Genomic DNA, 112770 nt, shown 5'->3' on the forward strand with positions numbered 1-112770 from the left:
GACGTGTCCCTGGAGGCCGTCGTGCTGGAGTCGATGTTCCCCACGATCGAAGACGCGGTCTCCGACCGCCTGGCGATGTACCTGGGGCCTGCGGGCCGGTGGCTCACGCCGCTGCTGCTGTGGCAGCTTCCCGTGCGGCTGGGCGTTTCCGCGGATCAGCTGCGGCCCATCGCCGACCTGCCGTCGCTGCACGTGCCGCTGCTGATCGCGGCCGGATCGGAAGACCGCCACACCCCCCTGGCGGAAACCCGGCGCATCTACGCGGCGGCCGACGACCCGAAGGCGTTGTGGGTGGTCGATGGTGCGGCGCATGTCGATCTGCATGCGTTCGATCCGCCGGCCTACGAGGCGCGGATTTCGGCGTTCCTCGCGAAACACCTGCGCGATAGCGACTGAGGCGGATCTCGCGTGCCGGGCGGACGAGCAAGCAAGGGGGGCGCCGCGTCCGTGTCCCTCAGCGCCTGCTGGTGGTCGGCGTGGCGGGTCCTTCATTGTCGGCCGGGTCACCACCGGGCGTGTGGGTCGCCATTCCCATCCCGCCCCCGCTCCCTCCGGCCCCCATATCACCGTCGGTGCCGCCTCCACTGCTTCGCGCACCGCCATCGGCATTGGCGCGCCGGGTGCCCGCGCCACCGCTTCCACCGGGCCGCAGCGGCCCCTGCACGGGAATCGGCACATGCTCCGCAATCGGCTCCAGGTCCAGCGCCGCCCGAATGAACTGCCGCAGCGACACCACCAGCTGAGCCGTTTCGATGCTGCGGCCGGCCACCATGTCCTGCGCGGCCTGGGCGGCAAGCTGCACCTGCTCTTCGGTGCCCAGCAGGATCACGTCGGACAGCGCGGCCTCGACCGCATCGCGCACGCGGCGTTGGCGCTCGGTGCTGGTCAGCGGTGCCAGCGCCCCTTCTCCGGTGGCCGGATCGCCTTCCGCAGGAGCCAGCGATGACGTTGGGCTGCCAGCCGGCCGGCGCAGGTCGCGCATGTGCGTCGGGCTCACCTGCAACTGCCCGGTGAACGAGCCGCCCAAGGTCTTGTAGGCGGCGATCAGGGTCTTGAGCCGCTCGTTGATCTGCCGGTTTTCGCGTTGCTGACGGCGCTGGACGGTCTGCATGAACACGAGCCGGATGCCCACCATGAGCAGCGAGGCCAGCAGCAGCCCCAACGCGGTGGTGAGCAGGGTGTGCCAGGAACTGAAGTCGAGCATGTTGCGCATGGCGGACGCGGGGCGCTGGTGCCGCCGCGAAAGGGGAGTGGAGGGCAGGCCATGATAGGCACCGGCACCAGGCGCTGCGCCAGTGGCGGGGCTGCACCGCTGGGCCCTCGCAGGGCGTGGCTCAAGCGGGCGCCGCCGCGTCTAGCACGTCGACGACCCGCTTCCAGTCCGCCGCATCGACTGGTGTGATGGACAGGCGGCTGCCTTTTTGCAGCACCTGCAGGCCGGCCAGTTCCGGCCGGGCGCGCAATTCGGCCAAGGACAGCAGGCGGGTCTTGCGCAGCGCCTGCACATCCAGCAGCAGCCACCGCGGTTGGTCCGGGCTGGATTTGGGGTCGTGGTAGGGCGATTCGGGATCGAACTGCGTCGGGTCCGGGCGGGTGGCGGAGGCCACGCGCGCCAGGCCGGCAATGCCCGGCTCTGGACAACTGGAGTGATAGAACAGCACGCCGTCGCCCACCTGCATGCCGTCGCGCATGAAGTTGCGCGCCTGGTAGTTGCGCACGCCGGTCCAGGGCACGGTGGCATCCGGGGCGGCCAGGGCATCGTCGATGGAGCATTCCTGCGGCTCGGATTTCATGAGCCAGTAGCGGGGTTCGGGGGGCGGGGTCGTCGTCATGGCGCCATTCTGGCGGGATGCGGCGCAAGGATCGAGCCCTTCCTGCCGCCAGAGGGTTTTTGCTATTTATTTAATAGCAATGAGGGCATGATTCACTAGGGCATGGGGCCAAAAACACCCTTATTCGCGAATTCACCGCATGCGCGCCGGTCCCGTGCCACCCCACCGGATCGCATCGTGCGCCGGGATGGCCAGCGGGTTGTCCTGGGGTTCCGACAAGGGGGCGAGCAGGGCGTTCAGGTCCGCCTCGCAGAACTTGGCCGCACCCGCGGCGTCGTGCCCAAGCACCCCCTGCGCCAGCGCCTGCTTGCGGGCCTGCAGTTCCAGCATGCGTTCCTCGATGCTGCCTTCCACCACGATCTTGTAGACGAACACCGGCTGGTCCTGCCCGATGCGGTGGGCACGGGCGGTGGCCTGCTCCTCCACGGCGGGGTTCCACCAGGGGTCCAGGTGGATCACCGTGTCGGCGGCGCTCAGGTTCAGGCCCACGCCGCCGGCCTTGAGGCTGGCCAGCAGGACGGGCGGCGCGCCTGTATCGCCGCGGTCCTGGAAGCGCCGCACCACGGCGCCGCGCGCGCGGGGCGGGGTGTCTCCGGTCAGCGCGAGGAAGGGCAGGGCGAGCGCCTCCAGCGTTTCGGCCACCAGGGCGAGCATCTCGGTGAACTGCGAAAACACCAGCACGCGGCGCCCTTGCGCGACCAGGGCGGGCAGCGCGTCGGCCAGCCATTCGAGCTTGGCGCGTTCCATGGTGGCGGGCTGCGCCCGGGCGGCCTCGCTGCCCTTGACCAGGCGCGGATCGCAGCACACCTGCCGCAGCTTGAGCAGCGCATCCAGCAGGGTGATCTGCGCGCCGTCGAAGCTCTGGCGCTGCAGCACGCGGCGCACTTGCTTGTCGGCGGCGGCACGCACCGCCTCGTACAGCTCGCGTTGGCGGCCCTGCAGCGGCAGCCGCAGCACGACGTCGGTGCGCGGCGGCAGTTCGGTGGCCACGTCCTGCTTGCGGCGGCGCAGGATGAACGGGCGCACGCGCCGGGCCAGCACCTCGGCCCGCAGGGTTTCGCCGTTCTCCTCGATGGGCTTGCGCCAGCGCTGGGAGAAGCTGCGCGCATCGCCCAGAAAGCCGGGCATGAGGAAGTCGAACTGCGCCCACAGCTCGCCCAGGTGGTTCTCCAGCGGCGTGCCGGTCAGGCAAAGCAGATGCGGAGCGTTCAGGCGCCGCAGGGCGCGGGCGCTGCGGCTGCCGGCGTTCTTGACCATCTGCGCCTCGTCCAGGATCAGCAGGTGCCACGGCTGCGCGGCCAGCGCGTCGATGTCGCGCCACACCAGCGGGTAGGTTGTCAGCACCAGGTCGTGCTGGCCGATGCGGGCAAAGCGCTCGCGCCGGTCCGCGCCGTGCAGGCTGAGCACGCGCAGGCCCGGTGCCATGCGCTGCGCCTCCGCCTGCCAGTTGAAGACGAGCGAGGTGGGCAGCACCACCAGCGCAGGGTGCGCCAGCCGGCCCGCTTCCTTTTCGGTGAGGACATGGGCCAGCGCCTGCGCCGTTTTCCCCAGGCCCATGTCGTCGGCCAGGATGCCGCCCAGCCCTTGGGCGCGCAGGTATTGCAGCCATGCGAGCCCGTCGAGCTGGTACGGCCGCAACGGCACCTGCAGCCCGGCCGGCGCGGCCACGGGCGCGGGCGTGCCGATGGCCTTCAGCCGCCGCGCCAGGTGGGCCAGGCCGGCATCGCCCTGCAGCTGCCAACCGTTGTCCCAGCCGCTGACCGTGCCCACGCGGTGCGCTTGCACCAGGCCGGCGCGCAGGGCCTCGATGCGCCGCATCTCCCAGGGGCCCAGGCGCAGCGGGTCGCCGTCCTGGCGCTGCCGGCCGGCGTTGCGCAGCGGATCGGTGAGGAGGTCCACCATCGCGCCGACGATGGCCTTGAGCGGCGCCGCCGGCGCATCGATTCGCCGCCCGCCGGGCGCGCGGAGCGAGACGGTGGCGTGGTCGTCGATGGCGGCCATCTGTGCGGCGTTCAGCCAGCGCGGCTCGCGCCGGAGCAGATCGGCCAGCAGGGGCGCCAAGTCCAGCGTCTCTCCGTCCACCTCGATGCCCAGGCTCAGCAGCCAGGCCCCTTCGCGTTCGGGCAGATGCAGCTTTTGCACCGGGCGTTCGCGCGGGCCGAGCGGGCCGGCGAGGTCCTTGCCCAGCAGCTCGCCGGTGTCGGGGTCCAGGCGCAGCGTCCAGCGCTGCACGGGAACGCTCTCGTGCGCGAAGCCGGGCAGCACCGACACTGCCCAGCCGTGGGCCTGCAGGCGCGGCACCTGCTCGGCCCAGAAGTCGCCGAAGGCCGCCTCCTGCGGCAGCGTCCAGACAGGGCCCAGCACGGGAGCACCCGCACGGTCGCGCCACTGCAAGGCCGTTTCGGGCACCGGCAGCAGGCCCAGGGCGCGCACGAGGTCGATGGCGTCCGCCTCGGCCGCCCCATCGCGCTGCAAGCGCAGCACGGGGCCGCCGGTGTCGTACAGCTCCTGCACGGCCGGCGGGCGGCTGTTGAGCACCGAGGTGGGGGCGGGCGTTTCCCAGGCGGCGCCATCCGGTGTGCGGTAGGTCCAGTCGATGCGGGCCAGCGTGACCTGGTCGCCGCGCGGGCCGATCAGCCCATGGGGCCGCAGGCCCAGCAGGCCGTCGCCACGGCCCAGCGTCTGCAGCGTGATGCGCGGCTGGAATCGGCCCGGCGTGGCGAGGGTGCCGTCCGCCGGGCCCGGCGGGGCGGACGGGGCGGCGGCGCGGGGCGCATCGCCGCGCATGCGCGCCATGACCTGCGCGGCCTCGGCATCGGACAGGGTGGGCAGCCGCGCCAGCGTGGCGGCATCGGCCCGGCGCTGCAGCGCGGAGACCCAGGCGCCGATGGCGTGCTCCCGCGCATCCGAGGCAACGGAAGGGCGCTTGGCGCGAGGGGAGTCAGCGGAGGGGCGCGGCGACATGGGCGGCCATTGTGCCGGCGAGCGGCCGCGTTCGCATGCGGGGGCCGCCGGGTGGCGGATTCAGCGCTTCGAATCGGCTCCTGGCGCCGGCAGGGTGAGTTGGGCCGCCTTGGCGACTTCCACGCAATCGCGCAGGTGCTGCTCGCCGAGCAGGCGCAGCGTGGTGTAGCCCAGCACGGCCGCCACGGCCTGGCCGGCCAGCGGCACATATTTGGCCGCCTGCTTGGCCGTGAGGCGCATGCCCACGGCCTGGGTGGCCCGGATCACCAGCTCGCGGGTGACGAACTTGCCGATCAAGGCCGACCCGACGAGGCCGACCGCTTTCTGCACCTGCTCGCGCTTGTGGGGCGTGAGCCGGTCGATCTGCTCTGGCGTCAGGCCGAACTCCGCATTGATCTGAGGCACCAGTCGGGACAGCAAGGCCGCGTCCACCGCCCAATCCAGGCCCGGAATGGGCACGGTGCCCGCGGCGGCGGCCATCAGCGCGCGCCGGTGCAGCAGGCGCCGGCTGCGTTGCACGGCCGCCAGCAGATCGGGGTCATTGCCGGCCAGGGCCGAGGCGCTGGGAACACGTTTCGCCACGGGGCGGCCGCCTTTCAGCTCTTGCTCTTGAAGAAGCCGTACACCACCAGCAGCAGCATCGCGCCCAGGATGGAGGCGATCCAGCCGGCCGGCTCGCCCTCCTGGTACCAGCCCATGGCGAGCCCGATGTAGGTGGCCAGGAACGACCCGGCTACGCCGAGCAGCGCCGTCATGATCCAGCCGAGCTTGTCATCCCCCGGCTTGAGAGCGCGGGCGAGCAGGCCCACCACGAGACCGACGACAAGAACACCGAGGACGGAGAACATGGGCAGGCACTTTCTGGTTGAGATAGGGCGAATCTACCCGGCGGCCCGCAAGGCGCCATGTCGGACGAGGCGCACTGTGCCGCCGGCCCGGAATGGGGGTTTTCAGGAAGAACCGGATGAGGGCGGTGCGCACCAAGACAGTGCATTCTCGGCAAGCCGGTGCGGCAGAGCCTGAGACGCCGGCTGTGGGAGCCGGCCGACAAGCCGACGCGCGTGAATCCCGCGTTCGGCGAATTCCCGGCTGGATAAGGTCATGGCTCTCCCACAAGAAAAGAAAGGAAAGCCATGCCCATCCGATCCCCTCGCACTGTCTTGTCCGCCACCGTGCTGGCGCTGGCCGCGGCCACCGGGGGTGCCATGCTGCCCTCGACAGCCCTTGCCCAGAGCGATCAGGCATCGCTGGAGCGCGGTGCACGGCCGGACACCACGCCCGCGCAACGCTATCAGACCGCGATCCGCGAGGCGGGCGGTGGTTTGAAGGTGGCTTTGGAAGAATGCCGTGCGGGTGAAGCCGGCGCACGCAAGTCGTGCGAGTCGCAGGCCCGGGCCCGTTACCAGGCCGATATGGCTGCCGCCAAGGAAATGCTGCGCAATCCCGATGCCCGTCCGGTGAATGTGGTGGGCGAACCCATTCGCAGCACGGAAACCACGACGGTCATCAAGCCCTGACGGCCTCAGGCGAAGTCACCCCATGCGCACGCGGCGCACCCTGCCGAAAAACTCAGTTGGCCGAGCCGTCCTTGCCAGTGTCGTCGGTGCTCACCCGGCGGGCGCCGTTGAAGCGGCGCTGCCAGTAGGACGCGCCCATGTCTTCCACGCGGACTTCCGCGCCGCTGCGGGGCGAGTGGATGAACTTGCCGTCACCCACGTACATGCCGACATGGCTGAAGGCGCGGCGCATGGTGTTGAAAAAGACGAGGTCGCCCGGTTGAAGGTCTTTTTTCTCGATCTTCTCGGTGGCGGCCGCTTGCTGGTCGGCGCGGCGCGGGAGCACGAGGCCAGCCGCCTTGCCGTAGATCGTGCGGATGAAGCCGCTGCAATCAAAACCGGTTTCGACGTCGTTGCCCCCCCGGCGGTAGGGAACTCCGAGGAATCCCATGGCCGTGGCGACGACTTCTCCGGCCTTATCCTGCACGTTGTGCCGGGCTTCCTGCAGCTGCGAGAGCATGGTCTTCTCGCGGACAAGACGGTCCAGATCATCAGAGGGCGCATTGTTGGGGGCGGCGTGGGCGCTGGCGCAGGCCAGCAACAATAGGCAAATCCATCGAGACATGGGGCGCGAGGGTAACACGCGTCTCCGGGCATCTTTTGGCAAAAAATGTCGCAAAGGTTCAGGCTTCATGGCTTTTGACTATGGATCAGCGGGCGTGGCATGCTTTGTCACCGGCGATCCAAGCAAATTGGGGGCCTGCCCCATAGGCACAGTGCATAACGGCGTTACATTCATCCACCAATTCCGTCGCATGAAATTTGATAAATATGTGCGTTTGAATCGTTTTCTGCGCGTTGCGCTGACATCCTGCACAGCCGCCATGGCGCTCGCGCATGGAACGGCGGGGGCCCAGACTGCCACCCCGGTCGCCCCCCAGGCGGCCAAAAACCAGGCCAATGCCGTGACGGTGGCGCAGGACCTGTCCAATCCCTGGGCCGTGGCGTTCCTGCCGGGCGGGCGGTTCCTGGTGACGGAGCGTGTGGGCCGCCTGCGGGTGGTGGAGGCCAATGGCCGCATCAACCCGCCCATACCCGGCCTGCCGCCTGTCGTGTTCGGCGGGCAGGGCGGCCTGCTCGATGTGGTCACCGACGCGGACTTCGAGCGCAACCGACGCATCTTTTTTTGCTACTCCGAGCCCGCGGCGCAGGGCGAGGCCGGCAACAGCACCGCCATGGCGAGCGCAGTGCTGGCCTCTGGCGAAACCGCCTTGAGCGACGTGCGCGTGATCTTCAGCCAACGGCCCAAGGTGCAGAGCTCGCTGCACTTCGGCTGCCGCATCGCGCAGGCCCGGGACGGATCGATCTTTCTGGCCGTGGGCGAGCGCTCCACCCGCAAGGAAGACGCCCAGAAGCTCGACAGCCACCTGGGCAAGATCATCCATGTGCAGCCCGATGGTTCGCCGGGCCCGGGCAACCCGACCGGGGCCGGCGCGCTGCCAGAAATCTGGAGCTGGGGCCACCGCAACCCGCAGGGCGCGACCATCGCCCCGGACGGGCGGCTGTGGGTCCACGAGCACGGCCCGCAGGGGGGCGATGAAATCAACGTGCCCCAGGCCGGCCGCAATTACGGCTGGCCGGTCGTCACCTACGGCGAGAACTATGGCGGCGGCAAGATCGGGGAAGGGCTGACGCACAAGGCGGGCATGGAGCCACCGCTGCACTACTGGGTGCCGTCCATCGCGCCGTCGGGCATGGCCTTTCTGACCAGCGACCGCTATGGCGCCGACTGGCGGGGCAGCCTGTTCATCGGCTCGCTCAAGTTCAGCCGGCTGCATCGGCTGGAGCTGGCGAACGGCAAGGTGGTGCGCGACGAATACCTGCTCGGCGGCCTGGCCGAACGCATCCGCGACGTTCGCCAGGGTCCGGACGGCTGGCTGTATCTGCTGACCGATGGCCCCCAGGGCCGGCTGCTGCGCCTGACGCGCTGACCGATCAGCGGATCGGGCACCCCTTGAGCCGGTCCGCCCCCGTCGTGCTGTCCCAAGGAACCTGTGCCAAGGAACCTGTGCCAAGCACGGCTGCGACAATCCCCGCATCTTTCACCTTTTGCCCAGCGCACCCCGCCCATGCTGCTCGACGCCTCCGAATCCCAACTCGTCCTGGTCGATTACCAGGAACGCCTGATGCCCGCCATCTTCGAAGGCCCGGCCGTGCTGGCCAACGCGCTGCGTCTGGCCCGGGCGGCCCAGTTGATGGAGGTGCCGGTCTGGGGCACTGAGCAAAACCCATCACGCCTGGGGCCCAACGACCCGGCGCTGCGTGCGCTGTGCCGCAAGACCCTGGCCAAGATGCATTTCAGCGCCGCCGAGGAAGGCCTGGGCGAATGGCTGCGCCCCGAACCCAAGCCGCCTGCCGGCAACGCCCGCAGCCTGCCCAAGCACCTGCAGAAACCCCAGCCCACGGCCGAAGAGCCCGGCGCCATCGTCATTGCCGGCTGCGAGGCCCATGTGTGCCTGCTGCAGACCGCGCTGGACCTGCTGGAGGACGAATTCGACGTGTGCGTGGTGACCGACGCCTGCGGCTCGCGCACCGAGCGCAACCGCGACGCCGCCTTCGATCGCCTGGCCGGCGCGGGCGCCGAACTGGTCACGACCGAGATGGTCATCTTCGAATGGGCCCGCACGGCGGAGCACCCGGCCTTCAAGGATTTGCTGGCGCTGGTGAAGTGAGCCTGGGGCAGGGGTGCGTGCCGGAGAGCCCGCCCCTGTGCCATCCCTGGGCAGCGCCCGGTGACCGGGATGGCAGGATCTGATCGCGCCGTTGGCGGCCGCCCCTGCGGTGCGGCTGCCACGGTTTGGAGTTTTACCCTCACAAGGAGTTTTCACCCCATGCACTGGAAGTCCGCCTTCGCTTTGCTCGCCCTGTCTGGTGCGACCCTGCCCGCATTTGCGCAATCCGACCGGCAGGTGGCCGACGACATGGTGACCCGCTCGGCCAATGTCTGCCCCGGCCACAGCACCGAGCGCACCACGCCCACGGTCAAGGCCGTGCCCGTCGGCGCATTGCGGGTCATGCGGAACCGTGGCCTGGTGATGTGCCCGGACCGTCGCCTCGATGCCGACGCACCGGCCGTGTTCTACGGCAGGGTCGGTGTGTTCGCATGGAACCCGGAAGTGGCGGCTGCTTCGGCCGTGATCGTCCAGCAGATCGGCGCCATGACGCGCAAGGACGAGTACCCGGTGGAGACGCTGGTCTGGGATGCCAAGGGCGCCCCCCTGAAACAACGCACCGTGCCGGCCTTCGAACCCAGGCCCGGCGCGGCGGTGCTGTACAAGATCCGTTGAGGCGAGTGTGACCGCTGTGGCGGCCGGGTCCTGTGCCTCGGCGTGAATTGATCTGCCGCAATGCAGATTGACGAGCCAGCCGCTACAACCGCCTTGGGCCGGCTTGGCGGAAACGGGGCCGAAGGGGCCGGCCTCCACCCTCACATCCCCGAACGGGAGTTCTCATGTTCGACCACATCGGTATCCGCGCCAGCGACAGCGAGGCCAGTGCGTCCTTCTTCTTGCGCGCCCTGGCGCCCCTGGGGATCGCCGTCGCCATGAAGGGGCCGCACGGGGCGGGCCTTGGCAAGAACGGCAAACCCTCGCTCTGGATCTACGATGCGGAGGACCGGCCGAGCCCGCTGCACTTGGCGTTCACGGCGGAAAGCCGGCGCCAGGTCGACGCGTTCCATCGTGCGGCCATCGAAGCCGGGGGCCGGGACAATGGCCCTCCCGGACTGCGCCTGAACTACCACCCGCACTATTACGCCGCTTTCGTCATCGCGCCGGATGGCCACAACGTGGAAGCGGTGTGCCATCTGCCGCAGGATTGAAGGCGCAGGCCAACACCACGGCCGAAGGAGCCAACGATGAAGGTTGAAGGAAGTTGCTACTGCGGCGCCATCGAATACGAAGCGCAGGTACAGCCCGGCACCACGACGGTCTGCCACTGCGCGGACTGCCAAGCCCAATCCGGCTCCGCCTTCCGGGCAAACATCGCCGCGCCGGCAGACGGTTTCCGGCTGATCAAGGGGCAGCCCCGCACCTACACCAAGACGGCCGCCAGCGGCAACCAGCGCCTGCTTGCGTTTTGCGAAGTCTGCGGGAGTTCGCTGTATGCCTGTGCGCTCGAGAATCCGCAGTCCTACTCGTTGCGGATCGGCACTTTGAAGCAACGGCAGGAACTGGGCACCCCGCAGCGCCAGATTTGGACACGGCGTCGTCACGATTGGGTGGGCCTGCCAGACAGTGTGGAGTCGTTCGACGGGCAGCCATGAAAGTTGGCGGTGATGGCTAGCGCCAGGTGGCGCCGCTGCGAAAGGCGCTGGGATTGACCCCTGTGGCCTGCCGCACCAAACGCCGAAGTGCGGTCGCGTCGCCGTATCCCACCTCCCCTGCAACTTGCTCGACCGACATGCGGCTGTTCTCGATCAACAGGCGTGCCCGGTTCAAGCGAACCGCCTGAATCAATGCCAACGGGCCCTGCCCAGTCGCCGCGTGGACATGTCGCGACAGGGTGCGATGGGACATGGCGAAAGCATCCGCCAGTTCCCCGATGGTGGGTGGGTTGGGCAACGCAGATTCGATGAATTGAGTCAGCCGCCCGATCAACTCGTTTCCGTTGGCAAGCATGGACGGCACCACGAATCGCGATTGGGCTTGTCGGCCGTCGATCAACAGCACCTTGCCCACGGCGTCCGCCAAGCCAGGGGAGCAGCGCGCCCGAAGCAGGTGGAGCATGAGATCGGAGTGAGCGAATGCAGCGCCTGCGGTGGTCACGAGGCCGTCGCTGACCACCATGCGATCCGCGTCCACCTCGCAGTCGGGCTGAAGCCTGCGAAGCTCCGACGCCAGCCACCATGAAGTCGTGGCGCGCCGTCCCTGCAAAAGGCCAGCCGTCTGCAAAAGGAAAACGCCGGAACACGAAGCTGCAACGGGGCCGCCGCCTTCGACATGCCTTCTCAAGCTCGAAGCGGCCTTGACGCAAGCCTGATTGGAGAAGCGGCTCACCATATCCAAGGGGCTCTCCACGCCAAGCCCCGGCACGATCCAGGTCGAGGCGTCTGCAGATGCGCGCATGGGCATCCGCACCGTTTCGATCACCAGCCCGCCACTGAGCGGCACGGGCCCACCATCTGGCGACACCACGCGCCATCGTGGTTGCGGCAGCTTCAGCCGCGGCGCCAATGCCGCAGTCGCCTGGAGCATGTTCTGAGTGACTGCGACGCTGGTAGCGTAGGCGCCCGGCACTACAAGAATGGTGAAATCCTGCATGGCTGATTTCGCTGGAAAGATGTCTGAATAGACACTCGCAGTTTAGCGGTCGAAAGGATGGAATGGCGGCCTATTCCACTCATTGCGATCTGCCATGCCCAACATACTCGTCCACCTTCCCAAGGGCTCCTACCCAGGGGAGGCCCGCGCTGCACTCGTGCGCGGAATCAACGCTGCCGCAGCACGGGCCGAACAGATTCCAGATCACCCGCACAGGCGCATGCTCTGCTGGGTCCTGATCGACGAAATCGACCCTGGTTCGTGGACCTGCGGCGGCGCCGACTTGACGTCGCAGTTGCTGCCCTGCGTGGCCATAGTCCATGTGCCTGCGGGCGTACTCGATGACGCTTCCCGCGCACTCTATGTGCGCGAACTACACGATGCGTTCAAACATGCGTTGCCACCGGAAGACACACGCCCGCTCGCGAGTTCGGTGGTTCTGCATGAAGTCGCCGATGGCGCTTGGGGCGCCAATGGCGCGGTCTGGACATTGCCGCAGTTCGCAAAGGCTGCCGGGTTCATCCATCTCCAAGGCTTGGTGAATGGCCTCTGACGGGCGTGTCGGCGGAAGTCGGCCCTGAGACATCTCCGCGAGAGGATTCTTGGAGCGGCATGCCGGCGCGCCTTCCGTTCCAATTCGTGTGGCCGGACTATCGGGTCTTGATGACGAAGAGCGCCAGCGCCATCAGGCCGACACCTGCCAGTTGGGTCGGGCTCAGCATCCGGCCGTAGACCACCCAGTCCAGCAACACTGCCGTCAATGGATAGACATACTGCAACACGGCGACCCTGCCCAGAGTCAGGCAGGCCATTCCCGTGAACAAAATGGCATAGGCCAGACCGGTATGCAGCACGCCCAGCCCGGCCAGCCAGGCCCATGCGGCGGCGTCCGAGGGCCAACCATGCGCCCATGGGACCCACAGCAGCACCAGCATCCCCACCGCGCACTGCCACCACGCCAGTGCGAACGGGGTGACGACCTTCTCTGTCTTGGCGATGATCGTCACGCCGGCGTAGCTGAGCGATCCTCCCAGGCACATCAGCAGGCCCGTCAGATAGTCGGACCCGGACGCGCCGGCCACGGAGCCACCGCCCCACAGGCCGGTGGTCAAGACCAGACCGCCCAATGCCACGGCGGTTGCGGCTTTCTGCGCCGCAGTGACATGCTCGCGCAGCACCAGCGCACCGAACACCATGATCCACACCGGTTGAATGTGGAAGACCACCGTCGCGACGGCAATCGACGTGCGCGGTATGGCGGCAAAGAACAGCGCCCAGTTCACGACCATCAGGCAGCCCGTCGCGCAGACGATCCATCCGCTGCGACCGCGCAGGCGAAGCTCTCTCGTTCGGCCGGTTGCCATGCCCCATGCCAGCAACGCCAACGCTCCGAATGCGCAGCGAAACAGCACGGTCACCAAAGGGTGTTGATTCGCCTCTTCGACGAACACGCCGACGGTGCCCAGCAGCACACCCCCGGCGATCATCAGCCATTGGCCCTGCGCTTCCCGCTTGGCGCAAGCGCCGACCTCAATGGGGCGCGATGGTTGCAACGTGGCGGAAGGCTTGTGGTCCATGCCCCGATGCTCATGCCGCGGCGGATTGCCGTAAAGCAAATAGTTCGATAGCCTGATATTCGACAATCGAATTCAACAAGCATCGAAAGCATTCAATGACTTATCCCGATCTGCAAATCGACTGGCTGCGCGCCTTTGTGGCGGTGGTGGATGCGGGATCGCTCTCGGCGGCAGCACCCCTGGTTCACCGCTCCCAGGCGGCCGTGAGCATGCAAATCAAGAAACTGGAGGCCGCCTTGGAACGGCCGGTGCTGCTGCGCGGGCCTCGCCATCTGCAACTGACGCCGGCGGGCGCCGAGCTGCTGGGCTATGCGCGCCGCATGCTGGCCCTTCAGACGGAGGCGCAGACGGCGCTTTTCGGGCCGGACTTGTCCGGGCGCGTGCGGCTCGGCGTTCCCGATGACTATGCATCGACCTACCTGACGCCGGTGTTGCGTAGCTTCGCGGGCCGCTACCTGGGAGTGGAGATCGAGCTGACCTGCGAGCAATCCACTGCGCTCATCCCCAAGGTGGTACGGGGTGAGTTGGACCTGGCGCTCGTGTCCCGCGACAAGCCGCAACGGGGCCGGCTTCTCTTTCAGGAGCCCTTGGTCTGGGCTGGCGCTCCACAGCATGAGGTGTGGCGCAAGACCCCGCTGCCCATTGCCGTCTACGAGGAAGGCAGCATGGCCAGAACCGCGGCGCTGTCCAGCCTCGCGGCCCATCGCCGGGCCCACCGCGTCGTGTACCACAGTTCGAGCCTGGCGGGACAACTGGCTGCGGTGGAAAGCGGCCTTGCCGTCGCGGTCTTTACCCGCTGCAGCGTGCCTGCCCATCTCCAGGTATTGCAGAACCTGCCCGAGGGATTCGAGCTGCCCCCCTTGATTTCCATGGAGGTGGCCGCGCTGCGCAGCAAGGCATCCAGGCACTCGGCGGCAGTGGACGCCATGCAAGAGCAGCTACTGAAAACGCTGGCCAGGCCCTAGGCCCGGCGCCTCGATGGCGTGTGGTTTCGGCAAGGGTGTCGTCATCAGGTCGGCATCGGCACCATGCGCCCCGAGCCGTGGAGAACCGTCACCGCGAGGAGGCCGACATTCCCTTGCCATGCGCTCCATCGCCGGCCGAGCGATTCGTGCGCCGATTGAAACGGCCCCCGCGATCCCTCATCGAAGCCGCGGCATGCCAGCCCCCGAGGGCGAACCAAGCGCCCCGCGCGCCACGCCCGCGCTGCCCATCGCATTGAGCCGGAACCGCGCCACCGTCGCCGCCAGGCGGCTGGCCTGGTCGTTCAGGCTTTCCGCGGCGGCTGCGGATTCCTCCACCAGGGCCGCGTTCTGCTGGGTCATCTGGTCGAGCTGGTTGACGGCGGTGTTCACCTGGCGGATGCCGTCCGACTGCTCGGAGGTAGCGGCGGTGATCTCTCCGATGATGTCGCTCACGCGCTGCACGCTGTTCACGATCTCTTCCATGGTCGTGCCAGCGTCCTGCACCAGGCGGGAGCCGGCCGCCACCTTCTCGACCGAGTTGCCGATGAGGGCCTTGATCTCCTTGGCCGCGTCGGCCGAGCGGCCGGCCAGGCTGCGCACCTCGCTGGCCACCACCGCGAAGCCGCGGCCCTGCTCGCCGGCCCGTGCGGCCTCGACGGCGGCATTCAGCGCCAGGATGTTGGTCTGGAAGGCGATGCCGTCGATCACGCCGATGATGTCGCTGATCTTGCGCGAGCTCTGGTTGATCTCGTCCATGGTGGACACCACCTGGGTCACCACCTGCCCGCCGCGCGCGGCCACTTCGGCAGCCGAGCTGGCGAGCTTGTTGGCAGTGGCGGCGGAGTCGGCCGACTGGCGGACGGTGGCGGTCAGCTCTTCCATGGAACTGGCGGTTTCCTGCAGGTTGCTCGCGGTCTGTTCGGTGCGCTGGCTCAGATCGGCGTTGCCGGTGGCGATCTCGCGCGTTGCGGTGGCGATGGAGTCGGCGACATTGCGCACCTCCATCAGAGAGCCTTCGAGCGCACCGCGCATGGAGGCCAGGGCGCGCAGCAGCATGCCGGTTTCGTCGGTGGCGTGGCGGCCGTGGTCCTGGCCGGTGAGGTCCATGGCCGCGATCTGCTCGGCCACCTGGCGCGCTTCGGCCAGCGGCCGCGTGATGCTGACCGTCAGGCGCCAGGCCAGCAACGCCGCCAGCAGCAGCGAGCCCACGCACAAGGCCGTCAGCAAGCCGGTAGCGGCCTGGCTGGCCGCGCGGATGCGTTCGCCCGCCGCGTCCAGCTCGCTGCGCTGCAGGTCGGCCATCCTGGCCATGGTCTTTTGCAGGTTGACGGACGCTGGCTCGTAGCGTTCGGAGAACGCCCGGGCCGTGGCCTCGGCATTGCCTTCCTTCTTGAGGCGCGACACCTCGTCGCGGGTGGAAAGGTACGCCTTGCGGTTCTCTCCGATCTGCGCGAACAGTGCCCTCTCGGCGTCGCTGTCCAGCATCTTTTCGATCTGCTGCTGCAGCGCCGATGACTGCTTGCTCGACTCGGCCGCGGTGGCGGCGAAGAAGTCCGCCAGCGAGGGATCGCTGCTCTTGGCGATGGCGGCCACGCGCTGCGCGCCGTTGGTGATGTTGCGATACCAGTCGCTGGCGGCCCGCTCCTTCGCCAGCGACGTGTTGAGCATGGTGTTCATCTCTTGCGTGACGGCCCGGAGCTGGACGATGCCGTACAGGCAACTGACCAGGAACAGCACCAGGATGGTGCCGAGCACGAGTGCCAGGCGGCGGCCGATGGTGAAACGGGTGGGTGTCATGAAGGTGCCTTCCAGGACGCTGAGCCAGAGGAAATGGGAAATGGGGCCTCGGGTGACTGGGGTGGATGCCCTTGCCCGATGTTTCAAAGTGTAGGTGGGCCATGCGCCAAGGTGGGGAGGGCAAACGAGAGCATGGCGCCTCGCATGGCGGAATTCGCTCCATTGCGACAGTGGGCGGGGCGCGTGGTGGTCAGGGGGGCGGCCACAGCGACGTCAGGGCGGCGTCGGGATCCGTGGGCAGAATGGCGCGGTCCTGGCAAAAGAACGATCCCAAGGAGACAAGCCATGCCCCGTTACGCCGACTTCCACCGCCGGTCCCTCGACGACCGCGACGCCTTCTGGGCCGAGCAGGCCCGCCTGATCGACTGGCACACCCCGCCGCAGCAAATCTGCGACGACAGCGATCCGCCGTTCGCGCGGTGGTTCGTGGGGGGCACCACCAACCTGTGCCACAACGCGGTGGACCGCCACCTGGCCCACCGGGCCGGCCAGCCGGCGCTGATCGCCGTCTCCACCGAGACGAACACCGAGCGCACCTATTCCTTTGCCGAACTGCATGCCGAGGTGCAGCGCATGGCGGCCGCGCTGCGGTCGCTGGGCGTGGGGCAGGGCGACCGCGTGCTGATCTACATGCCGATGGTGGCCGAGGCGGTGTTTGCCATGCTGGCCTGCGTGCGCATCGGCGCGCTGCACTCCGTGGTGTTCGGCGGTTTCGCGGCCGCGTCGCTCGCCACGCGCATCGACGATGCCGAGCCCGTGGCCATCGTGAGCGCCGACGCGGGATCGCGTGGCGGCAAGGTGGTGCCCTACAAGCCGCTGCTGGACGAGGCCATCGCCCAGTCGCGCCACCAGCCCGCCGCCGTGCTGCTGATCGACCGCGGCCTGGCGCCCATGGCCCGCCAGGCCGGCCGCGACCACGACTGGGCGGCGCTGCGCGAGCAGCACCTGCATGCCGAGGTGCCCTGCGAATGGGTGGACGCCACGCACCCCAGCTACACGCTGTACACCAGCGGCACCACCGGCCGGCCGAAGGGCGTGCAGCGCGACACGGGCGGCTATGCGGTGGCGCTGGCGGCCAGCATGCGGCACATCTTCGGCGTGGGCGCTGCAGAGGGCGGGGCAGCGGCCGAAGGCGCCGCTGCGAACCCGGGCGTGTTCTTCGCCACCAGCGACATCGGCTGGGTGGTGGGCCACAGCTACATCGTCTATGGCCCGCTGATCGCCGGCATGGCCACGCTGGTGTACGAAGGCCTGCCCACCCGGCCCGATGCGGGGGTGTGGTGGGGCCTGGTGGAAAAGTACCGCGTCACGCACATGTTCTCGGCGCCGACGGCAGTGCGGGTGCTCAAGAAGCAGGACCCGGCCTTTCTGCGCCGGCACGACGTGTCCAGCCTGCAGGGCCTGTGGCTGGCGGGCGAGCCGCTGGACGCGCCCACGGCCGATTGGATCGCCCAGGCGCTGGGCGTGCCCGTGATCGACAACTACTGGCAGACCGAAACCGGCTGGCCCATCCTCACCCTGGCCCGCGGCGTGGAGCCGCAGGCGGCGCGCCTGGGCAGCCCGGGCCGGGCGATGTACGGCTACGACGTGAAGCTGATCGACGAGGCCACGGGCGAGGAGCTCACCGGGCCCGACCAGAAGGGCGTGCTGGCCATCGAAGGGCCGCTGCCCCCGGGCTGCCTGCAGACCGTGTGGCGCGACGACGAGCGCTTCGTGCAGACCTATTGGAAAAGCCTGCCCGGCCCCATGCGCTACAGCACCTTCGACTGGGGCATCCGCGACGCCGATGGCTACTACTTCATCCTGGGGCGCACCGACGACGTGATCAACGTGGCCGGCCACCGCCTGGGCACGCGCGAGATCGAGGAGAGCATCGCCGGCCACCCGCAGATCGCCGAGGTGGCGGTGGTGGGCGTGGCCGATGCGCTCAAGGGCCAGGTAGCCATGGCGTTCGCCGTGGTGCGCGATGCGGCGGTGCTTACCGATGAGGCGGCGCGCCTGCGGCTGGAGGGCGAGGTGATGCAGCAGGTGGCCCAGCGCCTGGGCGCCGTGGCGCGGCCGGCGCGGGTGCACTTCGTGGCGGCACTGCCCAAGACGCGCAGCGGCAAGCTGCTGCGCCGCGCCCTGCAGGCCGTGGCCGAGCGGCGCGACCCGGGCGACCTGACCACGATGGAAGACCCGGCGGCGCTGCAGCAGGTGAAGGAACTGGTGGGCTGACAGCCCGCACGCCGATGGCCGCTCAGGCGGCCAGGCCCCGATGATCGCGGTTTGCTACTGTTTTTGTAGCGCTATGCCCTAGTATTGATTGTGCTGGAGGCCGTTTTGACTCCAATGCGTTGCCGCTGACGTGTGTTGGCGCCGGTGCGCGCCCGCCGCTACAGGCCCCGCGGTTGCCAGCCCTCGGGCGCATGCCATTGCGCCAGCCACTGCGGCAGGTCATCCGCAGGCATGGGCCGGGCGATGCAGTAGCCCTGTGCCAGCGCGCATCCCATCTGCTGCAGCATCTGCCCTTGCTCCACGGTTTCCACGCCCTCGGCGACGATGGAGTAGCCGAACGACCGCGCCAGGCCGATCACGCCCTGCACGATGGCCAAGTCGCCCGAGTCGGTCATCATCCCGTGCACGAAGCTCTGGTCGAGCTTGAGCGTGTCCATGGGCAAGCGGCGCAGGTAGGTGAGCGACGAATACCCCGTGCCGAAGTCGTCCAGCGACACCGTCACCCCCAGGTCGCGCAACTGCTGCAGCTGCAGCGCGACGTGGCCGATGTCGTAGAGCGCCGCGCTTTCGGTGATCTCCATGTCCAGCAGGCTCGCGGGCACGTCGGGCCGCTGCGCCAGGCGCCCGGCCAGCCAGTCGGCAAAGCCTTCGCGCTGCAGGTGCTGGGCCGAGATGTTGACGCTCACCGGCAGCCGCAGGCCGGCGCGCAGCAGGGCGGCGATGCAGTCCAGCGCCGTGTCCACCACCCATTCGCCGAAGACCGTCTCCAGGTCGGTGCCGTCCATCAGGTGCAGGAAGGCGCCGGGCGACAGGGTGCCGCGTTGCGGGTGATGCCAGCGCGCCAGCGCCTCGGCGCCCACCACCGTGCCCTGGCGCATGTCCACCTTGGGCTGCAGGAAGAGGGCGAATTCGCCCGCCGCGATGGCATCGCGCACCTTCTCGCCCTGTTCGCGGTGGCTCTTCAGCGCGCGCTCCTGCGCGGCGTCGAAGGCGTGGAAGCGGTTGCGCCCGGACTGCTTGGCCGCGTACATGGCCTGGTCGGCATGGCGCAGCAGGGCATCGGCGTCCGCGTCGTCGTCGGGATAGATGGTGTAGCCCACGCTGGCCGTCACCGTCACCGCCACCCGCTCGGTGCCCAGCGTGTAGGGCGCGGCCACGCTTTCCATCACCCGGCGCAGCAGGCGCTCGCCGTCGGCGCGGGTCGCGAGGTCGGGCAGCAGGATGACGAATTCGTCGCCGCCCAGCCGCGCCACGCAGTCCACGGGGCGCAGCGCCCGCGTGAGTCGGCCGGCCACGATCACCAGCAGGCGGTCGCCCGCGTCGTGGCCGAGCCGGTCGTTCACGGGCTTGAAGCCGTCCAGGTCGAGGTAGGCCACGCCCAGCAGCCGGCCCCGCTCGCGCGCCCGCGCCATGACCTGCTGCAGCCGCGTGGCCAGCAGCACCCGGTTGGGCAGGCCGGTGAGCGCATCGAAATGGGCGAGCTTTTGCAGCAGCTCTTCCTGCACGCGCTGGCTGCTCACATCGATGCCCACGCCCAGCATGCGCTGCGGGCGGCCGGCCTCGTCGTAGTCCACGATCTTGCCCAGGTTGCGCACCCAGCGGCCGGGCCCCTGGGGCAGGGCGATCTGCCAGGTGGCGTCGAACGGCGTGGCGGGATGGGCGGTGTGGCGCGCCAGTTCGGTGGTCACCGCCTCGATGTCGTCGGGTGCCATGCCCGCCGTCCAGTGCACGGGCGGGGGGTCTCCGGCGGCAGGCGGCAGGCCCTGAAGGTCGCGCCAGCGGCGGTCGCCGGTGAGCGTGCCGGTCTGCAGGTTCCAGTCCCACAGGCCGATGGAGGCGGCCGAAATGGTGAGCGACAGCAGCGCCTCGCGTTCGCGCACCTGGTCTTCCATGCGCTTGCGCTCGGTGATGTCGTGCCCCGAGAACAGCCAGGCCTGCACGCCGTCGATCTCGGTGGCGTGCATGGACTGCAGCACCGTGCGCAAGCCGTCGTGGCGCGTGCGCATCGTGATTTCCAGGCCGTTGACGGCGGTGCGGTCCTGAACGGATTCCACCAGCGCCGCACGCACCTGCGGGGTAATGATGCCCAGCTCGACGGCGGTGCGGCCGATGGCCTCGTCCCGGGGAATGCCCAGCAGGGCCTCCCAGGCGGGGTTGACGTCGATGTAGGCGCCGTCCTCGCGGCGCGACAGGCCCATGGGGTAGGGCATGAGTCGGAACACGCGGGCGAAGCGGTCCTCCGACTGGCTCAGCCGCTCGCTGGCGCGCCGGGATTCGTCGATGTCCTGGATCACGCCCCGCACGCGGGTGACGTGTCCGTTTTCCAGCACCGGCTCGGCGCTGGCGGTCACCCAGATGTGCCGGCCGTCGTCAGCCCGCTGGATCTGCACCTGCATGCTCCATTCGGCCTGATCCACGACGCATTGCCGAAAGCGCTCGCGCAGTGCCTCGCGGAACTGCGGCACCACGAACCGCTCCAGGTAGTCGGTGCGCGGCAGCGGCGCGTCGGGCGGCAGGCCGTGGATGGCGTACGAGACATCGGACCAGTACACCAGCCCATCCCCGACGATGTGCTCCCACGCGCCCATGCGGGCCATGCGGCCGGCCTGCTGCAGCAGGCGGTTGGCGTCCATCAACTGAGCGCGGCTGCGCTCCTCGGCCGTCATGTCGTGGAACACGAAGACGATGCATTCCTGGCCCGAAACCGTCACGGGCCGCACCGACATCAGCCCGGGAATGGGGCGGTTGCCCCGCTGCGCCACCATCGGCATGCGGTCCACGTAACCGTCGCGGCGGTGCAGCGCCACCATCTGCGCGCGCTGCTCGGGATGGGCCCAGATGTCGAGCTCGATCGAGGTGCGGCCCACGGCCTGTTCGCGGGTGTAGCCCAGCAGCTCGGTGAAGGCCTCGTTCACGTCCAGGTAGCAACCGTCGGACAGGCGCGTCACCCCGGCGGGGTCGGGCAGCATCTGGTAGATGGTGGTGTACTTGACCTCCGACAGCCGCAGCGCCTCCTGCATCTCGTGCAGCGAGGTCACATCGAGGTCCATGCCCACCAGTCGCAACGGCCGGCCGTGTACGTCGCGCTCGGCCACCTGGCCCCGGGCGATCACCCAGCGCCAGCGGCCATGGATGTCCTGCATGCGGAATTCGGCATTGAAGCTGTCTTCGTGCCCCTCCATGGTGCGCTGCAGATAGGTGGCCAGGCGGGCGGCGTCGTCCGGGTGGCGGCGCTCGTTCCAGCGCTGCCAGTCGCTCGCGTCCCGGGCCGCTGTGCCAGCGCCACGGCGGGCGTCGCGGTCTTCCAGCCCGAAGGCCTGGTAGAAGCTGCCGCGGTAGGAAAACCGGCGCTGAGGCACATCCCACTCCCAGCGGCCGCCCCCGGTGGCATCCAGGGCCATGAGTAGTTCCTGCTCCTGCTGGCGCAGCGTCTGCAGGGCCCGGGCCCGGCTGCACAGCAGCTGCGTGCCACCGCCCAGGATCAAAAAGCCCATGCCATACCGCCAGGGCAGTTGCTGCAGCCAGGGCATCAGGTCGCCCTCCGGCAGGACGCCCGCCAGTCCTTCGCGCCAGAACAGCATGCACGGCGGCAGGCAGGCGGCGACGGCGACGATCACCACCCACAGGTTCAGGCCCGTGGCCTGCCGCACCCCGCGCCACAGCAGGCCGATGGCGAAAACCGAGCCGATCGCGCCCAGCCCGGCAGGCAGCGGCCCGGCCGACAGGCCCCAGAAGCCGGCGGCCGTCACCCCAGCCGCCAGCGCCCCGGCCAGCGGGCCGAACATCACCGTGCACACGGCCGTCACCGTGGGGTGGGGCAACTCGGCATACAGGGGGTCGAACGCCCGGGTGAACACCATGATCAGCACCGAGGCCAGCCCCCCGGCCAGCCCGGCCTGCACCCTAGTGCGCCGCGACGGCTGCAGCAGTTCGGCGCCGGGCAACAGCGCCAGCACCGCGATCAGCATAAGGTGCAGTCCGCCGAGGAAGAAGATTTCATAGCCCATCGTGCGGCGCCGAAGGGAGAACACCTTGGCGGCCCATGGCACGGACCCGAACAGGACAATCCATGCAGAAGTGGGGCGCGAGGGGCATGGGCCGAGTTTAGAACGGGTTCATGACCATGGCAGAGCAGCGCCCGCACGAAAGTTGGCGGCCGGGCGCCTCTCTCGGGTTTCTCCGGAAGGCGGACGGGTCGGGCCGCCGTGCCCGGATCAGGCCGCGAGGCCGTGCAGGTCCGTCGCCCGGTCCAGCGCCCAGAGGTTACCGAGCAGGCGCCGTGCGCGCTCCGCGCCGACGACCGGCGCTGCCAGTTCCAGGAATTTGCCCTCCAGCTCTTCGTCCGACAGCGGCAGTTCGGGGTCGCCCTTGCGGTCCGGCTGCAGCCACACCAGGCGGCGGCCGTCGTGGGTTTCGATGTCCACGCGGGCGGACCGCCGGCCCGGAAAGGCGGCGTCGATTTCGGGATCGACCACCGCGCCGATGCGGCCCACCATGGCCCGCAGCGCCGGGTCGGCCAGCCGCTCGGGCGTGTAGGCGGCCAGGCGCACGCTGCCATGTACCAGGGCGGTGGCCACGACGAAGCGCAGGCTGAACCGGGCCTCGTTTTCGGTTTGCGGGTTTTCGTAGCAGGCGATGTCCAGCGCCGGGCCATAGGTGGCGACCTGCACGTGGCGGATGTCGGCCGGCTGCAGCCCGTGCGCGGCGCGCAGCGCCAGTGCGCCGTCGATGGCCGCAAACGTGTGCCCGCAGCCGATGTGGTTCTTGAACGTCAGGCGCGTGATGTGGAAGTCGCGCCCCAGGGTGTCGCCGGCGTGCGACCAGTCCGGGCCGTCGCTCATGGCGCGGCCCAGGCCCGCCTCGCCATCCAGCACGTCCAGCGAGCCGGTCACGCCCTGGCGCGCCAACTGCGCGGCCAGCAGGCCGGCCTCGGCCGCGCGGCCGGCGTGCAGCGGCTTGGACATCGAGTCCATCCGGAAGGCCTGCTGCAGGCCTGAGGCGAAGGTGGCCGCCGTGGCCAGCGCATGGGCGAAGGGGGCAGCGTCCAACTGCAGCACCCCGCCGGCCGCCGCCGCGGCGCCGAAGGCGCCCACGGTCCCGGTGTTGTGCCAGAAGCGGTAGTGCGGCCGGCCCATGACCACGCCGATGCGGGTGGAGACTTCATAGCCCAGCACCAGGGCGCGCAGGAACGCCAGCCCGCTGGCGCCGGCCTGCTGGCCGGCCGCGAGGGCCGCAGCGATGGTGGCCGCGCCGGGGTGGTACATGGCCTCGCGAAAACTGTCGTCCACCTCGGCCGCGTGCGCTGCCGCGCCGTTGTACAGCGCCGCCGCCCGGGCCGTGGCGGCGCGGCCGTTGCCCAGGCGGGCGGGACCGCGGTCCAGGTCGTCGGCCAGCACCTGTTCCAGCTGGGCCAGCGGCGCAGTCGCCAGGCCCGGAAACAGCGAGGCATGCCAGTCGATGACGGCGCGCTTGGCGTGGTGGATCACCGGATCGGGCAGGGCGGTGTGGTGGAACGCGCGGGCGTATTGCCCGAAGACTTCGGTGGCATGCATGGTGGGCGGATGTCCTTTGCTTTCAAAACCCGGGGACGAAGCGAAGGCGTCGGCCGTGGAGGTGCTCGCACTCACGCCAGCACCAGCACGCCGTCCGCGGCGCACACGCCCTGGCCCCGGGGCAGGACGAACACCGGGTTGATCTCCGCCTCGACCACGCGGTCGCCCAGCTGCGCGGCCATGGCCGAGAAGGCCACCACCGCGTCCACCAGGGCCTGCACATCGGCGCAGGGCCGGCCCCGGAAGCCGTCCAGCAGCGGCCAGGTCTTGAGCTCCTGCGCCATGGACAGCGCCTCGGCCCGGCTCAGCGCGCCGAGCCTGCCGCCCTCGCAGGGCAGCAGGCGCAGGGCGGTGTCCTGGAACAGTTCGGCCGTCACGCCCCCCATGCCCAGCAGCACGGCGGTGCCCAGCGCATCGCGGTGCAGGCCGAGGATCAGCTCGGTGCCGCCCCCGACCATCTGCTGGACCAGAAACCGGTCCGGACGCTCGCCGGCCCGGGCCTCGACCTCATCGGCCATCCGGTCCAGCCGCGCGCCGATGGTCTGCGGCAGCAGGCCCACGGCCACACCGCCCACGTCGCTCTTGTGCGTGATTCGCGAGGACAGGATCTTGAGCACCACCGGACCGCCCAGTTCGAGCGCGGCGGCTTCGGCCTCGGCCGCCGTGCCCACCATGCGCTCCGCCGCGCAGGGCACGCCGAAGCGGCCGAACACCGCCTTCGCCTGCGCTTCGTCCAGCGGCCCGCTGGGCAACGGCTCCAGCGCCACCGCGGCCGGGCCCGTGGCCAGGGCGGCGGCCCCGGGCTCCCCCGGCACCTCGAAGCGGCTCGCACGCAGCATGCCGGCCAGCGCAGCGGTGCAGCTTTCGGCGGCGGCGAAGGCCGGCACGCCGCGCTGAGTCAGCAGCGCCCCGATCTCCGGTGCGTGCGGGCTGACGTAGGCCAGCACCGGCTTGTCGGAATCCGGCAGGCAAGCCTGGATCGCGCCGGCCAGCAGCTCCGGCATCGCCAGGCTGGAGGAGCCGACGATGATGACCAGCGCGTCGTAGCGCGGGCTGGCCAGCAGCGCCGTGATGGCGCCCCGCAGCAGGTCGGGCCGCAGCCCGGCGAGCGTGACGTCGATGGGGTTGCGGTCCAGCACCGCCTCGCTGCCGGTCTGCAGGGCCCGCAGCGCCTGGGCCGTGGCCGCATCGGGCGGGGGGGTCTCGAAGCCGGCCACGCCCAGGTCGTCGGACACCAGCGTGCCCGCGCCCCCGGTCGAGGTGAGGATGGCCACGCGGTTGCCGCGCAGGCGCCGCCCGGTGCACAGCGCGGCCGGCACGTCCAGCAGGTCGGCGAAGCGCTCCGCGCGGATCACGCCCACCTGCTTGAACAGCGCGTCGTACATGCGGTCGGCACCGGCCAGGGCGCCGGTGTGCGACACGGCGGCCTGCGCCCCGGCCTCGGAGCGCCCCACCTTGAAGGCCACCACCGGCTTGCCGGCGCGCGCGGCCTTGAGGCAGGCCGCCCGGAACCGGGCCGGGTGGCGCACCGCCTCGACATACAGCGCGATCACCTGGGTGGCCGGGTCGTCGGCCAGGTGGTCGATGAAATCGGCCAGCTCCAGATCCACCTCGTTGCTGGTGGAGATGAGCTTGGACAGGCCGATGCCCCGCGCCGCCGCGCGCGACAGCAGCGAGCCCAGGATGCCGCCGCTTTGCGACACCACGCCGATGCCGCCCACCGGAAACGCATCCATCTCCAGCGCGCCGGAGGGCGATAGCACGATGCCGTCGGTCAGGTTGACCAGCCCGATGGTGTTGGGCCCCAGGATGCGCATGCGGCCGGCCGCCTCCATGAGTTGCGCCTGGCGGTGCGCGCCTTCCTCGCCGGTTTCGGTGTAGCCGCTGGCCAGCACGATGGCCGCCGCGCAGCCGCGCGCCGACAGCTCCCGGACCGTCTGGTGAGCGCGCTCGGCGCCCAGCAGCACCACGGCCACGTCCGGCACCTCGGGCAGCGAGGCCACGTCGGGATAGCAGGGCAGGTCGCCGATGCGATCCACCTTAGGATTGACCGGCAGGATGCGGCCCGAGAACCCGTGCTTTTGCAGATAGGCCACCGGACGGCCCGTGGTCTTTTGCGGGTCGGCCGAGGCGCCGATGACGGCGACGCTGCGCGGCGACAGCAGCTTGGCGATGGCTTCGTTCATGGCATCACTCCGTGGCGGCCGAACGGGCCAGGAACGCCTCCACAGCGGCGCGGTGCTCGCTGCTCGTATAGCAGATACCTTGCGCCTGGCTGCCCTGCGCGAACACGTCGTGCGAGGTCCGCTCGAAGCTCTGGTTGAGGATCGTCTTGGTGAGCGCGATCGCGGTGGGCGACGCGCTGCCCAGCTCCCTGGCCCACGCCTGCGCGTCGGCCAGCAGCGAGGCGGCCGTGGTACGGCGGTCCACGATGCCCAGGGCCAGGGCCTCGTCGGCGTCCACTTTGCGCCCGGTGAAGATGAGCTGCTTGGCCTGCGAGAGGCCGACCCGGCGCGGCAGGAAGTACATGCCGCCCCCGTCCGGCACGATGCCGCGCAGCACGTAGCTCCAGGTGAAGCTGGCCCACTCGCTGGCCAGGATGAAGTCGCAGGCGAGCGCCGTGTCGGCGCCCAGGCCCGAGGCCGCGCCGTTGACGGCGGCGATCACCGGCTTGGGCATGGTGTGCAGCAGTGCCTGCGTGTGGTGCACGCGCTGCTGGCGCTGCCAGCCGTTGAAGCCGACCTCGCCCGCCGGTGCGTTCATGCGCCGCTGCATGCCGGCGATGTCTCCGCCCGCGCAGAAGCCCTTGCCCGCGCCCGTGAGGACGAGGGCGCGGATGCTGCGGTCCGAAGCCACCTTTTCGAGCGCGTCGATGAACTCCGTGCGCATGTCGTCGCTCATGGCGTTGCGCTTGTCGGGGCGGTTGAGCGTGATGGTGGCCACCGCGTCGGTGGTGTGCAGTTCGATCAGGGTGTAGCGCATGGCTTGTTCTCTCTACAGGGGAATCGGGGTCGGTGCCGGCAGGGGGCGGGCAGGGCGTTCAGTCGGGCTTGATGCTGTTTTCCTGGATGATCCGGGCCCAGCGCTGCTCCTCGGCCTGCACGTAGGTGTCCAGCTCCGCCGGGGGGCCGGCGTTGATCACCAGGCCTTCGTGTTCGAGCTTGCGAACGAAGTCGGGCGAGCGGGCCGCCTTCTGCGCCGCCGCGTTGAGCCGCTCGACCACCGGTGCGGGCGTGCCGGCCGGCACGTACAGGCCGTACCAGCTCTCCACCCGATAGCCCGGCACCGTGGCCGCGACGGTCGGAACGCCCTTGAAGGCGTCGGAGGGCTGCGCGGTCGTCACGCCCAGGGCGCGCAGCTTGCCGGTGTCCACGAAGGTGGACACCGCCGCGGCGGTGGCGAACATCATGTCCACCTGCCCGCCCAGCAGGTCGGTCAGCGCCGGGCCCGCGCCACGGTAGGGGATGTGCGTGAGCGAGACCTTGGCGAGGTTGCCGAACATTTCGCCGGCCAGGTGCGCGGAGGTGCCCGCACCCTGCGATGCGTAAGTGAGCTTGCCCGGATGGGCCTTGGCGGCGGCCACCACCTCGGCCACGGTCTTGTACGGGCTCTCGGGCCGCACCACCAGCACGTTGGGCCCGCGCCCGATCAGGATGACCGGCTGGAACGCCTTGTTGCTGCCGTAGGGCAGCTTGGGCTGCAGCGCCGGATTGATGGCATGCGCGAAGGACGCCACCACGGCCACGTAGCCGTCCGGCGGGCTCTTGGCCACGTTGTCCGTGCCGATCATGGTGCCTGCGCCGGGCTTGTTTTCGATGATGACCGGCTGGCCCAGGTCCTTGGACATTTCCGCGCCCAGCGTGCGCGCGATCAGGTCGGTGCCGCCGCCCGGGGCGAAGGGCACGACGAGCTTGAGGGGTTTGTCCGGAAACCCGGCCCAGGCCGGGGCGAGCGGGCAGGCCAGTGCGAGAAAGAGGGAAATCGCTCTCGCGCAACGGCGAGCGAAGGGGGTGGGCATTGCGTTGTCTCCTGTTGTGGTCTGGTCGCGTCCGGCATCCCATCGGTGTGCCATGCCGGGCTGCCCAAAGCTTAGGCAGTTCCCCCCGTCTTGTGACCCCCGCTGTTCCAACCAGTGAAACTGGACGAGGGTGCCGGCACGCCGGACAATCGGCGCTCGCCCAGGCCGGGCGCCAGGAAAACCCCTCTCATGACCCGTTCCGCCATCCTCCCGGACCTGCCCGGGCAGTCGCCCTCCAACCGCTCGCTGGAGCGGGGCATCGAGATCCTTCGCGCCTTCCGCCCGGGCTCGGAACTGCTCGGCAACGGGGATCTGGTGGAGCGCACCGGCCTGTCCAAGGCCACGGTGAGCCGGCTGACGCAGACACTGGTGGGCGCGGGCATGCTGCAGTGGGACCCGGCGCGGCGCGCCTACCGGCTGGCGCCCGCGGTGCTGAGCCTGGCGCATTCGATGCGCACCGGCTCGCGGGTGCTCTCGGCCGCCGCGCCACTGATGCGGGCCCTGGCCGAATCGCGGCGCATCAACGTCGGCCTGGCCGCGCCAGACCGCGACGAGATGGTGTACCTCGAATCCATCCGGTACAACCGGCGGATCGTGCTGCGGCATGTCGTGTCCGGCCAGCGCGTGCCCATGGAGCTCACGTCGCTGGGCCGCGCCTACCTGGCCGTGGCGCCGGCCCCCCAGCGCAAGGCGCTGCTGGAGGTGTTCAAGGCGCGCCGGCGGGGCCAGTGGAAAGCGATCGAGCGGGAGATCGACGACGCCCGGGCCAGCGTCCATGCACGGAACTTCTGCGCCGCGGCGTGGCAGCCCGAGGTCGTGGCGCTGGCCACGCCGCTGGCCACCGCCGATGCCATCTATGTGCTCAACTGCAGCGTCTCGACCGGCGACCCACTGGAGGCGGTGGTGGGCGAGCTGCACGCGCCCCTGCTGGCCCTGCGCGCCGACATCGTCCGGGCGCTGCAGGCGCAGGCCGCGCAGGAGGCATGAGCCGGGGCCCTGGCGCCCTGGCGGCCTTTTTTGTGGTTCGTCAGCCCGCGCCGGTGCGGCGCCGCGGCCCGATCAGCCCGGTGGACAGCATCGTGCCGCACACGATCACCAGCCCGCAGCCCACCATCCACGGCGTGACGGCCTCGTGCAGGAACACCGCGCCGTAGAACACCGCGAACACCGGCGCCAGGAAGGTCACCGCCAGCGCCCGGCTGGGCCCGGCATGGGCGATCAGGCGAAAGTACAGGATGTAGGCGATGCCGGTGCACAGCACGGCCAGCGCCACCACCGCGGCCCAGGCGCGCAGGCCGGGCGTCTGCGCGGGCCAGAACCAGATCGCCGGCAGCGCCAGGCCCAGGGCGGCGCCCAGCTGGCTGCCCGTGGCCGTGGCCAGGGGCGGAATGCCCGTGAGGTAGCGGCGCGCGAAGCTCGCGGCCACCGCATAGCACGACGAGGCCAGCAGGCAGGCCCCGAGCGCCCAGCCGGCGTGCCCCGTCTTCAGGCCCACGCCCGCCGGCGCCCGCCAGGCCAGCAGCGCCACGCCGATGAACCCCAGCGCCAGCCCCAGCCAGCGCAGCCGCGTGATGCGGTCGCCCAGCCAGACCCAGGCCACCAGCGCACCGAAGAGCGGCACCGTCGCGTTCAGGATGGACGTGAGCCCGGTCGCCAGGTGCATCACCGCCCAGGCGAACAGCGCGAACGGAATGGCGGAGTTGATCAGCCCGGCCAGCATGATCGGCCGCCAGTGCCGGCGCAGCGCCGGCCACTGGCCCTGGCGCAGCAGGATCGGCCACAGGAAGAGCGTGGCCAGGCCCACGCGCAGGCCGGCGGCGGGCAGCGCGCCGAACTCCGCCGCACCCAGCCGCATGAACAGGAACGAGGCGCCCCACAGCGCCGACAGCACGATGAACTCGCCCAGCCACGCCTTGGGCGCTGCGCCCACGGCACCCGGCGCGCCGGCCGCCCGCGCGCTCATGCCGTGGCCCCTGCGGCGGCAGGTGCTTCGCCGGCAAAGAGCGGCAGCGTGCCGGGGCCATGCCCTCCACTGGCGGCAGACACTGCGCCTTCGCGCTGCAGCAGCCAGGCCTTGCGCGGCAATCCACCGGCATAGCCCGTCAGGCTGCCCGCCGAGCCCACCACGCGGTGGCACGGCACGATCACGCTCACCGGGTTGCGGCCCACCGCCGCGCCCACGGCGCGCACGGCCAGCGGCCGCTCCAGCAGGCGGCTCAGGGCACCGTAGCTGGTGGTGGCGCCGCAGGGAATGCCCAGCAGCGCCTGCCACACGGCCTGCTGGAACGGCGTGCCGCCCGACAGGTCCAGCGGCAGGTCGAAGCGGGTGCGCCGGCCGTCCAGGTATTCGTGGAACTGGGCCTTGGCGCGCCGCAGCAGCGGGTGGGCGTCGTCCACGGGCCAGGCGCCGGGGCCGTCGAGCAACGCTTCTGGCTGGTGGCGCTGCCCGTCGAACCACAGGCCCGACAGGCCCAGCGGCGAGGCGGACAGGCGCACGTCGCCCAGCGGGGTGGGCGTGCGGCTTTGCACGGTGAGGGGATGGAACTGCATGATCGAATCCAAGGTAAAAAGTGTCTCCAGCACAATGAATGCGCCGGCATATTGCTATGTTTTTGATAGTGATTGCGGGGTGGGCGCCCCAGATGCCGCAGGCGTGCTCCCCAGCGTCCACGCCCGGATCACCGCATAGCTGCGCCACGGCCGCCACGCTTGCGACGCGGCCGTGGCCGCCTGGGCGGCGCGCGGCGCGCCCTGCACGCCCAGCGCCTTGTGCAGCGCCACGTCGCCCGCCGGAAACGCATCGGGCCAGCGCAGCGCCCGCATGGCGATGTACTGCGCCGTCCAGTCGCCGATGCCCGGCAGCCCGCACAGCGCCGCCGTGGTCGCCGCCACGTCGGCCGCGCCGTGCAGCGCCAGGCGCCCGCTGTCCACCGCCTGCGCCAGCGCCACGATGGCGGCCTGCCGCTGGCGCACGATGCCCAGTTGGCCCAGCGCATCGCCCGCCGCGCCGGCCAGCACCGCCGGCGAAGGGAACAGCCGCGTCAGCGCCGGCCAGGGCGTGTCGATGGGCTCGCCGAAGCGCTCCATCAGCCGCTGCGCCAGCGTGCGGGCCGCAGCCACGGTGATCTGCTGGCCCAGCACGGCGCGCACCGCCAGCTCGAACCCGTCGAATGCGCCGGGCACGCGCAGCCCGTCGCCCTCGGGAAAGGCACCGTGCAGCACGGCGTTGATGGCCTGCGGGTCGGCGTCCAGGTCGAGCAGAGCGCGCGCCCGCGCGATCACCATCGGCAGCACCGGGTGCAGGTTGTCGCTGGTCTGCAGCAGCACCTGGGGGCGGTCGGGGTCGAACCGGGCGCTCAGCCAGCCGGAATGCACCTGCCCGCCCGCCACCAGCCGCACCGTGCGGCGCAGGGCCTGCTCGCCCTCGGTGGACACAGACTCCACCGCATGGATCTGCCGCTTGGCGAAAAACGCCAGCAGGGCCGGCACGTCCAGCGGCGGCCGGTAGGCCAGGCGCACCGTGCTGCTGGCGCCACCCGCCGCCGTGCCCGCGCCGGTCTTGCGCAACTGCGTGGGATTGAGCCCGTAGTGCCCGGCAAACGCCGCATTGAAGCGCCGCACGCTGCCGAAGCCGCTGGCCAGCGCCACCTGCGTGACGGGCAGGTCGGTGTCGGTCAGCAACTGCTTGGCGGCCAGCAGGCGGCGCGTCTGCAGGTATTGCAGGGGCGACACGCCCAAAGCCGTCTCGAAGATGCGGCGCAGGTGCCGGTCGCTCACGCCCAGCCGGGCCGCCAGGCGCTGCAGGGGAGACGGGCCGGTGGCGGCGGCCTCCCACGCGCCTTCGCCCTCCAGCAAGCGCAGCGCCTCGCGCACCAGGATGTCGGGCGCATCCTGTACCGACCAGGCCAGCGCGCGCGGCGCCAGCTCGGGCCGGCAGCGCAGGCAGGGCCGAAAACCCGCGCTCTCGGCCTGGGCGGCCAGTGCGAAGAAGCGGCAGTTCTCGCGCCGCGGCGTGCGCACCGCGCACACCGGCCGGCAGTAGATGCCGGTGGAGGTCACGCCGGTGAAGAACCGGCCGTCGAAGCGCGCATCCCGCGCCGCCATCGCCCGGTAGCGGGCATCGTCGGCATCGGTGGCCAGGGGAGGGCGGGAGGCAGTCATTGGAGGGCCATCATAGGCCGGCGACGTGGCAGCGCTGGCCGTTTCCGGACATGTGCCTGACGCGCCGGGGACGCGTCCGGCGCGGCCGAAGATGCGGCGCCGGCCTACGCGCCGCAGCCCCGGCGGCGCCCGACCCCGCGCCTACAATGCCGCGACCCCGTCCAACGAGAAGGGGCGCCGCAGCGCACCATGCGCCCGCCGCGCCCCGCGATTTCTCCCGAACCGCGAAGGAACCCCCTGTGCAGCCCACGCCCGCCATCTTCAAGGCCTACGACATCCGCGGCATCGTGCCGAGCACCCTGAACGACGAAGTGGCCCGGGGCCTGGGGCGCGCCTTTGGCACCGCCGCGCGGGCCGAGGGGCAGACGGTGGTGGCCGTGGGGCGCGACGGCCGCCTGTCCGGCCCCTCGCTGGCCGCCGCGCTGATCGCCGGGCTGGTGGACGCCGGCATCGAGGTCATCGACATCGGCCCCGCCACCACCCCCATGCTCTACTTTGCCGCCCACACCCTGTGCCACAGCGGCATCCAGGTCACCGGCAGCCACAACCCCAAGGACTACAACGGCTTCAAGATGGTGCTGGCCGGCCGCGCCATCTACGGCGAAGAGATCCAGGCCCTGCGCCGCACCATGGAAGAAGAAAGCTGGACGCTGGCCCAAGGCGGCAGCGTGCGCCAGGCCGACGTGCTGCCCGCCTACGTGCAGCGCATCACCTCCGACGTCAAGCTCGCCCGCCCCATGAAGATCGTGGTGGACAGCGGCAACGGCATTGCTGGCGCCTCGGCCCCCGGCATCTTCCGCGCGCTGGGCTGCGAGGTGATCGAGCTGTTTTCCGAGGTGGACGGCAACTTTCCCAACCACCATCCCGACCCCAGCAAGCCCGAGAACCTGCGCGACCTGATCGCCACGCTGCAGTCGAGCGACGCCGAACTGGGCCTGGCCTTCGACGGCGACGGCGACCGCCTGGGCATCGTCACCAAGGACGGCCAGAACATCTTTCCCGACCGCCAGATGATGCTGTTCGCCCGCGACGTGCTCTCGCGCGTGCCCGGCGGCCACATCCTGTTCGACGTGAAGTGCACCCAGCGCTTGGCACCCGCCATCACCGAGGCGGGCGGCAAGCCGGTCATGTACAAGACCGGCCACTCGCTCATCAAGGCGCGCATGAAGGAACTCGACTCGCCCCTGGGCGGCGAGATGAGCGGGCACATCTTCTTCAAGGAACGCTGGTTCGGCTTCGACGACGGCACCTACGCCGGCTGCCGCCTGCTCGAAATCCTGAGCCGCGAAAGCGACCCCGGCGCCGTGCTCAACGGCCTGCCCACCAGCCATTCCACGCCCGAGCTGAACGTATCGTGCGCCGAAGGCGAGCCACACCGCCTGACCGCCGAGCTGCAAGCCCTGGCCGCCGAAACCTTCGCCGCCCCGGCCACGATCAACACCATCGACGGCCTGCGCGTGGACTGGCCGGACGGCTTCGGCCTCATCCGCGCCAGCAACACCACGCCCGTGCTGGTGCTGCGCTTCGAAGGCCACACGCCCGAGGCGCTGGCGCGCATCGAAGCGGCCATGCTCGCGCTGCTGCACCGGGTCAAGCCCGACGCGCACGTGGGTGCCGCGGCCCACTGATCGTTCGCCACCAGCCGCCTGCCATCCACCGCCCGCTTCACGGACCATCCGCCCCTTGAATCCCCCCGTGTTCCCACCGCTGTACACCGTGGCAGCGGCGCAGTCGATCTCCCTCCCCGGCGATGTGCCGGCCAACGTGCAGGCGCACCTGGCGATGGTGCAGGCCGCCGCCCAGGAAGGCGTGCAACTGCTCGTCTTTCCCGAGCTGTCGCTCACGGGCTATGAGCCCGACCTGGCGGCCCGCCACGTGCTTGGCGCGGACGACGACGTGCTGGCGCCGCTGCGCGAAGCCGCCCGCACCCATGGCATGGCCGTGGTGGTCGGCGCGCCCGTGGCCCCCGCCGTGCCGGGCGGCCTGCCGGCCATCGGCGCCTGGGTGTTCGAGCCCGATGGCCGCGCCGCCCTGTACCGCAAGCGCCACCTTCACCCCGGCGAAAACACCTTCGCCAGCCCGGGCACCGAGGATTTCCACGTGCGCCCGCTGGCCGGCCAACCCACCGCGCTGGCCGTGTGCGCCGACACCACGCACCCCGAACACGCCCGCGCCGCACGCGGGGGCGGCGCGACGCTGTATGCCTGCGGCTCGGTGATCTCCGAAGGCGCCCATGCGCGCGAGACCGCGCAGCTGCAGGGCTACGCCGCCGAGTGGGGCATGGCCGTGCTGCTGGCCAACCACGGCGGGCCCACCGGCGGCTACGCCTGCGCGGGCCGCAGCGCCTTCTGGGCGCCGGGCGGCGCTTGCGTGGTGGCCGCCCCGGGCACCGGCACCTGCCTGGTCATCGCAGTGCGCGATGGCAACGGCGACGGGTGGCGGGGCCGCGTGCGCCCCACAGAACCCGACCGGCCCGGCGCCGCGGGCGTGGCAGGGCAGTGACCCCCGCCCGCGCCCTGTACTCGGCCATCACCTGGCTGGCCCAGCCGCTGCTGCGCGCCAAGCTGCGCCGCCGCGCCGCCACCGAGCCCGGCTACGGCGTGGCCGTCGAAGAACGCTTCGGCCATTACCCGCAGGCGATGGACAGCCTGGCCCCCATCAGCACCACCGGCCTGGGCAACCCCTTCGTCTGGGTGCATGCCGTCTCGCTGGGCGAGACCCGGGCCGCCGCCATCCTGCTGGCCGAGCTGCGCCAGTTGCTGCCCGGCATGCGGCTGCTGCTCACCCATGGCACCGCCACCGGCCGCGCCGAAGGCGAAAAGCTGCTGCAGCCCGGCGACGTGCAGGTCTGGCAGCCGTGGGACACGCCCGGTGCGGTGCGGCGCTTTCTGCAGCAGTTCCGCCCCGAGATCGGCATCCTCATGGAAACCGAGATCTGGCCCAACCTGCTGGCCGGCTGCCGCCAGCGCGGCATTCCCGTGGTGCTGGCCAACTCCCGCCTCAACGCAAAATCGCTCGTCGGCGCACGCCGCCTGTCATGGCTGTCCCGCCCCGCCTACGCGGGCCTGGCCGCCGCCTGGGCCCAGACCGAGGCCGACGCCGAGCGTCTGCGCGCGGCCGGCGCCCGCGTGCAGGGCGTGTTCGGCAACCTCAAGTTCGACGTGGTGCCCGACGCCGCCCAACTGGCGCAAGGCCGCCAATGGCGCGACGCCACCGGCCGCCGCGTGGTCTTGCTGGCCAGCAGCCGCGAGGGCGAAGAAGCGATGTGGCTGGAGGCCTTGCAGTCAAAACAGCCTCCAGCACAAATAACACTAGGGCATGCTGCTATCAATTCAGGAGCGTCCGGCGCAGGGGCATCGGCAGCAGTCCTGCCCGTGCAGTGGCTGGTGGTGCCACGCCACCCCCAGCGCTTCGCCCAGGTGCGGGAGCTGATCGAGGCCGCCGGCCTGACCGTGTCGCCCCGCAGCACCTGGGGCGCCGCACCCGGCACCGCCGACGTGTGGCTGGGCGACTCACTGGGCGAGATGGCGCTGTACTACGGCCTCTCGCACGCGGCCCTGCTGGGCGGCAGCTACGCGCCGCTGGGCGGGCAGAACCTGATCGAAGCGGCGGCCTGCGGCTGCCCGGTGGTGACGGGGCCGCACACGTTCAATTTTGCCGAGGCGGCGCGGCTGGCGTGCGAAGCGGGGGCCGCGCTGCGGGTGGGGGACATGGCCGAGGGGGTCGCCGTGGCGCAGGCGCTGGTGGGAGATGGGCCGAGGCTGGAGGAGGCGCAGGGCAGCGCGGTGTCGTTTACCAGCGCGCACCGGGGGGCGGCGTTGGCGACGGCGCTGGCTGTGGCGCAGATGTTGCGGGTGCAGGTGGGGGGATCGGGGGACTTCAGGCCATCAAGTCCGTCGGGCGCCGTGGATCCCTAATGAAAAACCAACCCACGCAACGGTTAACGAGCGGCTCCGCAGCGGTAATTGCCATACCGTCTTGATGGCAGGTCACCAGGGTCAACTTTCAATCAGTTCACGAGGAAAGCAGTGATTGCGACCGTCAGGTCAGTACGCGAATGGTGGATGGGAGTTGCGATAGCCCTCATCATGACCTCCTTCATATTGGGGGGGGACGGAAATTTATGAGCTTTACAAGCTACATGTCCTGTCCAGTCAAGGTGCGGTTCGCGCTACTGGAAAATTGGAATTGACTGCAAAGAGTTTGAAGCTTCGTAGCGCGGGCATTATTATTTTGGATTGCCCGAGATATCGGTGCGGATACACAGGCATGGAGGCCGATGCAGGAAAAGAAGTGACAGCTTATTTAACGGATGGACGCATATTGGCCGTCCAGATTGATGGCACGCACCGAGACACCTTGGCACTGGTCAATGGCCAAAAGAAGAACAGAATCATGTGGTATGTCATTCAGCTCTTCTTCGGCATTTCAATTTTTATTCTTACCTACAAGGGTCGCTCAAGAGGAGTTGGGCGTTCTTTCTGAGTAGCGAAACATATTCCGAAGGCCATGAGCACACTGTCTCATAGGACAGGATCCGGTCATAAGCAAGCATGGAAACGCGTCTAGCACCAAGTATTTTCGAAAATCTTGACGAAGAGGTTCGCGGCATATATTCAGCCGAATTTAACCGGAGGTGCTTATTCGGCAACCCCTGACGTGATGGCCGGGGCATCTAAGGCAAATTCAGCGGGCCTTAAAAAAGGCCAGGACACCAATTTATTTCAATTGAATATTATTCACTACAAAGCCCAGAATGCTTTGTGAGTAAGAAATGATTATAGGGTCGCCCGGATTCAATTTTTCCCAATCTCGCTTTGGGATGCAAGTGCTTATCTTTGATGGCATGGATCTCCCAAAAATGCTCGCTTTAAAATGGCATCCTCGTCCTGAGCTCTTCCAGCGCTCCATCACATATGCATCCGCATAACCTGTGGGTTGCGTCATTTGCGCGTACAGTACCGGAATACCAAGACAAACCAAAAAGTATCCCAAGAAGGCGAAAAGCGGCATGATGAACAGCAAAAGAATTGCCAAGCGCTTTAAAATCCCACTCCGAACAAACCGACTCACAGGATTTTTATCTCTAAGCACAATTAGCGCTGTTAATGTGGCCATCAGGAAAGCGGCAGCAATTGCCCATGGCTTTAGCTGGGGTTACGGAATGACATTTCCGTGCCCCATTCCATTGATTGTTACGCACATGATTAAAAGATAAAACAGCGCGATCGCCTTGCCTCGAAGAGTGTCGCCGTGTCTGAAAAGAATGCCCATTTGATGCAATAAATAATTTACTTGCTAAGTCGAGAATTGCAGGCAAATGCGTGCCCTCAACGAAAACATAGTTATGGCAAATCAGCGACTAAGGCGGCGGGCTTTCAAATGGCCTGAAAAATCTTCGCCACTTCTCTGCTCGCGGGCCTTCGAACGATCAAGTGGCGCAGGGAAGTCGCACCAAGCCCTAACAGCAATATGCCTAAAATTATCCAGGCCCATCCCATACAGTAATTCTTTCAATGTCGATTTCTGACAGGGGAAAAAATTTAGCAAAATCGTGAGTTACGGTGAACCAGCGACTAATTAGCGCTTGTCTCATCGCTGGCGCTACCGGACAAATGAACGTTGCACAGATACAGGCCCAGCAAAAGGCAGGGCAGGAAAAGAAAAATGAAAGGCAAGAAGGCCGCTGTACATACCATTCCAGCCAATCCACCACCCATCGGCCAGAGCAGGGATGTTCGCTCTTCCCTCAGCCAGGCGAGGTTCATCACGATCAGTGCCAACCAAGCGAAGGCAGCTGCAATTCCAAGGTAGAACCCCGTTCCCCTGACTGCCGAAGCGGGATCGGCGATCACGGCAACCATCGAAGAGCTCACGATCATCGTTAGCGACATCAACACGCCAACGCTGGAAAAGAGCCAGCACACAAGACTTATTGCCACTCTGCGACCGTTCTTGGCTCGTTCCATTTTCGTTTCAAGTTTCTGCTGTGAGGACTGACCACAATCAGCGTTCGCCAAGTCTTGGCACCCGCAGTTCACGCACTGTCCATTGTCTTTGGATGCGTCACCCACCAGACCGCACCCATCCAGAACAGGAAGTAGGTCACGCCCGCCAACGCGATGGAAGCGCCTGAAGGCCAATCCAGCTTTGCAGCGAAAGCCAAAGGAACGACCAGGATGGCGGCCAACAGCGTGCCTTTGTTCTGGGGATCCAAACCACCCGATGTCACCCAAAGCGCCACGAAGGTCGAGGCGCACGCCAAGGCGAGCGCAATGGCTATCCTTACCCAGAACGGGGCGGTGATTGGTTTGCAACGGACGACACCCATTTGCCACATCCAGATTCAAGATTCAAAGGAAGCCCAACTGTGGCACACGAACGGCGGCTTGTGGCCGGATGGCTGCCTGCCGTGACCCGCTGCTTCCAGCGTTGCCCGGACGACTTGCTGCGCGCTGATTCATTCCTCCACTGGTGCTCGGGGATTTTCAGGTTGTCCGAAATACTGTTTTTAAGTACAGTCTTTCAAGTTCTCACCCATCCTTCCTGGAGTGCTGACGACCTGGGCGGCGCATGAAGCCAACTCGTAGTGAGACACCCCACCGTACCTCGGCCAACCCAGGCCATGCACGGGCCGAAACACGTTTTCCACTCCACCGCGAAGCCAACTATCCCGCCCCTTGGCTCCGCATCCATCGCCCGCCGCCTCACACCTGCCAAGGGGTACGCACGCTGGCCATGCAACCCTTTCAGGAGGCAAAGCAATGCGAGTCAAATTCATGGGATTCCGGTTTGTCCTTAAACCGCAGGGCCCCCTGTCGCTGGAGACCTTCGCGCAGGCCCTTTCCGCCCGGGGCTACGACCCCAGCGCGCCCGCGGATGGGCAGCGCCTGTTCTTCCTGAACGATTCGGCGGACCCCGACTACCACGTGGGTGTGGTCATCACCGTCAAGGACCACAAGACCTATTGCGAACTGGTCCGGGCGCCCACCAACATCCTGGTGCGCGTGGCGCAGGTGCGGCGCGATGCCAGCCTGATGGACTTCAACTTCTTCGTGCTGCACAAGCGCACGGGGGCGGGCATGTACCAGTACTACCACCACTCCTGCAGCGTGAGCACCTTCTGCCACCTGGCCGGCACCCATTTCAACCAGTACAAGGAGCAGGCGATCGCCGAGAAAATCGCGGCGGCTGGTGGCCGTGAGTTGACCGAGGCGCGGCGCGTCAAAATCCGGCGCGAGCACAATGCCCGCTTCTCCTGGGAAGTGCTGGTGCGGCAAGAGGCGCTGCAGTCCATGATCGAAGAACTGGAGAAGGTGAAGAGTTTCGAATACGTGGTCGCCACGCCCGAGGTGCCGCAGGCGCAGTTCAAGGCCCATACGGCCTACATCAAGAACCGCTCCAGCAAGATCACCTTCGTGGCGGGCACGCCCGGCAGAATGCTGGCGGCGGCCATCCAGGCGTGCGTGAGGGCGGAGCGCCCCCAGCGCGGCCGCATCGAAGGGGTGGATGCCCATGGCGTCGAGAAAGTGATTTCCATCTTGGACAACCCGGAAAATTTCGGCGAATACGACTACGACCAGCTGTCCTCCCGGCTCGACCAGCTGGACGTGACGCGCTTTTCCACCGCCTGGGTGGTCGAGGAGCTGCTGCGGCAGTGCCGCGAGCACCGCCACATTTTCGAGATGCCGATGCGATGAGGCGGTATGTGCTCCAGGCGTTGCTGTTCTCGGCCGCCGTGGTGGCCGGTGTGGTCTATGGGGTGCCCGACGCCGATGGGGCCATGCAGTTCTATGGCGAGAAGATCCGGGCCAGCCTGTTCACGGGCCTGCTCACCACGGGCAGCTTCCTGCTGTCGCTCAAGATCTTCATCGTGGTCAAGTTCAAGGAGACGGTGTTCGACACGCCGGGCTACCGCGAGCTGTTCGCTCAGCTCAAAAAGATCGACCCGCGCATCCGGCGCTATGCGCAGGTGCGCAATGTGAGCAACCTGATTTTTGCGTCCATCGTCTCGGCGCTCATCGGGGCCGCGGCGCAGGTCACGCTGGGCCTGTTGGACGTTTTTGCCTGCTTTCTGGCCTGCGTGGCGATCGCCGCGTTCGCCGGGGCCATGCTCTTCCAGACGCTGTGGCTGGTGCACGCGATCATCTCGGACTGGCTGGACCGCACCGAGGACCTGTAACGGCTATCTGACGGCTGCCAGAAGCCACAGCGCGTGCCTGGCGGCGCATATCGCCCGGCGCCGGGGTGCCCACGGTGCCCGCGATGCCGCAAAATGCCAGCCACTGGCGCCCATTCATCCGTCCTGGCCGACCGATGCGATGGATTGCCTGCCTGTCTGCTTGCCCGCTGCCTGCCTGCCATGATCGAAAAACACTACCTCACCCCGCTCTTCGCCCCCAGCTCCATCGTGGTGCTGGCCGGCCGGGCCGATGCGCCCGAGTCGCTCACGCCGTGCGCCCGCGCGCTGCACACCGCGCTGCGGGCGCAGCGCTTCACCGGCACGCTGCAGTTCCTGGACATCCACACCAGCGGCACGCTGGCCGATCTGGCGCAGACACGCGCGGACCTGGCCCTGATCGCGTTGCCGCCCGAGGATGTGGTGGCCGCGCTGGAGGTGGCGGGGCGCATCGGCTGCCGCGCCGCGCTGGTGATGTCGCACGGCATGGACGCGGACCAGGCAGCGCGGCTCAAGCACATCGCCCGGCGCGAGGGCATGCACCTGCTGGGCCCCAACTCGCTGGGCCTGCAGCGCCCGCACCTGCAGCTCAACGCCAGCGCGGCCGGACCGCTGGCGCGGGAGGGGTCGCTGGCGCTGGTGTGCCAGTCGGGGGCGCTCACCGCGTCCATCCTGGACTGGGGCACCAAGAACGCCGTGGGCTTTTCCACGGTGGTGTCGCTGGGGCCGAACACCGATGTGGACATCGCCCAGGTGCTGGACTTTCTGGCCAACGACGCGCGCACGCAGAGCATCGTGGTGTACATGGAAGGCATCTCCAGCGCGCGCCGCTTCATGAGTGCGCTGCGCTCGGCGGCCAACGCCAAGCCGGTGGTGGTGCTCAAGGCCGGGCGCAAGCCGGCGGGCAACGAGGCGGCGCACACGCACAGCGGCGCCATCGTGGGCAGCGACGACGTGTTCGACGCGGCCCTGCGCCGCGCGGGCGCGGTGCGGGTGCGGTCGTTCGTGGAGCTGTTCTCCGCCGCCAAGTGCCTGGCCTCGCGCTACCGACCGGTGGGCCGGCGGCTGGCCATCGTCACCAATGGCGGCGGGCCGGGCGTGCTGGCGGCCGACTGGGTGAACGAGATCCTGCTGCAGCTGGGACGCCTGTCGCCGGCCTCGGCCGAGGCGCTGGCCCCGCAGCTGCCGCCGCTGGCGTCCCTGGCCGATCTGATCGACGTGTCGGAAGAGGCGGGGCCTGAGCATTTTCGGCGCGCGGTCGAGGCGGCCGAGAAGGACCGCCAGATCGACGGCGTGCTCGCCATCTATTCGCCCAAGCCGGGCACCGATGCTGCCGCGGTCGCCACCGCGCTGGCCGAGACCAAGCGCCTGATGGGCAAGCCGCTGCTGGCGTGCTGGATGGGCGATGCCTCGGTGGGCCCGGCGCGCGAGGTGCTGCGCGCGGCCGCCATTCCCAGCTTCCGCACGCCCGAGGCGGCCGTGGGGGCCTTCGGCAATATTGCTTCGTTCTACCAGAACCAGCAGTTGCTGCAGCAGACGCCGCCGCCGCTCACCTCGCTGGCCAAGCCCGACATCGAGGGCGCGCGGCTGATGATCGAGAGCGTGCTGGCCGAGCGCCGGCATGTGCTGACCGAGATGGAGTCCAAGACGCTGCTGGCCGCGTTCAACGTGCCCGTCACCAAGACGCTGCTGGCGCGCAGCGCGCACGAGGCGATGATGATCGCCACGCAGCTGGGCTTTCCGGTGGCGCTCAAGATCGATTCGCCCGACGTGAGCCACAAATCCGACGTGGGCGGCGTGGCGCTCGACATCCACACCGGGGCGGCGGCGCGCGATGCCTATACCGACATGGTGCAGCGCGTGGCCCGCCTGCAGCCGGGCGCGCGCATCCAGGGCGTGACGGTGCAGAAGATGGCGCGCGCCCGGCGCGGGCGCGAGATCTGCATCGGCCTGGTGACGGACGACCCGTTCGGCCCGGTGATCACCTTCGGCGCGGGCGGCACGATGATCGAGCTGATCGACGACCGCGCCATGGAGCTGCCGCCGCTCAACCAGTTCCTGGCGCGCCGGCTCATCGAACGCTCGCGCGTGGCCGAAACGCTGGGCGAGTGGCGCGGCGCCAGCGCGGCCAACCGCGAGGCGCTGGAGCAGGTGCTGCTGCGCGTGTCCGAAATGGTGTGCGCGCTGCCGCAATTGCGCGAGATGGACATCAACCCGTTGATCGTGGACGAGCAGGGCGCCGTCGCCGTGGACGCCCGCATCGTGGTCGGCCACGCCGCGCAGTCCATGGGCGGGCGCAGCGAGCATTACAGCCACCTGTCCATCCTGCCCTACCCGGCGCGCTACGAGCAGGTGTGGCCCCTGCGCGGCGGTGGCGAATACCTGGTGCGCCCCGTGCGCCCCGACGACGCGCAGATGCTGCAGAAGCTGGTCAAGGAGCTGTCGCCCGAGAGCCGGTACTTTCGCTTCATCTCGCAGATCGCCGAGCTGCCGGCCTCGATGCTGGCGCGCTTCACGCTCATCGACTACGACCGCGAGATGGCGCTGGTGGCGGTGTACCGCGAACGCAGTGCAGGCGAGGACGGCGAGATCATCGGCACCGAGCGCATCGTGGGCGTGTCGCGCTACGTGACCAACCCCGACCAGTCCAGCTGCGAGTTCGCGCTGGTGGTGGCCGACGACTTCAACGGCCGCGGCCTGGGATCGCGCCTGATGCTCAGCATCATGGACGTGGCCCGCGACCGCGGCCTGTCGGAGGTCGACGGGCTGGTGCTGGCCAACAACCCCAGCATGCTCAAGCTGATGCGGCGCCTGGGCTTCGAGGTGAAGGCGTACCCGGACGATCCGGATTTCAAGCTGGTGACGCACCAGCTTTGAGGCGGGCGCGCGCCTCTCTCAAGGCAGCATGCGCTTGAGCACGTCGTCGCGCCGGACGTGGTGGTGAAACAGCGCCGCGGCGACATGCAGCACCACCACGATCCAGGCGACCCATTGGCCCAGGAAATGGTGCACCGCGTCAACCGGTGGCTCGAATGCGTCCCAGCCCACGCCCAAGGCACGGCTCAGCCACTCGAACATGGCCGTCTCGCGAAAACTGGGCACGCTGAAAAGGCCGAAGTCGGTGGGTGCGTCGGTGCCGATGTAGCCGGTGAGCGGCATGGCGATCAGCAACCCGTAAAGGCCCCAGTGCGCCCATTGGGCCAACCGGTGTTCCAGCGGCGAGCCGGGCGGGTGATCGGGCTGCACGGTCGACAGCCGCCACAGCAGGCGCGGCAACACCAGCGTGCCGACCAGCAAGCCCAGGGCCCAGTGAACGTTCAGCACAGGCCAGGATTCGGGCAGGGTGTCATCCATGAACCAAATCACGTAATAGACCACTGCGTAGGCGGCGATGAAGGCCGCGGCGCTTGTCCAGTGAAAGAACTTGGCGATCGCGCCAAATCGGGTGGGCGTGTTTTTCCATGGCATGGGCAGGTTTCCTGTGTGGGGCCGCGAGGGCATTGAAGCGATGGCGCCGGTGGCGATGCCCACCGAAGCGCCGCAGGGGCGAACAAGTCGAATTCGTCGGGATGATCGGCGGCGTGAATGGGAAATGCATCGGGGCGCCTGGTATTTCCGGGGCGGGGCGTGCAGGCCGGTCCGGGTGTCAAACGGGCCACTGCAATGCAAAGGCCGATCCGCCCAGGCGAGAGGGCGCCCAGCTTGCCTGCCCCTCATGGGCCTGGGCGATGGCCTGCACCACGGCCAGTCCGAGGCCGCTGCCGGAAGATGGGCCGCGCGATGCCTCTCCGCGCTGGAAGGCATCGAACAGGCGGGCTGCGTCGTCGGCATTCAGGCCGGGGCCGCTGTCTTCCACGCACAGATGGCACATCTCGCCCTCCACCCAGTGGCGGATGCGCATGGCCCCGGGCGTGGCATGGCGCAGCGCATTCTCCAGCAAGGCCAACAGCGCCTGGCGGATTCGCACCGGGTCGCACAGCACCTCCTGGGGGTTCAGATCCAGGGTCAGCGCGAAGCCGGCCGCGCGCAACTGCGGCTCGAAGGCCTGTGCCACCGCGCCGACCTCGGCCGCCAGATCGGCCAGCTCCAGGTGCAGTTCCAGGTGGCCGCTGTCCTTGAGGCCGAGCAGGCGCAGGTCTTCGATCAGCCGGCCCAGGCCCTCGACGTTTTTCAGCAGGCCCTGGAACTGCGTCGGCGTGGGCTCGAACACCCCCTCCGTCATGCCTTGCAGGCGGCCGCGAAGGATCGTCACCGGGGTACGCAGTTCATGGGCGATGGCGGCATTCCAGAAGGCCCGCTGCTGCGCCATGTGCTGCAGCCTTTCCGCCATGCTGTTGAAATCCCGCACCAGTTGCGCCGTTTCGCCCAGCGAGTCGTCGTCGGTGGTCGCCCGGGCCGACAGGTCGCCTTCGGCAATCCGGCGCAGGCTCTCGGCCACCGAGTTCAGCGGCACCACGATTCGGCGCGAGAGCTTGACCGCTGTGACCACCGCCAGCACCAGGGCGACGAGCACGGTGCAGAGCATCCACATCGCTTCGATGGGCGAGGGCGTGAGGTCATCCGAAATGCTGGAAGGCGAGAACGCCATCAACAGGGCGAAGAGCGCATAGGAGCCCAGCAGGAACAGCAGGGCGATGCCGATCGCCATCACTGCCAGGGAGACGACCAGCTGGCGGCGCAGGCCGTATGCCGCGGTCATGCCGCGATCCCCAGCCGATAGCCGACGCCCCGCACGCTTGCCGGCACGCCTTCCAGCGAGATCAGCTCCAGCTTCTTTCGCAGTTTGCTGATGTGGCTGTCCACCGTGCGCTCCAGCGCATCGCTTTCCGGCAGGCAGGCCGCGAGCAGTTCCGCGCGGCTGAACACCCGCTTGGGTGCACGCGCCATGTGCGCCAGCAGATTGAATTCGGTCAGCGTCAGGTCCAGGGACTGCCGCTGGCCGTCCACCAGCACGCTGGCCTCCAGGGTCTCCGGATCGATCTGGAACGTGCCCACCCGCAGGATCTTCTGGGCCCGGCGTCCGTCCTGGTGGGCCGTGCGGCGCAGCACGGCCTGCACACGCGCCACCACCTCCGCCGGGTTGAACGGCTTGACGACGTAATCGTCCGCTCCCAGGCGCAGGCCCATGAGCTTGTCGATGTCCTGGTCCAGGGCGGTGAGCATGATCACGGGCGTGTCGCCCCGGTGTCGCAGCTCCGACAGGATCTGCCAGCCGCTCACCCGCGGCATCTGCACGTCCAGCAGCACCAGATCCGGCTTGAGCGACAGGTGCAGATCCAGCGCGCTGCGGCCGTTCATGGCATGCACGACGCGCAAGCCGCTGCGGCGCAGGTAAGCGCACAGGATCTCGGCGATTTCCGTTTCGTCTTCCGCCACCAGGACGAGTGCGCCTGCGCTCGTGGGATCGGTGGGTGACGGGTGGGTGTCGGTCATGGCCCGGATTGTGCCGGCTTCGCCCGCTGTTTTTTCTCTCCATTTTGGTTCCATGTTTCGTCCAGAAAAAACGGACGCGGCTTGTCCAGAATCGCGTCCCTGCTGGCGCTGCCGCGTCTGCCATGAATGCAAGTGAAGGACCGAAAGATGACGATGCGAGGATGGGGCGCCCTGGGACTGGGTTGTGCGCTGGCCGCCGGGTTGGTGGCGTGCAAGCCGGCCGAGAAGAGGGCGGCGGCAGAGCCCGTGCAGGTCACGGTGCTGGCCTTGAAGCCCGAGGCGGTCACCGTGCGCGACGCGCTTGCCGGCCGCGTGGCGGCTGTCCGCTCGGCGGAGATCCGTGCGCAGGTGGGTGGCATCGTCCAGCGCCGGCTCTTCGAGCAGGGCGCGGACATCGCGGCCGGACAGCCGCTCTTTCAGATCAATCCGGCCCCGTTCCAGGCCGATGCCGACATGGCCGCGGCCGCCTTGCAGCGCACCCAGGCCGCATGGCGTCGTGCGCAAGCCCAAACGGCCCGGCTGGAGCCGCTGATGCGCGAGGGCGCGGTCAGCCGCCAGGATTACGACGACGCCGCCTCGCAGCGCGACCAGGCCGCCGCAGAGGTCGCCCAGGCCGAGGCAGTGCTGGCGCGCCGTCGCCTGGACCTGCGGTTCGCCCGGATCGATGCGCCCATTGCAGGCCGCATAGACCAGGCGCTCGTCACCGAAGGCGCGCTGGTGGGGACGGGCGATGCCACGCCCATGGCCCGCATCCAGCAGATCGACAGGGTCTATGTGGATGTGCGCCAGCCGGCGTCGGCACTGGAGGCACTGCGGGCCGGTGGCGCGCGCCTGCCCGTCCGCATCCTGCGGGCCGACGGGCAGCCCCATGCCCTGCACGGCCGGATCCTGTTTTCCGCCCTCCAGGTGGACCCGGGCACGGGCGACGTGCTGCTGCGCATCCAGGTGGAAAACCCCGAGCGCCAGTTGCTGCCGGGCATGTTCGTGCGCGCCGAAGTCGTGAAAAGCCAGTACGCCGATGCCTTGCTGGTGCCCCAGCAGGCCGTGCAGCGCGTGGAGGGCAGGGCGCAGGTATGGCGAGTGCAAGAAGGCGATGTCGCCCAGCCTGCCGAGGTGCAGCTAGGAGAGGCCATCGGTCCGGACTACCGCGTCCGAAGCGGGCTGGAGCCTGGCCAGCGCGTGGTGGTCGAGGGCATCGAGCGACTCACCGCCGGTGCGCAGGTCGCACCGAAGCCTTGGCAGCCGTCGGCATCGGCATCGGCCTTGCGTGCCGGCGCGCATTGAGCGGGCAGGGAGTCACAGATGCCCCAATTTTTCATTCGGCGACCGGTGTTCGCCTGGGTGGTGGCCGCGTTCATCGTCCTGCTGGGCCTGATCGCGCTGCCGCAACTGCCGATCGCCCGCTACCCCTCGGTGGCGCCGCCCGCGGTCACCGTGTATGCCACGTACCCTGGTGCGACACCGCAGGCCATGAACGACTCGGTCGTCAGCCTGATCGAGCGTGAGCTTTCCAGCGTCAAGAACCTGCTGTATTTCGAGTCGTCGGTGGACACCTCGGGCTCGGCGCAGATCTCGGCCACCTTCAAGCCGGGCACGAACCCGGAGCTGGCGCAGGTCGATGTGCAGAACCGGCTCAAGGCGATCGAGTCGCGCCTGCCCCAGACGGTGCGCCAGAACGGCGTGACCGTCGAATCGGCCACGTCCAGCTTTCTGCTGATCGTGAGCCTCGTGTCCGAGGACGGCCGCCATGGCGAGCTGGCGCTGAGCGACTATCTCGCGCGCAACGGCGTGGAGGAGCTACGCCGCATCGAAGGCGTGGGCCGGGTCCAGCTTTTCGGGGCGGAGCAGGCCATGCGCATCTGGGTGGATCCGGACAAGCTCATTTCATATGGGCTGTCGATGAACGACCTGTCCACCGCGCTGTCCCAGCAGAACGCACAGATCGCACCCGGCCGCGTGGGCGATTCACCCAGCCTTCCCGGCCAGCGCGTGACCATTCCGCTGACGGTGCAGGGGCAGTTGTCCACGCCCGAGCAGTTCGCCGCCGTGGTGCTGCGTTCGAACCGCGACGGCTCCAGGGTGGTCCTGGGCGATGTGGCGCGTGTCGAGCTGGGGGCGCAGTCGTACGGCTTCGCCACCCGCGACGATGGCAGGGCGTCGGCCGGGGCCGCGGTGCAGCTTTCGCCGGGCGCCAACGCCGTGCGCACTGCCGAAGCCGTGCACCAACGCCTGGCGGAGCTGGGCCGTGCGCTGCCGGCCGGCATGCGCTACACGACGCCCTTCGACACGGCGCCCTTCGTGAAGATCTCGATCGAGAAAGTGCTGCACACGCTGCTGGAGGCGATGGCGCTGGTGTTCATCGTGATGTTCGTGTTCCTGCAGGACGTCCGCTACACGCTCATTCCGGCCATCGTGGCACCCATCGCCTTGCTGGGCACCTTCGCGGTCATGCAGGTGGCAGGCTTTTCCATCAACGTGCTGACGATGTTCGGCATGGTGCTGGCCATCGGCATCATCGTGGACGACGCGATCGTGGTGGTGGAGAACGTGGAGCGGCTGATGGCGGCTGAGGGCCTCGGCCCCCGGGAGGCCACCGCCAAGGCCATGCGCGAGATCACGGGCGCCGTGGTGGGCATCACCCTGGTGCTGACGGCCGTGTTCATTCCCATGGCGTTCGCCAGCGGGTCCGTGGGCGCCATCTACCAGCAGTTCGCGCTGTCGATGGCAACTTCCATCCTCATCTCCGCATTCCTTGCGCTGAGCCTGACGCCTGCCCTGTGCGCCACGCTGCTCAAGCCTGTGCAGGCCGGTCACCACGAAAAGCGCGGCTTCTTCGGCGGCTTCAACCGGCGTTTCGCCCGCCTGACCGATGCCTACGGCAGGCAGGTCGGCGGTCTGCTGCGCCGGCCGGCCCGCGTGATGGTGGGCTTCCTGGCCATCGTGGCCCTGCTGGGCTGGGCGTTCGTGCGGCTGCCTTCGGCCTTCCTGCCAGAGGAGGACCAGGGGTACTTCATGACCTCCTTCCAGCTGCCGGCCGACGCCACCATGGAGCGCACGCTGGACGTGGTCAAGGACTACGAGGCGCATGTCGCCGCGCGGCCCGGCATTGCCACCAACCAGACGGTGATCGGCTTCGGCTTCTCCGGCTCGGGGCCCAATTCGGCACTGGCGTTCACCATGCTCAAGGACTGGCCCCAGCGGGACGGAGCCACCGCGCAGGACGAGGTCTCGCGCGCCCAGCAGGCCATGGCCCACACCAGGGAGGGCACGGTGATGAGCCTGATGCCGCCGGCCATCGACGAGCTGGGCACGTCGTCCGGCTTCACGGTGCGGCTGCTGGACCGCTCCCACCAGGGGCACGCAGCCCTCAAGGCGGCCGAGGCGCGGCTCATCGCGCTGGCCTCCGAAAGCCCGCTGCTGGCCAGCGTGTATGCCGACGGCTTGCCCCCGGGTGCGAGCGTGCGCCTGGACATCGACCGCCAGAAGGCCGCGGCGCTGGGCGTGCCGTTTTCCGCGATCAGCGACACCCTCTCGGCGGCCTTGGGCTCGCTGTATGTGAACGACTTTCCCAACCGGGGACGCATGCAGCAGGTCATCGTGCAGGCCGATGCCAAGGCGCGCATGCAGATCGGCGACGTGTTGAAACTGCCCGTGCCCAGCGCCGGCGGTGGCATGGCACGGCTGGACGAGGTGGTAACGCCGGTGTGGACCGAAACGCCGCTGCAACTGGCCCGCTACCAGGGCTACCCTGCCGCGCGCCTGTCGGGCAGCGCCGCGCCGGGCGTCTCCAGCGGCGCCGCGATGGCGGAAATGGAGCGCCTGGCCCGGCAGCTGCCGCCCGGATTCGCCATCGCCTGGACCGGGCAATCCCTGCAGGAGCGCCAGTCGGCTGCGCAAGCGCCGCTGCTGATGGCGCTGTCGATGCTGGTGGTGTTCCTGGTGCTGGCCGCGCTGTACGAAAGCTGGTCGATTCCTGCAGCCGTGATGCTGGTGGTGCCGCTGGGCCTGATCGGTGCTGTAGCGGCCGTGCTGCTGCGCGGGCTGCCCAACGACGTGTTCTTCAAGGTAGGGCTGATCACGGTGATCGGGCTGTCGGCGAAGAATGCCATCCTGATCGTCGAGTTCGCCAAGCAGTTGCGCGAGCAGGGCCACGGGCTGGTCGATGCGGCCGTGACGGCGGCGCGGCTGCGGCTGCGGCCCATCCTGATGACCTCGCTGGCGTTCGCGCTGGGCGTCGTTCCGCTGATGCTGGCGACCGGCGCCAGCCAGGAAACCCAGCACGCCATCGGCACCGGGGTGTTCGGCGGCATCGTCACCGCCACGGTGCTGGCCGTGCTGTTCGTGCCGGTCTTCTTCGTGCTGGTCGTGGGCTTGCAGGAACGCTGGCAGCGCCGGCGGCCCGCGTTGCCCGCTCCGCCGCAGGCCGATACCGAAGGGCGGGCCTGACCGCCCGCCAAACACGCCTGGCGCTTCGGCCGGCCCTTGGGCGCCTGAGGCGCAATGGCACATGGAGGGATAGATTCGGCCATCTGCGCATGGCTTCGCACCAGCGCACCTGACAGTTCGCCGGCTGGGATTTAGTGGTGCCCTCTGCCGCATCCAACTTCCAGCACGCGCCCAGCATGATCACCCCACCCTCAACGGGAAGCGCCCCCAAGGGCGTAGAGGACACCCGGAGATCCGACAACCAGACGCCACAGCCGCCAACGAACCGCAGTCTTCCTGCCCCCGAGGCCGGGCACGCGTCGCTCCTGCTGGAGCGAAGACGGCTGAAGCTGGGCGAGCGGGCCGGGGAGGGGTTGCGGTTCAATGCGCAGCTTCCCGCGCTCGGCGACCGCATGGCCGGGGGGTTCAGCCCCCGCTCGTTGCCGGGGAGCGGCAGCCCGTTGTCGACGCCCCGGTCCAGCCCGGGCGATAAGGCGTTTCCCAGCCCGCCCTCGATCCTTGCCTCCCTGCTGGACCCGCCCACGCCGGTTTCCCGCCATCGGACTTCGGATCCATGGAACGCGCTCAGCGCCCTGGGAAAGGAGCGAAGGTTGCAGAGCATAAAGCGTTCGACCAGCCCGGGCGTGGTGCTCAGCCCGCGCCTGGTGCGCAAGCTCAGCCAGCAGTGCAGCGCGCCGGACCTGGTGGACCGTCTGGCCGCGCTGAAACCGGGCGCGGCGGACATCAGCAACGGGTTCACCGTCGTCGCGCTGGAGCCTTCCAGCGACGACACATCTCGGCCCGCGCATGGCTTGCGGCGCTTGGGCACAGGCGCCGCAGGCACCGCCTACGCGGTGCGACTGTCCGAGAACTTCTGGCGCGATGGCAGGGACTGCGGACGCGACTTCGTGTTCAAGGCCATGCTGTGCACCGATCCTGCCAACCCGACCTCGCGCAAGCTGTACGACACGCTGGAGGAGGGCGCTGACCCGGCCGATGCCATAGAGCAGGAGAAGGCCAAGATCCACAAGGAATACCAGGTGGCGGCGGCGCTCGGAGACACCGCCCAGGTCATGCGGGTCTACGGCCTGGTCCAGATCGGCAGCCTGTTCGGGATCCTGGCGGAGAAGATCGAAGGCCCCAAGGTCAGCCAGGTGATCGACCGGTCCCGCCAGGCGCTCAATCGGGGGGACATCGAGCCGCTGGAGTACCTGGCCCTGGCCTGGGAGATGGTGGCCGACGTGCTCATCGGCGCCTCGCGTTTCGCCGACGAGGGGGTGGTGCACCAGGACATTTCGCACAACAACGTGCTCTACGACGAACGCCAGAAGATGTTCCGGCTGATCGACATGGGCCTGGGGGGCGAGAAGGGGGAGCCCCTGCGCATGGGTACCTGGGGATACGTCGAAATGCGTGCCTCTGCCAGCCACCACAAGCGCGACGTCTACAGCGTGGCCCAGTTGCTCGTGCATTTCCTGAAACCGCCGGACTACCCCATGGGCCTGGTCGGCATCAGCAGGGCGTCTTCGGTGGAGACCTTTCCGTTCATGGACGCGTTGAAGGCGCTGCCGTCGGACAGCAAGGCCGATGTCGTCCGCCTTCTCAACCGCATGATCGCGCAGGACCCTGACGAGCGCGCCAGCGCCCAGGAATTGCTTCAGGACCCGTTCTTTGGCGAGATGCCGCCCCGCGACGGCATCCACGCGATCTACGAGCGGCTGAGCGGCCCGCCTTAGCCGCTGCTTAGCCGCGGCTCTCCTTCCGACCGCCGCGCCCGGGCGGAGAAGGCCTCAGCGCACCGTCAGCGCATCAATGGCCAGCAGATCGTCCTGCGACAGCGTGCCTGCCGCCTGGCGCAGCTTGAGCGTGCCCAGCAGCACGTTGTAGCGGGCCTGGGCGAGGTCGCGCTTGGTCTGGTAGAGCTGGCTTTGGGAGTTGAGCACGTCGATGTTGATGCGCACGCCCACCTGGTAGCCCAGCTGGTTGGCCTCCAGCGCGCTCTGGCTGGAGGCTTCGGCCGCCTCCAGGGCGCGTACCTGGCCCTGGCCGGACTGCACGCCGTAGAACGCGGCGCGCGTGGCCTGCGCCACGGTGCGGCGGGCGTTGTCCAGGTCGGCCAGCGCCTTGTCTTCGAGCGACAGGGTTTCCTTCACGCGGTTCTGCACCGAAAAGCCCGCGAACAGCGGCAAGGTGAGCTGCACGCCCACGGTGGTGTTGTTGGTGCGGGAGTTGACGTTGGGAATGGTCGGCGTGCCCTTGGGGTTGCGCGAGACGCTGTAGCCGGCCTGCAGGTCCACGGTGGGCAGGTGGCCGGTTTCGGCCTTCTTCGTCTCCAGGCGGGCCACGTCGAGCGCGATGGCGGCCTGGCGCACCTGCGGCTGCAGTTCTTCGGCCGAGCGCACCCAGGTGCCCACGTCGGCCGGGGCGACCTCGGGCAGTTGCACGGGCAGGGCCAGCGGCTGCGGCGCCACGCCGGGGCGCCCCACCACCTGGTCGAGCGCCAGTTGCTTCACGCGCAGGTCGTTGTCAGCGGCGATCTCCTGGGCGACGACCAGATCGAAGCGCGCCTGCGCCTCGCGCGAATCGGTCACGGTGGAGGTGCCCACCTCGAAGTTGCGCTTGGCCGATGCCAGTTGCTCGGCCACGGCGGTTTTCTGGGCCTGCACGAAGGTGAGGGTGTCGCGCGCGGCCAGCACGTCGAAATACGCCTGGCTGACCCGCACGATGAGGTCCTGCGCCACGCCTTCGAGCTGGGCCTGCGCGATGTCGATGCCGCGCTGGCCCTGCTCGAAGGTGATGCGGTTGGCCGGGCGGAACAACGGCTGCGAGGCGGTGAGGCCCACGCTCTGGCTGGGGGCGCTCAGGTCCACCGGCGGGCGGTTGACTTCGGTCTTGGCGTAGTTGGCCCCGGCGGAGAGGCCGGCGCTGGGCAGCAACCCGGCCCGGGCCTGCTCGGCGCGGCTGCCGGCGGCGTCATACTGCGCCTTGGCGGCCTGGAAGGGCGCGTCATAGCCGCGCGCCATCTCCACCAGTTGCGACAGGCTCTGGGCCTGCGCGCCGAAACTGGCGAGCGCAGCGGCCACGGCCAGGGACAAGGGAATGCACCGAAGCAAGGTCGTCATGAACGTCTTTCAGGAAAAGGAAGGCGTGGCGCCCCACGCTGCCGGGCTCGATGCCGCGGCCACGGGGATCGATCAGTACCGGGGGACCGCCGCGTCGCGCTCGTGCGACCAGGCATCGATGCCGCCGCTGATGTTGGCCACGTGGTCGAAGCCCTGCTGGTCGAGGTAGTTCGCCACGCGCAGGCTGCGCACGCCGTGGTGGCACAGGCAGGCGGTGGGGCGGTCGCGGTCCAGTTCGGCCAGGCGCGAGGGCAAATCGCCCATCGGGATGGCGGCCACATCGAACCCGTCCTCGGCGGCGACGCTCGCGGTCTGCAGCTCCCACGGCTCGCGCACGTCCAGCACCAGCGGGCGGGCACCGACGGGGGTGGCTGCGAGCCACTCGGTGAGCTGGGCGGGGCGGACGTGGTCGATCATGCGGATTCCTGAGAAAGACGAAAGGGGATCAGAAAGTGAAGCGCGATGGCTCGGGGAAGTGCAGCAGGCGCGGGGCGATGGTGTCCCACGGCTGCGTGGTCTCGAAACGGTCGCCGGTGCGGCGGATGAACGTGGCGCGCATCATCGGCTCCTGGCCCACGACGGCGGCGAGCCGGCCGCCTTCGCTCAGTTGCGACAGCAGGGCCTGCGGCACGTCGCTCACCGAGCCGCTGAGCACGATCACGTCGAAGGGTCCTTGCTCCGCCGCACCCTGGGCACCGTCGGCCTGTCGCACCTCGGCGTTCAGGACGCCGGCGCTGCGCAGGTTCTCGCGGGCGAATTCGACCAGATCGGGCTCGATCTCCAGCGCCAGGACCTGCGCGGCGCGGTGGGCCAGCAGGGCCGCCATGTAGCCGGAACCGGCGCCGATCTCCAGCACCCGGTCGGTCGGCTTGACCTGCAGGTCCTGCAGCAGGCGGGCTTCCACGCGTGGCGCCAGCATGCACTGGCCCAGGCGCTGGGCCAGTTCGTTGGAGGCGTTGAGGGGAATCTCCATGTCCATGAACGCCATGCTGCGGTAGGCGGGCGGCACGAATTCCTCGCGGCGCACCACGGACAGCAGGTCCAGCACGTCGGTGTCCAGCACGTTCCAAGGGCGGATCTGCTGCTCGATCATGTTGTAGCGGGCCTGCAGGATGGGATCGCTGATGTTGGCGGACGTGTTCAGGGGCATGTTCATGGGGTTACTCCGGGCGGGATCGTGGATCGGGTCAACCCTCGATTTTAGGGGCCGCAGGCGGCGCGGCCACCGGCACGCAAAGCCCGCACAGGAGGTTGTCCACCTGCGCGGCGATGAAGCGCTCGGGTGTGAGCCGCTCCAGGTCGGGCATGCAGGCCGTGGAGTGCTTCCACATCGTCATGAAGATGAGCGGCGCCAGCACGACGTGGATGCTGCAATCCATGTCGGGCACGCGGAACTCGCCCCGGTCCACGCCGCGCTGCAGGATGCGGCCGATGAGCCGCTGGCCGGGCTCGACCACTTCGTTGCGGTAGAACGCCACGATGTCGGGAAAGTTGTTGGATTCGCCGAGCATCAGCTTGGTGATGCCGGAGGCGGGCGTGGCGCCGATGCGTTCCCACCACAGCTGGTAGGCGTAGCGCAGCAGCTCGGCGGTGCTGTGGGGGTACTGGTCGATCTCCAGGTCCCATTCGGGAAAATGGCGGCCGATATTCTGGCGCACCACCTCCTTGAAAAGGTCTTCCTTGCTCGGAAAGTAGAGGAACAGCGTGCCCTTGGACACCCCGGCGCGGGCCGCGACCTCGTCCACCTTGGTGGCGGCGTAGCCCTTCTCGACGAAGAGCTCCAGCGCGGCGTCCAGCAGTTCGCCCGGCCGTGCCTCCTTGCGGCGCTCGCGCTTGGAGGCCTCGGTGGACGGCGGGGGGGCGGGGGAGGGGGAGGGGGACGAATTCATAATTAATGACTGACTGGTTAGTAATGTAGCAATCCCGCAGAGCAGCGTCAACGCGGTGGGACTTCCATAATGGCCCGATCGCCACTCCTACCCTGTAAGACCATCCCATGACACTGCAAACCATCACCCTGGGCGGCGGCTGCTTCTGGTGCACCGAAGCCGTGTTCGACCGCGTTCGCGGCGTGACCGACGTGGAGAGCGGCTACGCCAACGGCCGCGAACCCAACCCCACGTACGAGGACGTCTGCACCGGCACCACCGGCCATGCCGAGGTGGTGCGGCTGACCTTCGACCCCGCCGTGATCGCGCTGCGCGACCTGTTGGAGATCTTCTTCGCCACGCACGACCCCACCACGCTGAACCGCCAGGGCAACGACGTGGGCACGCAGTACCGCAGCGGCATCTACACCGAGACCCCCGAGCACCAAAGCGAAGCCGAGGCGATGGTGCGGCAGATGTCGCAGGACAAGCTCTTCGGCGCCCCGATAGTGACCGAGGTGGTGCCGCTCAAGGGCTACTGGCCGGCCGAGGACTACCATCAGGACTACTTTCTGAACCACCCCGGCCAGGGCTACTGCGCCTTCGTGGTGGGGCCCAAGGTGGAGAAATTCCGCAAGACGTTCACCCGGTTCCTGAAGCCGGACTGAGCCGGCGGCGCCCCGGTGGCCTGCGGTCGCGGGCCATTGATTCAACCAATAGTTACGTAATTCATCAGCAAAATCCTTCGATTTTTGCCTAGACTTGCGCCCTGTCAAAACAAGGGCTCAGGCGGAGGTCGAACCGTGTCGGCAGGTGCAGAGAATGAACCCCGGTGGCTGGACTATTGGCGGGAGAACATGGAGGCGCTCGGGATTCCCGTGCCGGCCACCGCGTTCCCGAATTACGCGTTGATCGTGGGCACCATCAAGACCCTGGTGGACGCCGCCCGTGTGCACGGGCCGCGGGTGACGGTGGGCGAGCTGGTCGTCGCCGGCACACTGCCCGAGCGCCTGGCCATGCTGGGGGCATTGGGCGTGGCCTACTTCGCCGGGGCGGCGGTGGGCAGCGCGGCCGTGGCCACCGGGCGGGTGATCTCGGGCGGCACCGGGCTGTCGGACGTGCTGTTCTACGCGTCGCGCCACGGCTTTCTCAACCCGCAGGTGGGCACGGTGCTGCAGACCCACCCGCAGATCTACCAGCGCCGGCATGCGGGGCGCATGACCCTGGCGCTGTCCCCCCAGAGCCTGTCGCGGGCGAGGTGATCCCCATGGCCCCATCTTCTTCTTTCAAGGACGGCGCGTACCTGCTGGTGACGGCATTGGCGTGCGCGGGTGCGTCCTGGCTGGCCTTCGCATTTTTCGGGGAGGCGGTGTTCTACGGACTCTTCGGCCTCTCCTGGCTGGCCCTCAGCCTGGACAACGTGCGGCTGCGGCGCCAGCTCCGGAAACTGCAGGACGGGCAGGCGCCGTAGCGGCGGGGTGGGGCCAGCGGGCCACCTGCCAGACGGCCGAACGGGAAGGGCGGTCCGGTCAAAGCTGCCATAATGCAACCCGTTTGCGTTACCAAGCCATCCCCGGCGCCTTTTGCGCGCGCCGCCGGCCGCCCGCCATGCCCCATTCTCCCCACTCCGATCCCTCCGCGCCCCGCGCCCTGCCGCCCGGCCTGCGTTCCACCCGCGCCACGCGCGCCCTGCTGGCGCTGATGTCCTCGCAGCCCTCCGTCGCGGTGTCCGGCGCGGAGGTGGAATCCGCCCTGGCGCGCCGGGGCGTGGTGGTCAACCGCGTCACGGTCTACCGGCTGCTGGACCGGCTGGCCAGCGCCGGGCTGATGCGCCGGCACATCGATGCCCAGCGCGTGGCCCGCTACACCCTGGTGAGCCACAAGAGCGAGCCGGCCGCGCCGCATTTCGAGTGCAACGACTGCCACCGGCAGTTTCCCGTCACCGAAGGGGCGGCCCCGCTGCAGGCGGCCGCGCGCCAGATGCTGAAGGCCCTGGCCTCGGCCGGCCACGACCGCCTGGCGCTGGACGTCGCCGTGCGCGGCCGGTGCGCGGTGTGCGCGCAAACCGCGCACCCCGGGGACGGCGAGTGATCCGCACGCAGGCGCTGGCCTTCGCCCACGCCGGCACCGCACCGCTGCGGTTTCCCGATGTGGACCTGCCGCAGGGCGGCTGCCTGCTGCTGCAGGGCCGCTCCGGCTCGGGCAAATCGACCTGGCTGGCCCTGGTGGCCGGGCTGCGCCGCGCCAGCGCCGGCACGGTGGAGGTGGCGGGCCAGGCGCTGGACCGCCTGGGTGGCGCGGCGCGCGATGCCTGGCGGGCGCGCCACATCGGCTTCGTGCCGCAGACCCTGCACCTGAGCGCCGCGCTCACCGTGGCCGAGAACCTCGCGCTGCCGTACTTCGCCGCCGGGCTGCCGCGCGATGCCGCCGCCATCCACACTGCGCTCGACCGCCTGGGTGTGGCCCCCCTGGCGGGCCGACGGCCGCATCAACTGTCGGGCGGGCAGGCGCAGCGTGTGGCCCTGGCGCGGGCCGTGCTGCTGTCGCCCCGGGTGCTGCTGGCCGACGAGCCCACCGCCAGCCTGGACGACGAGGCCGCCGCCGATGCGCTGGCGCTGCTCACGGCCTGCGCCGAGGCGTGCGGCGCCAGCCTGGTGGTCGCCACGCACGACCGGCGCGCGGCGCAGGCCCTGGCGGACCGGCCGGGCGCCCAGCGCCTGGATCTGAATGAAATCGGCCTGCAGGGCAATCAATCCTAGGGCATATCGCTATGAAAAATATAGCAAACGTCCTGGGCCTTTCGTGGCGATACCTGTGGTCGCGCCCGCTGCCGGCCGCGCTCAACCTGCTGCTGCTCGCGCTCGGCCTCGCCGCGGTCACGCTGGTGCTGCTGGTCAGCCGCCAGATCGACCAGGCGTTCGAGCGCGACGTGCAGGGCATCGACCTGGTGGTGGGGGCCAAGGGCAGCCCGCTGCAGCTGATCCTAGCGGGCGTGTTCCACATCGACGTGCCGCCCGGCAACATCGCCCTGGCCGACTTCGAGGCGCTGGCCCGCCAGCCGCTGGTGGCCGAGGCCATTCCGCTGAGCCTGGGCGACAGCTTCTCCGGCTACCGCATCGTGGGCACCACGCCCCAGTACCCCGCGCACTACGGCGCCGCGCTGTCCCAGGGCCGCCTGTGGCAGCAGCCCATGGAGGCCGTGCTGGGCGCAACGGTGGCGCGCGCCATGGCCAGCGCCGCGCAGGATGCCGCGCCGGGGCAGGGCGACGCGCTGCTGGGCCGGCGGTTCGTGGGCAGCCATGGCCTGGCCGGCGGCGGGCACGCGCACGGCGACCACCCCTACACCGTGGCGGGCGTGCTCGCGCCCTGCGGCTGCGTGCTGGACCGGCTGGTGCTCACCGCCACCGAATCCGTGTGGAAGGTGCACGAAAGCGCGCAGGCCGACGACCCCGACGATCTGGAGGCGCTGCGCCAGGAGCGCGAGGTGACGCTGGCGCTGGTGCGCTACCGCAGCCCGCTCGCGGCCGTGACCCTGCCGCGCTACATCAATGCCAACACCCCCATGCAGGCCGCCGCGCCCGCCGTCGAGGTGACGCGCCTGCTGCGCCTGCTGGGCGTGGGCGCCGACGTGCTGCAGGCCTTCGGCGCGGTGCTGCTGGGCGTGGCGGCGTTGAGCGTCTTCATCGCGCTGTGGAACGCCGTGCGCGAGCGCCGCGCCGACCTGGCCATGCTGCGCATGCTGGGCGCCTCGCCCGCGCGCGTGGGCGGCCTGCTGCTGGCCGAGGCGCTGTGGCTGGCGCTGATTGCCTCGGCCCTGGGCCTGGCCGCCGGCCATGCGCTGGCGGCGGTGGTGGGCTGGATGCTGCAGGCGCAGAACGCCATGCCCGTCACCGGCGCGCTGTGGCTGCCCGAGGAATGGGCGGTGCCCGGCCTCGCGGTGGCCGTGGCGGCGGTGGCGGCGCTGCTGCCGGCCGTGCAGGCGTACCGGGTGGACGTGGCCGACCTGCTGGCGCGGCCCTGACCTGGAATGCCGCGATGCCTGGACGGCCCCGAACCCTTCCCCCTGTCTTTGTCACTCACCTCCCTGAAAGGACTTTTTCCATGACCGCCACCTCCCGACTCCGCGCCCTGGCGCTCGCGCCGCTCTTTCTGCTGGCCGCCGTTGCCGCCCAGGCGCAGCAGCATTCCGACGCCGATACCAAGGCCGACATCCAGCGCCACCGCGCCATGGCCGCCGCGCACGAGGCCGCCGCCAAGTGCCTGGAATCCGGCAAGGGCCACGACACCTGCGAGAAGGAACTGCAGGCGGCGTGCAAGGGCCTGGCCATCGGCAAGTTCTGCGGCATGAAGCACCAGCATTGATCCGTCCCCGGGCCTACCCCGGCCGGGCGCCTGCGACAATCGCACAGGCCGGGCAGGGCGCCCGGCCGCCGTTCGCCGCCTTTTTGAGGACCCCCGCATGAAAGCCATCCCCCTCGCATTCGCCTGCCTGCTGGCCTGCGGCGTGGCCGGCGCGCAGGCGCCGGACGGTGCCGGCGCGGCGCTGTCGTCCCCGCTGGGCGGCGGTGGGCTGCCCCCGGGCAACGGCGCGGGCTACCACAGCCCGCAAAGCCCGATCAAGCCGCTGCCCACGCGCAGCGACGTGGTCCCCTGGTCCACGCTGACCAACTTGCAGAAGAAAACCCTCAAGACCCGCATCGAGCCGGTCTTCAACCCCGAGCAGAAGGCGCTGAACCAAACCGTGCAGCGCGTGCAGGGCTTCATGGTGCCCATGACGGCCAAGCCGCAGCAGCGGCACTTTTTGCTCACCTCGGTGCCGCTCACCTGCGCCTTCTGCATTCCCGGCGGGCCGGAGAGCATGGTCGAGGTGAAGGCCTCGTCCCCCGTCACGTATTCGCTCGAACCCGTGGTGGTCGAGGGCCGCTTCGAGACGCTGCGCAACGACGAGTACGGCCTGTTCTACCGCATGGTCGACGCCAGGCCCGTCCAGTGATGCGAGTGTTTCGCTGACACAGCGCCCAAACTCGCCGCCCCCACGTTCCCCATGACACCCGCGCGCCCGCAGCCACTGCCGCACCGCCGACGCATCGCCGTCTGGTGGATCGCGTTCGCGCTGCTGCTGGCGCCATTGCTCGGCCGCATGCACCAGGTGGTGCACGGCGTGGCGCCGGGCCTCGCCTCGGCCTCCGTCTCCTGGCCGGCGGGCGTGGCGCACCATGCCACGGCGCCCGATGCGCGGCCAGGGCAGGGCGGCGACGCACTCCACGCGTTGTTCGCCGGCCACCACGGCGCCGACTGCCAGCTGCTGGACCAGCTGCTGCTCAGCGGCGCGCTGCTGGCGGCCCTGGTGCTGCCGACGGTGCACGGCGCCGCGCAGGCACCGCTGCCGGAACACGCCTCGCACACCGGCACGCGCCAGCGGTCGGCCTTTCTCGCCCGCGCGCCCCCCGCGCGGGGCTGACCGCGCCGTCTCCGCACCGCCCCGGCCACCGCTGGCCACCCCCGACATCAGTGCGGCGATGCTCCTTTTTTGATAGCTAAATGCCCTAGTCAAATTTGCGCTGGTGGCACTTTTTGCCTGATTGACTGCCTGCTCCACGCACAGGCCGTTCCGCCCGCCCAGGCCTGCCCGGGCCGCAGGAGAACGGCGCCGTGCGCGCGCAGGCCGCCGCCCCTTTTCGTGAAGCCTGAATCCATGAACTCCCCCCACCGCACCGCGCAGCCTGCTGCGCCCCTCACCGCACGCCCAGCGCACGCTCCCGCTGCGCGGCGCGCCACGCTGCGCCCCCTGGCCTGGGCCGCGCTGCTGGCGCTGGGCGGTCCCGGCCTGCTGCCGGCCGTGCACGCCCAGGCGGCCAACGCGGCCGAACCCGCAGCGTCCGCCAGTGCCTCCGCACCCACGCCAACCACGCCCACGGCGCCGGCCGCGCGCCTGCCCGAGGTGACCGTCACCGGCAACCCGCTGGGCGCCGCCACCGTGGTCGCGCCAGCCGCGCAGCTGTCGGGCGATGCGCTCACCCTGCGCACCCAGTCCACCCTGGGCGAGACGCTGGACGGCCTGCCGGGCGTGAGCAGCACCTATTTCGGCCCCAATGCCAGCCGCCCCATCATCCGCGGGCTGGACGGCGACCGCATCCGCATCCTGCAAAACAGCGGCGCCACGCTGGACGCCTCGGCCCTGAGCTTCGACCATGCCGTGCCCACCGAGGCGCTGGTGACCGAGCGCATCGAAGTGCTGCGCGGCCCGGCGGCGCTGCTGTACGGCGGCAGCGCCGTGGGCGGCGTGGTCAACGTGATCGACAACCGCATTCCCCGCGAGCCCATCAACGGCGTGGCCGGCAAGGCCGAGGCGGCGGCCGCCACGGGCAACGGCGAGCGCTCGGGCGGCGCGATGGTGGAGGGCGGCAACGACCGCTATGCGCTGCACGTGGACGTGTTCGACCGCGACACCGACGACGTGCGCGCCCCGGCCGACCTGGCCTGCGAAAAGCCCGGCTCGCCGGGCCTGGCGCGCCGCATCTGCAACTCCGCCAGCCACACGCGCGGCGGCGCGGTGGGCGGCACGGTGTTCTTCGACCGCGGCTACCTGGGCGCCTCGGCCAGCACCTACCGCAACGACTACGGCACCGTGGCCGAGGACGACGTGACCATCGGCATGCGCTCCAACCGCTACGCGCTGGACGGCGAGTGGCGCATCGACGCGGGCCCGCTGCAGAGCATCAAGATGCAGGCCAGCCACACCGACTACGTGCACACCGAATTCGAGGGCGGCGAGGCCGGCACCACCTTCCGCAACCGGGGCAACGACCTGCGGCTGGAGGCCAAGCACGCGCCGCTGGGCGCACTGCAGGGCGTGATCGGGCTGCAGGCCGAATCGTCGCGCTTCTCGGCGGTGGGCGAAGAGGCCTTCGCGCCCTACAGCCGCAGCCGGTCCACCGCGCTGTTCGCGCACGAGGAACTGGCCACCGGCTGGGGCAAGCTGACCTTCGGCGCCCGCACCGAGCAGGTGAGCGTCGAATCGTTCGGCAGCGCCGACACCGACCGCTTTGACACCGGCAAGCACACCTTCCACCCCCACAGCGCGGCGGTGGGCGCGCTCGTGAACCTGGCGCCCGACTGGCAGTTGACCTCCAACCTGTCGTACACCCAGCGCGCCCCCAAGGACTACGAGCTGTTCGCCAACGGCCCGCACATCGCCACCGGCGCCTGGGAGACGGGCGACAGCCGCCTGGGCCTGGAGAAGGCGACCAGCATCGACGTAGGCGCCGCCTGGAAGAGCGGGCCTCAGCGATTCGCCGTCACCGCGTTCTACAGCCGGTTCTCCAACTACATCGGCTTGACGCCCACGGGCGCCAGCCTGACGGAAGACGGAGAGCGCGTGCCCGCCGGCACGGACGGTGCGCTGCCCGAGTACCGCTACCAGGGCGTGCGCGCCAAGTTTTACGGCCTGGAAGCGAGCGGCAGCGTGCGCCTGGTGGGCGAGAGCGGGCTGGCCGGCGCCACGCTGTTCGGCGACACGGCATCGACGCTCGACCTGCAGTTGCGCGGCGACCTCGTGCGCGCCACCAACGAGGACACGGGCGAGCCGCTGCCGCGCATCGCGCCGCTGCGCCTCGGAAGCACGTTGGCCTGGGCCAGCGGCCCGTGGCGCGCCGGCGTGGGCTTTGACCACCTGGCCGCCCAGGACCGCGTGCCCAGCGACGGCACCCGCACCACCGGCGCGTACACGCTGTGGAACGCCTCGGTGGGCTACCACCAGCAGGTGCAGTTCGGCGCCACGCGCAGCAACCTGCTGTGGTATGCGCGCCTCGACAACATCACCGACAAGCTGGCCTACAGCGCCACGTCGATCCTGACCACCACGGCGTTCCCGAAGTCGCCGCTGCCGGGGCGCAGCCTGAAGGTGGGCGTGAAGGCGACGTTCTGAGCGGGCGCCGGGGGCGGGCGGCTCGGCGCCGTTGGCCCCCGGCGATTGGGGGCAGGGCAGATTGCTATTTATTTAATAGCAGCATGCCCTAGATTTGATTGCGCTGGAGCCCATTTCGATGGGAATTTCTCCGGTGGCAGACGCCAGGCATGGAGCGTGTCGCCCGGCACCGTCTTGCAAACGGGGTGGATGCGTTCAGGCGTTCCGGCGGCTGCAGGAGGCCGTCGGCGTGGCGCTGCCCGAGCGCGGTGCCCGTCTCTCAGCGCAGGGTCTGCTTGCCGGGCACCTGCGGGTAGGCCAACTCGGCCACCGGCTCGCCGCGCAGCAGGTGCGATTCGACGATGCGGTCGATGCCCGCCTCGTCCACGCCGCCGTACCACGTGCCCTCCGGGAACACCTGCACCACCGGCGCGAGGTTGCAGGGCCCCAGGCAGCTGGTGCGGGCGCTCATCATGCCGTCGCCGGTGTTGCGCAAGTCCAGGCGCTTTTGCTCGTTGCGCAGATGGCCCCAGACCAGCGCGGCGCCCGCGTGGTTGCAGGGGCCGCCCTGGCAGACGAGCACTCGGCGCTTTTGCGGTGGAATCACCGAACCGGCCGAAGGGGCCGCGGCGGGCGCGTCGATGGGGACTGCGGTGGATTGCAGCAGGCCGTGCACCAGCGCATCGACGGCCAGGGTGTCGCCGGGTGGCATGCACAGCGTCACGCTGGGCCGTCGCGGCGCCTGCGCATCGCGCATCCAGCGCTGCACCGCGCCGGTGATCCAGGTGCGAAAGCCCGGCTCCATCGGCAGGAGCAGCGGGACGATGGCGATTTCGTCCACAACGTCCCCAGCTGCCAGGGCGTCCAGCGTTTCGCGCAGGCTCGGGCTGCCCTGTTCGCTGAAGGCAGGCACCACCGCCGCGAAGCGGTCCGCCATCGCGGCCTGGGCGCGCTGGGCGAGTTCTTCCATCTCGCGAACGGCCGCGCCGGTGATGGAGGCCTTGGCCAGAAGGATGGCCGCGCGCCGTGGGGGAGGGCGGATCGGGTCGCTGGGGTTCATGGGAAAGGGCTTTCGTCGGGGGTCGGGTCCATCGGGATCACATAGGGCAGCCCGCCATCGGTGCCGATGCGCGCACCGACGCCGAACAGCGCCTGCACGTTGGCGGGCGTGAGCACCTGCGCGGGCGCGCCGGCATCGAGCACGCGGCCGCCTCGCAGCATCAGCAGCCGGTCGCAAAAGCGCGCGGCCAGGGCCAGGTCGTGGATGGCGATGACGGCCCCAGCGCCGCGCTGGCGCGACAGCTCGCGCACGGTCTGCAGCGTGGCGAGCTGGTGGCGCAGGTCCAGGTCGCTGGTGGGCTCGTCCAGCAGCAGCAGGCGGCCTTGCTGGGCCCAGGCGCGGGCCATCAGCACGCGCTGGCGCTCGCCGCCGCTGAGGTCGCTGAAGTGGCGCAGGGCCAGCGCCTCCAGTGCCAGGCGCTCGATCGCGGCCAGGCAGATGGCCTCGTCCTGCTGCGGCGAGCTGCGGCCCCGGTGCGGCAGCCGGCCCAGCCGCACCATGTCCAGCACCCGCAGCGACATGCCGGGGCCGGTGTGCTGGGGCACGTAGGCGACGGCACGGGCGATCTCCTGGCGCGTACAGCCGGCCAGCGCACGGCCCTCGAACTGCAGGTCGCCGCCGCTCAGCGGCCGCAGGCCGGCCAGGCACTTGAGCAGCGAACTCTTGCCCGACCCGTTGGGGCCGACCAGGCCCAGCACTTCGCCCGGCTGCAGCACCAGGTCGATGCCCTGCAGCACCTCGGGCGACGCGCGCCCGCCGTAGCGGCTGCGCAGGCCCTCGGCGCGCACCAGGGCAGGCGGCGCTGTGGCCGATGCGCCGCTCATGCCGACATCTCGTTGCGCCGCGTGAGCAGCAGGTGCAGGAACAGCGGCACGCCCAGGAAGGCGACGACGATGCCGACCGGCACCACCACCGGCGCGAAGAGCAGGCGGCCTGCCATGTCGGCCAGCAGCACCAGCAACGCGCCCACCACGGCCGCGAAGGGCAGCAGCGCGCGGTGGTCGCCGCCGATCAGCAGGCGCGCGATGTGCGGCGCCACCAGCCCGACGAAGCCGATCACGCCGGTGAAACTGACGATGGCCGCGCTGCACAGCACGGCGGCCAGCGTGATCGCGATGCGGGCCCGGGCGACGGGCACCCCCAGCGAGGCGGCCACATCGTCCCCGCCGGCGCTGAAGGCGTTGAGCGCGCCCGCATGGGCCAGCAGGACCGGCGCGCACAACAGGCAGATGCCGCCGGCCACCCCCACCTCGTTCCAGGAGCGGCCGTTGAGCGACCCGAAGGTCCAGTGCACGATGGCGGCGAGCTGCTGCTCGCTGGCGAAGAACTGGAGCGCCGCGGTGAGCGCGCCGAAGAGGTAGGTGAAGGCCACGCCGGCCAGCACCAGCACCATGGCATGCACGCCGCGCAGCGAGGCCAGGCCCAGCACCCCGGCCGCGCACACCATGGCCGAGGCGAAGGCCAGCGCCACCGTCCACCAGGGGCCGGTGGCGGGCAGGGTGTTCCAGCCCAGCAGGATGGCGATGGACGCACCGAACGCCGCGGCCGGCGAGATGCCCAGCGTGTACGGGCTGACCAGCGGGTTGCGGGTGATGCCCTGCATGGCCACGCCGGCCATGGACAGCCCGGCCCCGCAGACCAGCGCCATGGCGGTGCGCGGCAGGCGCAGTTGCAGCAGCACGTTGCGCTGCGGTCCGTCGTGGGCCCAGGCCTCCAGGCCGGGCAGCAGCGACAGGAGCTGGCGCAGCACTGTGCCGACCGGCTGGGACTGCACGCCCAGGCTGAGCGAGGCCAGCACGGCCAGGCCCAGGGCGAACACCGCCAGGGCCGCGATGCGCCAGCGGCTGGCCCGCAGGCGGCCCACGGCCTGCCGCAGCGCCGCGATGGCGGGGGAGGTGGGGAAGGACGCGGGGGAGGCCGGTCCGGCATCGGTCGGGTTCATTCTCCGCCCTTCATGCGGTCCATCGACCAGGCGTAGCCGCGCTGCGCCGGCACGCCCTGGAAGGTCTGCAGCCAGGTGCCCATGACCGCCTCCGGGTCGATGCCGGCCATGCGCCCGGGGTGCAGCCACTGCGCGATCTGCAGGGCACCGGTGATCTTGGAACAGCCCGATGCGAGGTAGTAGCTCAGGTGGTGGATCTGCCGGTGGCGCACGGCCGGCGTACCCTCCCAGCCCGGCCGCGCGGCCAGTTGGCCGAGCACGTCGGCCGAGAAGGCCCGCGGGTGCGGCAGGTACTGGCCGGGCTGCAGCTTGACGACGACCTCGGGCCGGCGGGCCGGCACCTCTTCGGGGTCCACCTCGAAGTTCTGCACGTTGCCGCGCGGCGACACGCCGCCGGGCAGCCGGATGTCGCCAAACACGTTGGTGCCGCCGCCGGCCTCGATCATGTCGTGCCAGCCCGAGCCCTGCAGCACGGTCTTGTAGGGGCCGACCTCCTCGAAATACACGCGCCGGGGCGTGGCCCCCTGCAGGCGGTCCCGCAGCGTGTCGCGCCAGTGGCGGTAGAAGGCGTTGAGCCGTGCGGCCCCCTCGGTCCGGTGGAACAGCCGGCCCAGCAGCGCGACGTTCCACTCGTGCTTGAGCAGATCCCAGCCGGTGACCACGATGACTGGAATGCCGAAGGGCTTGAGCACCCGCTCGGCTTGCTTCCAGTCGCTGTTGCGCGGCATGAAGACGGCATCGGCCTGCATGCCGACGATGGCCTCGTAGTGGACGCTGGACTGTCCGCTGCCGGCGAGCATGCCGGGGGTCACGCCCGGCCAGTAGTCCGGGTGCTTGCTGCCGTCGAAGTCCACGCCGACCACGGCCGGCATGGCCCCGATGGCGCGGATGAACTCCGTCGTGTAGCGGTTGAACACGACCACGCGCCGCAGGGGCAGCGAAACGGACACGCTGCGGCCCAGGTCGTCGGTGATGGCCGTGGCCTCCCTGGCCTGGGCCGGCGCGCGGCCCGGCAGCCAGGCCGCGCCGGCGATGCCCGCCGCACCGGCCGCACCCCAGGCCCGCAGCAGGGCCCGCCGGCTGCCCGGGCCCTGCGGGACGGAGGCATCGGAACGCATCTCAGAACGCATGGGTGCCGGTCAGCCAGACGGTGCGGGGCCGGCCGAGAATCCACTGCACTTCCGAGCCCTGTGTGGCATAGCGCTTGTCGAAGAGGTTTTCCACCCGCAGGTCCAGCGTCATCCCCGGCATGGCCCGCCAGTTCACGCCGGCCTGGACCACGGTGTACGAGGGCAGCGAGGCGGTGTTGGTGTTGTTCACGAAGCGCTGGCCGACGTACTGCAGTGCCGTGCGCGCGGTCCACCGGGGGGCGAAGTCCCAGAAGGCGCTCAGGTTGGCGCTGCGCTTGGGCACGGTCATCGGCACCTTGCCCGCCAGTTGCTGCGTGCCGCTGCCGACCTGGGCCTGGAAGTCGTCGAACTTCGGATCGAGCACCGTGCCGTTGACCTCCACCCGCCAGGCGCCCAGCCGGACGGATGCCGAGGCCTCGATGCCGCGCGAGGACTGCTGGCCCACCTGTTCCTGCAGGGTGGGGTTGGCCAGGTTGGCGGTCAGCAGGTCCTTCTTGACGAGGTGGTAGGCCGCCAGCGTCCAGTCGAAGCGGCCGCCCCAGAGGCTTTGCTTGAGGCCGAATTCGATCTGCCGGCCCTGGGACAGGCCGAAGCCCTGCTGGTTGGCGCCGATGCTCGCCAGCGAGGTGACCGGGTCCTGCGCCGTGGCGATCTGGCCGTACAGCGCCACCTCCGGCACCGGGTTGAAGACCACGCCCAGGCTGCCGCTGGTGCCGCTGACCTTGCCGCGGGTGGTGTTGCGCAGCTGGCGGTCTTCGCGTTCGGTGCGGTAGCTGTCGCTGCGCAGGCCGGCCACCACGGACCAGCGCTGGCTCAGCGTCAGGTGGTTTTCGAAGAAGACGCCGACGCGGTCGAGGTCCAGGTAGTACATGGGGATCGACTCGCCCCGCCACGCATCGCGGTAGAGGCCCGGCACCGGGTGCAGCGCATCGACGGTGGAGGTGCCGCCCCGGACGTTGTCGAAACGGTTGTAGAAGCTGCGCTCGAGCTGGAAGCCGGCGAGGAACGCGTTCTTCATGCCGGCGATCCGGCCCTGGAACCTGGCGTAGGTATTGACGCCTTCCTGCGTCTGCCGAGAGTAGGAAATGTCCCGGTAGCTGCTGCGGCGCACCGATGCGGTGGCGGGCAGGTAGGTGAACACGGTGGCGTCGCGGTAACGGCGGTTGTGGGTCAGCCGGTAGAGCGTGTTGTGCACCGTGACATCGGCCGAGGGCTTCCACTCGGTGTCCAGCGTGGTCCACTGGTCCTGGAAAAACAGGTCACTGTCGGCGATGTTGTAGTTCAGCGTCTCGGTGCCCGGCACGGGCGCGCCATTGAACACCGGGGTGCCGAGGTAGTGCATGGGCTTTTGGCGGCCGTAGTCGGCGGCCAGGATGAAGTTCAGCTGGGGCGACAGGTCGTAGCGCAGCGAGGCCGACGCGGCCAGGGTGTCGGACGCTCCGCGGTCCACCCAGTTGTCCGCGCTGCGGTGGCTCAGGTCCACCCGGTAGGACAGGCCATTGCCCATCGGGCCGGTGCTGCTGAACGCTTCGTGCCGCGCGTTGTCGGAGCCCACGCCCAGGCCGATCTCGTGCGAGGCCTGCGCCGGGTCGGGCCGCTTGCTCACCACGTTGACCGCGCCGCCGATGGCACCGGCGCCGTAGAGCACCGACGCCGGGCCGTACAGGGCCTCGATGCGCTCGACGTTCCAAGGATCGAAGGGGAAGCTCACCACGCCGCCGGCGTTGGAGAGTTCCAGGCCGTTGTAGAGCTGCTTGACGGAGTTGACACCGGTGAAGCCGCGGGCGCTGAGCACATTGCCACCGTTGCCCGGGCTGTTGGCCGAACTCATGCCGGGCGCGAGCGTCTTGGCGTCGATGACCGACGTGGTGCCCAGGGCGCGGATCAGCTCGCCCGGCACGATGGCCACGCTGGCGGGCGTCTCGAAGGGCGTGAGTTCCAGCCGGCTGCCGGCGGTGGAGGGCAGCACCAGCGGTGTGGCGACGCCGCGGTCTTCGGTGACGGTGACCGGGGACAGGGTGGCGGGGGCCGCGCTGCCCTCGGTCTGGGCATGGGCGCAAAGGCCGGGATAGGCGGCCGCGAGGGCGAACGGGAGCGCAGCGGCGCGCGCACGAAGGACGGGCTTCATGGGAAGGGAGGGGCGATCAAAAAAGCAACCCTGGCCGGCATCCCCGCCGGCGTCTGGGCGATACGAATGCGCCGCCCGTTCATTCATGTATGCAGGCAGGCAGCGCACTCACCTCGTTGGCCGGTATCCGGGCTGACGGCGCTGCATTCCTCGCCTTCCCAGCGCTTGTTCAAGGCGTCCAGTGGCTGTGTGGAGGGATGCTGAAGGCACCTCGGCGGGGGATGGCCGGTGTGCATTCGTCCGTTTGACCGTTGCGGGGGCAGCGCAGGCGGGACGGGTCGGCAGGCCGGCGCTGCGCATCAGCGGCCGGTTGCCGGGGTGTCCTCCTGCTTCCCGTTGAACTGCGGCATGTGAACCACGCCGCGAGCACCAACGGCGCGATTGTAGAGGGGGGTGTCTGGCGGAATCCGGAAAGTCCGCAATGCGTTCCCGACGGGCCCCAAGGCGGGGCGGGGCACGGATAATCGACGGCTCTGCCCGCAGGATCGCCCCGTGAACTCCCCCGTCTTCGCCTCCATGATCCCGGTGATCCTGTTCATCGCCATCGGCTTTCTCGCGGGGCGGCTGGGCTGGGTGCGGGCCTCGGCGGTCAAGGACCTGTCCAACCTGGTGTTCCTGGTGCTCACGCCCGCGCTGCTGTTTCGCACCATGGGCACGTCGCGCGTGCAGGACTTGAACTTCGAGCCGGTGGGCCTGTACTTTCTCGCGGCCGGGCTGGTGTTCGTGGTATCGCTGGCGGTCATGGGGTTTTCCACCCGCTCGGCCGCCTTCGGCTTGGCCAGCATGTTCAGCAACACCATCATGATCGGCGTGCCGCTGGTCGGGCTTGTCTACGGCCAGGAAGGGCTGGTGACGCTGTTCACGCTGATCTCGCTGCACGCGCTGATCCTGCTCACGGCGGCCACGGTGGTGTTCGAGCTGGCGCAGGCGCATGAAAGCCAGCGCGACGGCCGCAGCGCGCCGCGCCCCATGCTGCACACGGTGCTGCAGGCCGTGCGCAACGGCATCCTGCACCCGGTGCCGCTGCCCATCCTGGCCGGGTTGCTGTTCGCGCAGACCGGCCTGCACCTGCCCGAGGTGGTGGACAAGCCGCTGCAACTGCTGGGCATGGCGCTCGGCCCCATGGCCTTGCTGCTGGTGGGCGTGACGCTGGCGTTCAGCAAGGTGGGCCACCATGCGCGCGACGCGCTGCGCATTTCGCTGGTCAAGAACCTGGCGCACCCGTTGCTGCTGCTGGCGCTGGCCTGGGCCTTCGGCCTGGGCGGCACCTCGACGGCGGTGATGTTCCTGGCCGCATCGCTGCCGGTGGGGGCCAACGTGTTCCTGTTCACGCAGCGCTACGACACGATGCAGGACGAGGTGACGGCCAGCATCGCCGTGTCCACGGCGCTGGCGCTGGTGACGGTGCCGCTCATGCTGGTGGTCGCGCAGCGGTTCTTCCACTGAGGCCTGGCGCCCGGTCGGCCGGGCCGAAGCGCCGGCGCACGGCGCGGGCGGTCAGGGCGCGAGGCGCTCGCGCACCCACTGGCCGCCATCGGCCCGGTAGCGCAGCCGGTCGTGCAGGCGGCTCTTGCGGCCCTGCCAGAACTCCCATTGCTCGGGCTTGAGGCGGTAGCCGCCCCAGTGCGGGGGGCGTGGCGGGCTGAGCAAGAACTGCGCGCCGTACCTGGCCGCGTTGGCCACCAGCACACCGCGCCCTGAAATCACCTGGCTTTGCGGGCTGGCCCAGGCGCCGATGCGCGAGTCCAGCGGGCGGCTCTTGAAATAGTCGTCGCTCTCGGCGTCGTCCACCTTTTCCACGGTGCCTTCGATGCGCACCACGCGTTCCAGTTCGACCCAATGGAACTGCAGCGCCGCGAACGGGTTGCCCGCCAGTTGCCGGCCCTTGCGGCTGTCGTAGTTGGTGAACCAGACGATGCCGCGCTCGTCGTAGCCCTTGACCAGCACGATGCGCGTGCTGGGCCGAAGATCGGGCCCCACGGTGGCGAGGGTCATGGCGTTGGGCTCGGGCACCTGGGCGGCCAGGGCCTGCTGCAGCCACTGGTCGAACTGGGCCAGCGGGTCGGCCAGGGAGGCATCTTCGCTGAGTTCCGCGCGCTCGTAGCTCTTGCGCAGGTCGGCGATGGAGGAGGAAAGGGGGCTGCTGCTCATCGGGCGATTGTGCCCCGGCGCGCGCCGCGGGTCAGCGCTTTTGGCCGGGCGCCAGCGCCAGCAGCTTGCCCAGCGCCCGGTCGTGGATGCCCAGGCGTCGCAGTTCGTCGTAGGTGGCCTGGGCGTAGTCGCGGGTGGTGCCGTAGATGCCGGTGGCCTGCTCGAAGATGCGGCGGTATTCGTCGTCCGGCAGCACGCCGGCGTGGCTCGGGCTGCGGCGCGACAGCGTGAAGGCGAGGGCGCGCACCGTGCCCTGGGGCGTCTGGCACGGCAGCCAGCGCGGGTCGTACACCGCCAGCGCCATCTCGCGCTGCCAGAGGTTGACCATGGTTTGGCGGGCGTGCTCGCGGTCCACGCGGAACACCATGCCGCGGCAGCTGCCGCCCGAGAGCATGCCGAACACCAGGCCGGGCCGCTCGGGTGTGCCGCGGTTGATGCGGCTCCACATCTTGAGCGCGCGGTGCCAGCCGTGCACGCGGGCCGGGCGCTGCTCGGCGAAGTCGAAATCGGGCCGCCAGATCAGCGAGCCGTAGCCGAAGATCCACAGATCGTCCTGGCCGCCCCATTCATCCAGGGTGCGCTGGAGCAGGGGGGCGGGGTCGCGCAAGGGGGCGGGCAGCGGCGTCATGACTCTACAATCGCGGGTTGTCTTCAGCCCCCATTATTTACTTTACGGAGTTCTTCCCATGGCCTTCAGCAGTTCCGATGACGACAGCCAGCAACGTTTTGCCCTCGGGTTCCTGTTCGCGCTGATTGCCCTGGTGGTGTCCTCGGTGGTGGGCGTGACGGTGTACAAGCAGCGCAGCCTGGCGCGCGCCCCGGTGGTCGAGCCCGCCGCCGTGGTGGTCGCACCCGCCGGCACGCTGGTGGTGGCCGAGGACGAAGTGGCCCGCGTGGTGGTGGATGGCGGCGTGGTCCGCTTCTACTTCGCCACGGGCCGTGCCGACCTGGCACCCGGTGCCGCACCGGCCCTGGCCGACGTGTCGCGTGCCGTGGCCGAAGGCCGCTCGGTGGTGGTCTCCGGTTACCACGATGCCACGGGCGACGCCGCCGCCAACGCGCAACTGGCCAAGGACCGTGCCTTTGCCGTGCGCGACGCGCTCAAGACGGCCGGCGTGCCCGAAGACAAGATCGACCTGCGCAAGCCCGCCGTCACGCAGGCCGGCGGCAGCAACGCCGAAGCCCGCCGCGTCGAAGTCACGCTGGCACCGCTTTGATCCGGGCTTGAGGGGGTGGCCGCCGGCCGCGTCCTCCGATCCCTCGACAGCAAGCCCGGTCCGCCGGGCTTTTTCTTTGGGCGCTCCAATCTCAGCGGAAGGGGCCTCAATGCAGCCACTGCACGATCTGCTGCGGGGTGAGGTTGCTGCCGCACAGCACGGTCGCCAGCTTCTGCGAGCGCAGCGCGGGGTGTTCCATGATGGCGGCCACGCCGACGATGCCGGCGGGCTCCACCATCAAGCCGGCCGTCTGGAACACCAGTTGCATCGCGCGCCGGATGGCCGCATCGCTGACCAGCAGCACGTCGTCCACCAGGTCTTGCATGTCGTCCAGCGCCTGGGGAACGGGCCGCCGGACCGCGATGCCATCGGCGATGGTCTGCGTGGCGGGCCGCTCGATCAGCCGGCGCGCCTTCCAGGAGGCGGCCATGGCATCCGCGCCTTCCGCACAAACGCCGATCACCCGCGTGGCCGGCGCATGGGCTTTCGTCCACAGGCCCATGCCGTTGAGCAAGGCGCCATTGCCCAGCGGCACCAGCTGGGCATCGAAGGCATCGCGCGCCAGCAGTTCGCGGGCGATGGTGCCGGCGCCTTCGCTGATTTGGGTCTCCAGCCCATCCTCGACCAGCAACGCGCCGGAGGACGCGCAAAAGCGCCGGGCCTCTTCCTTGGCGGTGTCGAAGTCGTCGCTGTGCAGGCGCACCTCCGCGCCCATCGCGCGCATCCGCTCGACCTTGAAGGCATTGGCCGTGGTGGCGGTGTAGACCACCAGCGGCCAGCCGCGGGCGCGGCACACATAGGCCATGGCCTGCCCCCAGTTGCCGGCCGTGGCGCAGACCAGGGGCCGGCCGGCCAGCGCCGCCGCGTTGTCCTTGAGGAAGAAGTCGGCGCCGCGCCCCTTGAACGAGCGCAGCGGGTTCAGCGTTTCGACCTTGAGCGTCAGGGCAGCGCCCAGTGCCTGGCTGAGCGGCTCGCATTCGTACTGCGGGCTGTGGAGAAACACGGGGTCGATGAGGGAGGCCGCGCGCTCGATGTTGCGCAGCGACAGGCGATGGGGGGTGTCGATAATGGTCATGCCCGAAGTATGCGAACCGGTGCGGTGGGCTGGGCCGCGATTGCGCCCCCGCCAACGCCGCCTCGCCGCATTGTGGGCGCCTTCCACGCGGCCTTCGTGCAACCCTCCGACGCCCCATGCCCCTCGACGCCTTCGACCGCCAGATCCTCGACCTCTACCAGCGGGACACCCGCGTGCCCAGCGAGCAGATCGGCGCGCGCGTCGGCCTGTCCGCAGCAGCAGTGCAACGGCGGTTGAAGCGCCTGCGCGAGGCGGGCGTCATCCGTGCCGAGACCGCCCAGCTCGATTGCACCCAGCTGGGCCTGGGCATCACGGCCATCGTACAGGTCGACCTGATCGACGAGTCGGCACGCGCCACGCGGGCCTTCCGCGAGACCGTGGGGCAGCGCGGCGAGGTGCAGCAGTGCTACGGCGTGGCCGGCAGCGTCGACTATGTGCTCATCGTCATCGTGCCCGACCTGGCGGCCTACGAGGCCTTCTGCAAGGCGTGCCTGCTGCACGACCCCAACGTGCGCAGCTTCACCACGCAGATCGTTCTGGATGCGCACCAGCGCGGCGCACCGCTGGCCATTCCCGCGCTGGACCGGTGATCAGGTGCTGCCGCGCACGACGAGTTCGTAGCCCAGCTCGACGCAGCCCGGCCCGGTGGGCGCGCCACGCATCAGCCCGAGCAGCATCGCCGCGCCGGCGCGCCCGACCTCGGCGCGCGGCGTGCGCACGGTGGTGAGCGGCGGCACCATCTGGTCGCTGCCCTCCAGGTCGTTGAACCCGGCCACCGCGATCCGCCCGGGCACCGCCACCCCCAGCCGGTTGGCCGCCAGCAGCCCGCCCTGGGCGATGTCGTCATTGCAAAAGAAGATGGCATCCACGCCGGGAACGCGGCGCACCACCTCTTCGAACAGCCGCGCACCCAGTGCGACCGACGAGCGCTCCGGGCTGAGCACCTCCAGCGCCGGGTCGTACAGGCCCGCCTGGCGCAGGCAGCGGCGGTAGCCCTCGGCGCGCTGCAGCGTGCGCGGGTCCAGCTGGGCAGCGCAGAAGGCGATGCGGCGGCGGCCCCGGTCCAGCAGGTGGCGGGTGATGGCCGCGCCCGCATCGGTCTGCGAAAAGCCCACGCAGGCGACGTCCGGCGCCGTGCTGGTCTCCATCAGGTGCACGCAGGGCACGCCGCTGCGGGCGATGAGCTGGCGGGCGGTTTCGCTGCGGTCGAACCCGGTGACCAGCAGGCCGGCGGGCCGGTGGGGCAGGTAGGTGCGCAGCAGCAGCTCTTCTTCGGTGGTGTCGTAGTGGGTCACGCCGATGAGCGGGTGAAAGCCCTCGGGGAACAGCGTGCGGTGCACCGCCTCCAGCAGATCGACGAAGAGCGTGTTGGACAGCATGGGCACCAGCACCAGCACCTGGGTGCTACGCTGGGAGGCGAGGGCGCGCGCCGCCGGGTCGGGCACGTAGCCCAGGCGGTCGGCCGAGGCGCGCACGCGCTCGGCCAGTTGCGCGTCCACGCTGCGTTCGCCGCGCAGCACGCGCGAGACGGTGATCGGGCTCACGGCGGCATCGCGCGCCACGTCGTCAAGCGTGATGCGGCCGCTGGAACGGCGGGGGCGGCGGGTGGCGTCGGTCAAGGGTTAATCCGGAGCAGTCTGGGTGGCATTGTTTCCTAAGATAGCGCTATCTTTCACAGGGTAAACAAGCATGCGGCGACCGATGCCGCTTTAGCGTGCAGCAAACCCGGCCCAGCCACCCGCGGTGCGGCTCCATGCCCCACCGCATTTCTTCGAATTCAATGGATAGCGCTATCTCAATGTTTCGCCCGCAGGCCATCGTCGTGATGGGCGTGTCGGGCTGCGGCAAATCCAGCGTCGGCGAGTCCTGCGCGCAGGCCCTGGGCTGGACGCTGCACGAAGGCGACGCCTACCATGCACCCGAGAGCATCGCCAAGATGCGCGCCGGCACGCCGCTGACCGATGCCGACCGCGCCGGCTGGCTCGGCCGCCTGGCCCGGTTGCTGGATTCCAGCGAAGGCGGGCAGGGCGTGGTGCTGACCTGCTCCGCGCTGCGCCGCAAATACCGCGACCGCCTGCGCGAAGCGCACCCGGCGCTCGGCTTCGTCTTCCTGAAGCTGGGCTATGACGAAGCGCTGGTGCGCGTGCAGTCGCGGCCCGGCCACTTCTTTTCGCCCGCCCTGGTGGCCGACCAGTTCGCCACGCTGGAATCGCCCGAGGGCGAACCTGGTGTGCTGACGCTCGATGCCACGCAGCCCATCGCCACGCTGGTGCAGGACGCAGTGGCCTGGGTGCGCGGCCCCGAGGCTTTCACCCCCGAGAAAACAGGCCGCGACACAGCGGCAGGAGACAACGCATGAGCAGTCCGCAGCCGCCGACGAGGGATCTGGCCGCCCCGTCCGCCCCGTCTTCTTCCCCGCACGCGCCACCCCGCCGCAAGCCGGCGCTGCAGCGGCTGGCCGAGCTGTTCATGGTGCTGGCGCTCGCCGGCATGGTGGTGGCGGTGTTCGTCAACGTGGTGCTGCGCTATGTGTTCCACACCAGCATCGTGTCGTACGAAGAGGTCTCGCGCCTGCTGTTCGTGTGGCTGGTGGCGGTGGGCTCCATCGTCGCGGCCTTCGAAGGCAAGCACCTGGGCTTCGACATGCTCACCTCGCGCGTGAAGGGCGGGGCGCGCAAGGGCCTGTTCTGGCTGAGCCAGTTGCTCGTGGCGGTGTGCATGGTGCTGCTGCTGAAGGGCTCCTGGGAGCAGGTGGTGGCCGGCATGAGCAGCTACAGCACGGTGCTCGGCTACCCGCTGGCGCTGGCCGCAGCCGCCACGCTGGTGCTGGCGGCCGGCCTGCTGGTGGCCCTGGTGTTCGACCTGCTGCGCGGCGAGCCGCCCACGCCGGCCGACCCGGCGGGTGACATCGAATAAGGGGCCGGACATGATCGTGACCGCGATTTTTCTGCTGGTGCTCATCGGCGGCATGGTGATCGGCATGCCGATCGCCCACGCGCTGGTGCTGACGGGCGTGGCCCTGATGTGGCATCTGGACTTCTTCGACTCGCAGCTGCTCGCGCAGAACCTGCAGGCCGGCTTCGACAACTTTCCGCTGCTGGCGGTGCCCTTCTTCATCCTGGCGGGCGAGCTGATGAATGCGGGCGGGCTGTCGCGCCGCATCATCGACCTGGCGCGCGCCTTCGTGGGGCACATCCGCGGGGGACTGGGCTTCGTGGCCATCGGCGCCGCGGTGCTGCTGGCCTCGATGAGCGGCTCGGCCATCGCCGACACCGCGGCCCTGGCCACCATCCTGCTGCCGATGATGCGCCAGCAGAACTACCCGCCCAGCTACAGCGCGGGCCTGCTGGCATCGGGCGGCATCATCGCGCCGATCATTCCGCCGTCGATGCCGTTCGTGATCTACGGGGTGACGACCAACACCTCCATCAGCAAGCTGTTCCTGGCGGGGGTGTTTCCGGGCCTGATGATGGGAATCTTCCTGGTTCTGGCCTGGTGGTGGATCGCCCGCAAGCACCAGCTGCCGTCCATGGAGCGCGTGGAATGGGGTGCGCGCATGAAGGCGCTGGTCCACAGCTTCTGGGCCATGATGATGCCGGTCATCATCCTGGGCGGGCTCAAGGGCGGCATCTTCACGCCGACCGAAGCCGCCGTGGTGGCCGCGGTCTACGCCCTGTTCGTGTCGATGTTCGTGTACCGCGAACTCACCTGGGCCCAGTTGTACGAGGTGTTCCTGGCGGCGGGCAAGACCACCGCCGTGGTGATGTTCCTGTGCGGCGCAGCCACCGTGACGGCCTACATGATCACCCTGGCCGACCTGCCCGCCATGCTGGCGGACAGCTTCTCCGGCGTGATGGGAAATCCCATCGTGTTCATGGCGCTGATGATGCTGTTCCTGCTCGTCGTGGGCACGGCCATGGACCTGACGCCCACCATCCTGATCTTCGGGCCGGTGTGCCTGCCGCTGGCGGTGAAGGCCGGCATCGATCCGGTGTACTTCGGCTTCATGTTCATCTATGTGGGATCGCTCGGCCTCATCACGCCGCCGGTCGGCACGGTGCAGAACGTGGTGGCGGGGGTGGGCGGTCTGCGCATGGAGACCGTCATCAAGGGCACCACGCCGTTCCTGCTGATGTACGTGGTGCTGCTGGTGCTGTTCGTGCTGTTCCCGGTGCTGATCACCGGCCCGCTGCGCTGGCTGCACTGAGCCGCCGCCGGCCCCGATTTCCGATGGTTTCGTTTTCCCCCCTTTCTTCAGCGCTTTCAATACAAGGAGACAAGCATGCGCATCCGTTTCGCTCTCGCCGGCCTGGTGGCCGCACTGGTGGCCGCCGGGGCCGCCCAGGCACAGGACTTCAAGCCGCGCCTCGTGCGCTTCGGCTATGGCTTGGTCGACGATTCCAACCAGGGCCGCGCGGCGCGCCTGTTCGCGCAGGAGGTCGAGAAGGCCTCCGGCGGGAAGATGAAGGTGCGCACCATCGGCAACGCCGCCCTGGGCTCCGACACCCAGATGCAGCAGGCGCTGATCGGCGGCGCGCAGGAGATGATGGTGGGCTCCACCGCGACGCTGGTGGGCATCGTGCCCGAGATGGCGGTGTGGGACACGCCGTTCCTCTTCAACAACGTGAAGGAGGCCGACACGGTGCTCGACGGCCCGGTCGGCGAAAAGGTCAAGGCCAAGCTGGAGCCCAAGGGCATGGTCGGGCTGGTCTACTGGGAGAACGGCTTTCGCAACCTCACCAACAGCAAGCGCCCCGTCAACAAGCTGGAAGACCTGGGCGACATCAAGCTGCGCGTGATGCAGAACAACGTGTTCCTGGACAGCTTCAAGGCCCTGGGTGCCAACGCCGTGCCGCTGCCGTTCTCGGAACTGTTCACCGCACTGGAAACGCGTGCGGTCGATGGCCAGGAGAACCCGTTCAACACGGTGGTGTCCAGCAAGTTCTACGAAGTGCAGAAGTACCTCACGGTAACAAACCACGTGTACAGCCCGTGGATCGTCACCGTGAGCAAGAAGTGGTGGGACACCCTCTCCGCCGCCGAAAAGAAGGTGCTGCAGGACGCCGCCGTCAAGAGCCGCGACTTCGAACGCAAGGACACGCGCGAAGAAGCCGCCAAGGCCCTGGCCGACCTCAAGACCAAGGGCATGCAGGTCAACGAGCTGCCCGGCTCGGAAGCCAACCGCATGCGCGAGAAGCTCGCCAGCGTGAACACCGGCATCGCCAAATCGGTCGGCCAGGAAACCTGGGACGCGGTGAACGCGGCCGTCAAGCAGGCGCGCGGCGCGCAGTAACCCGGCACGCATGGGTTCGCCCCGCGGCCACGGGCCGGGGTGGGCCGACACATGCCCTTTGCCTACAGACGGAGCGGCCTGCGGGTTTACCATGGGCGCTCCGCCAGCCCGTTGCCAACACCCGCCAGCATGCCCATCCACGACATCGTTGAAGCCGTTACCCGGCGCATCCGCGAGCGCAGCGCGCCCACCCGCGCCGCCTACCTTGCCCAGCTCGAAGCCCATGCCCACCGCGACCGCGGCGCCGACCGACTGGGTTGCGCCAACGTGGCGCATGCCTTCGCCGGCATGCCCGGCAACGACAAGCTGCGCGTGGTGGCCCAGAAGGCACCCAACGTCGGCATCGTCAATGCCTACAACGACATGCTCTCGGCCCACGCGCCGCTGAAGCACTACCCCGATCTGATCAAGGACGAAGTCCGAAAGCACGGCGCTACCGCGCAGGTCGCCGGCGGGGTGCCCGCCATGTGCGACGGCGTCACGCAGGGCACGCCCGGCATGGAGCTGAGCCTGTTCAGCCGCGACGTGATCGCCATGGCCACGGCGGTGTCCCTGAGCCATGACGTGTTCGACGCTGCGCTCATGCTGGGCGTGTGCGACAAGATCGTGCCCGGCCTGCTCATCGGCGCGCTGCAGTTCGGCCACCTGCCCACCGTCTTCGTGCCGGCCGGGCCCATGACCTCCGGCCTGTCGAACAACGCCAAGGCCAAGGTGCGCGAGCAGGCCGCGCAAGGCCTGGTGGGCCGCGCCGAACTGCTGGCCGCCGAATCCGCCGCCTACCACAGCGAAGGCACCTGCACGTTCTACGGCACCGCCAACAGCAACCAGATGCTGCTGGAAGCCATGGGCCTGCACGTGCCCGGCACCGCCTTCATCAACCCCGGCCAGGTGCTGCGGCAGGAGTTGACCCGCGAGGCCGCACGCACCGTGCTCGGTCTCGCGTGCCCGCCCATCGGCAAGGTCATCGACGAGCGCGCCATCGTCAACGCCATGTGTGCCTTGCTCGCCACGGGCGGCTCCACCAACCACCTCATCCACTGGGTGGCCGTGGCGCGTGCGGCCGGCATCGTCATCGACTGGGACGACTTCGCCGCGCTGTCGCACGCCGTGCCGCTGCTGGCCCGCGTGTACCCCAACGGCAGCGCCGACGTGAACCAGTTCCAGACCGCGGGCGGCCCGGGCTACGTGCTGCGCGAACTGCTCGATGCCGGCCTGATGCACGAAGACGTGCTCACCGTGCGGCCCGGCGGCATCCGCGAATACACCCGGCTGCCCCATGGCGACGCCGAAGGGCGCCTGGGCTGGACCGACATCGGCGCCAGCGGCGACGACGGCGTGCTGCGCCCGGCCACCGCGCCGTTCAGCGCCACCGGCGGCCTCAAGCTGCTGCAGGGCAACCTGGGGCGCAGCGTGATCAAGGTCTCTGCCGTGCCGGAAGACCGCCACGTGGTCGAGGCGCCCGCCGCCGTGTTCGGCTCGCAGGCCGAACTGCAGGCCGCCTTCCAGGCCGGGCAGTTGGACCGCGACGTGATCTGCGTGGTGCGTTGGCAAGGGCCGCAGGCCAACGGCATGCCCGAGCTGCACAAGCTGACCCCACCCCTGGCCGTGCTGCAAGGCAAGGGCTACCGCGTGGCGCTGGTGACCGATGGCCGCATGAGCGGCGCATCGGGCAAGGTGCCCGCCGCCATCCACGTCTCGCCCGAAGCCAACGCCGGCGGCGCGCTGGCGCGGGTGCAGGACGGCGACGTCATCCGGCTGGACGCCGTGGAAGGCACGCTCGACGTGCTGGTCGATGCCGCCACCTGGCAGGCCCGCACGCCCGCCGTGCTGCCGCCCGCACAGGCCGAAGACAACGCCCACGGCTGGGGCCGTGAACTGTTTGCCGGATTCCGGCGCAACGCGCTCAGCGCAGAAGAGGGAGCCTGCTCGTGGCTGTGAACGACGACGACACCAACCAACAGAACCACGGCAACGCGGCCTTCACCGCCGTGCAGGTCATGCGCGACGCGCCGGTCATTCCGGTCATCGTGCTGAACGATGTGGCCCACGCCGTGCCCATGGCCCGCGCCCTGGTGGCTGGCGGCATCCGCATGCTGGAGGTGACGCTGCGCACCCCGCAGGCCCTGGCCTGCATGGAAGCCATCGCCCGCGACGTGCCCGAAGCGGTGGTCGGCGCCGGCACCGTGCGCAGCGCGGCCGACGCCCAGGCCGCCGCCCGCGCCGGGGCCCGCTTCGCGGTGAGCCCGGGCTTCACCCCCGCGGTCGGCCGCGCCTGCCGCGACCTGGGGCTGCCGCTGCTGCCCGGCGTGGCAACGGGCAGCGAGATCATGATGGCGCAGGAAGAAGGCTTCCACGCGCTGAAGTTCTTCCCCGCCGTTCAGGCCGGTGGCCTGTCCATGCTCAAGGCGTGGCAGGGGCCGTTCGGCGATGTGGTCTTCTGCCCCACGGGCGGGATCCAGCCGGGCAATGCGGCGGAGTTTCTGGCGCTGGGGAATGTGGCCTGCGTGGGCGGGTCGTGGCTGGTGCCAGGGGATGCGCTGGCGCAAGGGGATTGGGCGAGGGTGACCGAGTTGGCGCGGGGGGCCGTGGCGCTGCGCGCGAAGGTTTGAGTCGAAGGGGCTGCTGGCGCTGATGGGTGAGTGCTGGCCGCTGTGCCAAACAGTCGGTGGTTTGCGGTTGTTTTTGATCGCCTTGGCACCCCCTTATCTGGCAAACAATTGCTACTACCACTACAGCGACCGGCCGGGAGCTAGCAATTGCCACGGCTTCTGACTAACTGGTTTAGGCTGGGTGCAGCGGGTTAGGCTAGGCCGCGCGACTGATGGCAGTCGCCGCCACCGGACATTGGCCGACGTGCACGTCGAGTGACGACGGCGTGAGCTTGGGAAGCCGCGTCACGAGTTGTGGTTGCGTCCTCTGCGAGCATATGACGCGAACCGCGCCCGTAACGCCGCCAAGCGATCGACGCTGGCAATGTCAATGGGTTGGTTCCTCGTCAGACTGTTGATGACTCGCAGCGTCGCGATCAGAGATGTGGAGCGGGCGACGGGAGTCCAATGCTCGTTACCAATTCGAAAAACTGGAGTAACGACCGCTGTATAACGTCCGTTGCGATGCAGAGAAACCTATCCCGCTTCTTGCCCCCTCGCGAGCACGTACGTTCATCCAAGCGCTGAACAGGTTAAGCAATCAAACGCCTAGATTGATTGCTTCCATTGCTACTTGCCGTAATAGTCAGTGCGCAGTTGATTCACTGCACCTGCTATCTTTTCGGAACTATTCGCAACCGCTGCGTCAATAAGCCTTTTCGCCTTCACACTAAAATTCAGCCTAGACAGATTAAACTCTTGAACAAGGCGCATAAGTCGGGCCTTCGGTTTTTCGTAGGAGAGCTTATCAAGCATCCTTGCATCGCTCGGAAGGCACTCATTGAAATAATACTCCCAACGATCTCCGGTGAACCCATTCAAAACAGCCGAGGCATCTGACTGTGCGGCATTGCAGATTCCGTAAGGATTTCCCAAATACACACACAACACCGCTGTCGCGCAAACGGGGAATGCGGGGATAGGAATCGTCGTGCCAAGCGCTCTTAGTTCTTTAACCGGGCCTGGTTCATTATAGAAATTGTTAAGGCCCTCGTGAGCCTCAATTAGCTTTTCAGCCGCCTTAAGGAACGTATGCGAGCGCACGTTCTCAGGGACAAAATCAAAGCCCTGCACCTTCAACAACGCACTTTTCAGTCCTGCTGAAGCTACCTGAGCGCCGGAGCTATATGCAGACGAGTACGAAGTTCCGATGCGCCACTTCTCATTCTCGTGCAGAGTCGGCCATATTAGTGGCAGCACAACATTCAGATTAGCCAGGGCATTCTCCAACTGCGCGCCCTTGCTTGAATGCGCCAAATTCAACAAAATCTCTAACGTGATCTTCCTAAAGAAATAGGGCGAAATCAGAAGATTTTGTATGTCATTCGAATCCGACTTGAATACCTGCCTTTCTAGGGACGACCTAAATTCTGCAAATTGAGTTGATACCTCAACCTTCTGTTTCCCGAGAATATTCTTGACACAGGCTTTTAGCGCTTGAATCGCCTCGGCAGGCTCCATTGCATCCTCAGGGTCGGCATCGTTGCCTTCCATGTCCACGAAATGCGATATCTGTTCGAACGAGTGACGCAGTCGCATGGCCTCAGTAGAGGAAACTACGCCAAATTCTTGTGCGAGCATGATCGCTTCAGAATGTGAAATTGCTGCTGTAGGGTTCGTGCTCTCGTCAAAGTCACCTTTGCCGAGGATTTCCCCCAAGAAGCGCATCCCCACTTTGGCAAGGTCTCGTTTAAGAGCTGCCATCGCCTTTGTCCAGACGAAATTCATGGTCATCTCGTAGCTTCCCGAGTTAAAGCCACTGACAATCTGATTTCTGTCCTTTTGACTAAGCTGCGAGGCGTATTCAATTATTGCCGAAGGGGTCGTAGCCGTAGCCGGCAAGGCCAGCGTGTCTTTGGCGGACCAGAGTGCCACTGATTTATTCGACATTGTTACCCCCATCAAATCTTGTCCAGCCATCCTGCGATTGCATAAAAACGCAGGCCAATTGCTTTCCAACCTTCGAAGCAAGAGCTTCAAAAGCGCGCGTGCGCGCACCGCCGATTACGACCTTTCCGGCCACCTTATTTGGCGACGCAATGAAGCAATTGTATGCAATCAACCGCGCGGAACTGTCAAATACAGTAATCCCATCAGAGGAGATCATGCCCTTGATTAGTGCTGCGTTTGCGTTCAACACATGCTCCGCCTCGGCGTCACCGTTTCGTAGTTTTCGAACTGCATCACTCACGTCAATTGGTTGTTGCAATACAACTCCATCAGCCAAGAAAGAGGGCACTTTGGAGCTTTTGAGCGCAACAACAATCGCGCCATGGCATGCATTGAGTGCCAGCCTGACCGTCTTTTCCAAATAGGTCGTCGTAGACTCTCTAATATCTTCGCTGACCTTAGAGCAGATTTGGGAAACCAAGTCCTTCGCATTTGCATGAGGCAGTGGCGATGTGGCGGGGCGATCACTGAGGAGCATGCTATAGACGTCCCCTCTATGGTTGCGAATCTCAATACATCCTGATGCCGTTCTTAGCAATCGAACAAGGTTTATTGTTTTTCGAGGTTCGGTGAATAATGTTTGCTCTACGGGAATGCTTAGGGGGCCAAGCGAACCGCGAAAGACGCCGAACATATAATCATCCAGACCTCTTGCTACATAAATGCACCACCCGCCGATCGCCAAAGGGGAGCATTTCTTGACGGCTTCAGCAATCGCTTTCGATGGTTCCTTCTGTCTTCCTATTTGCAATACCTCTTTGACTGGCAAAAGCTTCAGTGTTTCATCAAGAGAATCACAAAGAAATATCTCCGGTATAAGGACAACACCCTCTTCACGTAGGTCTGCTAGCGTGACTACGAGAGACGTCAAAACTTGGGGCGAAGCGAAATTCTGCATCTCGCATCGCTCGGCGAAATCGACCAGATTGCCTTGAAGGTATTCGCGTAGTGACTTGGTGACTATGGGCATTGGAAGTTCGGCCTAAGAAACTTTGCACAATCTTGCCTAGTATCGCAGTTTGGCCCGCTTCACATCTTTATCGCGACGCTGCGCGTCATCAATAGTCTGACGAGGAGTCAATCCATCGACGTTGCCAACGTGACAGGCGCGGATCGCGTCATGTGCTCACAGGACGCAACTACAGCTCGTGACGCGGCTTCCCAAGCTCACGCTTTGGGGCTCGGTCCGCCCCACTGCCATCGTTCGCGCTTTTTCAGGTCAAGGTGGCGTAGTGGCCGCAGTTGAACCCCAAACCGTGAATTGGGCGCACATCGGCGTGCGACCGTAACCGATGCACAGCCGACACCCACACGTCAAAGCTGAAAAGCGGTAGTGGGCTTAACCCCTCGTATTGCTCGAGACCGCTCCCCCGCGTGAATTCCACCTCAACGCACGCACAAATGCTCCGCCAAGTGGCCCAACAAACTATCCACCTTCGGCAGCAGCCGTTTGCTGCGCGGCCAGACGATGTGCAGCGGTAACCCCTCCAGATCGTATTCCGGCAGGATCGGCACCAGCTGCCCCGCACGCAGCGCATCCCCCGCCAGCCAGGTCGCCAGTTGCGCGACACCCAGGCCCGCCACCACGGAGTCGAGTTGCGCCTCCCCATCGCCCACGACGATGCGGCTGTCCACCGCGCGCCGCTCGGTCGGGCCGGCTCCCTGGGAAATGAGCCAGGGGCTGGCCGTTCCGTCCGCGCGGCCGTAGGTGATCGCGTCGTGCGAGGACAGCAGGTCTTCCAGCGTGGCGGGCACGCCCTTGCGCTGCAGATAGGCGGGTGAGGCGCAGAAGATCAGGCGCTCCTTGCCGAGGAACCGGTGCCCCAGGTTGGCGGGCCAGGTGTCGGCGCCGCCGATGCGCACGGCGACGTCGATGCCGTCATCCACCACGTCCACGAAGCGGTCGGTGAACGAGACGTGCAATTGCACCGCGGGGTGATCCGCCGCAAAGGCCATGAGCCAGGCCATAACCTGGCGGCGACCGAAGGTGGCGGGCACGTCCACGCGCAGGCGGCCGGATGGCTCGGCGGTGTCGGATGCCAGCACGCGTTCGGCCGATTCGATGTCTTCCAGCACGCGCAGGCAGACCCGGTGGAAGGCGGTGCCGGCGTCGGTCAACTGCAGCTGGCGGGTGGTGCGCTCGAACAGCCGGGTGCTCAGCCGCGCTTCCAGCCGTGCGATGGATTTTCCGACGGCGGAACCGGTGAGGTTCAGCCGGTCTGCCGCGGCCGCGAAGCTGCCGGCGGCGGCGACGGCGACAAACACGTCAATGCCTTTGAGGCGTTCCGAGCTGTTCACGATGGCGGGGCACTCCGAGGGTCGATTGCAGAATTTTTCTCCATTGAATCAGGAAAAAGCATCCAACAGAAGAAACCCTGGATTGAATAAGCTGGTGGATCAGCCAGAAGAAGGCTTTGCCCATTCCCATTCCTATGCCCACGCTCGCCACAGAACCCCTCACCACCGAACCCACCGGCACGAAAGCCGGGGCATCGTCCATCGTCGTCCTGGCGGTGGCCGCGTTCGTGATTGTCACCACCGAATTCCTGATGGTGGGGTTGCTGCCGGCATTGGCCCGGGACCTGGGCGTGTCCGTTTCCACGGCCGGCCAGTTGGTGACGCTCTTTGCCGTGGTGGTGATGCTGTGCGGGCCGGCGCTGACGGCGTGGCTGGGCCACATCGAGCGCAAGCGCCTGTTCGTGGCGGTGCTGGTGCTTTTTGCCGTGTCGAATGCTGTCGCGGCGATGGCGCCCAATCTCTGGGTTTTGGCGATCGCGCGCATCGTGCCGGCCCTGGCCTTGCCCGTGTTCTGGGGCACGGCCAGCGAGACCGCCGCGCAACTGGCCGGGCCGCAGCGGGCGGGGAGGGCGGTGTCGACGGTCTACCTGGGCATCTCGGGCGCCATGCTGTTCGGCATTCCGCTGGGCACCCTGGCCGGCGATGCGGTGGGGTGGCGCGCTGCCTTCTGGATCCTGGCGGCCCTGTCGCTGTCTGTGGCCGCGCTCCTTCAGGTGGGCATGCCCCGCATGAAAGCCGGCCAGCGCGTGGGCTTGGCGGCGCAGGCACGCCTGCTGCGCCATCCGGCGTTCATTGCCAATGCGGTGCTGTCCGTGGTGGTGTTCACCGCGATGTTCACCGGCTATACCTATCTGGCCGAGCTGCTGGAGCAGGTGGCGCAGGTGCCGTCATCGCAGGTGGGCTGGTGGCTGATGGGCTTTGGCGCGGTGGGTTTGATCGGCAACTGGCTGGGCGGCCTGTGGGTGGATCGCAGGCCCCTGGCGACGACGGCCGCGTTCAGCGCGATGCTGGCGGTGGGCATGGTGGCGGTCGTGTGGTTGGCGCGGCAGCCTATTGGGTTGGTCGCCGCGCTGGCGGTCTGGGGCGTGGCCAACACGGCGCTCTATCCGATCTGCCAGCTGCGGGTGATGAAGTCGGCGCCGGATGCGCAGGCGCTGGCCGGGACGGTCAACGTGTCGGCGGCCAATGGCGGGATTGCGCTGGGCGCCATGCTGGGGGGCGCCAGCATTTCGCTCTGGGGTGTGGGCAGCGTGGCGCTGGCTGGCGCGGTGGTGGCCGTGGCGGCCGTGGCGGCATGCCCGTGGGTGGCACGGTTGGCCCGCAAGGGACAGGCTTAGCCGTTGGAGCCAAAGCCAGGCCTGCCCGCGCGGACGGGCGGGCAGGGGCCGATGGGCCAAGAAAGCGGATCAAGCCGCCCGCCCGCTCGGTCGTTTTTCGATTCAGGTCAAATCGGTGCCCAGCGCATGTTTCACTAAGGCATTTCGCTATCAAAAATATAGCGATTGACCCGCCATCAGCGCAAGCCGTTTCCCGCGCCCACGTCGTTCTTGCGTTCGATCAGTTCGATCTTGTAGCCATCGGGGTCGGTGACGAATGCGATCACCGTCGTGCCGCCCTTGACCGGGCCCGCCTCGCGCGTGACGTTGCCGCCGGCGGCCTTGATCTTTTCGCAGGCCGCATAGGCGTCCGGCACACCCAGGGCGATGTGGCCGTAGGCCGTGCCCAGGTCGTAGCTTTCGGTGCCCCAGTTGTAGGTCAGCTCGATCTCGGCCTGGCCGGGGTTGCCGCCGTCGAAGCCCAGAAAGGCCAGCGAGTATTTGTACTCGGGGTTCTCGGACTGGCGCAGCAGTTGCATGCCCAGGACCTTGGTATAGAAATCAATCGAGCGCTGGAGGTTGCCAACGCGCAGCATCGTGTGGAGGAATCTCATGCCCGCGATTGTGCCGGCAACTCGAAGACCAGGCACGTCGTCGTGGCGTGGGCATAGAGGGTGCCGTCCGGGCCCAGCAGCCGGGCGTCGGCAGTGGCCAGCTGGCGGCCGCAGTGGATCACGCGGCCTTCGGCGCGAACGCGCGGCACCTTGGGTGTGAGGGCCTTGACGATGTTCACGCTCAACTCGGCGGTCGTGTAGCCGCGCCCTGGCGGCATGCGCGTGTGCACCGCACAGCCCAGGGCCGAGTCGAGCAGGGTGGCGAACCAGCCGCCATGCACGGTACCCATGGGGTTGAGGTGCGCCGCGCCCGGCGTGCCCTGGAAGACGGCCGAACCATCGCCCGCCTCGATGAGCAGAAAGTCCAGCGTCTGCGCGATGGGCGGGTAGGGCAGGTGGCCCGCCAGCATGGACTGCATGACCTCCAGCCCGCTCTTGCCGGCCACCTGCGCGGGGGTTGCAACGCCAGCACCCGGCCCGGCGTGCAGGCGCTCCATCACCGCCTGTTCCTGCGCCAGCCACTGCGCCAGGGCTTCATCCTTCGACATGGCATCTCCTTCGATTGCATCTGCAATTGTTGTAGATACAATCATATGCCATGAACGCACACCAGAAGCCACGAGGCTGTACGAACCTCAAGCTGCGCCAGGTCACCCGCCTGGTCACGCAGCACTACGACACCGAGGTCGGCAAGACCGGGCTGAAGACCACGCAGTATTCGCTGCTCTCGCACATCCAGAGCCTGGGCCCCGTTCGGCTGGGCGATCTGGCGCGCGCCATGCGCATGGATGCGTCCACGCTCACCCGCAACCTCCGGCCGCTGCAGGAGGCCGGTTGGGTGGAGGCCATGGCCGGCGAAGATGCGCGCAGCCGCAGCGTGCAGCTCACCGACGGCGGCCACGCCAAGCGCCTGGAGGCCCAGCGCCATTGGCGCGTGGCCCAGGAGGCGCTGAACGAGCGGCTCGGCATGGCGCACGTGGCCGCGCTGCACGACCTGCTGGACGAAACGGTGCGCCTGCTGGATGCCGGCGCGGCCGCTGGCCTGCAGCCCTGATCGGTTTCGCCCGCACGGCCTTCCCCGCTTCTTCTCCCCACATCTTCTTCACCCAAAGGCCCACCCATGCTGTCCCGATCCGCCGCCCGCTGGCTGCAGCGCCATGGCATCCACTACGGCTGGCTGGTGGCCGGCATCACTTTCCTGACCATGCTGACGATGTCAGCCGCGCTGGGCCTGCCGGGCGCCATGCTGCAGCCGCTGTCCAGGGAGTTCGGCTGGACGACGGACCAGATTTCGACGGCGCTGGCACTGCGCTTTGCGCTGTTCGGCTTGATGGGGCCGTTCGCCGCCGTACTGATGGAGCGTTGGGGCCTGCGGGCGGTGATGTGCGTGGGCCTTGCCCTGGTCGGCACCGGCATGGCACTGGTCACGCTGGCCAGCCAGTTGTGGCAGTTGTTCGTTCTCTGGAGCCTGCTGCTGGGCCTGGGCACCGGCCTCACGGCGCTGGTCCTCGGCGCCGTGGTGGCCAACCGCTGGTTCCTCGCACGGCGCGGCCTGGTCGTCGGGCTGCTGACGGCCAGCGCCGCCACGGGGCAACTGGCTTTCCTGCCCTTCGCGGCCTGGATGATCGAGCACTGGGGTTGGCGCTCCGCCATCGCGCCGATCTTCATCGCCTGCGCGGTGGTGGGCGTTCTGGCGCTCGCCTTCGTGCGCAACCGCCCCTCGGACCTGGGTCTGGCCCCCTATGCCGAACCGGCGCCGGCAGCAGCGGCAACGCCACCGCCGCCCGCCATGGCGATGAACTTCGCCACGCCGTTCAGGGCGCTGGCCGAAGCATCGCGCAGCGGCACGTTCTGGATACTGTTCGCCACCTTCTTCATCTGCGGCTTGTCCACCAACGGGCTCCTGCAGACCCACTTCATTTCGCTGTGCGCCGACAACGGCATGGGCGCCGTGCCCGCCGCATCGGTGCTGGCGATGATGGGTGCCTTCGATTTCGTCGGCACGGTTTTATCGGGCTTGCTTTCCGATCGGTACGACAACCGCAAGCTGCTGTTCTGGTACTACGGCCTGCGTGGCCTGTCGCTGTTCTGGCTGCCGCATTCCGAATTCACCTTCTACGGGCTGGGCCTGTTCGCCATGTTCTACGGCCTGGACTGGATTGCCACGGTGCCTCCCACCGTCAAGCTGGCCGGCGCCACCTTCGGCCCGCAAAAGGTCGGACTCGTCTTCGGATGGGTCTTTGCAGCCCACCAGATCGGCGCCGCCGTGGCGGCCTGGGGCGCCGGCCTCACGCGCACGCTGCTGCTCACCTACTCGCCGGCCCTGTATGCAGCGGGCGCCGCGTGCCTGGTGGCGGCAGGGCTGGTGCTGCTGATCCAGCGGCCCCATCGCGCGGCACAGCCCGGGGCACGGCCGGCCTGAGTGCCGCGATGCCCAGGCCGCTGGCGGCGCGCATGCCGCCGCGGCTCAGCGCAGTGCAACGCCGGCAGTCCTGATGGCCTGCGCGTAGCGCGGCTGTTCGGCCTGCAAGCTGGCGGCGAGGTCGCCTGGGGAGCCACCGGCCACCTTGAAGCCTTGTGCCTCCAGTTGGGCCCGGACTTCCGGCGCCCGCAGCACCGTCTGGATATCGCGGTTGATCTTGGCCACGATGGCCGGCGGCGTGCCGGCCGGCACGAAGTACCCCTGCCAGCTTTCCACCGAGAACCCCGGGGGGCCGCCCGCTTCTGCCACGGTCGGCACCTCGGGCAATGCGGGGGACCGGTAGCTGGTCGTCACGGCCAATGCGCGCAGCTTGCCCGCGCGCACGTGGTCGGTCACCGCGGCCAGCATGATGAGCGTGGCGTTGGTGTGCCCCGCCAGCACGTCCAGCGTCGCCGGGCCGCCGCCCGGGTAGGGAATGTAGTTGACCTTGGCGCCCGTCTCCTGCGAGAGGATCTCGTGCGCCACATGGGCGATGCCGCCATTGCCCGGCAGCCCCAGGCTGATGCTGTCGGGCTGCGCCCTGGCTCGGGCCAGGTACTCGGCAAGGCTGTGGATTCCCGTGGCGGGGTTCACCACCAGGATCTGCGGATTCACCACGGCCTTGATGACCGGCACGAAACTCCTTTGCGTGTCGTAAGGCAGATCGTGGAACAGCAGCGCGTTGAGCGTGAGGCCCTCGCCCTGCTGCAGCAGCGTGTATCCATCGGGTGCCGCCTTGGCCACCCGCCCCGCACCGATGGTGCCGCTGGCTCCCGCCACGTTCTCCACGATCACGCTCTGCCCCCAAAGGGTGCCCAGCTTGTCGGCCAGGGTGCGGGTGAGTTTGTCGGCGCTGCCGCCGGGTGCCACGGGCACGACGATGCGCACGGGCTTGGCGGGAAACCCGGCCGCCGCGTCCGGCGCGGCATGCGATCGGGCGGAATAGAGAAAGATGGCGGCAGGGATGGCGGCCAGCGCGAGCGCTGCGGTGGCGGCGCTGAAAAGCGTTCGTCGGTGTCTGGACATGGCGATGCAATGGCGGGAGGAAAGCTGGGAATGCCCCGAGCCTAGGCATCGCGCCCCGCAGCCCCAACGAAGGTTTCTGGATATCGATAGAGGGTTTGCGTGCCCGGCGCGCCCCAGCCCGATGCATGCATATGGATAGCCGGATTCGTTCGTTGGCGCGCAGGCTGCCGGTGCGTACGGTGTGCCCTGTCTTTCCCGGAGATCACCCATGACCCAGACCCACGTTTCCCTCGATTTCAGCGGCAGCGACGTTGCAAGCCGCCGTGCTGCCGCAGTGAGTGGCTTCATCGCCACGGCACGCCGCCTGGTGCCCGACCCCGGCAATGCCACGCCGGACCAATTGCGCGCAGTGGCCGCAGCGCTGGAACACCTCGGACTGCAGCGCGACCTGTTTCCATCGGCCCACTTCCCGGTGTCGCCCGACAACCCCGCGCAGGTTTACCGGCTGAGCGAAGAGCTGGGCGGCCGGTATGCGCTGTATGTGTCTGCCGGCTTGCCCGGCAAGGCCCAGCCTCCGCACGACCACACCACCTGGGCCCTGATCGCGGGCGTGTCGGGCAACGAGCGCAATGCGTTCTATCGGCGGGATGCCACGGCCGACGCCGCGCGCGATGCCCTCACCCTGGAGCGCACGGTGGACGTGGTGCCGGGCGTGTCGGTGGTGCTGTCGCCCACCGACGTGCACACCATCGAACTCGTGGGCGACGAACCTGGCCTGCACCTGCACTTCTACGGCCGAGCGCTGGACCGCATGCCCGAGCGTGTGGTGTTCGAGAGCCACGCGGGCGGCACCTATCGAACCTTCGGTCCACCCAAATCCATCCGACACCCCACGGTCACGCCGCAGGACCTGAAAGCCGCTCTGTCGGACGGCGACGAGATCGCCGTGCTCGACGTGCGGGAAACCGGGGTGTTCTCCCACCGCCATCTCCTGTTTGCCGCATCGGCGCCCCTGTGGCGGCTGGAGTTGCTCATCGACCGGCTCGTGCCGCGCCCAAGCACGCGCATCGTGCTGGTGGATGGCGACGAAACCTTGTCGCACGAGGCCGCCGCCAAGCTCGTGCGCCTGGGATGGCGCAACGTTTCCGTCCTGGCCGGAGGCACCGACGGCTGGGCCGCAGCGGGCTTCGAGATTTTCAGCGGCACCAACGTGCCCAGCAAGGCGTTCGGTGAAGTCATCGAGCATGAAAAGCAGACGCCGTGGATCAGCTCCGACGACCTGCAGGCACGCGTGGAGCGTGGCGACAACATCGTGGTGGTGGACAGCCGCACGCCGGAGGAGTTCGCGGCCTTCAGCCTGCCGTTCGCGCGCAGTCTGCCAGGTGCCGAACTGGTGTACCGCATCGGCGAGATCGCGCCCGATCCTGAAACCTTCGTGGTGGTGAACTGCGCCGGCCGCACGCGCAGCATCGTTGGCGCGCAGACGCTGATCGATGCGGGCATTCCCAATCGCGTGGCCTCGCTGCGCAATGGCACCATGGATTGGCTGTTGACGGGCCGCACGCTGGCGCACGGGCGTGGCGCCGATTTTCCCGAACCCGCTCCCGCCACGCTGGCCGCCGCGCGAGAGCGCGCCGCCGCCGTGGCGCAGCGGGCCGGCGTGCAGCGCATCGGCGAAGCCGAACTGTCGCGCTTCGAGGCCGAGGCGCAAGAGCGCACGCTCTACCGCTTCGATGTACGCACCCGCGAGGAGTACGAGGGCGGACATCTCGAAGGCTGGCGCTGGGCGCCAGGGGGACAACTGGTGCAGGCCACGGACGAGTACGCCGCCACGCGACGCGCCCGCATCGTGCTGGCCGACTGGGACGGTGTGCGCGCCCTGACCACCGGCGCCTGGCTGGCCCAACTGGGTGGCTACGAGGTGTCCGTGTTCACGCCGCCCGCGTTACCGACCCTGGCAACGGGCAGCGAGCCGGTGCGGGTGCTGTCGTCTCATGCTGCGGTCGCCCTGGTGTCGCCACAGCAAGCGGATGCGCTGGCACGCGCCGGCAATGCCGTGTTGTTCGACGTGGACCGCCGAGCGGCGTTCGAACGGCAGCACATCGAAGGCGCACGGTTTGCGGTGCCCGACCGCCTCGCCGCCTTCGTGGTGGATCTGCCGCAGGCGAGCACCGTGGTGCTCACCTCACCCGACGGTGTATTGGCCCGCACCGTCGCCGCCGAACTGGCGGCACGCACCGGGCGTGATGTGCGCGCCCTGGCGGGAGGCACGCGCGCCTGGGCGGCCGCGGGCCTGGGCGTGGCGCAGGGCGACGCCGGCGTGCTGACCGGGGACGACGACCACTGGTACAGCCCCTACGCACACAGCGACCTCCAACGGCGTGACGACGGCTTCAACGCGTATCTGGAATGGGAACTCGGCTTGGTGGCCCAACTGGAGCGCGAAGGCGCAACCGGCATCCGCCTGCTGCCAGCGGACACCACTGCTTGAGCCGGCCCGCCCGCCCGCGCGGCAAGGGCGGGGTCGGATGCGCTCGCCGTGTCGGCATTAGACCCTTGGCTCCGCCGGCCGTGCGGCGTGGCAAGGGCGGAGGAGCAAGCCGGCTGCCGGCTCTCATCGCATCATCGATCCGTCGACGAAGCCCGCCAGGGCCAGGGGCGCCAGATCACGCGGCGGCCAGGCGATCGCGCGCGGCCACACGGGCGAAAGCCTGGTCCAGGTCCGCGATCAGGTCTGCCGGATCTTCCAGCCCGATGTGCAAGCGCACCACGGGCTGCGTGCCCGTCCAAACGCTGTGCTCCCTCAGCCGCTCGGGCGACGCCACCAAGGCCAGGCTCTCATAGCCGCCCCAGGATGCGCCGATGCCGAAGTGGTGCAGTGCATCCACGAACGTATCGGCCGCGCGTGCCTCCACGCCATCCTCGAAAGCGACCGACACCAGGCCGCTGGCCCCGCTGAAGTCGCGCTTCCAGAGCGCATGGCCGGGGTGGGAAGGCAATGCGGGGTAGAAGACGCGGCTCACCTGGGGGTGTGTCTCCAGCCATTGCGCCACCTGCGTGGCATGGCGCTGGTGCTGTGCCAGGCGCACGGGCAAGGTGCGCACGCCGCGCAGCGCCAGGTAGGCATCGTCCGCACCGATGGTGAGGCCCAGCGCTTCATAGGCCGTGGAGATCTTCTCTGTCCACTCGGGAGAGTCGGTGACGACAACCCCCTGCATGACGTCGGAATGCCCCGCGATGTACTTGGTGGCGGCCTGGATGGAGAGGTTGGCACCGAGTTTCAAGGGCTGGTAGAACCAGCCGCCGCTCCAGGTGTTGTCGGTGGCTATGGGAATGCCATGCTGCCGTGCCACGGCCGACAGGGCGGGCAGGTCCAGCACTTCGTAGAGCAGGGAACTGGGCGACTCCACATAGACGAGCCTGGTTTCCCGCCGGATCTTGGCGGCCCAGTCGTTTTTTGAAGGTGAGAAATACTCCAGGGTGATACCCAGGCGCTGCAGCAGCGTGGCATCGACGCGCCGCACGGGCGAGTACACGCTGTCTGACACCAGCGCATGGTCGCCCGGGGACAGCAGGGCCACCAGTACCAAGGTGATTGCAGCCAGGCCCGATGGCGCGAGGAACGCCCGGTGCCCGCCTTCCAGCGCGGTCACGGCGTCTTCCAGCGCGCGGTGGGTGTCCATCCCGTGCCGGCCGTACGAGGCCAGGCGCTCGCCGGCCGCACGGCGACGGTGGTGGTCGGCATGGGCAGCGGCGTTCTCGAAGCGCACGGTACTGGTACGCACCACGGGCACGTTCACCGGCCCGGACCCGCCGCGCAGCGGCGGGGCGCCTGCATGCAGAAGTCGGGTGGCGGCACCCAGCTCGCGGATGTCCTTCGCGCCGCTCATAGGACGGCCTCGCTCGGGCAGAAATAAGCGGCGTTGTAGTTCTTCACCTCGCCGGTTTCCGGGTCGATGGCGACGCGGCCCGTGAGCGTCTCCAGCGGCCGGCCGTAGAGGTGGAAATGCAGGGTCGGCTCGGTACCCACCACGGCAATGCTGTGGATGTCGTCGGGCAGGAAGGCAATGGAGGCGCCGGGCTGCACCGTGAATTCGCCAGCGAGGTGGATTTGCGCGCGCGCGGGGTCGCTGCGGTCGTCGGTGCGTTCGTACAGGCGGTTCACTTCCTGGCCCTGCACGGCCACGATCACCGCCCAGGTCGTGTGGTCATGGGGCGCGGTGGTCTTCCCGGGATTGATGGAGTTCAGGTACAGCGCCAGGCCGGCATCGCCATCCTCCGGGTTGAGGCGGTAGCGCGTGGAGGCGCCCACGCCATGGGTGTCGGCAGGTGGAGGAAAGTCGGCGCGGCTGAACAACGCCTTGTGGGAAGCCAGCGCTTCCAGCCGGGCGGTGATGGCGGCCAGCGTGGCACGGTCGGGCGTACCCTGCGCCGTGAGATGGCGCACGTCGGCCAGCGTGGCATCGACGGCCTGCCGGCGTTGCGCCGCGATCGGGGTGGGATTGGATGTGCTCATGGTCGTTTCCGTGGGGTGAGCCGCTGGTTCAGAGGGCGAACCGCAGCTGGTTGAATGGCAGGGTGAGAGTGGGGGGCGCCGGGCGTGCACGCACTCCTTCGCCCAGGGCGCGCTGGAGGAACTCGCGCGTGCGATCGCTGCGCGGGTCGCCGAAGATCCGTGCGGCAGGTCCGTGCTCCACGATGCGGCCGGCTTCGGTGAAATAGACCTGGTCACTCACTTCTTCGGCGAAGCGCATTTCGTGGGTGACCAGCACGCAGGTCATGCCCTCACGCACCAGATCGCGGATCACGGTCAGCACCTCGCCCACGGTTTCGGGGTCGAGTGCGGAAGTCACCTCGTCGAACAGGATCAGCTCCGGCCGCATCGCCAATGCCCGCGCGATGGCCACCCGCTGCTGCTGGCCGCCGGACAGCTCGCCGGGATACGCGGTCTCCTTGTGCGCCAGGCGCACCTTCTGCAGCAGGCCGCGGGCTTCCTGCACCGCGGTGGCGCGGTCGCGGCCGACCACGCGGGTGGGGGCAATCACCAGGTTCTCCAGCACCGTGAGATGGGGAAACAGGTTGTATTGCTGGAACACGAAGCCCACTCGCTTGCGCAGGGCGATCAGTTCGGCCTCGGTCCTGAGCGTGTCCACATGGGTGTCGCCCACCACGATCTCGCCGCGCTGGGGCCGGAGCAGGCCGGTGATGCAGCGCAGGATGGTGGACTTGCCCGAACCCGATGGACCGATGATGGACACGGCCTCTCCGCGGCGCACCTGCACGTCGATGCCCTTGAGCACCTCGTTGTCACCAAAGGACAGGTGCACGTCCTTCAGGCGCACCAGCGGTGCTGCCTGGGGCGCGGCAGCGGGGAGGGTGGAGAGAAAAGCGTCAGTGGCGTTCATGGCGTCGTTCCAGGGCGCGGGTGGCGCGGGCGATGGGGTAGCAATAGGCGAAGAACAGGACCAGCAACGTGAAGTAAACGAGGATGGTGAAGTCCGTTCGAGCCACGGTATTGCTGGCGATCTGCGCGGTGTCCACGACGTCGTGCACACCCACCAGCGATGCCAGCGAGGTACTCATGGTGATGCTTGCGTACAGGTTCATCCATGGCGGCAACATGCGGCGCGCGCATTGCGGCAGCACCACCCAGCGGAAGATCTGGCTGCGGCGCATGGCCAGGGACTGCGCGGCTTCCCATTGCGCGCTGGGGATGGACTGGATGGCGCCCCGAAAGATCTCCGCCACGTTGGCACTCGTCGGCAAGGCCAGTCCCAGCACCACCTTGATGCTGTCGGGAAACGGAAACGTCCAAGAAACCAGATGCACTTCGAAGGGGAAAACGTAGGTCGTGAAATAGATGAGCACCAGGATGGGTGCGTTGCGGAACGCCTGCACGTAGCAGCGCATGACGACGCGGATGCCATGCCGCGGCGAGAGCGACAGTGCTCCCACCACCAGGCCCACGCCCGTGCCGATGGCCACGGCCAGCACGCTGATCTCGATGTTGACCGACAGGCCGCGCAGCAGCGCGGGCATCCAACGCCACAGGTGGGCGAAGGCCGGCGGCGCCGTGCCCGAGGCATTCCACGCAAGAACCACCGCCAGGGCGGCCAGCGTGGCGATCAGCCAAGGGTTGCGCACCGTCCTCAGCAGGGCGGTGGGTCTGGACGGCGCCGAGGTGGCGCGGGGCAGGATTGCTTCATTGGCCATAGCCGGGCATCCTCCAATGACGTTCCAACCAACGGCCGGCCAGGCTCACGAGCCAGGTGAGCAGGCCGAACCAGAGCAGGATCAACAGCAGCAACTCCAGAACGTTGTCGCGCTGCGACCAGATCATGATCGACTCGTAGGTGACATCGCCTACCGCGATGGCGGAGGCCACCGCCGTCATCTTCACCAAGTCCACGAGGTTGTTCACCAGTGAGGGCAGGGCGAAGCGCACGGCCAGCGGCAACTGGACACGCGCCAACAGTTGCCGCCGCGAGAAGCCCAGCGACCGCGCGGCCTCCAAGGTGGTGGAAGGCACGGCCTCGATACCGGCGCGCAGGGCCTCGGCGTGGAAAACGCCCTTGTGCAGCGACACCACCACGACCACCCACACGAAAGGCGTGAGTGGGTTGTTGCCCGCACCCCAGTCGCGCAACTGCTGCGTGATGAGCATGTTGAGCACCAGGAAAGCGCAATAGAGCTGCACCAGGGTGGGCGTGTTGCGCGTCACCTCGATGAATGCGCGCGCCGGTCTGGCCAGCCATGCCTGCCCCGATGCCATGACCGCCGCTAGCACCACGCCGGCCACCAAGCTGCCGGGAATGGTCAACAGGGCCAGTTGCACCGTCACGCCCATGCCGCGAAGGAAGGCCTGGCGTTCGCTGGCGTCCAGCACGAACGCGTAGTTCAATCCGACGCCTTTGAGCGCCTCCACGCCCTGCACGAGCAGGCTGCCGTCGCTCATTGCACGGCCTCGGTTGGCGACGCGGGCTTGCCAGCGGTCTCGGCGGCGCGCAGGGCGGCGACGGCCCGGGCGATACGTGCCGTGGCATCCCTCAACACCGCATCGCTGGCCGCCGTGGATATGCGGAAGTAGGGCGCCAATCCATAGGACGGACCGTCCACCGCCGCCACGCCTTCGGATTCGAGCAGCCACTCCGTCAGGTCCGTGTCGGAGCGGATCACTTGCCCGTCGGGCCGCACGCTCCCCAAGAGGCCACCGCAATGGACGAAGGCGAAGAAGGAGCCGCCAGGGAGCAGCAGCGACAGGCCTGGCACGGCGTTGATGGCCTGCGTGACGAACCGCGCACGCCGCGCATAGGCTGCGCGCGCTTGAACCACGAAGGATTGGTCCGGAGACTCCAGCGCCGCCGTGACGGCCGCCTGGGCCACCGAGTTTGGGCCTGAAGAAGCTTGCGACTGGATGACCGCCATGGCCTGTACGAGGGCTGCGGGGCCTACACCCCATCCGATGCGCCAGCCGGTCATCGCGTACGTCTTGGAGGCACCGTTGACCAGCAGCGTGCGTTCCTTCAGATCGGGTGCGACCTGCAGCCAATGCGCTGGAGGCTGGGGCGTGAACCAGATGTGTTCGTATAGTTCGTCGAGCAGCACCAGCACGTTCGGATGGCGGCGCAGCACCTCGGCCAGGGCCCCGAGTTCTGCGGCGTCGTACAGCGCGCCCGAAGGGTTTCCCGGCGTGTTCAGTACCAGCCAACGCGTTCGCGGCGTGATGGCGGCCTCCAGCGCCCGCGCCGTGAGCTTGAAGCCGACGCCTATATCGCAGGGCACGATAACCGGCTGCCCATCGTTGACCCGCACCATGTCAGGGAACGAAGGCCAGTACGGCGCGGGAACGATGACCTCGTCACCGGCATCGAGCGTTGCAGCGAAGGCGTTGTAGATCACCTGTTTGCCACCGTTGCTCACGATGATGTGGCTGGCGGGGTAACCCAGCGCGTTCTCGCTGGCGTACTTGGCGCTGATGGCGTTGCGCAGAGCAGCCGTGCCCTGGGTGGGCGTGTACTTGGTTTCGCCTCGTGCCAGGGCGGCGACTGCCGCTTGCTTGATGAACTCGGGTGTATCGAAGTCGGGTTCGCCGGTGGTGAGCGAAACCACATCGCGGCCCTGAGCCGCCAGCGCTGCTGCACGTGCGCTGGCGGCAGCGTTGGGCGACAGCTTGACCCGCTGGACACGTTGGGAAAGGCGCAGGTTGTTGGTCATGGAGCAGGGCTTTCTTCGGGCTGGCCCGGCGCGGCGCACGCCAGCACCTTGCCGGGGTTGAGCAGGCCGAGCGGATCGAAAGCGGTCTTGAGGCGGTGCATCAGCTCCAGCTCCACGCTGCTCTTGTAGCGGGGTAACACGTCGCGCTTGGTCTGGCCGATTCCGTGTTCAGCGCTGATGGAACCCCCATGGGCATGCACGCTGTCGTGCACCACCTCATGAATGGCGCTTTCTTCGGCAAAAAGCGCTGCTGGCGTGCCGTTCAGCGGATGCGAAATGTTGTAGTGCAGGTTGCCATCGCCCAGGTGGCCGAAGGCCACCGGACGCACGCCAGGGAAAATCGACTGCAATGCAGCGGCCGTGGTCGCCAGAAATTCGGGGATGCGAGAGATCGGCACCGACACGTCATGCTTGATGTTGCCGCCATCGCGTTTCTGTGCCTTGCCCAGTGCCTCGTCGCGCAGGCGCCAAAGGGCTTCGCTCTGCGGCAGGCTTTCGGCAATGGCCGCGTCGCTGACCAGTCCGTCCTCGAAAGCCTGGCCCACGACGGCCTCGAAGCGTTCGCGCGCGTGCCGTTCGCTCTCGCTGTCCGACAACTCGACCAGTGCGAACCAGGGGGCTTCGAGCGCGAGGGGAATGGGCTGCTCCGGCACGTGGTGGGCGATCAGGCCCAGGGCGGTTTCCGACATGAGTTCGAATGCCGTCAGGCCGGCACCGAAGCCGGCACGTGCCACACTCAGGAACGCCACTGCATCTCGAATGCAGCCGAACGCCAGCAGCGCCGTGTGCCGGGCTTTCGGCAGCGGATACAACTTGAGCGTTGCCGCGGTGATGATGCCCAGCGTGCCCTCGCTGCCCACGTAGAGATCGCGAAGCGCATAGCCGGTGTTGTCCTTGCGCAGGCCGCGCAGGCCGTTCCAGATTTCGCCCTCGGCCGTGACGACCTCCAGGCCCAGCACCAGTTCGCGCATATTGCCGTATCGAAGCACCTGCGTACCACCGGCGTTGGTGGAAAGATTGCCGCCGATGGTGCAACTGCCCTCCGAGCCAAGGCTCAATGGGAAGAGCCGTCCAGCTTCCCGCGCGGCCTCCTGCACCGCTGCCAATACGGCCCCGGCCTCCACGGTCAGCGTATCGTTGTCGCGGTCGATGGCGCGGATGCGGTTCAGCCGCGTGAGCGACAGCACCACGGCACTGCCGCTGCCGTCCGGCGTGGCGGCTCCCATCAACCCGGTGTTGCCCCCCTGGGGCACGATGGGCGCGCGATACTTGCGGCAAAGGCGCACCACCCGCGCCACCTGCATCGTGTCGGCCGGTCGCACTACGGCCAGCGCGCGGCCCGTCAGGCGGCGGTGCTGGTCGGTCAGGTACCCGGTGGCATCGGTATCGGTGAGCACGTGCGCAGGTTCCAGCGCATCGCGCAGCTCGTTCAAAAAATCACGCATGTGCAGCCCTCCGTGTCGGTGCCGTCTGCAGCAGGTCGGAGGTGCCCGCACGCGCGGCAATGTCGCGGATCTGCTCCACCAACGTGGCTGGCAATGGAATGCCGTTGCGCTGTCGATCGGCTTGTTCGGCCGCTTCCGGATCGCCAGGAACCAGCACCGGAAGGGCAGGGTCGGCAGGGCGCGTGGCGTGCAGCACGTCCAGGATGGCGTCCAGGTCGTTCTGAAACGCGCCGGGCTCACCGAAGAAGCGGGGATCGATGGCGATGAAACTGTGGCCGACATTGGCTGGATCACCCACACCGTGGTCACGCCGATGCAGCGGCGCAAACGCACCGCCGTTGAGCGTGCCACCGAGTACCTGGGCCATGAGCGAAAGGCCATATCCCTTGTGGCTGCCTCCTTCGCTGCTGCCGCCCAGCGGCGTAAGGCCGCCATCGGGCAGATCGAACACCTGGGCGCGTGCGGCCTGGGGCGCCGTCACGGGCATGCCTTGCCCATCCACCACCCAGCCGGATGGCAAGGGCTGGCCGCGCATGGCCTTCACCTTGACCCGATTGGCCGCGGCCGTGGTGGTGGCGATGTCCAGTACGAATGCCTGGTTTCGCGAGTTTTCAGGCACGGGTGCGGCAAAGGCGATGGGATTGGTGCCCAGCACGGGTTCGGCGGCGCGGGTAGGTACCAACAAAATGCCCTGGGCCGAACTGGTGACGAGACCGATCAGGCCTTGGCGCTGCGCGATGCGCGCATACACGCCCGCAGCACCGAAGTGGTGGGAGTTGCGCACGCCCACCAATGCGATGCCGATGGCACGGGCCTTGTCGACAGCCCATTGCATCGCTTGCGCCGATACGGCATGGCCCAGGCAAGCGCCGCCGTCCAGTAGGGCGGTGGCGGGCCCATCACGGAGTACACGCGGCTTGGCTGCCAGCTTCAGCCTGCCATGGGCGCGCATGGCGTCATATTGCGGGAGCATGGAAACACCGTGGGATTCCACGCCCCAAAGATCGGTCTCCACCATCAAGGAGGCCGTAATGTGGGCCACATCTTCCGGCATGCCCCACGCCTGCAGAATGGCGGCTGTCTGCGTGCGCAGGCTGTCGGCGGTGAAGCGAGATTCCACGGGGCTCATGCCGGTAGCTTCTTGAACTTTTCGTGCAGCTGACGGAGCAGGAGCGTGGGAGTCATGCCGTTCTTCTTGTCCACCAGTTTGCCGCCCTGCCTGATCCCGTCCAGAGTGGCGTCGGCCGACGCCGGGAGCGCGATCAAGAGGCAAAGATCGACCCGCGCGGCCGTTGTGCAACGCAAGGCCGAGACAGCCGTATTCATGGCTTCTTTGACTCCGTGCCGCTGGCAGCGTGGGTGTCGGCATAGACCGCGAAGTCATAGGGTGCACGGTCGAACTGCCCCTTCAATGCACGCTGGTGGCGCTCGGCGATCCAGGCATCCGGCACACCGTTTTCCCGTGCCACCTTCAGCAGAAAGCCGGAGCGGTGCCAGTCCTTTATCGCCTTGTCCACCAGGGCTTGGGTGTCGGCCTCGCCACGGCGCGTCCAGACCACGGTGGGGGAGGGGATCAACTGGTCCTGCGAGCCCACCAATGCAAAGTCTTTCCACTCGCCGCCATTGGGGCCATTCAGTGTCTCGTACAGCGCGGGCTGGATATGGACCGACGCGGCGCACGTACCGCCTTTGAGCGCCAGCAGCGACTCTGGAATGCCCCGCAATCCCTTGACCACGGCGCCGTGGATGTCTGCCAAAGGCTTGGCATAGTTGCTGCCCTGTGAAACGCAGGCCACTTTGCCGCGAACGTCCTCCCACTTCGTGATGCCACTGGCCTTGGCCACCAAGGCTGCACCGCCGATGAGGTCATAAGGCGTCGGGGCAAACGACAGGATTTCGCTGCGCTCCTGTGTCCACTGGATGTTCGCAATCAGCAGGTCCACCTTGCCGCTCTGCAGGAACTGCACCCGCGTGGAAGCGGTGACCGGTACGGTTTCCACGGCCACGCCAAGGCGCCTGGCGATGTCGGTGGCAAGCTCTGTCTGGTAGCCGCCGGTCTTGCCGGTCGCGGGGTCCAGCCTGCCGAACGGCGGGCTGGCGCCATCGATGCCGACCGACAGTTTGCCTCGCTGTTTGATCTTGTCCAATGTGGCATCGGCATGCACGGCGGGAGCGCAAAAGGCCATCGCCAAGGCCAGGGCGGGGAGGGTGAATAACCGGGACATATGAGAATTCATCAGTAAAAGCAAGGCCAGCCCCATGCGCAGGAGCGGCAAGGTGAATGGAAATGGGCTCGCGGAGCGCGCTCAGTGCGCTGCGGCCTTGAACCTTGCCTGCAGCTCTGGCAAAAGCGGGTTCGGCGGCTCGATGCCAACGCGCTTTTCCGTGGCGATCAGCCAGCCGGTTCGGTGCCAGTCCTGCACCACCTTGTCCACCGCAGCAATGGTGTCGGCCTCGCCCTTTCGTGCCCATACCACCGACGGTGCAGGCAGGACTTCCGATGCGATCGGCGCGGCGTACTGCGACCACTCGGGGTTGTTGCGCAAGAGCGGGTGGATCAGCGTGCTGTCATGCACGGCTGCGACGCAGTTTCCGCCCTTGAGTGCGAGCAGAGAATCGGAGGCACTCTTGAAGCCCTGCACCTGCGCGCCGTAATCATTGGCCAATGGTTTTGCGAAGCTGCTGCCTTGCGAAACGCATACCGGCTTGCCGCGAAGGTCCTCCCATCGGGCGATGCCGCTGTCCTTTCGAACGGCAGCGGTGCCGCCCGCGCGGTAGAACGGAGTGGGCGCATAACCCAGAATGTCAGCGCGGTCGGGATTCAACTCCATCGATGCGATCAGCAGATCGACCTTGCCGGCCTGCAGGAACTGCACACGTGTCGCGGTCTGCACCTGCACCAGGTCGGCTTCCACCCCCAGGCCCTTGGCCAGCGCGCGGGCCAGCTCAGGGTTCCAGCCCACGAGTTGTTGGTTGCCGGGGTCGATGGAGCCGAACGGGCCGCCATTGACCAGGACGCCGATGGAAACCTTTCCCCGTTGCTTGATCTTGTCGAGCGTGGCGTCGGCATGTGCCCATCCCGAGAAAGAGACGAGAAGGGCACCTGCCATGGCAGTGCGTTGAAGGGCAGAACGTTGGATGCGCATGAGAAGCTCGGAAAAATCGGACAAAACTGCAAGAGACCTGCATCTTTTGCCTGGCTTGCGATCCGCGGCAACCAATGTTTCTGAGAATCGATATGCGTATTGCGTGGGCGTCAGGTCGCAACCGAACCGGGCAGGCGAAACACGGCCAACTCATCCGGCTGGCACTGCGCAATGAGACCGGTTTCCCATGCCAGATAGCGGCGCGCAGCCTCAAGGTTGCCATCGTGCCGGTCGTGGACAAAAAACAGGTAGTCGATGGCAGAGGCATCGTCGGGCACTTCAGGCGTGCTTTCCACCGGCATTCCCGCCCCGACCCAATCGGAATTCAGCGCCCAGGACACGGATTCGGCTTCGGCTCCGACCAACTCGCTCAGCTCTTCGAGCGCCAGCTCGGCTGCGGCGGCATCTGGCGCAAGTACCAGAACTGCCTGGCGATGGCGCGCTGCTGCACGCACATCGGCACGCAGACGCGGTCGCACCGACCAGATCGCGCCAAGGGCATGTTCGCGGCGGTAAGCGAGCGAAGGCTGTATGTCCACCAGCACAGGCGCATTCCTGTCCACCCATGCCTGCAGGTCCACGGGTGCGATTGCGGTGCGGGATGGGACGGTGGCCACCGTCCCATCCCGCACCGGCAGATACAAAGGTGCGTGGATGCCGCCTTGAACCGTCGCCGTCTCGTATCCCAGCCTCCAGAGCCAGACAGCGATCACAGGCGCACGCACGGCCTCATCGTCCAGCAGCAGCACGCGGCTGCGGCGCACGCCGATCGTCTGGTCCGTTGCTTGAAGCAACTGGCCGCCTGGCGCATGGCGCGCGCCGTCCAGCGTGCCGGCATTGAATTCTTCGCTGCTGCGCACATCGAGCACGAACGTGGTCCGCAAAGGGTCGTCTATCCAGGCCTGCGCTTGCGCGGCGCTCAACTGTGGCACGCCAGCCTCGGCTGCCAGCCGTGCGGCATTGGCTTGGTCTTTCGGCAGGACATGGACCGGCGCCGCATCTTGCCGGTTGCTGCCATGTTCGAGCGCGAGGCCTTGCAGCGCCCAACCCTGGGTGCCGTTCTCCAGCGCGAGCACGGGGTTGGGAACGCCCAGACTGCGCAGGATCTGCGCGCCGACGATGCTGCGCGTCCGCCCGGCACAGTGGATGACGATGGGCGTGTTCGGACTGGATACCAGTGTGCTCCAGCGCAGCGCCAATTCGCCGTTGGGGACGGAGATTGCACCTGGAATGGTCATTTTTCCGTGCTCCGTGAACGTACGGCCATCCAGTAGAGCAAGTGGGCCGCCCACCTTCAGCATGCGGCTCAGTTCGTGGGCCGATACGTGGGGTGTGCCGTACGCATGTTCGACCAGTTCACCGAACGTCTTGGACGGAAGATTCACCCCCTTGAACAGCACGTACCCTGCGGCTTCCCAGGCTGGCGCGCCACCACGAAGCACGTGCACTTGGTCGTAACCCCAGCTGGCCAAGCGAGCGGCGGCCCGCTCGGCAACGCCGTCTCCACCATCGACAAGCACTGTGCGCGTGCCCAGTCGTGGGACCAGCAGAGGGATTTCACGCTCCAGCCGGCTGTAGGGTGCCGGCACGGCGAAGAACGGATGTCCTTCACCGAACTGCCCGGCCTCGCGAACATCGATCAACGCGATCTCGGTTTCGTCGTTGAGCCAGTCGCGAAGGGTTGGGGCGCAAATGTGGGAGATGTGAAGCGATGCAGGCATTGAGAAGTAAATCGTTGAGAAAGCCAGTCCGGAGCGTCACCTTAAGCGAGAGAGTGCAGATGAGGCAGCATCGATCGATCAATCAAAAGCTTCGCCTATCAGAATGTGGGTTCGCGTTTCGCGGCCAACTCTTGTCCAAGAGGCCAACACTGGGGGATTTATCAGGGAAATGATATGGATTGGTGGAATCTGGACTCTTTCAAACTGCAGTACCAAGCGTTGCAAGACCGTCAGGATAGGCTGTCCAGCAGTCCGCATCGTGAGACAGCATCGCCCGTGCGCGCGACTGCGGAATGCTCTGATGTGCTGCAAGGGCTGGCAAAAATGCGGCTGAATGAGCGCCCAACTTACGGCGACAGCGCCCAGCTCGCGCCGAGGCGCGATGACGTGTTCCACGACATGCGCGCGCACAACGTTCACGTTCGTCGCGCCGATTCGCCTGCCCCGCAGTGGATAACTGAGCATCAAACTGTTCCAGAAAGCGCCACCCTTCATGATCAACGCCAGGCTCCAGACGATCGTCCATCGACTTCGGCCGGGAGGCGTGGAGTACTCGCCCAGGTAGGAGGCGCGATCCGGCGTGCGACCGGGTCGGGCTCAAGAGCCCCTTATCCAGCCGACAAGGAAATGATCGAACTGTTTGTTTCCGGCGCTGAGATCGGCGGGAGCAATTTCCGGAGCGCGCGCACATACGCCGCCCTGTTGATACGTTTCAGCGCTTGGCTCAGGCAACACGGCAAGTCCGGCTTGCGGGACCGTCTGTTCGACGAGGAACTGACACGCGAGGTCTTGCAGTTCCAGCAGAAAATCAAGCATACGGATGTGGCAGCCGCACTGGAGCACCTTCGCGCGGCGGAATCCAATAGACATGGAGTGGTGCGGATCCCGGGGTACCACGTGATTCCTGACACCGATGAATGGCTCATCAGTAAGGCATTTCCGGACACCCACAGGTACAGAAGCGAGTTGCGCGCCTTCAGCGAATGGCTCCATGAAGAAGGTAGGGAGGGGTTGTGCGATGCGGACAGACTGCATTCCGAAACCTTGATGAACGAGGCCCAGGCTTACGCAAGCACTCACATGGAAAGCCCCAATTTGGTTGCGGCGCTGAAGCAGCTGCGGATCTTTGACCTCACCGGAATGACGGCCATCCGCGATAAGCGCGACAACCGTGGGATCCCCGAGGCCGATCGCCTGCTCAGCGAGGAATTCAAAAATGCTTTGTTGGCGGCCGGCGGCGGAAGAACATACGCGAACGGGCAAACCTACGCCGATAGCGTGTCCGCCCGCGTGCGCCAATTCAGTGCTTGGCTGCAAGAAAAGGGAAAGGGATCCCTGGCGTCACGTCTGCATGACCCAGCGGTGGATGTTGATTTGGATCTCTGGACCCACGGCAAAAATCCGGCTTATGGCAGGACGATGAGGAGCATGCTGAAGCAAGTGCGTGCAACGTTTCCTCCCAACGCGCCGTTGCCGTTCCTTGGAGCGGGAACTGAACCGTCGGATTCCTCGTACTCCTCCATGTTTCCAGCCACTCCTCCCGGTGGCTGGCCGGAGGCTTCCCAAGGCAGTTGGAATCCTGATACGCCGGCGGCATCTTCGTACTCATCCATGTTCCCGCCCACCCCTCCCGGTGGCTGGCCGGAGGCTCCTCAAAGCAGTTGGAATCCCGATACGCCGGGGGCGTCTTCGTACTCGTCCATGTTCCCGCCCACCCCTTCTGGTGGTTGGCCGCAGGCGTCACAGGGCGACTGGAATCCCGATACACCCGTGGGGGAAGTCACCGGTCCTACATGGTCAGTGCAGTCCGAGGCGTCGAGTTCTACGTTTGGGGATCTCGAGTCGTTGGGCTCCTGGCCACGCAATCACGGCCGGGAATTCGACTGGGGCACACCGCAGCAAGAAGTGACGGGGCCTCGCCGCAATGCCGATGTAGCGCACACGGCAATTCCGACCTTTGGTGAGGATGAAACCGGGCGGAACTGGTCACACGGCGCCCAGATTGCACCCGAATGGCTGTTGAACCGTGGTGTTTACGATCAGCAGATCGTTCGCATCCGCGACTTGGAGTATCGGGTTGTCGCCATGCCGGGCATCAGCAACGCGTGGGGCCAGCCGCAGCTTTTTCTTTACCCGCACCTTCGAGGCGGCTGAGCGATTTGCGCTGCTTTCCGAAGAAGTTCAAAGAGGGGCAGATGGTTGGCGAAATGCTGGGCCCAGTCAAGATTGCAACTGCACTGAATTCTGTTAAGGCTGCAGTAGCTTTATGCTGGGCATGGGTCGGCGGCGCCGGCCCATGATTCCGAAAGGCGCCGCGATCTACCAGACCGTAAGGCAGCTTGGCAGCAGCTGAAGGCCGATGGCGAAGCCCGTATTAATTGTTCGCTAGCATTTGGCTTAGCGCGCTCCAGAACTTGTCGGGTGCAACCGGCTTGTGCAGCAGGGCGATGTCGCTGCTCACAGCCTCCCGCAAGCGATCCGGGGCGGTATCGCCCGTCACCAATAGTGCTGGTACCGGGCGTGCATAGTGGATACGTAGTTGACGAATCACTTCGGGCCCTGTTTGGCGGTCCCCCAAGCGATAGTCACAGACGATAGCATCGGGCACCCAGTCGCCCAGCGCCATTGCCCCTTGCAGGCTTTCTGCCATGCGGTCGATACACCCATAGCTCTGCAGCAGAGTGTGCATAGCCATTCGCACTGCCTCGTCGTCGTCGATAACCAGGATTCGACGTCCCGCTAACACGGCACCATGTTTGGGCTGGGGCCAGTCCGGTGCCGATACACCTGCATCGGAGGGCGCCAAGGGGATGCTGATCCGGAAAACACTTCCCCGTCCGGGCTTGGAGTGCAGCGTGAGAGGATGATCAAGTGAGCGGGAAAGTCCGTCGGCAATCGCCAACCCTAAACCTAGTCCTTTGCGGCGGTCCCGTTCCGGGTTACCTAATTGGTGGAACTCCTGAAAGATTTCGCGCTGTTGCTCTGGCGCGATGCCAATTCCGGTGTCGAATACTTCAATCAAAAGACGGCTCCCACGACGCCGGCAACCAATCAGCACCCCCCCTCTCTCTGTGTATCGGACAGCATTGCTGATGAGGTTGCGTAGAATCATTTCCAGCAGTGCCATGTCAGTCGTAACAACGGATCCACTTTCACGCGAGCGATAGATCAGTCCCTTTGCATCAGCCAGCGGTGCAAGTTCCTGCTCCAGCTTGTAGAGCATGGGCTGGATACGACAGGCCGACAAATGAGGTTGTATGACGCCCGCCTCAATGCGCGAAAAGTCGAGCAGCGTGTCAAGCATTTCCCTGGACGCGGCGCTAGCGGCCTTAGCGTGGTCGACGACTGATCGTTGCGAAACTCCGGCGGGGCCACAAGAGAGTGCCTCTAAAAACAGGCCCAAGGCATGCACAGGCTGGCGCAGATCGTGGCTGGCCGCAGCAAGGAATCGGGACTTGGCCTGGTTCGCCTGCTCGGCACGCTCTTTCGCTTCGTCAGCTGCTCGCTTTTCCACCTCCAGCCGCTTGATGAGATCCAGGTTTTCGAACCTCAAGCAGATGGAATCGCTCAGGCCTCGACCTATCAGCCCAGCTTGTCCGTACTGACCCGCCACGTATAGCAGACAGCAGACCCCCATTGCCTGATACATCAACCCGTCCATCGCCAAAAACCGTCCTCCAACCACGAACAGCATCGGCACGATCAGCGCAACATACAGCAGCCTGATAGGTGAGAGCAGGGAGACAGCGTTGCTGCTGATGGCAGCCATCACACCTAGCAGCATGGCGGTGGATGCAGGCGACGAGGCTTCGTCTACCACGATCCATCCCAATAACCCCCAAATCATCCCCTCAATCCCCTTGCCAGCCGCCAATCTCCCCGTAATGCCGCGCATCGCGTTGGAGTCGAGGCCCTGCTGCAGGGCCCGCCGACAATACATAACCAGAACGAGGCGGGCCAGGAGCGCTGCGAAATACCAAGTAGTCAACCAGAAGTTGTCCACCCGAGCCGTCGCGACGAGGATCCTCTCACCCGTTGTCGCGGACACAGAAGTGACTGATTGGCCGCTGGTGAGGTTGAACACAACGACCAGCAAGGTAGCGAGCAAAAAGCCGATGGGCAAGGACTGTGCTACGCCACCTAGAACCAGCTTCAGCCGCTCGGCATATATCTGGTTGCCATGCTTCACAGTATCAGTCCCTTTCGGCGCGCAACAAAGACTGCTTCAGCCCGGCTCGAGACAGCTAGCACTCCCAAAGTAGCTTGCACGTGTCCACGAACGGTGTGCTCGGACAAATGCAAACGCCGCCCAATCATCTTGTTGGAAAGTCCCTCACCAAGCAGGTTCAGCACCTCCTGCTGCCGGGGGGTCAACGCCAGCTGATAGGCGACCTGGCCACGCGGCGACATCATGACCGAGTCGTTAGAGGTCGAGAAGTGTGGCAACAAGTCCTTCACGCTGAGCAGTAGCCGTTCGGGTTGTGCTGTTTTCGAAATAAAGCCTACCGCACCACGCTCGCGTGCCTGCTCTATCCGGTCAGGCATGTCGTAGGCCGACACCATAACGACGCGCGTAGGAGGCCATTTTTGTCGTAGCAAGCTGATGCCTTCCAGCCCGTTCATTCCATGCAATTGCACATCCAGGAGAATCAGTGCTGGCGAAATCTGCTGCAGGCCAAGCGCTTGCTCCAGGGAGGCCGCTTCGAGGATCTGCACCTGAGGTATTCCATTCGCCAGCACCATGGCAATGCCAGCGCGAAACAGGCTGTGGTCGTCAATGAGAAGAATGGCCGTCATGGGCTGCAATGTAGCCAAGTCGACGGATGCATACCAGGCAAGATCAACCAGAGTTGACCGAACGGTGCGCCAACCAGTCCAAATGGACTATGGGCAAGCGTCCGACAAAAATTTACATTCAGCCGGTTCGACGACGAAGCCACTTCTTGCACCTGTCGCATGACGCTAGCCGGATGCTGTTGCCCGGATGCTTCGGTCGGCTTGTCATCGCAAGGCCGCTCTTTCGGACGGCTGCATCTCCCCCGTGCATCGACTAACAGGTCGGCACGCAGAGGATCAACATCATGGCCGTCTCTTTACCCATCACTGAATGGCTTCGTGGCCGTCCAGCCACCTCTGTCTTGTCGCTCGGGCGCTCGTGGTCACGAGCGCTTGGCGCCGTGCTGCTCCCTGCACAACTACATTTTGTTTTAGGCGTAGCTTGGCTGAGAAGACTTTGGATGGGGCTTATTTGGACGTCACTTCTTTTCGCCAATAGCTCAGCGCTGGCGCAGCCCGGCTGGAACGGCGCGGTCAACCTTGACACTGCACGTTCCGCGCACACGTCCACGCTGCTGCCCAGTGGCAAGGTGCTGGTAGTGGGAGGGCTCGACAACAACAGCACGCCGCTCCACAGCGCGGGCCTGTACGACCCTGCAACCAATAGCTTGAGTAGCGCGAGCACCACCCGCGCTCCACGCAGCTTCCACACAGCTGCGTTGATGCCCAACGGCAAGGTGCTGGTTGTGGGAGGGTATATCTCCAGCATCGCTCTGCTGGCCAGCGCGGAGTTGTATGACCCCGCCACTAATACGTGGAGCGATGCTGGCTACATGGGGGATGCACGCTACAACCATACGGTCACGGTGCTGCCTAGCGGCAAGTTGCTGGTCATTGGGGGGTACAACGGCAGCGGTGCTCTGTCCAGCGTAGAGCTGTACGACCCCGAAACGAATCGCTGGAGTAGCGTGGCAAGCTTGGGATCTGCGCGCGGTTCCCACACGGCCACGCTGCTTCCCAGCGGCAAGATCATGGTCACCGGCGGGAGTGATCACAGCAACAATTTCCTCACCAGCGTGGAGCTGTATGACCCCGCAACCAATCGCTGGAGCAATGCGGCCAGCTTGCGTTATGCACGAGGTTCTCACACAGCCACGCTGCTGCCCAGCGGCAAAGTGATGGTAGTGGGAGGGCTTGGCGGCGGTGACACTTCGGAGTTGTACGACCCCGCTACAAACAGCTGGAGCAGCGCAGGCAGTCTGGGAACTGCGCGCTACCGTCAAACGGCCACGCTGCTGGCCAGCGGCAAGGTGTTGGTCACCGGCGGGGCCAATGGCAGCGGCATCTTGGCCAGTGCGGAACTGTACGATCCCGCTGCCAATGCGTGGAGCAGCGCAGGCAGCCTTGGTACTGCTCGCCAGTCCCATGCGTCCACGCTGCTGCCCAGTGGCAAGGTATTTGTTAGTGGAGGGGCCAATGACAGCGGCATCTTGGTCAGTGCGGAACTGTACGACTCTGCTGCCAATGTGTGGAACAACGCCGGTAGTCTGGGCACTGCGCGCCACTCGCATACGTCCACTCTGCTGCCCAGCGGCAGGGCGCTGATTACCGGGGGATTCAACGGGAGCGCCCTTGCCAGCGCGGTGCTGTACGACCCCGCGACCCACGGTTGGAGCAGCGCGGCCAGCATGGGCACCGCGCGATACTCCCACACCGCCACGCTGCTGCCCAGCGGCAAGGTACTCGTTGCTGGAGGAACCCAACCCGCCAGCGCGGAGCTGTACGACCCCTCTACTAACGGCTGGAGCAGTGCAGGCAGCCTGGGCAGCTACCGCGACTCGCATACCGCCACTTTGCTACCCGGCGGCAAGGTACTGGTTGCGGGAGGGTTTGGCATCGGCGGTGGCGTCAGTTCGAAGCTATACGATCCCACGACTAACAGCTGGAGCGACGCGGGCAGCATGGGCACCGCGCGCATTCACCACACCGCCACGCTGCTGCCCAATGGCAAGGTGCTGGTCACCGGGGGATACGGCAGCAGCAGCGCCCTTGCCAGCACTGAGCTGTACGATCCCGCGACAAGTAGTTGGGGCAGCGCTGGCAGCATGGGCAATGCACGCGAATCACACACGGCCACACTACTTCCCAGTGGCAAGGTGCTGGTTGCAGGAGGATCAGGCGGCAACGCCAGCGCTGAACTGTACGACCCCGCTAGCAACAGTTGGAGCAGCGCGGGCAGCATGGGCAACGGGCGCTATCTCCACACCGCCACGTTGCTCCCCAACGGCAAGGTGCTCGTCTCGGGAGGCAGTACAAACAGTGTAAATGCCCTGGTCAGCGCTGAGGAGTACGACCCTGCAACCAATGTCTGGAGTAGCGCGGGTAG

101 protein-coding genes and 1 riboswitch (2 of these 102 running past the window's edge) are annotated in these 112770 nt (G+C 67.9%); of the genes, 46 read left to right on the forward strand and 55 right to left on the reverse strand.

Annotation, left to right across the window (positions count from 1 at the left end; translation table 11 throughout):
• Window positions 1-396, forward strand: partial view of an alpha/beta hydrolase gene (locus AVKW3434_RS02530; RefSeq protein ID WP_284404088.1) — the end only. Its footprint begins 471 nt before the window's first position; the window shows 396 of its 867 coding nt (coding positions 472-867); its start codon lies off the left edge, out of view; the stop codon is at window positions 394-396.
• A gap of 58 nt (window positions 397-454) precedes the next feature.
• Here AVKW3434_RS02530 and AVKW3434_RS02535 read toward each other — a convergent pair whose 3' ends face one another.
• The 5 genes from AVKW3434_RS02535 to AVKW3434_RS02555 all read right to left on the reverse strand — a co-directional run bounded on the left by AVKW3434_RS02535 (window position 455) and on the right by AVKW3434_RS02555 (window position 5644).
• Window positions 455-1213 carry a hypothetical protein gene (locus tag AVKW3434_RS02535; RefSeq protein ID WP_284404090.1) on the reverse strand — a complete coding sequence of 253 codons (759 nt, stop codon included), beginning with the start codon at window positions 1211-1213 and terminating at the stop codon, window positions 455-457.
• Window positions 1214-1334: 121 nt separating this feature from the next.
• Window positions 1335-1832 (reverse strand): EVE domain-containing protein, encoded by a 498-nt coding sequence (locus AVKW3434_RS02540; protein ID WP_284404093.1) that lies wholly within the window; start codon window positions 1830-1832, stop codon window positions 1335-1337.
• A gap of 132 nt (window positions 1833-1964) precedes the next feature.
• Window positions 1965-4796 (reverse strand): DEAD/DEAH box helicase, encoded by a 2832-nt coding sequence (locus AVKW3434_RS02545; RefSeq protein WP_284404095.1) that lies wholly within the window; start codon window positions 4794-4796, stop codon window positions 1965-1967.
• Between the two features lie 60 nt (window positions 4797-4856).
• A complete protein-coding gene (locus tag AVKW3434_RS02550; RefSeq protein ID WP_284404097.1) occupies window positions 4857-5378 on the reverse strand; it encodes a hypothetical protein in 522 nt (173 codons plus the stop codon).
• Window positions 5379-5392: 14 nt separating this feature from the next.
• Complete coding sequence (locus tag AVKW3434_RS02555) at window positions 5393-5644, reverse strand: GlsB/YeaQ/YmgE family stress response membrane protein (protein WP_284404099.1); 252 nt, start codon at window positions 5642-5644, stop codon at window positions 5393-5395.
• Between the two features lie 285 nt (window positions 5645-5929).
• On the opposite strand from AVKW3434_RS02555, the gene AVKW3434_RS02560 reads away from it, so the two are divergent.
• Entirely contained in the window at window positions 5930-6313 is a 384-nt protein-coding gene (locus AVKW3434_RS02560) for a hypothetical protein (RefSeq protein WP_284404101.1), read from the forward strand.
• A gap of 52 nt (window positions 6314-6365) precedes the next feature.
• On the opposite strand, the gene AVKW3434_RS02565 is transcribed toward AVKW3434_RS02560, so the two are convergent.
• Entirely contained in the window at window positions 6366-6917 is a 552-nt protein-coding gene (locus tag AVKW3434_RS02565; RefSeq protein WP_284404595.1) for a C40 family peptidase, read from the reverse strand.
• A 259-nt stretch (window positions 6918-7176) separates the two neighbouring features.
• On the opposite strand from AVKW3434_RS02565, the gene AVKW3434_RS02570 reads away from it, so the two are divergent.
• From AVKW3434_RS02570 to AVKW3434_RS02590, 5 genes are all read left to right on the forward strand, one after another.
• A complete protein-coding gene (locus AVKW3434_RS02570) occupies window positions 7177-8283 on the forward strand; it encodes a PQQ-dependent sugar dehydrogenase (RefSeq protein ID WP_284404103.1) in 1107 nt (368 codons plus the stop codon).
• A gap of 138 nt (window positions 8284-8421) precedes the next feature.
• Window positions 8422-9024: an isochorismatase family protein gene (locus AVKW3434_RS02575; RefSeq protein WP_272569259.1), complete on the forward strand. Its 603-nt coding sequence runs from the start codon at window positions 8422-8424 to the stop codon at window positions 9022-9024.
• Between the two features lie 159 nt (window positions 9025-9183).
• Window positions 9184-9639, forward strand: a complete 456-nt coding sequence (locus tag AVKW3434_RS02580; protein WP_284404104.1) for a hypothetical protein — start codon at window positions 9184-9186, stop codon at window positions 9637-9639.
• Between the two features lie 164 nt (window positions 9640-9803).
• Window positions 9804-10172 (forward strand): VOC family protein, encoded by a 369-nt coding sequence (locus tag AVKW3434_RS02585; protein WP_284404106.1) that lies wholly within the window; start codon window positions 9804-9806, stop codon window positions 10170-10172.
• 36 nt (window positions 10173-10208) lie between these two features.
• Window positions 10209-10616 carry a GFA family protein gene (locus tag AVKW3434_RS02590; protein ID WP_284402811.1) on the forward strand — a complete coding sequence of 136 codons (408 nt, stop codon included), beginning with the start codon at window positions 10209-10211 and terminating at the stop codon, window positions 10614-10616.
• Window positions 10617-10632: 16 nt separating this feature from the next.
• Here AVKW3434_RS02590 and AVKW3434_RS02595 read toward each other — a convergent pair whose 3' ends face one another.
• On the reverse strand, window positions 10633-11613 hold the full coding sequence (locus tag AVKW3434_RS02595; protein WP_284404108.1) for a GlxA family transcriptional regulator: 981 nt from the start codon (window positions 11611-11613) through the stop codon (window positions 10633-10635).
• Window positions 11614-11707: 94 nt separating this feature from the next.
• Between AVKW3434_RS02595 and AVKW3434_RS02600 the strand changes: the two genes are divergently transcribed.
• The gene (locus AVKW3434_RS02600) at window positions 11708-12166 is read left to right on the forward strand and encodes a tautomerase family protein (protein WP_284404110.1); all 459 of its coding nucleotides are present in this window, start codon (window positions 11708-11710) and stop codon (window positions 12164-12166) included.
• A 97-nt stretch (window positions 12167-12263) separates the two neighbouring features.
• Here AVKW3434_RS02600 and AVKW3434_RS02605 read toward each other — a convergent pair whose 3' ends face one another.
• Window positions 12264-13190, reverse strand: coding sequence for a DMT family transporter (locus AVKW3434_RS02605; protein WP_502869014.1), 927 nt, complete (start codon window positions 13188-13190; stop codon window positions 12264-12266).
• A 95-nt stretch (window positions 13191-13285) separates the two neighbouring features.
• Between AVKW3434_RS02605 and AVKW3434_RS02610 the strand changes: the two genes are divergently transcribed.
• Window positions 13286-14155: a LysR family transcriptional regulator gene (locus tag AVKW3434_RS02610; protein ID WP_284404111.1), complete on the forward strand. Its 870-nt coding sequence runs from the start codon at window positions 13286-13288 to the stop codon at window positions 14153-14155.
• A 177-nt stretch (window positions 14156-14332) separates the two neighbouring features.
• Here AVKW3434_RS02610 and AVKW3434_RS02615 read toward each other — a convergent pair whose 3' ends face one another.
• Entirely contained in the window at window positions 14333-15952 is a 1620-nt protein-coding gene (locus tag AVKW3434_RS02615; protein WP_284404112.1) for a methyl-accepting chemotaxis protein, read from the reverse strand.
• A 285-nt stretch (window positions 15953-16237) separates the two neighbouring features.
• Here AVKW3434_RS02615 and AVKW3434_RS02620 point away from each other — a divergent pair, with 285 nt between their 5' ends.
• The gene (locus AVKW3434_RS02620) at window positions 16238-18169 is read left to right on the forward strand and encodes a propionate--CoA ligase (protein ID WP_284404113.1); all 1932 of its coding nucleotides are present in this window, start codon (window positions 16238-16240) and stop codon (window positions 18167-18169) included.
• 158 nt (window positions 18170-18327) lie between these two features.
• Here AVKW3434_RS02620 and AVKW3434_RS02625 read toward each other — a convergent pair whose 3' ends face one another.
• From AVKW3434_RS02625 to AVKW3434_RS02645, 5 genes are all read right to left on the reverse strand, one after another.
• The gene (locus tag AVKW3434_RS02625; protein WP_284404599.1) at window positions 18328-22176 is read right to left on the reverse strand and encodes an EAL domain-containing protein; all 3849 of its coding nucleotides are present in this window, start codon (window positions 22174-22176) and stop codon (window positions 18328-18330) included.
• A gap of 207 nt (window positions 22177-22383) precedes the next feature.
• Window positions 22384-23721, reverse strand: a complete 1338-nt coding sequence (locus AVKW3434_RS02630; protein WP_284404114.1) for an MmgE/PrpD family protein — start codon at window positions 23719-23721, stop codon at window positions 22384-22386.
• A gap of 71 nt (window positions 23722-23792) precedes the next feature.
• Entirely contained in the window at window positions 23793-25907 is a 2115-nt protein-coding gene (locus AVKW3434_RS02635) for an acetate--CoA ligase family protein (protein WP_284404116.1), read from the reverse strand.
• 4 nt (window positions 25908-25911) lie between these two features.
• On the reverse strand, window positions 25912-26703 hold the full coding sequence (locus AVKW3434_RS02640; RefSeq protein WP_284404118.1) for an enoyl-CoA hydratase/isomerase family protein: 792 nt from the start codon (window positions 26701-26703) through the stop codon (window positions 25912-25914).
• Between the two features lie 58 nt (window positions 26704-26761).
• On the reverse strand, window positions 26762-27739 hold the full coding sequence (locus AVKW3434_RS02645; RefSeq protein WP_272569280.1) for a tripartite tricarboxylate transporter substrate binding protein: 978 nt from the start codon (window positions 27737-27739) through the stop codon (window positions 26762-26764).
• Between the two features lie 189 nt (window positions 27740-27928).
• On the opposite strand from AVKW3434_RS02645, the gene AVKW3434_RS02650 reads away from it, so the two are divergent.
• Window positions 27929-28726, forward strand: coding sequence for an IclR family transcriptional regulator (locus AVKW3434_RS02650; protein ID WP_284404121.1), 798 nt, complete (start codon window positions 27929-27931; stop codon window positions 28724-28726).
• A 40-nt stretch (window positions 28727-28766) separates the two neighbouring features.
• Here AVKW3434_RS02650 and AVKW3434_RS02655 read toward each other — a convergent pair whose 3' ends face one another.
• From AVKW3434_RS02655 to AVKW3434_RS02665, 3 genes are read right to left on the reverse strand one after another with little or no spacing between them, the layout of a single operon-like run.
• Window positions 28767-29702: a DMT family transporter gene (locus AVKW3434_RS02655; RefSeq protein WP_272569282.1), complete on the reverse strand. Its 936-nt coding sequence runs from the start codon at window positions 29700-29702 to the stop codon at window positions 28767-28769.
• A complete protein-coding gene (locus AVKW3434_RS02660; RefSeq protein WP_284404123.1) occupies window positions 29699-30289 on the reverse strand; it encodes a methylated-DNA--[protein]-cysteine S-methyltransferase in 591 nt (196 codons plus the stop codon). The genes AVKW3434_RS02655 and AVKW3434_RS02660 overlap by 4 nt, the downstream gene beginning before the upstream one ends.
• A gap of 54 nt (window positions 30290-30343) precedes the next feature.
• Entirely contained in the window at window positions 30344-31900 is a 1557-nt protein-coding gene (locus AVKW3434_RS02665; protein ID WP_284404125.1) for a DNA-3-methyladenine glycosylase 2 family protein, read from the reverse strand.
• A gap of 239 nt (window positions 31901-32139) precedes the next feature.
• Here AVKW3434_RS02665 and AVKW3434_RS02670 point away from each other — a divergent pair, with 239 nt between their 5' ends.
• From AVKW3434_RS02670 to AVKW3434_RS02685, 4 genes are all read left to right on the forward strand, one after another.
• Complete coding sequence (locus tag AVKW3434_RS02670) at window positions 32140-33528, forward strand: phosphomannomutase/phosphoglucomutase (RefSeq protein ID WP_284404127.1); 1389 nt, start codon at window positions 32140-32142, stop codon at window positions 33526-33528.
• Between the two features lie 55 nt (window positions 33529-33583).
• Window positions 33584-34402, forward strand: a complete 819-nt coding sequence (locus AVKW3434_RS02675; RefSeq protein ID WP_284404130.1) for a carbon-nitrogen hydrolase family protein — start codon at window positions 33584-33586, stop codon at window positions 34400-34402.
• The gene (locus AVKW3434_RS02680; RefSeq protein WP_284404132.1) at window positions 34399-35817 is read left to right on the forward strand and encodes a 3-deoxy-D-manno-octulosonic acid transferase; all 1419 of its coding nucleotides are present in this window, start codon (window positions 34399-34401) and stop codon (window positions 35815-35817) included. The genes AVKW3434_RS02675 and AVKW3434_RS02680 overlap by 4 nt, the downstream gene beginning before the upstream one ends.
• A gap of 352 nt (window positions 35818-36169) precedes the next feature.
• Window positions 36170-36385, forward strand: coding sequence for a hypothetical protein (locus AVKW3434_RS02685; RefSeq protein WP_284404134.1), 216 nt, complete (start codon window positions 36170-36172; stop codon window positions 36383-36385).
• Between the two features lie 1091 nt (window positions 36386-37476).
• Here AVKW3434_RS02685 and AVKW3434_RS02690 read toward each other — a convergent pair.
• Together AVKW3434_RS02690 and AVKW3434_RS02695 are read right to left on the reverse strand one after the other, a co-directional pair.
• The gene (locus tag AVKW3434_RS02690; RefSeq protein ID WP_284404136.1) at window positions 37477-37869 is read right to left on the reverse strand and encodes a hypothetical protein; all 393 of its coding nucleotides are present in this window, start codon (window positions 37867-37869) and stop codon (window positions 37477-37479) included.
• Between the two features lie 68 nt (window positions 37870-37937).
• Window positions 37938-38231, reverse strand: a complete 294-nt coding sequence (locus tag AVKW3434_RS02695; RefSeq protein WP_284404138.1) for a hypothetical protein — start codon at window positions 38229-38231, stop codon at window positions 37938-37940.
• A 433-nt stretch (window positions 38232-38664) separates the two neighbouring features.
• Here AVKW3434_RS02695 and AVKW3434_RS02700 point away from each other — a divergent pair, with 433 nt between their 5' ends.
• From AVKW3434_RS02700 to AVKW3434_RS02710, 3 genes are all read left to right on the forward strand, one after another.
• Window positions 38665-39600 carry a hypothetical protein gene (locus AVKW3434_RS02700; RefSeq protein ID WP_284404141.1) on the forward strand — a complete coding sequence of 312 codons (936 nt, stop codon included), beginning with the start codon at window positions 38665-38667 and terminating at the stop codon, window positions 39598-39600.
• Complete coding sequence (locus AVKW3434_RS02705) at window positions 39597-40082, forward strand: hypothetical protein (protein WP_284404142.1); 486 nt, start codon at window positions 39597-39599, stop codon at window positions 40080-40082. The genes AVKW3434_RS02700 and AVKW3434_RS02705 overlap by 4 nt, the downstream gene beginning before the upstream one ends.
• A 180-nt stretch (window positions 40083-40262) precedes the next feature.
• A complete protein-coding gene (locus AVKW3434_RS02710; protein ID WP_284401945.1) occupies window positions 40263-42956 on the forward strand; it encodes a bifunctional acetate--CoA ligase family protein/GNAT family N-acetyltransferase in 2694 nt (897 codons plus the stop codon).
• A gap of 18 nt (window positions 42957-42974) precedes the next feature.
• Here AVKW3434_RS02710 and AVKW3434_RS02715 read toward each other — a convergent pair whose 3' ends face one another.
• The 3 genes from AVKW3434_RS02715 to AVKW3434_RS02725 all read right to left on the reverse strand — a co-directional run bounded on the left by AVKW3434_RS02715 (window position 42975) and on the right by AVKW3434_RS02725 (window position 45512).
• Entirely contained in the window at window positions 42975-43547 is a 573-nt protein-coding gene (locus AVKW3434_RS02715; RefSeq protein ID WP_284404144.1) for a cytochrome b, read from the reverse strand.
• A 178-nt stretch (window positions 43548-43725) separates the two neighbouring features.
• Window positions 43726-44778: an ATP-binding protein gene (locus AVKW3434_RS02720; protein WP_284404146.1), complete on the reverse strand. Its 1053-nt coding sequence runs from the start codon at window positions 44776-44778 to the stop codon at window positions 43726-43728.
• Window positions 44775-45512: a response regulator gene (locus tag AVKW3434_RS02725; RefSeq protein ID WP_284404148.1), complete on the reverse strand. Its 738-nt coding sequence runs from the start codon at window positions 45510-45512 to the stop codon at window positions 44775-44777. Before AVKW3434_RS02725 ends, AVKW3434_RS02720 begins: the two co-directional genes overlap by 4 nt.
• Before the next feature lie 147 nt (window positions 45513-45659).
• Between AVKW3434_RS02725 and AVKW3434_RS02730 the strand changes: the two genes are divergently transcribed.
• The 3 genes from AVKW3434_RS02730 to xopAU all read left to right on the forward strand — a co-directional run bounded on the left by AVKW3434_RS02730 (window position 45660) and on the right by xopAU (window position 51673).
• A complete protein-coding gene (locus tag AVKW3434_RS02730; protein WP_284404150.1) occupies window positions 45660-46796 on the forward strand; it encodes an efflux RND transporter periplasmic adaptor subunit in 1137 nt (378 codons plus the stop codon).
• Between the two features lie 18 nt (window positions 46797-46814).
• Window positions 46815-49958, forward strand: coding sequence for a multidrug efflux RND transporter permease subunit (locus AVKW3434_RS02735; RefSeq protein ID WP_284404152.1), 3144 nt, complete (start codon window positions 46815-46817; stop codon window positions 49956-49958).
• 176 nt (window positions 49959-50134) lie between these two features.
• Window positions 50135-51673, forward strand: coding sequence for a XopAU family type III secretion system effector serine/threonine kinase (xopAU, locus tag AVKW3434_RS02740; RefSeq protein ID WP_284404154.1), 1539 nt, complete (start codon window positions 50135-50137; stop codon window positions 51671-51673).
• A 54-nt stretch (window positions 51674-51727) separates the two neighbouring features.
• Here xopAU and AVKW3434_RS02745 read toward each other — a convergent pair whose 3' ends face one another.
• From AVKW3434_RS02745 to AVKW3434_RS02760, 4 genes are all read right to left on the reverse strand, one after another.
• A complete protein-coding gene (locus AVKW3434_RS02745) occupies window positions 51728-53059 on the reverse strand; it encodes a TolC family outer membrane protein (RefSeq protein ID WP_284404156.1) in 1332 nt (443 codons plus the stop codon).
• 72 nt (window positions 53060-53131) lie between these two features.
• Window positions 53132-53476 carry a rhodanese-like domain-containing protein gene (locus tag AVKW3434_RS02750; protein WP_284404158.1) on the reverse strand — a complete coding sequence of 115 codons (345 nt, stop codon included), beginning with the start codon at window positions 53474-53476 and terminating at the stop codon, window positions 53132-53134.
• Between the two features lie 28 nt (window positions 53477-53504).
• Window positions 53505-54215 carry a protein-L-isoaspartate O-methyltransferase family protein gene (locus AVKW3434_RS02755; RefSeq protein WP_284404160.1) on the reverse strand — a complete coding sequence of 237 codons (711 nt, stop codon included), beginning with the start codon at window positions 54213-54215 and terminating at the stop codon, window positions 53505-53507.
• A gap of 31 nt (window positions 54216-54246) precedes the next feature.
• Complete coding sequence (locus tag AVKW3434_RS02760; RefSeq protein ID WP_284404164.1) at window positions 54247-54948, reverse strand: TetR/AcrR family transcriptional regulator; 702 nt, start codon at window positions 54946-54948, stop codon at window positions 54247-54249.
• 107 nt (window positions 54949-55055) lie between these two features.
• On the opposite strand from AVKW3434_RS02760, the gene msrA reads away from it, so the two are divergent.
• From msrA to AVKW3434_RS02810, 10 genes are all read left to right on the forward strand, one after another.
• Window positions 55056-55595, forward strand: a complete 540-nt coding sequence (msrA, locus tag AVKW3434_RS02765; protein ID WP_284404166.1) for a peptide-methionine (S)-S-oxide reductase MsrA — start codon at window positions 55056-55058, stop codon at window positions 55593-55595.
• A 135-nt stretch (window positions 55596-55730) separates the two neighbouring features.
• Window positions 55731-56189 (forward strand): hypothetical protein, encoded by a 459-nt coding sequence (locus tag AVKW3434_RS02770; protein WP_284401968.1) that lies wholly within the window; start codon window positions 55731-55733, stop codon window positions 56187-56189.
• Window positions 56190-56194: 5 nt separating this feature from the next.
• Window positions 56195-56398 carry a hypothetical protein gene (locus AVKW3434_RS02775; protein ID WP_284404168.1) on the forward strand — a complete coding sequence of 68 codons (204 nt, stop codon included), beginning with the start codon at window positions 56195-56197 and terminating at the stop codon, window positions 56396-56398.
• Between the two features lie 137 nt (window positions 56399-56535).
• Window positions 56536-57018 carry a Fur family transcriptional regulator gene (locus AVKW3434_RS02780; RefSeq protein WP_284404170.1) on the forward strand — a complete coding sequence of 161 codons (483 nt, stop codon included), beginning with the start codon at window positions 56536-56538 and terminating at the stop codon, window positions 57016-57018.
• Window positions 57015-57686, forward strand: a complete 672-nt coding sequence (locus AVKW3434_RS02785; RefSeq protein WP_284404174.1) for an ABC transporter ATP-binding protein — start codon at window positions 57015-57017, stop codon at window positions 57684-57686. Before AVKW3434_RS02780 ends, AVKW3434_RS02785 begins: the two co-directional genes overlap by 4 nt.
• Before the next feature lie 11 nt (window positions 57687-57697).
• The gene (locus AVKW3434_RS02790; RefSeq protein ID WP_284404176.1) at window positions 57698-58948 is read left to right on the forward strand and encodes an FtsX-like permease family protein; all 1251 of its coding nucleotides are present in this window, start codon (window positions 57698-57700) and stop codon (window positions 58946-58948) included.
• 80 nt (window positions 58949-59028) lie between these two features.
• On the forward strand, window positions 59029-59289 hold the full coding sequence (locus AVKW3434_RS02795; RefSeq protein WP_284401979.1) for a hypothetical protein: 261 nt from the start codon (window positions 59029-59031) through the stop codon (window positions 59287-59289).
• A 97-nt stretch (window positions 59290-59386) separates the two neighbouring features.
• Complete coding sequence (locus tag AVKW3434_RS02800) at window positions 59387-59920, forward strand: DUF3299 domain-containing protein (protein ID WP_284404178.1); 534 nt, start codon at window positions 59387-59389, stop codon at window positions 59918-59920.
• 51 nt (window positions 59921-59971) lie between these two features.
• A complete protein-coding gene (locus AVKW3434_RS02805; protein ID WP_284404180.1) occupies window positions 59972-60388 on the forward strand; it encodes a hypothetical protein in 417 nt (138 codons plus the stop codon).
• Window positions 60389-60622: 234 nt separating this feature from the next.
• A complete protein-coding gene (locus AVKW3434_RS02810; RefSeq protein ID WP_284404182.1) occupies window positions 60623-62854 on the forward strand; it encodes a TonB-dependent receptor in 2232 nt (743 codons plus the stop codon).
• 259 nt (window positions 62855-63113) lie between these two features.
• Here AVKW3434_RS02810 and AVKW3434_RS02815 read toward each other — a convergent pair whose 3' ends face one another.
• Genes AVKW3434_RS02815 through AVKW3434_RS02835 form a run of 5 tightly spaced genes read right to left on the reverse strand, consistent with a single transcriptional unit; the run spans window position 63114 to window position 69093 of the window.
• Entirely contained in the window at window positions 63114-63893 is a 780-nt protein-coding gene (locus AVKW3434_RS02815) for a (2Fe-2S) ferredoxin domain-containing protein (RefSeq protein ID WP_284404184.1), read from the reverse strand.
• Window positions 63890-64717 (reverse strand): ABC transporter ATP-binding protein, encoded by an 828-nt coding sequence (locus AVKW3434_RS02820; RefSeq protein ID WP_284404186.1) that lies wholly within the window; start codon window positions 64715-64717, stop codon window positions 63890-63892. The genes AVKW3434_RS02815 and AVKW3434_RS02820 overlap by 4 nt, the downstream gene beginning before the upstream one ends.
• Window positions 64714-65835 (reverse strand): FecCD family ABC transporter permease, encoded by a 1122-nt coding sequence (locus tag AVKW3434_RS02825; protein ID WP_284404188.1) that lies wholly within the window; start codon window positions 65833-65835, stop codon window positions 64714-64716. Before AVKW3434_RS02825 ends, AVKW3434_RS02820 begins: the two co-directional genes overlap by 4 nt.
• Window positions 65832-66965: an ABC transporter substrate-binding protein gene (locus AVKW3434_RS02830; protein WP_284404190.1), complete on the reverse strand. Its 1134-nt coding sequence runs from the start codon at window positions 66963-66965 to the stop codon at window positions 65832-65834. Before AVKW3434_RS02830 ends, AVKW3434_RS02825 begins: the two co-directional genes overlap by 4 nt.
• Entirely contained in the window at window positions 66955-69093 is a 2139-nt protein-coding gene (locus tag AVKW3434_RS02835; RefSeq protein ID WP_284404192.1) for a TonB-dependent receptor, read from the reverse strand. Before AVKW3434_RS02835 ends, AVKW3434_RS02830 begins: the two co-directional genes overlap by 11 nt.
• 101 nt (window positions 69094-69194) lie before the next feature.
• Window positions 69195-69482: riboswitch (cobalamin riboswitch) on the reverse strand.
• Window positions 69483-69585: 103 nt separating this feature from the next.
• On the opposite strand from AVKW3434_RS02835, the gene AVKW3434_RS02840 reads away from it, so the two are divergent.
• Window positions 69586-70539, forward strand: coding sequence for an AEC family transporter (locus AVKW3434_RS02840; protein WP_284404194.1), 954 nt, complete (start codon window positions 69586-69588; stop codon window positions 70537-70539).
• Between the two features lie 51 nt (window positions 70540-70590).
• Here AVKW3434_RS02840 and pdxH read toward each other — a convergent pair whose 3' ends face one another.
• Together pdxH and AVKW3434_RS02850 are read right to left on the reverse strand one after the other, a co-directional pair.
• The gene (pdxH, locus tag AVKW3434_RS02845) at window positions 70591-71244 is read right to left on the reverse strand and encodes a pyridoxamine 5'-phosphate oxidase (RefSeq protein WP_284404196.1); all 654 of its coding nucleotides are present in this window, start codon (window positions 71242-71244) and stop codon (window positions 70591-70593) included.
• A gap of 31 nt (window positions 71245-71275) precedes the next feature.
• Window positions 71276-71872 (reverse strand): gamma-glutamylcyclotransferase, encoded by a 597-nt coding sequence (locus AVKW3434_RS02850; protein WP_284404198.1) that lies wholly within the window; start codon window positions 71870-71872, stop codon window positions 71276-71278.
• Between the two features lie 58 nt (window positions 71873-71930).
• Here AVKW3434_RS02850 and AVKW3434_RS02855 point away from each other — a divergent pair, with 58 nt between their 5' ends.
• Window positions 71931-72461, forward strand: coding sequence for an OmpA family protein (locus tag AVKW3434_RS02855; RefSeq protein WP_284401999.1), 531 nt, complete (start codon window positions 71931-71933; stop codon window positions 72459-72461).
• Between the two features lie 106 nt (window positions 72462-72567).
• On the opposite strand, the gene AVKW3434_RS02860 is transcribed toward AVKW3434_RS02855, so the two are convergent.
• Complete coding sequence (locus AVKW3434_RS02860) at window positions 72568-73536, reverse strand: threonine ammonia-lyase (protein ID WP_284404203.1); 969 nt, start codon at window positions 73534-73536, stop codon at window positions 72568-72570.
• Between the two features lie 116 nt (window positions 73537-73652).
• Here AVKW3434_RS02860 and AVKW3434_RS02865 point away from each other — a divergent pair, with 116 nt between their 5' ends.
• Window positions 73653-74126 (forward strand): Lrp/AsnC family transcriptional regulator, encoded by a 474-nt coding sequence (locus AVKW3434_RS02865; protein ID WP_284404205.1) that lies wholly within the window; start codon window positions 73653-73655, stop codon window positions 74124-74126.
• Here the strand turns inward: AVKW3434_RS02865 and gntR are convergent, their stop codons facing one another.
• Window positions 74127-75155 carry an HTH-type transcriptional regulator GntR gene (gene gntR, locus AVKW3434_RS02870; protein ID WP_284404207.1) on the reverse strand — a complete coding sequence of 343 codons (1029 nt, stop codon included), beginning with the start codon at window positions 75153-75155 and terminating at the stop codon, window positions 74127-74129. It abuts the gene before it with no gap.
• 161 nt (window positions 75156-75316) lie between these two features.
• Between gntR and AVKW3434_RS02875 the strand changes: the two genes are divergently transcribed.
• From AVKW3434_RS02875 to eda, 6 genes are all read left to right on the forward strand, one after another.
• A complete protein-coding gene (locus tag AVKW3434_RS02875; protein WP_502869016.1) occupies window positions 75317-75895 on the forward strand; it encodes a gluconokinase in 579 nt (192 codons plus the stop codon).
• The gene (locus AVKW3434_RS02880; protein ID WP_502869017.1) at window positions 75892-76452 is read left to right on the forward strand and encodes a TRAP transporter small permease; all 561 of its coding nucleotides are present in this window, start codon (window positions 75892-75894) and stop codon (window positions 76450-76452) included. The genes AVKW3434_RS02875 and AVKW3434_RS02880 overlap by 4 nt, the downstream gene beginning before the upstream one ends.
• A gap of 10 nt (window positions 76453-76462) precedes the next feature.
• The gene (locus AVKW3434_RS02885) at window positions 76463-77743 is read left to right on the forward strand and encodes a TRAP transporter large permease (RefSeq protein WP_284404211.1); all 1281 of its coding nucleotides are present in this window, start codon (window positions 76463-76465) and stop codon (window positions 77741-77743) included.
• Between the two features lie 75 nt (window positions 77744-77818).
• Window positions 77819-78829, forward strand: coding sequence for a TRAP transporter substrate-binding protein (locus AVKW3434_RS02890; RefSeq protein WP_284404213.1), 1011 nt, complete (start codon window positions 77819-77821; stop codon window positions 78827-78829).
• A gap of 129 nt (window positions 78830-78958) precedes the next feature.
• A complete protein-coding gene (gene edd, locus AVKW3434_RS02895) occupies window positions 78959-80767 on the forward strand; it encodes a phosphogluconate dehydratase (RefSeq protein ID WP_284404215.1) in 1809 nt (602 codons plus the stop codon).
• Window positions 80764-81438: a bifunctional 4-hydroxy-2-oxoglutarate aldolase/2-dehydro-3-deoxy-phosphogluconate aldolase gene (eda, locus tag AVKW3434_RS02900; RefSeq protein ID WP_284404603.1), complete on the forward strand. Its 675-nt coding sequence runs from the start codon at window positions 80764-80766 to the stop codon at window positions 81436-81438. The genes edd and eda overlap by 4 nt, the downstream gene beginning before the upstream one ends.
• A gap of 609 nt (window positions 81439-82047) precedes the next feature.
• On the opposite strand, the gene AVKW3434_RS02905 is transcribed toward eda, so the two are convergent.
• The 3 genes from AVKW3434_RS02905 to AVKW3434_RS02915 form a co-directional block, all read right to left on the reverse strand.
• Complete coding sequence (locus AVKW3434_RS02905; RefSeq protein ID WP_284404217.1) at window positions 82048-83397, reverse strand: hypothetical protein; 1350 nt, start codon at window positions 83395-83397, stop codon at window positions 82048-82050.
• Window positions 83357-84397, reverse strand: coding sequence for a hypothetical protein (locus tag AVKW3434_RS02910; RefSeq protein ID WP_284404219.1), 1041 nt, complete (start codon window positions 84395-84397; stop codon window positions 83357-83359). Before AVKW3434_RS02910 ends, AVKW3434_RS02905 begins: the two co-directional genes overlap by 41 nt.
• A 416-nt stretch (window positions 84398-84813) precedes the next feature.
• Window positions 84814-85692 (reverse strand): LysR family transcriptional regulator, encoded by an 879-nt coding sequence (locus AVKW3434_RS02915; protein ID WP_502869018.1) that lies wholly within the window; start codon window positions 85690-85692, stop codon window positions 84814-84816.
• A 167-nt stretch (window positions 85693-85859) separates the two neighbouring features.
• On the opposite strand from AVKW3434_RS02915, the gene AVKW3434_RS02920 reads away from it, so the two are divergent.
• Window positions 85860-87062 (forward strand): MFS transporter, encoded by a 1203-nt coding sequence (locus tag AVKW3434_RS02920; RefSeq protein WP_284404222.1) that lies wholly within the window; start codon window positions 85860-85862, stop codon window positions 87060-87062.
• A 176-nt stretch (window positions 87063-87238) separates the two neighbouring features.
• Here the strand turns inward: AVKW3434_RS02920 and gloA are convergent, their stop codons facing one another.
• Window positions 87239-87655, reverse strand: coding sequence for a lactoylglutathione lyase (gloA, locus tag AVKW3434_RS02925; protein ID WP_284404223.1), 417 nt, complete (start codon window positions 87653-87655; stop codon window positions 87239-87241).
• Window positions 87652-88203, reverse strand: coding sequence for a PaaI family thioesterase (locus tag AVKW3434_RS02930; RefSeq protein ID WP_284404225.1), 552 nt, complete (start codon window positions 88201-88203; stop codon window positions 87652-87654). The genes gloA and AVKW3434_RS02930 overlap by 4 nt, the downstream gene beginning before the upstream one ends.
• 50 nt (window positions 88204-88253) lie before the next feature.
• On the opposite strand from AVKW3434_RS02930, the gene AVKW3434_RS02935 reads away from it, so the two are divergent.
• Together AVKW3434_RS02935 and AVKW3434_RS02940 are read left to right on the forward strand one after the other, a co-directional pair.
• The gene (locus AVKW3434_RS02935) at window positions 88254-88709 is read left to right on the forward strand and encodes a MarR family winged helix-turn-helix transcriptional regulator (protein ID WP_284404227.1); all 456 of its coding nucleotides are present in this window, start codon (window positions 88254-88256) and stop codon (window positions 88707-88709) included.
• A 66-nt stretch (window positions 88710-88775) separates the two neighbouring features.
• Window positions 88776-90077, forward strand: a complete 1302-nt coding sequence (locus AVKW3434_RS02940; protein WP_284404229.1) for an MFS transporter — start codon at window positions 88776-88778, stop codon at window positions 90075-90077.
• A gap of 45 nt (window positions 90078-90122) precedes the next feature.
• On the opposite strand, the gene AVKW3434_RS02945 is transcribed toward AVKW3434_RS02940, so the two are convergent.
• On the reverse strand, window positions 90123-91142 hold the full coding sequence (locus AVKW3434_RS02945) for a tripartite tricarboxylate transporter substrate binding protein (RefSeq protein ID WP_284404231.1): 1020 nt from the start codon (window positions 91140-91142) through the stop codon (window positions 90123-90125).
• Between the two features lie 208 nt (window positions 91143-91350).
• On the opposite strand from AVKW3434_RS02945, the gene AVKW3434_RS02950 reads away from it, so the two are divergent.
• Window positions 91351-93573, forward strand: coding sequence for a rhodanese-like domain-containing protein (locus tag AVKW3434_RS02950; protein WP_284404233.1), 2223 nt, complete (start codon window positions 91351-91353; stop codon window positions 93571-93573).
• A gap of 175 nt (window positions 93574-93748) precedes the next feature.
• Here the strand turns inward: AVKW3434_RS02950 and metC are convergent, their stop codons facing one another.
• The 12 genes from metC to AVKW3434_RS03010 form a co-directional block, all read right to left on the reverse strand.
• Window positions 93749-94972: a cystathionine beta-lyase gene (gene metC / locus AVKW3434_RS02955; protein ID WP_284404235.1), complete on the reverse strand. Its 1224-nt coding sequence runs from the start codon at window positions 94970-94972 to the stop codon at window positions 93749-93751.
• A complete protein-coding gene (locus AVKW3434_RS02960) occupies window positions 94969-95598 on the reverse strand; it encodes a cysteine dioxygenase family protein (protein ID WP_284404236.1) in 630 nt (209 codons plus the stop codon). Before AVKW3434_RS02960 ends, metC begins: the two co-directional genes overlap by 4 nt.
• A gap of 28 nt (window positions 95599-95626) precedes the next feature.
• Window positions 95627-96487 (reverse strand): amino acid ABC transporter ATP-binding protein, encoded by an 861-nt coding sequence (locus tag AVKW3434_RS02965; protein WP_284404237.1) that lies wholly within the window; start codon window positions 96485-96487, stop codon window positions 95627-95629.
• Window positions 96474-97295 carry an amino acid ABC transporter permease gene (locus tag AVKW3434_RS02970; protein ID WP_284404239.1) on the reverse strand — a complete coding sequence of 274 codons (822 nt, stop codon included), beginning with the start codon at window positions 97293-97295 and terminating at the stop codon, window positions 96474-96476. Before AVKW3434_RS02970 ends, AVKW3434_RS02965 begins: the two co-directional genes overlap by 14 nt.
• On the reverse strand, window positions 97285-98037 hold the full coding sequence (locus AVKW3434_RS02975) for an amino acid ABC transporter permease (protein ID WP_284404241.1): 753 nt from the start codon (window positions 98035-98037) through the stop codon (window positions 97285-97287). Before AVKW3434_RS02975 ends, AVKW3434_RS02970 begins: the two co-directional genes overlap by 11 nt.
• The gene (locus AVKW3434_RS02980) at window positions 98034-99296 is read right to left on the reverse strand and encodes an aminotransferase class I/II-fold pyridoxal phosphate-dependent enzyme (RefSeq protein ID WP_284404243.1); all 1263 of its coding nucleotides are present in this window, start codon (window positions 99294-99296) and stop codon (window positions 98034-98036) included. Before AVKW3434_RS02980 ends, AVKW3434_RS02975 begins: the two co-directional genes overlap by 4 nt.
• A complete protein-coding gene (locus AVKW3434_RS02985) occupies window positions 99293-100741 on the reverse strand; it encodes an FAD-binding oxidoreductase (protein WP_284404246.1) in 1449 nt (482 codons plus the stop codon). The genes AVKW3434_RS02980 and AVKW3434_RS02985 overlap by 4 nt, the downstream gene beginning before the upstream one ends.
• Window positions 100734-101870 (reverse strand): Ldh family oxidoreductase, encoded by a 1137-nt coding sequence (locus AVKW3434_RS02990; protein WP_284404247.1) that lies wholly within the window; start codon window positions 101868-101870, stop codon window positions 100734-100736. The genes AVKW3434_RS02985 and AVKW3434_RS02990 overlap by 8 nt, the downstream gene beginning before the upstream one ends.
• Complete coding sequence (locus AVKW3434_RS02995; RefSeq protein WP_284404249.1) at window positions 101867-102067, reverse strand: hypothetical protein; 201 nt, start codon at window positions 102065-102067, stop codon at window positions 101867-101869. Before AVKW3434_RS02995 ends, AVKW3434_RS02990 begins: the two co-directional genes overlap by 4 nt.
• A complete protein-coding gene (locus AVKW3434_RS03000) occupies window positions 102064-102966 on the reverse strand; it encodes a transporter substrate-binding domain-containing protein (RefSeq protein ID WP_502869029.1) in 903 nt (300 codons plus the stop codon). The genes AVKW3434_RS02995 and AVKW3434_RS03000 overlap by 4 nt, the downstream gene beginning before the upstream one ends.
• A gap of 81 nt (window positions 102967-103047) precedes the next feature.
• Window positions 103048-103851, reverse strand: a complete 804-nt coding sequence (locus AVKW3434_RS03005; RefSeq protein ID WP_502869030.1) for a transporter substrate-binding domain-containing protein — start codon at window positions 103849-103851, stop codon at window positions 103048-103050.
• Window positions 103852-103997: 146 nt separating this feature from the next.
• Complete coding sequence (locus tag AVKW3434_RS03010; RefSeq protein ID WP_284404253.1) at window positions 103998-105608, reverse strand: rhodanese-like domain-containing protein; 1611 nt, start codon at window positions 105606-105608, stop codon at window positions 103998-104000.
• Between the two features lie 174 nt (window positions 105609-105782).
• On the opposite strand from AVKW3434_RS03010, the gene AVKW3434_RS03015 reads away from it, so the two are divergent.
• The gene (locus AVKW3434_RS03015; RefSeq protein ID WP_284404257.1) at window positions 105783-107762 is read left to right on the forward strand and encodes a hypothetical protein; all 1980 of its coding nucleotides are present in this window, start codon (window positions 105783-105785) and stop codon (window positions 107760-107762) included.
• Between the two features lie 220 nt (window positions 107763-107982).
• Here AVKW3434_RS03015 and AVKW3434_RS03020 read toward each other — a convergent pair whose 3' ends face one another.
• Together AVKW3434_RS03020 and AVKW3434_RS03025 are read right to left on the reverse strand one after the other, a co-directional pair.
• The gene (locus tag AVKW3434_RS03020) at window positions 107983-109797 is read right to left on the reverse strand and encodes an ATP-binding response regulator (RefSeq protein ID WP_284404259.1); all 1815 of its coding nucleotides are present in this window, start codon (window positions 109795-109797) and stop codon (window positions 107983-107985) included.
• A complete protein-coding gene (locus AVKW3434_RS03025; protein ID WP_284404261.1) occupies window positions 109794-110405 on the reverse strand; it encodes a response regulator in 612 nt (203 codons plus the stop codon). The genes AVKW3434_RS03020 and AVKW3434_RS03025 overlap by 4 nt, the downstream gene beginning before the upstream one ends.
• A 440-nt stretch (window positions 110406-110845) precedes the next feature.
• Here AVKW3434_RS03025 and AVKW3434_RS03030 point away from each other — a divergent pair, with 440 nt between their 5' ends.
• Window positions 110846-112770, forward strand: the 5' portion of a protein-coding gene (locus AVKW3434_RS03030; RefSeq protein ID WP_284404263.1) for an IPTL-CTERM sorting domain-containing protein. Its footprint extends 1510 nt past the window's final position; 1925 of the gene's 3435 nt are visible here — the first part of the coding sequence; its start codon is at window positions 110846-110848; the stop codon falls past the right edge of the window.

Origin of the sequence: Acidovorax sp. SUPP3434, from assembly GCF_030159015.1 — a bacterium.
In the GTDB taxonomy this organism is placed as follows: Bacteria; Pseudomonadota; Gammaproteobacteria; order Burkholderiales; family Burkholderiaceae_C; genus Paracidovorax.

Bases quoted from the DNA above. Each gene is read 5' to 3' on its own strand.
- AVKW3434_RS02535 (WP_284404090.1), bottom strand. From the start codon at position 1,213: ATGCGCAACATGCTCGACTTCAGTTCCTGGCACACCCTGCTCACCACC.
- AVKW3434_RS03005 (WP_502869030.1), bottom strand. From the start codon at position 103,851: ATGGCAGGTGCCCTTCTCGTCTCTTTCTCGGGATGGGCACATGCCGAC.
- AVKW3434_RS02570 (WP_284404103.1), top strand. From the start codon at position 7,177: ATGGCGCTCGCGCATGGAACGGCGGGGGCCCAGACTGCCACCCCGGTC.
- AVKW3434_RS03010 (WP_284404253.1), bottom strand. From the start codon at position 105,608: ATGCCTGCATCGCTTCACATCTCCCACATTTGCGCCCCAACCCTTCGC.
- gloA (WP_284404223.1), bottom strand. From the start codon at position 87,655: ATGAGATTCCTCCACACGATGCTGCGCGTTGGCAACCTCCAGCGCTCG.
- AVKW3434_RS02655 (WP_272569282.1), bottom strand. From the start codon at position 29,702: ATGAGCGCGCGGGCGGCCGGCGCGCCGGGTGCCGTGGGCGCAGCGCCC.
- AVKW3434_RS02855 (WP_284401999.1), top strand. From the start codon at position 71,931: ATGGCCTTCAGCAGTTCCGATGACGACAGCCAGCAACGTTTTGCCCTC.
- AVKW3434_RS02865 (WP_284404205.1), top strand. From the start codon at position 73,653: ATGCCCCTCGACGCCTTCGACCGCCAGATCCTCGACCTCTACCAGCGG.
- AVKW3434_RS02735 (WP_284404152.1), top strand. From the start codon at position 46,815: ATGCCCCAATTTTTCATTCGGCGACCGGTGTTCGCCTGGGTGGTGGCC.
- AVKW3434_RS02850 (WP_284404198.1), bottom strand. From the start codon at position 71,872: ATGACGCCGCTGCCCGCCCCCTTGCGCGACCCCGCCCCCCTGCTCCAG.
- AVKW3434_RS02705 (WP_284404142.1), top strand. From the start codon at position 39,597: ATGAGGCGGTATGTGCTCCAGGCGTTGCTGTTCTCGGCCGCCGTGGTG.
- AVKW3434_RS02640 (WP_284404118.1), bottom strand. From the start codon at position 26,703: ATGCGCTACACCCTGATCGAACTGCACACCACCGACGCGGTGGCCACC.
- AVKW3434_RS02975 (WP_284404241.1), bottom strand. From the start codon at position 98,037: ATGAGCGACGGCAGCCTGCTCGTGCAGGGCGTGGAGGCGCTCAAAGGC.
- AVKW3434_RS02715 (WP_284404144.1), bottom strand. From the start codon at position 43,547: ATGCCATGGAAAAACACGCCCACCCGATTTGGCGCGATCGCCAAGTTC.
- AVKW3434_RS02660 (WP_284404123.1), bottom strand. From the start codon at position 30,289: ATGCAGTTCCATCCCCTCACCGTGCAAAGCCGCACGCCCACCCCGCTG.
- AVKW3434_RS02990 (WP_284404247.1), bottom strand. From the start codon at position 101,870: ATGAGCCCCGTGGAATCTCGCTTCACCGCCGACAGCCTGCGCACGCAG.
- AVKW3434_RS02755 (WP_284404160.1), bottom strand. From the start codon at position 54,215: ATGAACATGCCCCTGAACACGTCCGCCAACATCAGCGATCCCATCCTG.
- pdxH (WP_284404196.1), bottom strand. From the start codon at position 71,244: ATGAGCAGCAGCCCCCTTTCCTCCTCCATCGCCGACCTGCGCAAGAGC.
- AVKW3434_RS02995 (WP_284404249.1), bottom strand. From the start codon at position 102,067: ATGAATACGGCTGTCTCGGCCTTGCGTTGCACAACGGCCGCGCGGGTC.
- AVKW3434_RS02615 (WP_284404112.1), bottom strand. From the start codon at position 15,952: ATGACACCCACCCGTTTCACCATCGGCCGCCGCCTGGCACTCGTGCTC.
- AVKW3434_RS02885 (WP_284404211.1), top strand. From the start codon at position 76,463: ATGATCGTGACCGCGATTTTTCTGCTGGTGCTCATCGGCGGCATGGTG.
- AVKW3434_RS02540 (WP_284404093.1), bottom strand. From the start codon at position 1,832: ATGACGACGACCCCGCCCCCCGAACCCCGCTACTGGCTCATGAAATCC.
- AVKW3434_RS03025 (WP_284404261.1), bottom strand. From the start codon at position 110,405: ATGACGGCCATTCTTCTCATTGACGACCACAGCCTGTTTCGCGCTGGC.
- AVKW3434_RS02905 (WP_284404217.1), bottom strand. From the start codon at position 83,397: ATGGCTGGACAAGATTTGATGGGGGTAACAATGTCGAATAAATCAGTG.
- AVKW3434_RS02860 (WP_284404203.1), bottom strand. From the start codon at position 73,536: ATGACCATTATCGACACCCCCCATCGCCTGTCGCTGCGCAACATCGAG.
- xopAU (WP_284404154.1), top strand. From the start codon at position 50,135: ATGATCACCCCACCCTCAACGGGAAGCGCCCCCAAGGGCGTAGAGGAC.
- AVKW3434_RS02730 (WP_284404150.1), top strand. From the start codon at position 45,660: ATGACGATGCGAGGATGGGGCGCCCTGGGACTGGGTTGTGCGCTGGCC.
- AVKW3434_RS02920 (WP_284404222.1), top strand. From the start codon at position 85,860: ATGCCCACGCTCGCCACAGAACCCCTCACCACCGAACCCACCGGCACG.
- AVKW3434_RS02875 (WP_502869016.1), top strand. From the start codon at position 75,317: ATGGATAGCGCTATCTCAATGTTTCGCCCGCAGGCCATCGTCGTGATG.
- AVKW3434_RS02590 (WP_284402811.1), top strand. From the start codon at position 10,209: ATGAAGGTTGAAGGAAGTTGCTACTGCGGCGCCATCGAATACGAAGCG.
- AVKW3434_RS02775 (WP_284404168.1), top strand. From the start codon at position 56,195: ATGGCCCCATCTTCTTCTTTCAAGGACGGCGCGTACCTGCTGGTGACG.
- AVKW3434_RS02585 (WP_284404106.1), top strand. From the start codon at position 9,804: ATGTTCGACCACATCGGTATCCGCGCCAGCGACAGCGAGGCCAGTGCG.
- AVKW3434_RS02950 (WP_284404233.1), top strand. From the start codon at position 91,351: ATGACCCAGACCCACGTTTCCCTCGATTTCAGCGGCAGCGACGTTGCA.
- AVKW3434_RS02820 (WP_284404186.1), bottom strand. From the start codon at position 64,717: ATGAGCGGCGCATCGGCCACAGCGCCGCCTGCCCTGGTGCGCGCCGAG.
- AVKW3434_RS02580 (WP_284404104.1), top strand. From the start codon at position 9,184: ATGCACTGGAAGTCCGCCTTCGCTTTGCTCGCCCTGTCTGGTGCGACC.
- AVKW3434_RS02940 (WP_284404229.1), top strand. From the start codon at position 88,776: ATGCTGTCCCGATCCGCCGCCCGCTGGCTGCAGCGCCATGGCATCCAC.
- AVKW3434_RS02695 (WP_284404138.1), bottom strand. From the start codon at position 38,231: ATGGGTGTCGTCCGTTGCAAACCAATCACCGCCCCGTTCTGGGTAAGG.
- AVKW3434_RS02980 (WP_284404243.1), bottom strand. From the start codon at position 99,296: ATGACCAACAACCTGCGCCTTTCCCAACGTGTCCAGCGGGTCAAGCTG.
- AVKW3434_RS02560 (WP_284404101.1), top strand. From the start codon at position 5,930: ATGCCCATCCGATCCCCTCGCACTGTCTTGTCCGCCACCGTGCTGGCG.
- AVKW3434_RS02710 (WP_284401945.1), top strand. From the start codon at position 40,263: ATGATCGAAAAACACTACCTCACCCCGCTCTTCGCCCCCAGCTCCATC.
- AVKW3434_RS02625 (WP_284404599.1), bottom strand. From the start codon at position 22,176: ATGGGCTATGAAATCTTCTTCCTCGGCGGACTGCACCTTATGCTGATC.
- AVKW3434_RS02825 (WP_284404188.1), bottom strand. From the start codon at position 65,835: ATGAACCCGACCGATGCCGGACCGGCCTCCCCCGCGTCCTTCCCCACC.
- AVKW3434_RS02565 (WP_284404595.1), bottom strand. From the start codon at position 6,917: ATGTCTCGATGGATTTGCCTATTGTTGCTGGCCTGCGCCAGCGCCCAC.
- AVKW3434_RS02595 (WP_284404108.1), bottom strand. From the start codon at position 11,613: ATGCAGGATTTCACCATTCTTGTAGTGCCGGGCGCCTACGCTACCAGC.
- AVKW3434_RS02880 (WP_502869017.1), top strand. From the start codon at position 75,892: ATGAGCAGTCCGCAGCCGCCGACGAGGGATCTGGCCGCCCCGTCCGCC.
- AVKW3434_RS03015 (WP_284404257.1), top strand. From the start codon at position 105,783: ATGGATTGGTGGAATCTGGACTCTTTCAAACTGCAGTACCAAGCGTTG.
- AVKW3434_RS02760 (WP_284404164.1), bottom strand. From the start codon at position 54,948: ATGAATTCGTCCCCCTCCCCCTCCCCCGCCCCCCCGCCGTCCACCGAG.
- AVKW3434_RS02665 (WP_284404125.1), bottom strand. From the start codon at position 31,900: ATGACTGCCTCCCGCCCTCCCCTGGCCACCGATGCCGACGATGCCCGC.
- AVKW3434_RS02965 (WP_284404237.1), bottom strand. From the start codon at position 96,487: ATGAACGCCACTGACGCTTTTCTCTCCACCCTCCCCGCTGCCGCGCCC.
- AVKW3434_RS02945 (WP_284404231.1), bottom strand. From the start codon at position 91,142: ATGTCCAGACACCGACGAACGCTTTTCAGCGCCGCCACCGCAGCGCTC.
- AVKW3434_RS02830 (WP_284404190.1), bottom strand. From the start codon at position 66,965: ATGCGTTCTGAGATGCGTTCCGATGCCTCCGTCCCGCAGGGCCCGGGC.
- AVKW3434_RS02555 (WP_284404099.1), bottom strand. From the start codon at position 5,644: ATGTTCTCCGTCCTCGGTGTTCTTGTCGTCGGTCTCGTGGTGGGCCTG.
- edd (WP_284404215.1), top strand. From the start codon at position 78,959: ATGCCCATCCACGACATCGTTGAAGCCGTTACCCGGCGCATCCGCGAG.
- AVKW3434_RS02725 (WP_284404148.1), bottom strand. From the start codon at position 45,512: ATGACCGACACCCACCCGTCACCCACCGATCCCACGAGCGCAGGCGCA.
- AVKW3434_RS02935 (WP_284404227.1), top strand. From the start codon at position 88,254: ATGAACGCACACCAGAAGCCACGAGGCTGTACGAACCTCAAGCTGCGC.
- AVKW3434_RS02605 (WP_502869014.1), bottom strand. From the start codon at position 13,190: ATGGACCACAAGCCTTCCGCCACGTTGCAACCATCGCGCCCCATTGAG.
- AVKW3434_RS02720 (WP_284404146.1), bottom strand. From the start codon at position 44,778: ATGACCGCGGCATACGGCCTGCGCCGCCAGCTGGTCGTCTCCCTGGCA.
- AVKW3434_RS02910 (WP_284404219.1), bottom strand. From the start codon at position 84,397: ATGCCCATAGTCACCAAGTCACTACGCGAATACCTTCAAGGCAATCTG.
- AVKW3434_RS02635 (WP_284404116.1), bottom strand. From the start codon at position 25,907: ATGAACGAAGCCATCGCCAAGCTGCTGTCGCCGCGCAGCGTCGCCGTC.
- AVKW3434_RS02690 (WP_284404136.1), bottom strand. From the start codon at position 37,869: ATGGAACGAGCCAAGAACGGTCGCAGAGTGGCAATAAGTCTTGTGTGC.
- AVKW3434_RS02890 (WP_284404213.1), top strand. From the start codon at position 77,819: ATGCGCATCCGTTTCGCTCTCGCCGGCCTGGTGGCCGCACTGGTGGCC.
- AVKW3434_RS02575 (WP_272569259.1), top strand. From the start codon at position 8,422: ATGCTGCTCGACGCCTCCGAATCCCAACTCGTCCTGGTCGATTACCAG.
- msrA (WP_284404166.1), top strand. From the start codon at position 55,056: ATGACACTGCAAACCATCACCCTGGGCGGCGGCTGCTTCTGGTGCACC.
- AVKW3434_RS02545 (WP_284404095.1), bottom strand. From the start codon at position 4,796: ATGTCGCCGCGCCCCTCCGCTGACTCCCCTCGCGCCAAGCGCCCTTCC.
- AVKW3434_RS02805 (WP_284404180.1), top strand. From the start codon at position 59,972: ATGACACCCGCGCGCCCGCAGCCACTGCCGCACCGCCGACGCATCGCC.
- AVKW3434_RS02780 (WP_284404170.1), top strand. From the start codon at position 56,536: ATGCCCCATTCTCCCCACTCCGATCCCTCCGCGCCCCGCGCCCTGCCG.
- AVKW3434_RS02745 (WP_284404156.1), bottom strand. From the start codon at position 53,059: ATGACGACCTTGCTTCGGTGCATTCCCTTGTCCCTGGCCGTGGCCGCT.
- AVKW3434_RS02750 (WP_284404158.1), bottom strand. From the start codon at position 53,476: ATGATCGACCACGTCCGCCCCGCCCAGCTCACCGAGTGGCTCGCAGCC.
- AVKW3434_RS03000 (WP_502869029.1), bottom strand. From the start codon at position 102,966: ATGTCCCGGTTATTCACCCTCCCCGCCCTGGCCTTGGCGATGGCCTTT.
- AVKW3434_RS02700 (WP_284404141.1), top strand. From the start codon at position 38,665: ATGCGAGTCAAATTCATGGGATTCCGGTTTGTCCTTAAACCGCAGGGC.
- AVKW3434_RS02960 (WP_284404236.1), bottom strand. From the start codon at position 95,598: ATGAGCACATCCAATCCCACCCCGATCGCGGCGCAACGCCGGCAGGCC.
- AVKW3434_RS02835 (WP_284404192.1), bottom strand. From the start codon at position 69,093: ATGAAGCCCGTCCTTCGTGCGCGCGCCGCTGCGCTCCCGTTCGCCCTC.
- AVKW3434_RS02930 (WP_284404225.1), bottom strand. From the start codon at position 88,203: ATGTCGAAGGATGAAGCCCTGGCGCAGTGGCTGGCGCAGGAACAGGCG.
- AVKW3434_RS02985 (WP_284404246.1), bottom strand. From the start codon at position 100,741: ATGCGTGATTTTTTGAACGAGCTGCGCGATGCGCTGGAACCTGCGCAC.
- AVKW3434_RS02810 (WP_284404182.1), top strand. From the start codon at position 60,623: ATGAACTCCCCCCACCGCACCGCGCAGCCTGCTGCGCCCCTCACCGCA.
- metC (WP_284404235.1), bottom strand. From the start codon at position 94,972: ATGAGCGGCGCGAAGGACATCCGCGAGCTGGGTGCCGCCACCCGACTT.
- AVKW3434_RS02645 (WP_272569280.1), bottom strand. From the start codon at position 27,739: ATGCCCACCCCCTTCGCTCGCCGTTGCGCGAGAGCGATTTCCCTCTTT.
- AVKW3434_RS02685 (WP_284404134.1), top strand. From the start codon at position 36,170: ATGGAGGCCGATGCAGGAAAAGAAGTGACAGCTTATTTAACGGATGGA.
- AVKW3434_RS02600 (WP_284404110.1), top strand. From the start codon at position 11,708: ATGCCCAACATACTCGTCCACCTTCCCAAGGGCTCCTACCCAGGGGAG.
- AVKW3434_RS02970 (WP_284404239.1), bottom strand. From the start codon at position 97,295: ATGGCCAATGAAGCAATCCTGCCCCGCGCCACCTCGGCGCCGTCCAGA.
- AVKW3434_RS02815 (WP_284404184.1), bottom strand. From the start codon at position 63,893: ATGAACCCCAGCGACCCGATCCGCCCTCCCCCACGGCGCGCGGCCATC.
- AVKW3434_RS02800 (WP_284404178.1), top strand. From the start codon at position 59,387: ATGAAAGCCATCCCCCTCGCATTCGCCTGCCTGCTGGCCTGCGGCGTG.
- AVKW3434_RS02795 (WP_284401979.1), top strand. From the start codon at position 59,029: ATGACCGCCACCTCCCGACTCCGCGCCCTGGCGCTCGCGCCGCTCTTT.
- AVKW3434_RS02790 (WP_284404176.1), top strand. From the start codon at position 57,698: ATGAAAAATATAGCAAACGTCCTGGGCCTTTCGTGGCGATACCTGTGG.
- AVKW3434_RS02610 (WP_284404111.1), top strand. From the start codon at position 13,286: ATGACTTATCCCGATCTGCAAATCGACTGGCTGCGCGCCTTTGTGGCG.
- AVKW3434_RS02630 (WP_284404114.1), bottom strand. From the start codon at position 23,721: ATGCATGCCACCGAAGTCTTCGGGCAATACGCCCGCGCGTTCCACCAC.
- AVKW3434_RS02650 (WP_284404121.1), top strand. From the start codon at position 27,929: ATGACCCGTTCCGCCATCCTCCCGGACCTGCCCGGGCAGTCGCCCTCC.
- AVKW3434_RS02620 (WP_284404113.1), top strand. From the start codon at position 16,238: ATGCCCCGTTACGCCGACTTCCACCGCCGGTCCCTCGACGACCGCGAC.